Source organism: Candidatus Amarobacter glycogenicus (genome assembly GCF_016704105.1).
GTDB classification, from domain to species: domain Bacteria; phylum Chloroflexota; class Dehalococcoidia; order Tepidiformales; family Tepidiformaceae; genus Amarobacter; species Amarobacter glycogenicus.
On the sequence record NZ_JADJAT010000006.1, the window covers coordinates 1 to 113435 of the forward strand.

A 113435-nucleotide genomic window follows, 5' to 3' on the forward strand; every position below is an offset into this window, starting at 1 on the left:
ACACGGAAATGCTGCTGGACGGGATGGCCGAACTCCACGCCCGCTATTGGGCCGACCTTACTCTTGAAGCCGCGACGTGGTTGCCGGGCGGCTCTGGTGCGGGGTTGTCCGCTGGGCTGCGCCGAAGCTTCAAGCGATGTGTCGAGATGTTCTCCGAACACATGGGGAGGAACACAATCACGCTGGCCGAGCTTGGGGCAGCGGATTCCCGCGTGATGGACCTGCTCTTTCAGGGGCCGCAGACCTTGGTTCACGGCGACCTGCATCTGCAGAACGCTATGTTCCGGGGAGGTGAGGTGCGTGCCATCGACTGGCAGATCTGCGCCCGAGCCACTCCAATGACCGACATTTCTCGGCTGCTCTCGAGCAGCCTCGATACTGCACAGCGCGGAGAGAGAACTGCCGGTCTGTTGCAGCGTTACTGCGATCGACTGGCAGCGGCCGGGGTGAGGGACTATGGTTTCGACCGGGCCGTCGAAGAATTCGCCATCGCACTCTCGTACAACGTGGCTGTCTATGTGATCGCGATGCCAAACGCGAACCTTGAAGCCTACCGGCCCCAGGAAGAAGAGACCGGCGTCACGCTCCTCGACGCGACTTTCGGGAGGCTCGAAGCCGCCCTCGCTGATCACGACACGCTCGGCGCGGTCCGCCGCCGGCTTGCGGCGATGCCGGCCGCGGAGGGTTGAACAATGACTGTCGAACAAGCCCGCACCAACTCGGACGCCGTCGAAGGGAATGCACCATGACCACGAAAAGCGAAAACGGCATCCGTCTCGTCCAGGAGTGCGTGGCCGGCGAGAACGCGCAGGACTACGACCGGATGTACTCGGTCTTTGGCGAAACCGCGACCTACTACTTGAACGGCGAGATTCTGGGTAGCGCCCCCACCGCCGACTTCCGTGACCTCGAAAAGCAGACGACACCCGGGATCTACGGGAACTCCCACCGGGAAATCCAGTGGATCGACGGCAACGACACCCGCGTCGTCTACCAGTACAAGATCCAGTTCAACCACAACGGAGAGGTGTTCGGGTTCCCGCCGACCGGCCGTCGGGTCGAATTCCACGGGGTCAGCATCGCCGAACACGACGGGAACGAGATCCGGCTGATCCGCCTCTTCGCCGACCAGGGCGAGATGAACCGCCAGCTCTCCGGGAAACTCCGAACGCCGGGCACAGTAAGCGCCGCGCTGGAGGGCCCGCCCATCCCGGAGGGTGAGAGGGCGCGCTACGAGGCCATCGGCGCGCGCCTGATCCGCGCCGTCTACGAGGCGGAGAACGAGCGCGACATCGAGAAGCAGCTCGCCTGCTACGCCGACCCGTTGCTCGACCACTTCGCGGGGCGGGCGAACACCATGTCCATGTCGGCAGCTCGGAGGATCCTGCCTGCCTGGTGGGCGAGCCTGCCGGGTCTGCACCGGGAGATCGAAGAGGTGCTGGCGTTTGGCAACCGGGCGATCCTTCGCTGGCACATGACCGCCGAGCCGATGGACGGCAAGCCGGTCGATCAACACGGCTGCTCGGTCATCGAACACGACGGCGAACGGATCGCGAAGTTCTGGGCGTACTACCCGGACCTCGCGCAGGTGCTCCCTGCCGTGCTGGGACTGGAATAAGGAGGAATCACGTGTCTATCGACAATCCGAACGTCGAGGCGGTCAAGCGAGCCGTCGGCCACGTCAACAGGCGGGAGTTCGACCAGTTGATGTCCATGGGGGTACCAGGCGGGGTCCGCCATGACCTCGCCGGTGCATACCCGGATCTCGCCGGAGAAGGGGAGGTGCGCGACTTTCTCGGCCAGTTGCTACAGGGTTCACCCGACTTCCAGATTCATCTCGAAGACGCTTTCGGCTCCGGCGACCGGGTCTGCACCCGGATCCGCGTCGAAGGCACGCATGCCGGCAAACTCTTCGGACAAGAGGGCACGGGCCGCCCATTCTCCGTGAACCAACTGAACGTCTACCGGTTCGCGGACGGCAAGATGGCTGAGTCGTGGCAGCTGACTGACCTCGCCGGGTTCATGAGCCAGATCGGGGATAGGAAGAGGGCCACGCCACCACCAGTGACCGCGGAAGAGGTCGCCCGCCGCTGGGTCGAGCTCTACAACGACGGGAGCGCCGACTCTTACGGTTCTGGGCGGTTCCTCGATCTCTACCACGAGGACGTGGAGTGGACCGAAGGCCCGACTCGGGCATGGCCCGAAGGACGAACCGGAAATCTCTCGGCGATCCGGGCGGCACTCGAAGGGGGCCAACGCGCCATGCGTGGTCGCCGTGTCGACCTGTTCGAGGTCATCGGCAACGGCGACCGGGCAGCGATGCGCTACCGCTGGCAGGCCGTTGCGGCGGGCGACGGGCTTCCTTTCCCTCGCGGCACGACCGCCAGGCTGGACGTCGCGGCATTCCTCGAGGTCCGCGATGGCAAGATCGCTCGCATCGTCGAACACATCACCGCACTCGCGCCTGTCTGACTTGATCTGTCCCACATTGCATGAGTCGTGCACGAGAGGCGGGAGGCACCAATCAGAGGCCCTGTGTGGTGCGCAGGCGCGGGTCCAGGAGGTCGCGCACGCCGTCGCCGAGGAGATTGAACGAGAGCGTGATGATGAAGATGGCGAGGCCGGGGAAGAACGAGAGGAACGGCGCCACGTAGATCTGGGTGAAGGCTTCGTTGAGCATCCCGCCCCAGGTGGGTGTGGGAGGGCGAACACCGACACCGAGGAAGCTGAGGCTCGCCTCCGCGAGGATCGCGGCGCCCATGGTGAGCGTCCCCGCGACGATGACGCTGGGGAGGGTGTTCGGCCAGAGGTAGCGGACCATGATGCGGGTATCGCCAGCCCCGATAGACCTGGCAGCCAGGATGTAGTCCATGTTCCGGAGCGAGAGGACCTGTCCGCGGACGAGGCGGGCGTAGTTCGGGGCAGCGCCGACGCCGAGGGCGACCATGATGTTCGTGATGCTCGGGCCGAGGACGAGGACGAGAGTGAGTGCCAGGACGAGGCCCGGAAAGGCGATGACGGCATCGGTGGCACGCATCACGATGACGTCGATCCAACCGCCCCGGTAGCCGCTGAGCAGGCCGAGGGGGACTCCGACACCGGCCGCTACGGCGACGGCGAGGACGGCCACCTGGAGGGAGACGCGGGCGCCAAAGATCTCCCGGCTAAGCACGTCGCGGCCGAGGCTGTCGGTGCCGAAAGGATGGCTCCAACTCGGTGATTGCAGGCGGTTTCGGCCGTTCGTCTCGGCCGGGTCGTAGGGTGCGATGAGCGGGGCGAGCACAGCGATCAAGACGAAGACCACGATGACGCAGAGGGCGACAGAAGCCATAGGGTGGTGGCGTGCCGTCCGCCAGAGTCTTTGCGGCGAGACGCGGCGCCGTGGTGGCGCCGCCGGGAGCGCCTCGATTGCCTGAGCCATGGGTTCTCCCTAGGAGTAGCGAATTCTGGGATCGAGGATGGCGTAGCTGATGTCCGTCACCAGGTTCACGAGGAGCACGGTGACGGTGAACAACAGGACCACGCCCTGGAGCATCGGGTAGTCGCGGCCGTTGATGGACTGGATGGCGAGGCGGCCGATACCCGGGAGCGCGAACATGCTTTCGATAATGATGCTGCCCGCGAGCAGCGAGCCCAGTTGCAGGCCGATGATGGTGGCGACGGGCAGGAGCGAGTTCCGGAGCGCGTGCCGAATGATCACCGTGCGCTGGCTCAAGCCCTTGGCGCGCGCCGTCCGGACGTAGTCCTGGTTCAGGACTTCGAGGACGCTCGACCGGGTGTAGCGCATGATCGAGCCGGAGAGGGTGAGGCCGAGAGCGGTCACGGGGAGGGCCATATGCCGGGCGGCTTCGAGGGGGTCGCTCCAGACGCCGACAAAGCCGGATGCGGGGAGCCAGCGAAGCTCCACGACGAACACCCAGATCAGCATCATGGAGAACCAGAAGTTCGGCACCGCCACGCCGAACATGGCGAACAGCGTGACGAAGGCATCGACGGGCGAGTTGCGCTTGACGGCCGCGATGGTCCCGGCGGGGACGCCGACGCAGATGGCCACCATGAGCGAGAGCAGCCCCAACTGCAGTGTCACCGGCATACGGTCGGTGATGGCGCCGGTTACGACGCTACGGTCGCGGAATGAGCGGCCGAGGTCCCCGCGGACGAGGTCTGAAGCCCAGTCCAAGTACTGGACCAGGACCGGATCGTCCAGCCCGAGCTCGGCGCGGAGTTCAGCGATAACCTCGGGGTCAAGGGATGCCTCGGACTCACCGATCATGGCGTAGATCGGGTCTCCGGGGAGGAGGTGCATGATGATGAAGAGTGCGAAGGTCACCATGAGGATGACGACAGGCATCTGAAGCATGCGCCGAACGATATAAGCAGTCACGAACAATGCCTTCGGGGAAGGGACGGGTGAAGGGGGAACAACACCCGTCCCGGCTTGGGTCAGGCCTGTTTCCAGGCCCCGGTCACGTCCATCGCGCTGCCCGACCGAAGCCAGACGAGCCCCTGGGTCTTTTTCGTGTAGCCGGCGATGGTCGGCGATTCCAACAGCCAGACCTTGAAGGAGTTGTCGTAGTCCAGCTTCACGATCTCGCCGTAGACCTTCTTGCGCTCCTCGTCATTCGGGGCGGCAAGGGCCTTGGCGAGGAGAGCGTCCACTTCGGGCATCTTGGTCCCGCCCGGCTGGTTCGCTGAACCGAAGTTCGTTTCGAGGTACTGGTAGGGGTCGCCCTGGGGTGCACCACCGCCTTCGAGCCCGAGGAGGTACTCGCCGTTCTTGCGGTACTTCTCGGTGATGACGGGGACTTCGAGGTTGTCCACCTGGACATCGAGCCCGACCTTCTTCGCCTGCGCCTGGATCATTTCCCCGATACGCGGGTAGACACCGGAAGTGTAGGTGCAGATGTTGAGCTTGGTCCCCTCGGCGACGCCGGCCTGGGCGAGCAGGCTCTTCGCCTTCGCCACATCGTACGAGTAGTACGGGACGGTGGAGTCGTAGGCCCAGGTGAGGTTCGTGAGCGGACCGCGGCCGCCGGAGCCGAGTCCATCGGTGAAGATCAGCGCGAATTCCTCGCGGTCGAAGGCGTGGTTCAGCGCCTTGCGGAAGGCGACGATGTTGGTAGGCGCCTTGCCCAGGTTCATGCCGATGCGCTGGGTGATTGCTCCCTTGTTCACGCTCACCGCGAGGTTCGGCTGCGACTTGATCTGGCCGACGTTCTCGCCGAGGAAGACGTAGTCCAGATCGATCCCGCCAGATTGGAGTTCAGCGACGGCCACAGCGGTCTGGGGAATGACCTTGAAGATCACTTTGTCCAGGTAGGGGAGCTTGTCCCCGTTGGGGGCGGTCACGGGCCAGTCCGGGTTGGGGACGAAGACGGATTCTCCGTCGAGCGCAAGCTTGGAGATCTTGAAGGGGCCGACGCTCACCGGTGCTTCGTTGAACTTGTCATCGCCGAGCTTCTGGTGGGCCGTCGGCGAGATGAGGGCGCCAAGGCCGGCCGGTGCATTCATCGTCAGGCTCTCGAGGAACGCGGGGTTCGGCTTCGAGAATTTCAGGACGGCCGTGAAGTCGTCCGGCGTTTCGATCGTGACGCCGGCAAGGAGGCTCCGCCTGGGGGAACCGACCTTCGGGTCGGCCTGGCGCTCGAGTGCGTATTTCACGGCGGCGGCATTCACCGGTGTGCCGTCGGTGAACTTCAGGTCCTTCCGGAGCGTCAGCTTCGCGGTCGTCAGGTCGGCCTGTTCCCAGGACTCGACGAGGCTGGCCGAGATCTTTCCGTTGACGCTGGCAAGCAGGGGGGCAGCGTACAGGTGGTTGAAGGTCGGGTCGTAGCCACTGCTGCTGCGATGGGGGTCGGCGAAGGTAGTGGCAGAGGGCCGGCGAACGATCAGTTCGCCTCCACGGACGGGCTTGGCCGCTGTGGGAGAGGCGGAAGTTCCTGGGTTGGCGTCGTCGTCGCCTGCGTCGTCATCGCCGCCACAGGCAATGGCGCCCCCGCTCATTACGGCGAGCGAAGCCACACCCAGTCCGCCGAGAACGCGCCGGCGCGAGGTGCCACGAGCCATTGCTCGAGTCCAGTAGTTGTCTGCAGTCACGTTTACGTATCCCTCCGAGTCGCGCCGGGATCGCGCGGCGACGGTGCGCTGTCAGGCAGCGAGCGATCGTCAATCCGCGGATGTGGGAGCCGGCGCCCTGTTCGGGCCCCGTTCGCCGGATGCGAATCCGGGCGCGGCGTATGTGTAACACCCGGGCGATAGGCCGGTAAGGACTATTACCGCCCGCATAAGCACGTGTTATCGAGGCAGTAAGGCGCTCAGGAGAGGGTGAGTGACGGCTCGCGGACGACGTCAGCGTGGGTGGCGCGCCGGGAAATTGCCCGGTTCAACCGGCTGTTCAAAGCCGCGGTCTTCACGATCGAGAGCGCCGGAGAGAGCTTCCCCGTCCGATGGGCGAGATAGATGGTGTACTCCAGCGGGAGGCCGACGGTGTTCACGATGACCAGGTCGCCACGCTCGACTTCACGCATGATGTTGGATTCGGCGATGAGTGCGAGGGCGAGCCCCTTGCGGGCGGATTCCTTCAGGCCGTCGTAAGTCGAGAGTTCCATCATGACGTTGATCTCGACGCCCTGGTTCGCGGCCCATTCGCGGAATCGGCGCTGGGCTGTCCAGGGGGAGGGGAGGAGTGCGAACGGATAGGCTGCGAGCTCCTCCGGCGTGGCCCGGCCCTTGCGAGCAAGGGGATGGCTGGGTGCCGCAACGACGTACAGGCGGGCGACCGAGAACGGCTCGGCGGCCAGCCGGTCCGAGATGAAGGCGTCGGTGGTGAGGGTGAAGTCGAACTCGCCTTTCAGGAGCCTGGCCGACGCTTCATCGGGCGGGAGCGTGGTCACCCTGAGCTGGATGTGGGGGGCGATGCGCTGGAGTTCGCCCATCAAGTGGGGGATTACCTGCCTGGCGGAGCTTGGGGAGCATCCGATGGTCACAAGGGACGAACCAGACTGGAGCGACGCCAGCTCCCGCAGCAGATCAGAACGGCTTTCGAGGACGTGTTCGCTGAACCGGAGAACGGCCTCGCCTGCGCCGGTGGGTTTCGCGCGGTTGACGCCGCGCTCCAGGAGGACGACGCCCAGCTCTTTCTCCAGGTGCCGGATCTGGAGCGAGACGGCCGGCTGGCTGAGGAAGAGCTCCTCGGCTGCGCGGCTAAAGCTGCCGAGCTGCACGACGAGCCTGAACGTCTGGAGCCGGTCGAAGTTCATTGGTCCCTCACGGGCGTGGGACGCCCTCGCCATAAGTTATCGCTACGAATCGATAAGCAATCGCCCCTTGCGGAGCGGCACCGCGATTGCAGAGGATGCAGGCGGCCTCTGGAATGCAGAAGCTTAGCGCAGTGAGAGCCGGTTCGGCAGCCGGGCTGCGTGACTTTACCGCGCCCGCGAACGCCATGCTCACTCGCGGGTCCCGGCCCGGGCCGGCGGAGGAAAATCATGAACGACACCGACGAACGCATTTCGCTGAAGGACGGCGTCCTCGCGGGGGCGTTGCGCCGCCCAATCAATCGGGCGGCGAACGTGAAGGGCAGCATCCACGACGACGAAACCGCGACGAAGCTCGGACTGCGCGGGGGCACGGTGGCCGGCTCTGTCCACATGGACCTCTTCGGGCCATTGCTAATGGAGGCCTTCGGCGAGTCCTGGTGGGAAAAGGGGACCCTCTCGCTTTACTTCCAGAATGCGACCACAGACCGCGAACCGGTGAGAGCGTTCATGGTGCTCCCGCCGGCAGGAGCGAGGGACGCCCAGGTAGACGTGTGGGTCGAACGGGAAGACGGGCTCCGCGTCGCTGAGGGCACCGCTTCGGTCGGGTCGCCAGGCGAGCCAACGGCGCTGATGCGCAAGCCGCTCGACCGGTTCGATCCCGGAGAACTGCGGATCCTGAAGGACCTCGCGCCGGGAGACCCGATTGCGGCCACGGAGGGCATGGTCACGCAGGAGACTGTCGACAAGCACCTGCTCACCACGACCGACCCCATGGACATCTACCGTTCCTCGAAGTGGGGCAAGCCCGTTGTGCCGATCACGAGTTACGTCGGCCTGTTCTTCACCCAGGGGGCGGCGCCGGTACGGCGGAAGCTGCACGATGTTGTGGGTCTGTTCGGCGCCATCGAGATCCGCAACATCAACGGGCCACTGCTCGTGGATGAGCCGTACCACCTCAGCGGCGAAATCGTCGCCCTCGGTCAGAGCCCGAAGACCGAGTACTACTGGTACGAAACGTGGGCCGATGACGCCGGTGGAAAGCGCATCGCCGAACATCGCATGCTCTCTCGCTTCATGAAGGCTTCGAGCCCGCTCTACCAGTAGGCGAGCCGAGACCGCACAGCCTCCCCGTTCGGATCCGTACCGCGGGTGACCGTGGCCTTCACTCGCGCGGATCACCACCCCTCCCGACGCAGCGAAGCGAGAAAGGAATTCCATGCGCTTTACCGATACCCCGGAACTCGCGAGTTGGCGCGGCGTCGTCCGCGCATTTGTGGCCGAAAACTGGAAGCCGGGCGGCCCGCACGACGAGCTCGCGATGCACGGCCCGAACGCCGCCGCTTACGAGGAGATCACCGACAAAACGCAGAACTGGCTCGACAAGCTGGCCGCGAACTCCTGGATCGCGCCGGCGTGGCCAAAAAAGTACGGCGGGGCGGACATGTCTGTCCTCGAACAGTTCGTGCTGAACCAGGAATTGCACGAGGCGGGGGCGCCCACGAGCCGGCCGATGATGAACCTGGTCGGCCCGACGGTCATGCTGCATGGCACCGACGACCAGAAGGCAGAACACCTGCCACCGCTGCTCCGGGGCGAAGTTCGATGGTGCCAGGGCTTCAGCGAGCCGGGCTCCGGGTCGGACCTTGCGAGCCTCCAGACGCGCGCCGTGCGGGACGGCGACGACTACGTCATCAATGGGCAGAAGATCTGGACTTCGGGAGCGCACCGGGCGCAGTGGATGTTCATGATGGCGCGGACAGACCCGAGCGCCCCGAAACACCGCGGGATAAGTTACCTGTTGGTCCCGATGACCGCGCCGGGCATTACCGTGCGCCCGCTGATGAACATGGCTGATGGGCACTCCTTCAACGAGGTGTTCTTCGAGGACGTCCGTGTGCCCGTCCGAAACCGCATCGGCGAAGAGAATCGCGGCTGGTACGTCGGCACAACGACACTCGACTTCGAACGGTCGAACATCTCCCGCGCCATCCACTCGCGAAAGTCCGTGGCGAAGCTGGCGCGCTTCACCCGTGACCGGGCTGCCGCGCGCCACCCTGTCTCGGCGGCCCACCGAATGGAGATCGTCGACCGGGCGATCGAGACTGCCGTCGTCGAGCAACTATCCTTCGTGATCGTTTCGATGCAGGCTGCAGGGGGCGTCCCGAACAAAGAGGCCTCGATGTGCAAGATGTTTGGTTCGGAGCTTGCACAGCGGATCGCCCTGACGGAGATGCATGTGACCGGCATGAGCGGGCAGCTGCGCGAATCAACGCTGGTGCAGTCCCATGGGCTGAACCCGACGATGGCATACCTCAGCGTCATCCCGCAGACGATCGCCGCCGGATCGAGCGAGATCCAGCGCAACATCATCGCGACGCGAGGCCTCGGCCTTCCCCGCGGCTAGCATCGCATTCTCAGAGGAGCACCCACATGGATTACGAGTTCATCGAAATCGAACGCGACGGGGATGTCGGAATCCTGCGTTTGAACCGGCCCGAACGGATGAACGCAATGACGAACGAGATGTCGGCAGAGTACAGCGAGGCGTTCGCCGAATTGAACGAGGACAGCGCTATCGGTGCGATCCTGATCACCGGAAAGGGACGCGCCTTTTGTGCCGGGGTCGACATTTCCCGGTTCGAAGACAGCATCCGCGAACGCGACGGGGAGAAGATCGAGCGACCGAAATTCCGGTTCAACTGGGTTGAGTACGCGCGCGCGGCCAAGCCCAGCGTGGTGGCCGTGAATGGAGCGTGCATCGGGGCGGGACTTACACGCGTCCTGCCTTGTGACGTCCGGATCGCCTCGGAGCGCGCGACTTTCTCGATGCGGTTTGTCCGGGTAGGAATCGTGCCTGAACTCGCAAGCACACACCTCCTCCCGCAGATCGTGGGGTTGCAGGCGGCTTCGGACCTGGCGCTTTCCGGTCGGACGATCGATGCCCACGAGGCCGAACGCATCGGGCTGGTCCTGCGCACGGTCTCTCACGACGACCTGATGCCTGCGGCCGTCGCGCTGGCGCGGGACTACGCCCAGATTGGGCCGGAGTGCCTGCGCGAAACGAAAGCGCTCCTCCACGCGAACACGGTTGAACCTGACATTCGGCGAGTGATGCAGCGTGAAGGTGAAGCCCTCGCCCGGCGGAGGGGTTCGGCCGAACAGCGGGAGGCGGTAACGGCATTCCGCGAGAAGCGCGAACCGCGCTTCCGTTAGGCAGCAGAGGAGAGGGGCCGCTCATGGCATCTGGACCACTCGCAGGAATTCGGGTCCTGGACCTCACGCAAGTCATCGCCGGGCCGCTCGGTTGCATGCTGCTCTCAGATCTCGGGGCGGAGGTCATCAAGGTCGAACCTCCCGAAGGGGAGCCCTGGCGGTTGACGGGGCAGTTCTTCCCGGACGAATCGAAGGCCTACCAGTCTTTGAACCGGGGGAAGCAGTCGGTTGTCCTCAACCTTGCCCGGCCGGAGGGCCAGGAAGCCGTCCACCGGTTGGCGCGGACGTGCGACGTTGTCGTGATCAACAGCCGGCCAGACGTCGCGAAGCGGCTTGGTGTGGACTACGAGACACTGAAAGCCCAGCGAGACGACATTATCTACCTCGATAGCACCGCCTTCGGACGGAAGGGGCCCTGGGCCCACCGGCCGGGTTACGACATCGTCGCCCAGGCTGCCTCCGGGTTGCTCATGCATCGGCTCTGGCTCGACGACCGAGGATTTCCGGCGCTTTCCGGCCCGGCTGCGCCTGCCGACTTCACCACCGGGTACGCCATCGCGCTCGGTGTCTGCGCCGCGCTCCACCATCGCAGCACCACCGGGCGGGGGCAGCTGGTGGAGACATCGCTCCTGACGAACGCGCTCATGATCCAGGGATCGGCCTTCATGGGCGTCCCCGTGGCCGATGCCGAACGTCGCTCATCATTCCTGTCGGACCTGGAACGTGCCCGCGCCAAGGGCGAACCGTTCGACAGCTTCGTCCGCCGGCGCCGGAGCATGTCGGAAGCCGTCATCGGCTTCGGGATCTACTACCGAGGGTACAAAACGAAGGACGGCGCGCTCACGGTCGGCTGCCTGTCGCCTGCCACCCGGGAGAGAATGCGAGCAGCGCTGGGAATCGATGACCCGCTCGAAGGCAGTTCTGCAAAGAGCGTTCCCGGCGAAGCCATCGCCGCAATCGAAGCGATGTTCGAGGAACGCACCACGGATGAGTGGATGGAGGTTTTCGACGCGCACGCTGTGCCCGCGAGCCCCGTCTGGTTCGTGGAGGAGTTGCTCGAGAACCCGCAGGTCCTGGCGAACGACTACGTTGTCGACCTCGAACACGACCTCACAGGCCCGCAGCGCATGGCCGCACCACCCTGGCAAATGTCCGACAGCCCGCCGGCCGCCCAGGGAGCGTCGCCGCCTCTCGGGCGGGACACGCGGAAGTGGCTCACCGGACTCGGGTACTCCGAGGCGGAGATCGAGAGCATGGCCAAGTCCGGGGCGATTCGACTCGGATTCGACGGCTGAGCGCGCCCGGTTACCTGGCGATCCCGTCAACCGGGTAACCGCCAGAAGTCCCCTGACAGGCCGAGCCGGTCAAGGATCTCCTGGTTCTGAGCTCGCGAATGCGGAGTCCAGTTCGGCGAGAGCCGATCGCCCCACCAGGCTTCGGCGAGCTCGCTGAGCTTCCGCACGCTGATCGTCGTTCCCGGAGCCCGGCCTGCCAGCCACCGTGCTACATGCTCTTCCGACCGGAAGAGGTTCATCGTGCTTCAGGTGAAGACGATGTCGTCCCACCATTGCGCAGCCGGCACCAGACAGTGGAAGACCAGTTCCGACACGTCCGGGCGCTGATCGCGGACGAGGATGGTCACGGGTTCGCCGCAGTCCCCGCAGGCGGTTTCGATCCTTCCATCCGTGGCGAGGGCGGCACAGATGCCGAACGCATCCCAGGCACAGTTGGCATACCACCAGCGGCCGCCTGCATGCACGCGGTAGGGCGTCGGAACGGCGGAAAATGGGTTTGCCATGCGGATCTCGCCGGATTCGGGATCCAGCACCAGCGCATGCTGGTCATGCAGGGTGCGCCAACCGGCCCCGACCTCCTCAACGGCCAGGCCGCCACGCTCCGCGACCTCGGGTGCCCGCGGGGCGCGGCCCAGTTCGACGAAGAGCGCATAGGTCAGTGCCCGAAGACGAAGGAGCGACGCTTCCACGAGCGTCACTTTGTCACTGAAAACGGCGCGGCGTCGAGCCCCCTCGCAAGCAGGGCGAACAGCGCTACTGTCCGGTGAACCGGGGGTCGCGTTTCTCCTGGAATGCCTGGACGGCTTCTCGGTGATCCGCGGTACGCATGGAGACCTCTTCGACGGCGAGGGAGTAGGGCAGAACCATGTTCGAGACGGCTTTGATGAACTTGTTCACGGCTGTCTTCGAGGTCTGGACGGCATACGGCGCGCCAGCCGCGAGCTTCCGGGCGATAGCGAGGGCTTCGTTAAGCGCCTCGCCTTCATCGACGACCTTGTTGACCAGCCCCATGGCGAATGCCTCTTCCGCGGGAATGAGGTCGCCGCTCATGAGCATGTACTTCGCGCGGTTGACTCCGATGAGCAACGGCCAGATCACGGCGCCGCCATCGCCGGCGGTAATACCCATCTTCACGTGGGGATCGCCGATGCGGGCGTTTCGTGAAGCAACTACGACGTCGCAGAGGAGGGCGACCGTGGCTCCGAGCCCTGCGGCGGCACCGTTGACGGCGGAAACGATCGGTTTCTCGCAGTCCAGCAGGTTATCAACGATGCGGCGGGCTTCCTGCATCATCGTTAGGCCGCTCTTGCTGCGCATGTCGGAGCCGCCACCGAAATCGCCGCCGGCGGAGAAAGCGCGGCCGGCCCCGGTCAACACGGCGGCGCGGACGTCCGGGTCGGCCTGGACATCGAGGAAGAGCGCCATTAGTTCGGAATGCATGGCGCCGTTGACGGCGTTGAGGCGTTCGGGACGATTGAGTCGAAGGACGGCTACGCCACCCTCCTTCTCGATCTGGATGGTTTCGTAGTTTTCCTGCCGGAGCATACGGTCGCACCTCGGGGGTAGTTCGAGGCGATCCTACGCCGCCAGGCAAGGGCCTGGCGGCAGGGCGATCCTACGCGGTCGGAACGAGCTTCTTCTTTCCGTAGTAAGGGAGTTCCACTTCGCCTTCGGGGAGACTGCCCTTCGCCATGGCGACGGACGTCATGTGAGGCTGGTCCGGGTCGGTGATGACATTGATACAGGCCGTCTTGCCCGAGGCGAGGGCGCGCTTGATGGCGGGGCCAATCTCGGAGGCGGTGGTCACGAACTCGGCATGGGCGCCGAAGCCTTCGGCCACGAGGTCGTAACGGGTCGCGCCAAGTTCAGCGCCGACGACGCGGTCGGAGCCGTACCGGGTCCGCTGGCCGTGGCGAATCATGCCCCAGCCCTGGTCGTTGTTGACGACGACGACGATCGGGATCTTGTGGCGGACGGCGGTGTCAAACTCAGCGATGTTCAAGCCGGCTGACCCATCGCCGAGGATAGCGATCACGCGGCGGTCGGGATGGGCGACCTTGGCCGCGATGGCGAAGGGGATGCCGACCCCGAGGCAACCGAGGTAGCCGTGGCTGAGCCAATCACCGGCATTCAGGACGATTGCCTGTTCGGCCATCCAGATGGATGTCTCGCCGCCATCGGCAACAATGATACCGTCGCCGGCGAGGGCATCGGCTATCTCGCGGGCGACTCGCGACTGGTGGATCGGGGTCTCGCGAGAAGCGGGCTGGTCGTTCATCGCCCGGAGCATCTTCTTGCTTTGTTCGAGCCCATCAAGCCAGGCGGCATGGTCGGGAAAGGTGCGGCCGCGGGCGCGATCCATCATGACCCTCAAGGTGTCGCGGACGTCACCTGCGAGGGCGACATCGACATCCCGGGAGCGGCCAATCTCTTCGGGTTCGATGTCCACCTGGATGACTTTGGCGCCCGGCGGGATGAAGGACCGGGGGCCGGTGCCGGTGAACATGCCGACGCGGGCGCCGAGCAGCATCACCACGTCGGCGGGGCCGCCGGCCGCCTGAGTGGCGAGCGGCGATGACGCGAGAGCGAAGTTGCCGTAGCCGAGCCGGCTCCACTCAGGGACGATCCCGCGGGCCTTGGCGTTCGCGAAGACCGGTACCGAAGTCATCGCGGCGAACTGGCGGAGTTCTTCCTGGGCGCCCGAGAAGAATGCGCCGCCGCCGGCAAAGATCGCCGGACGCTCCGCCCGTTCGAGCAGATCGAGGGCCGAGTCGATCGCCTCGGCAGGGGGAACACTGCGGCGGTCGGGCTCGTGGCGGCTGAGCTTCGGGACGGCGGCCTCCGATGTAGGGGTAAAAAGCACGTCGATGGGGATATCGAGGAAGACGGGGCCGGGACGGCCAGAAGTCGCCTGGCGCCAGGCCATGACGAGGTATTCGGCGATGCGTTCCGGCTGGAGGACAGTGCGGGCGAACTTGGTGATGGGCGCCATGAGGGCGACCTGGTCCATGCCCTGGAGGGGGAGGTGGTCGTCGTCGCGAATCGGACTGCGACCCGCAATGCAGATCAGGGGGATCGCATCCATGTAGGCGTTCGCGACGCCGGTGACGGCGTTGGTGACGCCGGGACCGGCAGTGACGAAGGCCACACCGGGCTTGCCGGTGGCACGGGCGTAGCCGTCGGCCATGTGGACAGCGGCGGCCTCGTGGCGGGTGTCGATGATGCGGACGCCATGGTCCATGCAGGCCTGGAAGATCGGGTCCAGGTGGCCGCCAGAGAGAGCGAACACCTCGCGCACACCGTGATCGACGAGCGCGCGGACAAGCAGGTCACCAGGTTCCATCGTCGGCATTTCGAAACTCCGTGGGCAGTTCGGCCCATGGCAGCATCGTGTTGAGGGAGTGTGGAGCGTATGACGGCGCGCATACGTCGCGGCGAAGGCCGAAGTGCAGGGTGCTGGCCATGGCCATAATCGAACGATCCGTCACCTACTTTTCAGAAGGCGACCGCCTTGCCGGGGTCGTGTACCTCCCGGCGGAGTCCCACGGACCGGTGCCCGGGGTGGTGTTATGCCACGGCTTCACGGCGATCAAGGAGCTCATTCTTCCCGACTATGGAAGGGCATTCGCCGAAGCGGGATTCGCGGCCCTGGCGTTCGACTACCGGGGGTTCGGCGAGAGCGAAGGGCCCAGAGGGCGACTCATCGCGCGCCGACAGATTGACGACATCAGGAATTCGGTGACGTTCATCGGGACGCTTCCCGAGGTCGACCCGCAGCGAATCGGGCTGTGGGGCACGAGCTACGGCGCCGCGAACGTGATCGTGGCCGCCGCCGAAGACCCACGGGTGAAGTGCGTGACGGCACAGGTAGGGTTCGCCGACGGCGGACGGCGGTCTCGCGAGCGGCCACCGGCGGAGACCGCGCCGATGCGGGCAATGATCGAGGAAGAGCGGAAAAAGCGCGTGCTCACGAACGAACCGACGATGGTGGAACCGTTGCAGTTGCTGAGCGACCCGGAGACGGTGGCGTTCTTCATGGAGGCGCGGAAGAGCCTCCCGGCGCTGAGCCAGCCGATCTCGATGGAGTTCCTTGAGTCGACGATGGAACACCGGCCGATAGAAGCAGCCGCGAAGCTCGCCGGGTGCCCGCTGCTGGTGGTAGCGGCCGAACTGGACACGTTGACGCCCGCGGCCGACTCCGAGGCTCTGTACGACGCAGCGAACGAACCGAAGCGGCTGGTGATACTGCCCGGGATCCGCCACTACGAGATCTACAGCGGTGAGCCGTTGCGCAAGTCCAGCGCCGAAGCCGTAGCCTGGTTCAAGGCGCACCTGGCCTGAGAGGGCGGGGCACCCTGCCACCCGGGGGGAGTGGGTGGCAGGGATGATCCGACTCGGTCGCGGGCCTACGCCCGTACGTACTGCTCGCCGTCCCAGGTAATCCAGCCACCGGCAGCATCGGTGGTTTGGCCGCGCACATCGAGTTCGGTGCGCAGGAGCTGGAGTTCCTCTTCGGTCGGCGGTTCGAGGACCTGGACTTCAGAGGCGACGAGGGGTTTCCACTCGCATTCAGCGAGGATTTCCTCCACGGAGACCCAGGGCACTCTTGCGATGAGCCGCAGCCTGCGTTCCGAGTAGTCGTACATGGCCCATGGCGTGACCACTCGCCATGGGCCAGTGTCCCGGGGAAGTCCCGCGCGTTCGCGGGCGCCCGGTGTTCCATCGAGGAAGCCGGGAGAAGAGATGAAGTCCACCTGCTTCACGAACTTCCGGCGATCCTGGTCGGTGATGAGGATGGTGCGCCAGCAACAGGCGGCGATGGTATCGGCGCCACCGGGGCCGCCGAAACGGCGGCCGCTGCCGCCGTACTCGCCGAGGAAGGTGGAGTTGATGTTCCCGTGCTGGTCAACCTGGAGGGTATTGAGGACGCCGTAATCCATGTGGCCCAGTTGGGCGTGGACGCCGGCGGAGTTCATGGTCCCCCACTGGAGCGCATGATGGACGGCGCGGGAGGCGACCATGGTCATCATCGGCTCGAAGGGTAGGAGCGGCTCGGGCGAGATCACCCCGTCTTCGGTGACGTACTGGGCGTCCGGAGCGTAGAGCTTCTGGCCCAGGAGGACGGCATAGAGCGGTGTGCCGCCGCCGGCGGCCCAATAGGTCCGCCCGTCCTCGATGAGGTGGGCAACGGTACACATCGCGACTTCGCGTTCGGAGAACGCTTCGGCCCTGGTCATGCGCTGTAACCCTCCCGCGCGGTTTCGCGAGCGCGCATCGCTTCCAACTTCGGTTTGCCGACACGCTCATCGAGCATCTGTTCGAAGGTCTCGAAGGGCCGGACCCACTTGTCGAGGTACGGCTGAACCTGGTCGGACATGATCGCGCGGAAGACCTCGAAGACACCCTCGGGGTCGGACCCGTAGTAGCCGGGACAGGTGCCGGGATAGCTCCCGTAGGGGGAATGGACGACGGCATCGACGGCGTAGTAGGGAATGCTGGTGGCGCCGGGGTTCCGGCGGATCTCGGCGGTCTCGACGATCTCCTCGGCGGAGATGATGACCTTCTTTGACGCGAGAGCCGATTCGACATCGGAAACTCCGGTGCCGAAGATCCGCGCGTTGCCGTAAACGTCAGCCTGGTGTGCGTGGATGACGGCGACATCCGGGTTCAAGGCGGGAACGATAGTGATGGGGTCACCGGTGTAGGGGTCGGTGATGAGCTTGGCCCCGGAGTGGTCGAAGCCATCGGTGCCCCCGAACGACCGGACAGGCAGGAAAGGGACGCCCATCGCGCCGGCCTGGAGGCGGAGAGTCATGATGACGTTGCTGTACTCGAAGACCTCGAGCCGGCCTTGCTTGAGCGCCCGGTCAATCGGCGGGGCAGAGAGGAAGAAGCCGCAGTCGGCGCGCGAGACACAGCCGGCATCAACCAGGAGGGCGACATCGACGTAGGTGAACTTGCCTGCCGCCCAAAGGCGCTTCTTCCCCTGGCGGATGATCTCGTGGACGACCTCGTTGGGGCCGCGCATGAGGTAGTTGCACTCATAGGTAAGGTAGTCGCCGTCTGACACGAACCGTTCAACGGCCTCCTTCGCGGTCATCAGGCGAGACTTGAGGGCACGCTGCTTGTTATCGCGGATGTGCGCACGGAAGCCATCGGGATCGACGGCGAGGTACTGGCTCGTGCCTTCGCGCAGGATGGACAGCTTGCGCGGCGCCGAGGGGGCAGTCATGGCGACTGCCTCCTCCCGTTGCAGCGAGCGCCACCCGTCATCGGACGAGCACCGAGATGCACATAGCAGCGGCATCCGATCCGATACTGCCGCCACCGTTGTGGGCGAGTCCGACTTTGGCGCCCTTGACCTGGCGCGCGCCGCTGTCGCCGCGGAGTTGCTCGGTGAGTTCCACCACCTGGGCGATGCCGGTAGCGCCAACCGGGTGGCCCTTGCGGAGGAGGCCACCGGAGGTGTTCACGGGGATCGGGCCGCCGAGACGCGTGGCGCCGGAATCGATGAGCCGGCCGCCTTCGCCCTTGGCGCAGAGTCCGAGGGACTCATAGGCCATGAGTTCGGCCGGGGCGGAGGCATCGTGCAACTCGATGACGCTCAGGTCCTTCGGGCCGACGCCGGCTTCGGCGTAGGCTTCGCGAGCGCAGAGTTCGGCTGCGCCGCCCTCTTCGCCGGGGGCGTGGTCCCAACCGGAGTGGAGGACCATGGAGGAGATGCGGACGGGCGTGACGAGGCCGAGGCTCCGGGCTTTGCGTTCACTGACCACGACGACGGCCGCTGCGCCATCGCCGATGGGCGAGCACATCGGCCGGGTGAGCGGTGCGGCGATCATGGGCGAATTGAGGACATCTTCAACGGAAAGGGCCTCGCGGAACTGTGCGCGCGGGTTCATGCTGCCGTGGAAGGAGTTCTTGGCGGCGACTCCGGCGAACTGGTTGACGGTCGTCCCGTAGTGCTTCATGTGGTTGCGGGCGGCGGCGGCGTAGATGTCCATGAACATGGAGCGGTTCTCGCCTGCGCCTTCGCCGGAGGAGCCGGGAGACGCTTCCTTCGCGCCTTCCTTGAGGCGGGCCATGATCTCGGCCATGGCCTCGACATCGACTGCTCCACTGAAGGCGGCAAAGCTCTTGCGCTTGTCTTCGTGGTAGAGCTTTTCGACTCCGAGTGCGAGGACAACGTCGTAGAGGCCGGCAGTAACCATGGCAGCCGCCTGGTGCAGTGCGGTCGAGGCGCTGGCGCAGGCATTTTCGACGTTGATGACCGGGATCTTGCCGATGCCCGCGGAGCGGAGGACGACCTGGCCGCGGATGCACTCCTGGCCGGTAACGAGGCCCGCGGCGGCGTTGCCGACGTATGCGGCCTCAATGTCGGCGCCGGTCATGCCGGCATCCTTAAGGGCGGCTTCGACGGCTTCGGCGCCGATGGCCTTCAATCCACTTTCGAGGTGCTTGCCGAAGCGGGTCATCCCCACACCGGCGACAACAGCGTTCATCTTCATCGCGGCACTCCTTAAATGAGCCCGTTGCCTTTGATGGCAAGGGCCTGGCGCAGATATTCGAGCTCAGCTTCGCGCCACGGCGCGGGAGCTGGCTGCTGGAGCATACCGTCGGCGTGGAGTTCTTCCACCACATCGGCGGAACGCGGGAATGGTTTCCCGTAGCCGTTCATGTGGAACAGGCTCTCGAAGGGCTGGCGAGGCCTCTGCCCACCGGCCTCGGGGCTTTCGGCGGGATAGCCGACGGTCTGGATGATGAGGATGCGGGCGCTTTCGGGGAGGCCGAGGTTCTGCCGCATCTTCTCGGTGTTGCCGCCGCCAAGGAGGCAGGTGCCGAGGCCTTGTTCGAAGGCCATGAGGGTGGCCTGGGCGATGCCCTGGCCGCAGTCCATCTCGTTCATCCCAGGTTCCTTGAGGCGCTCCTTGATACCGGAGAAGAACGGGATAAGCTGGCGCTCGAGGGCGGCTTCCTTGTCATCGCCGAAGCCGAGGGCCCCGGCCTTCAGCAGCTCGCGAAGGCGGTCGGACTGTTCATCGACAGCCGCCGTTTCGACGTACCAGACGATGACGACGGGTGCGAGGCGGATCTGGAAGCCGGCCACGGGTGCGGTTATCGCCTGGATGACCTCGGGTGAGGCGGAATCCTTGAAGACGACGACCGCGCGGAGCGACTGGACGTTGCCCCAGTGCGAAGCGATCCGGGCGGCTTCGAGCATCCGCTGGATCTTCTCTGGCTCGACAGGCTTATAGGGCAGCATGAAGCGGATCGAACGCCGCCTGCCAATGGCTTCTCTGAGTTCCAAATGGGGTCTCCTTCCAGGGGTGGTTTCAGAGCCTGCTGGCGCCGACGAGGCTGAGGAGGTCGTTGCAACCGTCCTCGATCATCGAGGCGCGGGCATCGCGCATCAGCTTCTCCACCGGGAAATCGCGAGTCAGGCCGTTGCCTCCGAAGATCTGGATCGCCTGGCTGGCGACTTCGAAGGCGGTGTTGGTGGAGTTGACCTTCGAGGCGATGGAGTACTGGATGAGGGGCGGATTCGTTGCGTTGTAGTGGGCAACACGGCGAGAGAGCGAGCGGGCGGCTTCGACCTGGACGAACATCTTGAAGAGGCGCGCCTTGACACTCTGGTGCTGGATGATCGGCACACCGCCCTGGACGCGCGTTTTCGCGTACTCGACGGCGTGTTCGAGCGCGGCCCGGGCAACGCCAACGAAGATCGTGCCCATGCTGGCGTTGGCTCCGGTCAGGATCTGTTCGACGACGGCGCCGTAGGCGTCACTGCCGACCACCATGTACTCGGCGGGGATGCGAACCTCGTCAAAGAATATCTCGCCCTGGTTGAGGGCCCGCTGACCAAGCTTATTGGTGGGCTTTCCGCGGGAGACTCCCGGGAGGTCCAGGGGAACGACGGCGACACCGCCGCCCTTGAAGCCCTGGGACGGATCGATCGTGCAGAAGAGTGCCGCAACCGTCGCCATGGTCCCGTTGGAGACCCAGCCGGACTTCTGGCCGCGGATGATGTAGTCGTCGCCATCGCGAGTGGCGATGCAGTTCGCGCGGATGGCGGAGTCTGAGAAGTGGGGCTCGGTGAAGGTCAGGCTGTCGCTGCCGTGGTCGGGTTCGGTGACCGCCCAGCAACCAATCTCGTCCTGGCCGCCTCGCACAAACCGGTCGATGAGGGCGGGACGACCGGACATCATCGCGAACGTCTTATGAAAGTTCGCAACACCGAGGCTGATCGCGAGGCCGGAATCGCCCCAGCCCATCTCCTCGCTGGTAATGGCACGGAGGCGGGCGCGTTCGAACGGGGAGAGCTCGGCTGTCGTCCCTTCAATATCGGCGAGGCCGGCCTCGCGGTGCTTCTTGAACACGTCCCAGAGGATGGAATTCGAGGCAATCACATCCTGCGGATCGTGGAGCCGGTCGAGCTGCTCGCCGGCTGGGCGCATGACGTCCCTGGCGAAGCGGTGCACGGAATCGCGGATCTGCCGTTCGGTATCTGAGAGTCCAACCTCGATGTCAGTTATCACGCTGTGCGCCCCCTTCCGAGCTATCGGAGCGACCGTAGGAGTGCATCCGTCCGCATCGATATGACCGCGATCATGACCCGCGGGCGGAGAGGGGCGTACGTTCTGGTGGTGGGCAGCCCGGGCCCCCTCGGGCGTGTCCCACTTTTGGAGGCACAAGATGTTTGCACCCTCGCTCAATGTTGACCTGGAAAAGCTCAAGGGAGCGGAAGAGGCCAAGCCGGCCGCACGCCGCCCGAAGAAAGTAGCGGCACGCGGTGGCGCGGCGGCGGCGAAAGCCGAGCAGAAGCCACCTTCGGACAAGTAGCGGCTCCCCCCACAACCCCTAGTCACGCGGAACGGACATTAACGGATGGCAACCATCACGGCCACGCGCGCCCCGCTAAAGCGGCTAAAACCGCTCGATGCCTCCGCGCGCCTCGAAGAACTGCTCTCGCGACCCTACGAATATCGTTCATGGGAAGACGTCTACCGGGACCAATGGACCTGGGACAAGGTAGTGAAGGTCACCCATACACGGGTGAACTGCATTTCGGCGTGCTCGATCGACGCGTATGTGAAGGACGGGATCGTCTGGCGCGAAGAGCAGAACGCAACCTATGAGAAGTCCTTCGCCGATGTGCCGGACTTCAATCCTCGCGGTTGCCCGATGGGGTGTGTCTACAGCTCGGTGATGTACGACCCGACGCGGATCAAGTATCCGATGAAGCGGGCGGGCAAGCGGGGCGACGGGAAGTGGGAGCGCCTTTCGTGGGACCAGGCACTGACGGAGATCGCGGACAAGCTGATCGATGTCGCCGAAACCGCGGGTTCGGACTGCATCGTCTACGACAACGGCACCACGAACCTGGACTTCGGTATCGGTTCGCCGATGGAATCACACCTGTTCACGACAGGGCTTGGCAGCACGACGATCGACTCGTATGCCGGCGTCGGCGACCTGCCGACGGGGCTGATTCAATCGTGGGGACTCTACATGTCGGAAGGGACGGCCGACGACTGGTTCCTCTCCGACTACATCCTCGTCTGGATCGGCAACCCCTCGTATACGAAGGTGCCCGAGGCCCACTTCATGTGGGAGGCGCGATACCGCGGGGCGAAGGTCGTGAGCATCGCGCCCGACTACAACGCCTCGACGATCCATGCGGACCGCTGGCTGAACGTGCGTTTCGGCACGGATGCGGCCCTGGCGCTCGGCATGGTCAGCGTCATCCTCGAAGAAGGCCTACACGACGTCGCCTACATCAAGGAACAGACAGACCTGCCGTTCCTGGTGCGAACCGACACCGGCCAGTACCTGCGCGAGTCTGACGTCTATGAAGACGGCTCGGACGCGGTCTTCTTCGTCTGGAATACGCTCACGGGGCGCAAGGAATCGCCGACGGGGAGCTGGGGCTCCACCTACTCGACGATCGCCGCGGACGAAGAGCTTGACCCGGCGCTGGAGGGTTCTCATCGCGTCCGCTTGCTGAACGGCAAGACGGTGACGGTCCGGCCGGTTTTCGAACTGTTGAAGAAGCGGGCTGCGGAGTACACACCGGAGTACGTCGAAACGATCACCGGCGTCGCAGCGAACAACATCCGCGTCGTTGCGCGGGAGTTTGCCGCCGCCAAGTCGGCGATGATCTACTCATCCTGGGGCGCCTGCAAGCACTACCATTCCGACCTCTTCCAGAGGGGAATGGCGTACATGTGCGCGCTCACCGGAAACTCGGGCGGGAAGCCCGGCACCGGGATCAAAGTCTCGACCTGGTGGCCGCCCCCAAACGGTGCGCTGACCAGCGGCGGGATGATGGGTCCCCAGGTGCGGCTGAACACCGCGCCCGTGCCCGAACTCCCGGTCGACCGGGTGAGCGTCCAGGAGCTTTCCAAGCTCACGTTCCAGGCCGGCCGGCATGGACACGCGACCCCGCTGATCCCGTGGCTTTACGCGCACGACGACAAGTGGGCCGCCATCGCGAGCAAGCAGGAGTACAACGACCCGAGCCTTCCGCGGCCCGTAAAGGACTACATCGAGGAAGCGCTTGCGGCCGGCTGGCAGCCGATTTCGCCACCGCGCGGGAAGCGGCCACAGTTCCTCTACTTCTCGGGGCCGAACCCGTTGCGGCGCTGGCCCAATCCTGCGGTCATTCGCGACAACCTCTGGGCGAGCATCGACACGATCGTCACGCTCGACTTCCGGATGTCGACCTCGGCGCTCTGGGCGGATTACGTCCTGCCGGGGTGCGGCTACTACGAGAAGCCCGGGATCAAGTACACAAGCACCTACGTGCCGTACGTGGTCGTGGGTGACCGCGCGGTGCCGCCGCTGTACGAATCGAAGCACGAATGGGACGTGGCGTTCCTCCTGGCGAAGAAGATCCAGGAACGCGCCATCGCCCGTGGCACGAAGCCATATATCGACGCCCAGGGTGGCGAGCATCGGCTCGACCGCCTGTACGACGATATGAGTGCCGACGGCGTGTACGAGGCGGGCCCGGAAGGGGAAGAGCGAGCGCTCGACTTCATCCTCCAGAACTCGGCCATCACCAGAAATAGCGGGCTGGGCGAAGGCGCCTGGGCGAAGGCCGCTGAAAAGGGGATGGTGAAGATCAAGGCGGTCCAGCCTTCGGCGCTCGCTGTCCAGTTCAACTCGGTCTTCAGCGACTACACCGAGGACCGTCCGATGTACTCCTGCGGATGGTTCGTCGAGCGGAAGAATCCGTGGCCGACTCTCACGGGTCGCCAGCAGTTTTATATCGACCATCTCTGGTTCCGCGAGGCGGGCGAAGAGTTGCTTGTCCACAAGGAGCCGGTGAATGCCGGCGGGAAATATCCGTTGCGCATGACCGGCGGGCACACCCGCTGGAGTATGCACAGCATCTGGCGGGCAAGCGAAGAACTGCTGCGCCTGCAGCGGGGCGAGCCTGTGGCCTACGTCTCGGTTATCGATGCCGAAGCCCGCGGGATTCGCGACCACGACCAGATTCGCGTACGGAACGACGTCGGCAAGTTCGAACTGCGGGCGAAGGTTTCGCCGGCGGTCCAACCCGGGACGATCATCGTCTACCACGCCTGGGAGGGTTATCAGTTCAAAGACTGGGCGACCCAGAACGACGTGGCCGCGAGCCCGATCAAACCGACGAACCTGGTGGGCGACTACGGTCAGCTCCACTACCGGATGGCTTCGTACACGATGAACCACGTCCCGAAGGAAGTGGCTGTCGAAGTAGAACTCGTGGAGCACGCGCAATGACTGCGGTAACGGCTTCTCGAATTGTTGGGGCGCGGATTGCGCCGACGAAGGATGGTCCGCTCGGCCCGCTAAGCGCGGGCTGGGGAGCGGCGGTTGAGGTCGAGGTCCCGCTCGAACCGACGCCGCTCGAGGTCCAGCCATCGGCCTACGTCCGAACGGCGTGGGCCGATCGCAAACATGGGGCGACGCCATCGGTACGTGCCGCGGCAGCCGTGGCCGGTGGCGTCCTCCATGTTCGACTGCGCTGGAAGGCGCTGAACCCGAGACCGGCGATCACCGATAACAATGTCTTCGCCGACGCGTGCGCTGTGCTCTTCCCGCTCGACGGGAAGGGGGCGGAACTGGCAACGATGGGCGACGCTGCACATCCGGTCCAGGCATGGCATTGGCGGGCCGGCACCGCGATCCCGTTCGTCATCCAGGCGACAGGGCTCGGTACGGTTACCCGCCAGGCCCCGCCGCACGGTGTTTCGGTGGAAGCAACATGGAACGCGGACGAGTGGAGCGTGGTGTTCTCACGGCCGCTCGAGGAACAAGGCGTCCCAATCCGAGGCGGCGCGACCGTCCCGATTGGCATCGCCGTCTGGCAAGGCGCGCTCGAAGAACGGGCTGGGCTGAAATCACACACCCCCGGCTGGCTCACGCTGGAAGTGCCGGCGTAGGTAACGGAGGAGATCATGGGCACCGCGACTTCACGGCCAGCGAGGCAGCTGGCTATGGTGTTCGACCTGAACAAGTGCCTGGGCTGCCAGTCGTGCTCCATCGCTTGCAAGACCCTCTGGACAGATGGGCCGGGCATGGAGTCGATGTGGTGGAACATCGTGAATACGATGCCAGGCGGAGGCACCCCGCGAGACGTCTTCTCGCACGGCGGCGGTTATCGCGACGGTCAGCCAGTACCGGGCAAGTTCCCGGCGCAGCGCGAATATGGCGAGGCGTGGGACTTTGACCAGCAGGCGGTATTCAGCGGCTCCGAGCGCATCCCGCTGCACCCCCGCGAGCGAGACGGCAGTACGCCATCGTGGGGCCCGAACTGGGACGAGGACCTGGGCGGGGGAGTCTATCCCGACTCGTTCTTCTTCTACCTGCAACAGATCTGCGCTAACTGTTCGAAGCCAGCGTGCCTGGAAGCCTGCCCTCGCGAAGGGCTCTACCGGCGCGAAGAAGACGGGATCATCCTGATCGATGAAGAGCGATGCAATGGCTACCGGTTCTGTGCCGAGGCATGCCCGTACAAGCGCATCTACTTCAACCCTCAGCGCGCAGTCGCCCAGAAGTGCATCGCCTGCTATCCACGGCTGGAGGCGGGAGTCGCCCCGGCGTGCGTACGCCAGTGCCCTGGACGTGTCCGCCACATCGACTACATGGACAACAAAGAGGGCCACCCTCACAAGCTGGTGAACGAATGGAAGGTCGCGCTTCCGCTGCGGCCGGACTTCGGGACCGAACCGAACGTCTTCTACGTCCCGCCGCTGGCGCCATCCGCGTTTAACGAGGGCGGCGAGTTCGATGATACGAAACGGCGCATTCCGGCCGAGTACCTGCGGGAGATGTTCGGCCCTGGAGTCGACGCGGCGCTGGAGACGATCGAGCGTGAACGCGAGAAGACAACCCGCGGCGAAAGCTCGGAACTGATGGACATCCTCATCTCGCGGGACTGGAACGACCTGATGGGGCCGTTCACGCAGAATCCCGCGGAACTGATACGGCCGCCGGTCACGCGATGAACGGGCCGGACAGTTCTGCCGCGAACGCCGAAGCAGACCTCTACGGTCTGCTTTCGGAAAGCCTTTCGTTCCCCAACGCCGAGCTGGCTGAAGCCGTGGACTCCGGGCGCTTCCTGAGCACCATCGGGCACCTGCTGGGCCACCTGTCGTACGACGCCGGCGCGCCGCTGGACGGCCTGGAACCCCCGGGGCTTCCGGCCGGTGAGCTGGAGGCGGAGTACATCCGCCTGTTCGACCTGCCGGACCGAACGCCCACGCCGCTCTACACGGGCGTCTACGCTCCCCGCCGGCGCGATGCGATGGAAGAGTTGCTGCGGCTGTACCGCCACTTCGGCCTGACGGTCGATTCAGAGGCGCACGATCTGCCCGACTTCGTGCCGACGGTGCTGGAGTTCATCCGGTTCCTGGCAGAAGGGACAGCTCTCGGTCCCGGTGAGACCCGGGAGGCGCGAGAACGGGCAATGGCGGACGTACTTGAGCGGCACCTCTGTCCGTGGGCGGAACAGACGGCTGACCGCCTTGGCAAGCGCGACGCAACTCCGTTCTACCGGGCACTCGTGGACACGGTGAAAGCCGTGAGTTCAACGCGGTTGCGGCAGCTCCGGGCCAGTTATCCCGGCAACGCCGCTATCCCCATGGTTTCGGGTTACCGACCGAGCAGGTAGACCATCCCGTTCGCATCGGACGATGCCATCATCCCGGTCCGGAAGCGGTTCCCAGCGAACCGGCCACTCGAGACCGCGGCCTCGCGATCGGCCATGAGCGACGGCGAGAATACCGTCACTTCCGCCATTTCGACGAGTTCCCAGAGTGCCTGGATAGGCTGCCCAGATCGGGGGTCCGAAGGGACAACGTGGGCGTTGGTCATCGGCAGGCCGACGGATTCATCGATGTACCAGGACTGGTGCGCGGCGAAGACCGGACCGGTTTCGGGCATGCCCCAGAAGGTGAGTGCCGGGCACTCAAGCGCCTTGCCCACGCGCCGTCGTTGATCGGGGTCGAAGGGGCCATCGACGGAGAGGAGAGCGGCCGCGAGCATCTTGCGGGAGTCTTTGGCTGCCCGCTTGGCTTCACGGCAGGCGTGAGCGAACCCTTCGATGCCGGCGATGGCGTACTTCACCTGGTGGCGCGGAATGAGCCCGAGGAGCGTGTCGGGATCGGCGTTTGCCGGGGGGATGACGAGCGGCGCGCCGAGGTGAAGCGGCAACAGGACGGCCATCAACCCCTGCCATGTCGAGAGCGGGAGGGTCGAGAGCCACGGACTATCGCGCCCGGCATCGACGAACGTCGCCATGGAGATCGCCATCGCGAGGAGAGAGCGGTTGGAGTGGCTGACGGGGCCGTCACCGCCTTCGATGACGACTGCCGGCCGAGAGGGATCGAGCAGGGACACGTCGGGGACCGCACTGGTCTCGCCGGGGGGTTGCTGGCCGGCGACGACGGGGGCGCCAAGCCCGGTAGCAACGGTGGCAGGGTCGCCTGACGTTATGTGGAGCTTTACGCCCGAGGCAAGCCCGGCCAGGAGTTCGAGTACGTTGTCACGCGAAAGCGCACCGGGCAGGACCGCGATGCGAGCTTCGCCGGCCGCGAGCGCCAGGGCCTTGGCCCGCCTATCGACTTCGGCCCGCAGGCCCTCGAAGGTGAGCGTCCCCTGCGCGTCAATGATCGCCGGGGCCTGGGGCGTGTGGCGCTCGTTGCGAACGACGCAAAGGTCGTAGATGGAGTAGGGCGGCACTCCAACGACGCGCGAAATGCCGGCTGGCCAATACCAGGAGGGAGTGATTGCGATCGTCTTGGGCATGGCTTGGGGCCTCCTGGGTGTGGCTAGATGAGGCCGCCGGTCCGAAGAGAGGCGGCGATACCAATACAGATTACCGAAACGACGAGTTCAAACTTCAGCGCGCGGTCCATCTGCTTGATCGCACGTCCGATGCGGAGACGCTCGGCGGCGATGGCTTCGCTGGTCATATCCGGACGGGAGCGCTTGCGCTGGGCTGGATGGAGCCAGAAGGCCATGGCTGCGACGGTCGCGGCGAGGGCCAACCAGCCAACGGTGAGCAGAAGCATGGTCCTGCCGTAGGAATCGCCCAGGCTGAGTTCCGGCGAGCCCGCCCGTGCAGCCAGTTCGGCGTCATCGATGCGCAGGAACATTGCCGCCCCGGAAGCTCCAATGACGAGCAGCGAAACGAGGGCAAACCAGCGATAGCGGGTGCCGGCGTTCTTGCAGACGACGCCGACCTGGGAAGGCGGCATAGTGCGCTGTGCGTAGCGGAGCACCCACTCCATGGTTATCGAGCCACCGACATAGACTGCCCACGCCAGCGCATGGACCGTGGCCAGCAATGTATCCAAGGGCGTTCCCCTCCGTGGCGGGAAGCGGGACGTCTCAGATGAGGCCTCCCCACTTGAGCGAGGCGCCCATCAAGGCGATGACGACGGCCACGCCGAGGTCGACGCGGGTCAGCCGCTGGATCCAGGTAGCGGCCTGCATTTTGGCGGTCTGGCTGGCGGTGACCTGTGCAGCGGAAGTGCCAGGTGTGAACTTGCCCGCCAGGCGGGGGCGGAAGACGAAAGTGACCAGCGAACCGTTCACCACGAGTACGCACCAGAGCAAGAACATCGCCAGGATGGTACGGCCGTAGCTCTGATCGAGACTGAGTCCCGAGTTGAAGAACGGCCACGTCCAGTCGAGCCTACCGAGATGTTCGAGGCGGAGGACGGCAGTGACGATGATGACGCCAAGGGAGCCCCAGACCAGCCAGAGGAAACGGTCGGACGTCTTCTGGCCCATGACCTGGGCCTGTGCCGGGGGGATCGACCCCTGGGCGGGACCGAGGACGAACTCCATCGCAACAGCGCCGCCGAGGTAGGTCGCGATGGCGAGGTCGTGGAGGTAGCCGTAGATGATGTGCAACCAGATGTCGGGATCGCTAGGCATGGGGCGCCCTCTGGTAGGGGTCGTTGCTGCCGGGATGCCAATCCCGGAAGTGAGAGAGGAGCTGGGGTGTTGCCATGTAGGGTTCCTCGCCGCCCGTGTGGAACTTCCGGTAGTAGTCGAGGTCGACGTGGTGAACCTGGGCGGAGAACTTCGCGCGCACCGGGTTGATGTGCGACGGCGCGCTCCCGTACTTGTCGATGATGTAGGCGATCGTGTCAATCGCCGCCTCGACGACCCAATCGGGGATGTGGGTACGCGGATGCTGGAGGATAGCTTCGCGCGTTTCGCCGGTGAAGGGGCCCTTGTTCCGCTCGCCCCAGTTATCGGTAGGCGAGAGGTGCGCCCCGCGCTGATAGCGCAGCTCCACGACGTGGCGGACAAGCGCCTCGGCGTTAGGGAACCTACGGGATGGGGCCATGCGCGCATCGAGGACTCCCGGGAGGCCCTGGCAGGTGGCGGTCTTCGAAGGGTTGCGGGCCGGGTCGCGTTCCAGGAACGCGAAGCCGAGCCCGGCGGCAACTTCCGGGTAAGCACCCAGCAGGAGGTCATCCGAGTAGCCGCCCATGGCCCAGGCGCCGAGGCCCATGGTCTCGCAGGCGAGGCGGATGTTCTGGACGACGCAGGCCACTTCGGTGACGTGCTGCATCAGCGCGAGCTCATCAAAGATGGGGATGGGGAAGCCAACTTCGAGGAAACCGGGGCGGATCCACTGCTCGCAGCCGGCAGGCTTGTTGGTCTCCGGGTCCTGGAGGTAGAAGCCCCCGAACTGATACGAGGAGAGCAGCAGGTTGACCCATTCCAGGCCGACATCGCCGACGGGGAGGAACCAGGTACTGCCGGGGCGGTTCGCGTTGTACTGAAGCGCGCCCATGGTGTTCACATTGTGGGTGCCTGGCGGCGCCGTCGCCCAGGCGACATCGGGCCGCTTCGGCGTCAGCGTGGTGCGGCCGGCGCGGTACCAGTGGAGGACCTTCCAGTAGTCATCCGGCCCGGCGATCTCGACGGGAGCCATGCGCTCTGTGCCGGGACGATAGAGATGGACGCCGGTGTCGTTGATGATGAACAGGTCAACGGCCTGGTCGTTGCTCGAGGCCGGGACGGTGCGGCCAGCCCAGGAAAGGAGGCTGGAAAGGTCTCCCTGGACCGGGATATCGGCGGTGATGATGCCGTTCGGCCCGAGCGACGCCCATGCGATGAGCGCCTCTTCGACTTCAGAGAGGGGGCGCGGGCCGCTGGCGGATTCGAAAGATAGTGGGCCTTCGCGCTGCCGCACCACCAGGTGGCTGGACCAGTCGAAGCTCTCATCTTCGCCGGTTTCGCTGCGGTAGCCGAGGCCGATGCGGCGCGTGCGGAGCGTGGAGAGTGCGCCGAAGACCGAGGGCGCACCTTCGAACACGCGCGCGATGGCGGCGTGTTCTTCCGGGGTAAGCGTTATCGGCTCGGGTGCGCGCGATGTGTTGGGCGCGAGTGTCATGCTCGAGAGACCTCCACGAAAACGCCTCGGTCGGCAGGGACAGGCTGCCAGCCGAAGGGCAGGTAACGGAGATGGCCGTAGCGGCTCACGAGGTGGAGCCACTTCACCATGCCGGGTTCGACTTCGTTCGAGCCCTTCCAGTCCTTGAACATGTGAGGCTCCCACCCGTTGTACACGATCAACTGGCCGGGCCGCACACGGGGTGAAACTCGGGTACGGATAGAGTAGCTGCCACGGTCGTTGAAGACCCGGATCAGGTCGCCATCGGAAATGCCGCGAGCGTTGGCTTCGGCAGTACCGAGGATCGCCAGTGGTTCGCCGCGATGGGTCCCGGCGAGGACCGGGTTGCCCATGGATACCGCGTGGACCGTCCAGCGAGAGTGGCCGCTGGTCACCATGAGCGGATAGTTCCCGCCGACGGCGGGGTTCTCCTTGTGAACGGGCAAGTCCTCGCCGGCTTCGGCGAACCACGGGTGGTCGATCAGGAACTGGGCACGCCGGGTGAGCGTGGGGAAGGGGACGCCGTCCTCGACATGCCACTCAAATGCGGTGACCGTCTTGTTGGGCTGGACGTTGGCGGCAAGTGAGAGACCGGGCGCAAACATGCCCAGCCCGGAGAAGCGGGCGGTCCCGCGCTCGCGAAGGGAAGCGAGGCTGCCCTTTTCGGGCAAGGTGCCCGCCTCGATGCTGTCGCGCAGCCATTCATCCATGACCGACTCTTCGTTGTCGTAGGCGCCGTGCGACGTGAACGCGTCGCCGATGGTGTCGAGCCTTCGCGGCTGGCGGCGACCATCGAGATACTCGGTCACGCCGTGCTCGCCGGAGCGCTCCTGCACCTTCTGGGAAAGCGCTCTGAAGATCTGCCACTCTGTGCGGGCTTCGCCGCGAGGGGGCCGGGCCTGTTCGGAGAACCCGACGTGGAACGAGTGGGTAATCGCATACTGGAGGTTCGGACGTTCGTATTGCATCGCCGCCGGCAGGAGGATGTCGGCCTGGAGGGCAGTCGCGCTCATGCGGTTCTCGACCACGACGATCTTCTCCAGCTTCGGCCAGAGGTTCTTAAGGAGCGTATCGGAGCCACCGCGCTGGCGGCGGACGGGGTTCGTGGCGACGATGAAGAGGACCTGCGGGTCCGTGGATGGGCCGGGCTTCACGAGGCCGCCCCACCATCCACGCCGGGTGGCATCGGAAACGTACTCGTCGAACGGGCGGGCCATGGTCTCGTCGGACCACTCACGGGTGTTCCAGGTGTCCTTGTAGCCGCAGTGGTAGAAGTGGAAGAAGGCGGGCGGGCTGGCGGTGCCGGCCGCGACGCCGCGCTGGAGCAGTTCGTAACCGAGGATCTCGTCAGAGGCTTCCTCGTCCTGGGAACGAAGGCTTTCGATGGCGCCTTCGAGGCCCTCCATCACGCGGATGGTCTCGGCGACGCCCCGCTTCTGCTTCATGCCGAAGAGCATGTAACCATCGAGGCCGGCGAGGGCGAGGCCCTGGATGCCGGTGCCGGGGCGTCCCCAGTTGCCGGTGAGCGCGAGGAAGAGGCACATTGCCCGTTCCATGAGGTCGCCGTGGTAGTACTTCGGGGTGTTGAAGCCTTCGATGATCTTCGTGCGCTTGCGGGCTGCATCGCGGGCCAGGTTGCGGATAACTTCGGGATTGATACCGCAAATCGGGCCGGCCTTCTCGGGTGTGTATTCGGCGAGCTGCTCACGCAGGAGCTCGAAGACGGTCGTGACTTCGATGGTGCTCCCATCGACGGCGGTGGCGGTAAACGTGCCTTCGAGCGCGGGGTCGGATTCATCGAGCATCAGCGAGCCGCGTGGGGCGATCTCGACGGCGCCGGTGGCGTTGTCCCACCAGTAGAACTGGTCTTCGCGCTCTCCCTCCAGGAGTTCCGGGCCGCGCACGAACCGGCGGGACTCGCGGTGGACCAGGAGGGTCAGGTCAGTCTGTGACCGGACGAAGTCGGTGTGGTAGAGGCCCTCTTCAATGATGACCTGGCACATTGAGAGGGCGAGCGCCGCATCCGTGGCCGGGCGGATCGGGACGAAGCTTTCCGCCATCAACGCCGAGGGACTGTAGTCCGGTGCGATGCAGACGACCTGCGAGCCGTTGTAGCGCGCTTCGGTGATGAAGTGGGCGTAGGGGATCGACGTGTACGACGGGTTCGAGTGCCAGATGAGGATGAGCTCGGAATGGAACGTGTCGTCCACGGAGCTGGCACAGGAGAACTTGCCGAAGGTGATGTGGTGGCCTGCGGGAAAGTCGTTGATGAGGCCGTTGGCATCGAGGGTGGTGGCGCCCAGGAGGCCGGCGAAGCGAAGGTAGGCGGCCTGAGCGAGGAGGCCGCCTTCGACGGTTTCTTCGAAGACGACGGACTCGGGCCCCTCGAGGTCGATGGCCTCGATGACGGCATCGGCGACCTCTTCGAGGGCTTCATCCCAGGAAATTTGTTCCCACTCGCCCGAGCCCCGCTCGCCCTTGCGGCGCATAGGGTGGAGCAGGCGGTCGGGCGAATCGAGCTGAATGCTCCAGGCGCTGCCCTTCTGGCAGGACATGGGGTTCATATCCGGCACGCCGTCCTCAACTTGTTCGAAGACGGCTGCCGGCTCCTCGAACAGGATTTCCCCGTCCCGGGTGTAGACCCGGTAGGGACAGGTGGCGAGGCAGTTGAGGCAGTGCGTGCCGAAAGTGGCCCGTTCCCAGCTCCAACGCTGGCGGTACCGGGAAGCTGAAATGGGGGTCATCGCTTCACTTCGCTTTGCGGAGATGTGCGGCTTTAGCCGACGAGGACACCGGAGACGTACTGGCTATCGGCGGCGGCAAACCCCGCGACCGTGTCTACCACCCACTCCCAGTACGGCCAGGTCTTCGCCTCATGCGTCTTCTCGGCCAGCTTCGGTACCCAGCCGGTGAGCTGGCGTTCGAGGAAGTCGTGCTGAGCACGGCGATATGACGTTTGGAGGCGAGGCGAAGGAGAAACCGCTTCCTTAAAGGTGAGGTACTTCATGAATTCGAGCTCGGTGGCCAGATGGTCGGCCGGGCGCGGATCCTCGGCCGACGTTGTGAGGCCGAAGTACTCGTAGAAGCGGACAACCTCTTCGAGGCGTTGCATACGGTCGCCGCCATACGCCCCGCCGAAAAGCGAGGCGGGCGGACCACCGGTGGCGCCGACTTCGAAGACGCGGAGGAATTCCGCCTGGAAGTCCTCGCGGCTCACGGAGGCGTCGATCGTGCCGTTGCCGAAGGAGAACGGGAAGCCGAGGAGCTTCCCGGCATCGGTAAGGCGGTCGCCCCACTCACCCGCGAGGGCGGCCGTGTAGGCGTCTTCATCGGGCACCGAGACAAGCCGGGCGAGCAACTGGTAGACCCCGGTCCGGGCGGTGACCTCGTTGTCGGGCAACTCCATTTCGGGGAGCGCTCCGCCATCGACCTGAAGGCCGGCGAGTGAGTAGACGAACATGGTTAAGCCCCCTGGTGTCCGTTGCCGCCAGGCGTGAGCGTGGCGGGGTCGACAGTAAACGGCCCAAGCAGTTCCTGCCACTTGTAGGCGATGAGCGTCTTCAGCATCTCTGAGGAGCCGCCTTCGCGGACAGAGTCCATCTCGCTCTTGAGGGTGGCCAGAGCCTGGTGCACGGACGGCCCGAAGAGGGACTCGAGGTACTCCGGCGGGATGCGCGGAGTCTCGGTGTCGATGCTCATGTCCTCGTTGAGGCGGTATGGCGAGAGCGGCGGGACGTAGTACACGTTCGGGCCGGTACCGGCTTCCGCATGGAGCGGGAGCGCGATCTTCCATTCGCGGACGAGTTTGTGCACCGGGCTGTCTTCATCTTCGAGGTAGCCGATGAAGACAGCCCGGCCCGGGCACTGGCGAACGCAAGCAGGCGCAACTCCGGCTTCGATCCGGGGGAAGCAGCCGATGCACTGCTGTCCGACGTGGCGTTCGTAGTTGAAGTAGACCTTCTTGTAGGGACAGGCTTCCATGCAAAACCTGTCGCCCATGCAAGTCTCTTCGTCCCGTAACACCAGCCCGTCGTCGGTCTTATGGAGTGCCCCCGTGGGGCAGGCGGTCATGCAGACCGGGTTGGAGCAGTGGTTGCACTGCCGGGGAAGATAGAAGTAGTAGGAGTTCGGCCATTCGCCGGCGCCCTGGTCTTCGTCCCAGTTCATTGCCCAGCGGTTTTCGCGAGGGGCCTGGGGCTCGAGGTGGGCCTTGCCGGAGGTGCCTCCGTAGAAGACCTCGTCGTAGTTGAACTCGAAGCCGCCACCGAACTCCTCGCGGGTCGGCTGGTGGCCGGGGAGAGGCTTGCCGGTGGTGGTATCGACGCCGCCGCCCATGGTTTCCCAGGCCTTCGGCGTGCCGAGGCCAGGCATGGTGTTGACGGACATCCACCAGTGGTGCTTTTCGCCTTCTTCGCGAGTCCAGAGGACTTTGCAGGCCACAGAGCACGTCTGACAGCCGATGCACTTGTTCAGGTCGTACACCCAGGCGAGTTGGCGGACCTTTGCTTCAGTTGTTGCAGCCATGGTCTTACTCCATTTCCAGCGGGAGCCATTCCTGGCTCACTGCGGCAAGGCCGGCACGCTCATCGCGCGAGCCGTTCCAAACGGCGAGGGCGACTTTGCGCTTTTGCGCGACATCGGCGGGCCCGCTGAGGACGACGCTCCAGCGGCCATTGGCGAGGACGCCGTTCGCACCGAGGTTGGCGGTGGCATCCTTGGTGACGACGCCGGGGCCCGACGAGATGAGGCGAAGGGGGCCGGGACGGCCCTGTTCCCAGAACCAGAGAGCGAGCGGCTTCTCGGCATCGCCCATGGTTGCGAGGACGCCGCTTCCGTTCGTGGGGAAGATGGCGCTCACGGCATCCTGGAACTCGTGGTTCGGGACGGGGTCATCAGCCCATTCGACGCGGAGGTAGAGCCGGTCGCCGTCACTGGCGGCCTTCACCTGCGCCTCGGCCGTCTGGCCGTAGTCGCGGTCTCTCCACGCTTCGCGGATGTACTCGGTTGGTTGGGCCTCGAGCGCGACCGGGGCGAGTGAGACCCGGACGTTCTCAACGGACTGCCATGCGGCGGCGGCCGGGTCTGCCAGCGCGCCAGTGAGTTTCGCGACCTTCATTAGTCGACCTCCGCTTTTTCGAAATCACACCGGGTCCAGCGTTCGGCCGGTACCGGCTGCCATTCTGCCCCGAGGTGGCTGAGGTGGCCGTAGCCGCCTGCGAAACCAATCCACTTCACCATCCCCGGTTCAATCTCGTTGGCTCCGCTCCACTCGGGGTATTGGAACCCGGCCCAACCGTTGTAGGAGATGAGCTGGCCACGCTTCACGTTCGGGGCGACACGGGCACGGCTCTTGAATTGGCTAACGTCGTTCCAGATGCGGATGAGATCCCCATCTTTGACACCGCGGTCGGCGGCGTCATCGGTATTCACGACCACATCGGGTTCTCCACGGTGAGTGCCAAGGATGACCCAGTTGGCCTGGTTCATGGTGTGGATGCTCCAGCGGTTGTGGCCGGAAGTCATGCCGATCGGGTAGTCGCCACCCATGTTCGGGTTCGGCTTGTAGGTCGGCAGTTCTTCGTGGGCTTCGAGGAACCACTCGTGGTCGATGTAGAACTGCGCGCGGCGAGCGTACGTAGGGAACGGAGTGCCGCGCTCGGTGTTGTCGCGGAAGGGGACGTGCGTCTCGTTCGGCTTGATTGGCGATGCCTGGGCGAGCGCCATCGGGGAGAGTCCCCAGTCGATGAAGCGGACGTGGCCTTTTTCCCGCAGGGTTCGCAGGCTGGTGCCCATGGGGAGCGTGCCGGCGAGGGCGGAGTCGCGGATCTGTTCGTCGGCGAGCCGCTCCTCATCGAGGAGGAAGCCCTTCATCGAGTAGGCGCCGGGCAACGCTGCGTAGCGGCGGGTCATGCCCTTGGTGTCCTTGTAGGCGGTCAGGCCCCGTTCGCTGGCGCGCTCGGCGATCTTTTCGAAGATCGCGTGGTAAATCTGCCACTCGTTGCGGGCTTCGCCGGCGGGCTCGGCCGCCTTGTCGCTGAAGGTGAGGTTCATGAGGTGCGGCGTCGGGATGTGGAAGCCGATCTTCTCGTAATGCTGGGCCGCAGGGAGGACGTAGTCGCTGTAGAGGCCCGTCTGGCTGATGCGGAAGTCGATCGAGACGATGAGGTCCAGCTTCGGCCAGAGGGTATTGAGGAGCGCCTTCTTGCCGCCACGCGTGCGGCGAAGCATGTTCCCGCCGCATTCGATGAGGACGCGAGGCGGGTCTTCGGGGCGCGGGTGATCCATGCCTTCCCACCAGCCCTTGCTGATGGCCTCGTTGAAGTACTCATCGAACGAGCGCGGGAGCGAGTCATCGCCCCAGCCCGGCGTATTCCAGCGTTCCTGGTAGTTCGCCTGCCAGTACCACCAGAAGGCTGGCGGGCTCGATGTCGAGGCGTTGGGGTGCGCCGATGACTCCCCGTCGTCGCCACCGGACAGCATGCCGCCCAGACCGCCCGGCGAGCGCTGCAGCTTTTCTGACATCTGGCCCATGCGTTTGACCGCGATCTCGGTCGTCGCCGTCGGGTCCATCTGCTTGAAGGCGGCGATAGCGGCGTCGCGGCCGGAGAGGACGATTTCCGTGTTGGCCGCCCCTGGACCGGGCTTGTTGACGGCGATGAAGGCGCCATCGTGCATGCCGGAGGCCCAGCAGCGGATGCCGGTGCCCTTCTTGCCCCAGTTGCCGGTAACGGCCAGGAGGAGCGCCTGGGCACGTTCCATGAGGTCGCCGTGGTAGAACTTGCAGGCGTTGTAGCCAAGCATGATGTTCGTGCGCTTGGTCGCGCACTTGCGGGCGATGGTCCGGATGACATCCGGGTGGACGCCGGTGATCGGCTGCTGCTTCTCTGGCGTGTACTTCTCGTTGAGGTGCTGCTTGAGGAAGTCATATGCCGACCGAACCTGGACCGTCGATCCGTTCTTGAGCTGGACATCGAAGGTGCCCTCGAGGGCGATATCGACGTCCTTCAAGAAGATATTGGCGCGGTCCGCTTTGCGGATACCTGAACCGACGGCCCACTGGTACATCTGGTCTTCCGGGCCTTGACCTTCGACATCCGCCTGGCGCAGGTAGCGGCGCGTATCGGTGCGGACGAGGAAGCCGAGGTCTGTCTGTTCCTTGATGAACTTCCAGTTCGCGAGGCCCTCTTCGAGGATGACCTGGACGAGGGCGAGGCCGAAGGCCGGGTCGGTGCCGCCGTTGATGGGCACCTGGATATCGGCGTGGAGGTGGGAAGGGTTCACATCCGGGGAGATGTTGATGACTTCGGCTCCGTTGTACCGGGCTTCGGCGATGAAGTGGTAGAACGGGATGCGCGTGTAGATGGGGTTCATGTGCCAGATGAGGACGACTTCGGAGTGGAACCAGTCATCGGCTGAGGAAACCTGGCTGAAGCGCCCGAAGGTTTCGTAGAGGCCGATGGAGAAGTCGTTGATCGAACCGTTCAGGTCGAGCCCGTGGCCACCGAGTGTGCTGAAGAACTTGTTGGTCGGGATGACGGTGGCCATCTCCGGGGTGCCCTCGTGGGCGATACTCGAGGGACCACCGGCCTCGATGGCATCGATCATGCGATCCGCGATGTCGGTGAGTGCTTCGTCCCAGGTGACGCGATTCCAGCGGCCCTCGCCGCGTTCACCGACCCTCTTCAGGGGGTAGAGGAGCCGGTCCGGCCCGTAGAGCGACTGGCTCCACGAGGCGCCCTTCTGGCAACCCATGGGGTTGAAATCGGGGACACCGGGCTCGATGGTCTGGAACGACCCGGACTGTTCTTCTCGCCAGACCTGTCCGCCGCGGACGTATACGCGCATTGGGCAGTTTCCTGGGTAACAGTCGACGCAGTGGGTGCCCCAGTAAACGGCGTCCCAGTCCCACTTCTTGCGGTAGAGATCGCTGGGGCTCGTGTAGATCCGGTCTGACTCTGCTGCCTTCATGCCGGGAATGGTGTGAGAGGCGGGAGAGGGCTGGTTATGACTGCGGTCATAAGGGCTGCGGACCTCCGGAAAACAGAACCGGGAGCCTGTCGGCTCCCGGTTCGTTGCATCCCGCGGGGGAATCGTCACCCCATTTTGGCGATTCCGACGCGAGTACTGCGCATGACAGGCGAGGGCTGCCATTCGGTGACCCAGTAGCGGAGGTGGCCGTAGCCGCCGGCGAGGTGGAGCCACTTGATCATCCCGGGTTCGAGGTCGTTCGGGCCGGCCCAGTTCGGGAACTGGAACGGATCCCAGCCGTTGTACATCACGACCTGGCCGGGCTGGGCGCTCTCGGAAAGGAGCACTGCGACCTGGAACTCTCCCAGGTCGTTGTGGACGCGGACCATCTCGTCGTCTTCGATGCCGAGGCGGCGTGCGTCGCTGGTGTTCATCACCAGGTGCGGGGCGCCGCGGTGGGTATCGAGCATGAGCTGGGTCGAGTTGTTGTTGGAGTGGATGCTCCAGCGGTTGTGACCGCTGGTGATCTGGAAGTCGTAGTTGCCGCCCATCAGAGGAGGAGCCTTGTACCGCGGCAGGTGCTCATCGGCTTCGACGAACCACGGGTGTTCGATGAGGAACTGCGCGCGGCGCGCGAGCGTCGGGTAGGGATCACCCTTCTCCACGTGATCGCGGAATGGGACGAAAGTCTCGTTGGGCTTCGGCTCGGTTCCCTGGGCAATAGCCCGAGGGTTGATTCCGAGGCCCTGCCAGCGGTAGTAGCCCTTCTCGCGGATGTCTTCGAGGCTGGCATTCGCCGGGACGGTTCCGGTGACGGCGCTGTCCCGGATCATCTCATCGGCGAGGTCTTCCTCGTTGAGGAAGATGCCCTTTTTCGTGAAGTTCTCGTGGGCGTTGGCCGGGTCTCTCTGGATGCCGCGAGAGTCGGTGTAGGGCTTGATACCGCGGGCACGGGCGCGCTCCTGCACCTTCTCAGCGATTCGCCGATAGGCCTCCCACTCATCCACGCACTCTCCGGGCGGTTCGACCGCCTTGTCGCAGAACGTGAGGTGCATCACGTGGGTGGAGGGGATTCCGAAGCCGATCTTCTCGTACCACTGGGCACAGGGAAGGATGTAGTCGGAGTAGAGGGCGGTCGTGCTCATCCGGACTTCGAGAGTCGCGACGCAGGTGAGCTGGGGCCAGAGATGCTCAAGCAGCATCTTGCTCCCGCCACGCGTGCGCCGGAGGACGTTGCCGCCCATCTCGATGATGACGCGAGTCGGCTGGTCCTTGCGGGGGACGTCAACGCCGTTCCACCAGCCGCTGTCGGTGGCTTCCTTGAAGTACTCGGTGAACGGCCGCTTCATGCTGGGGTCATGCCAGTCCGGCTTCTCCCATGTCTCCTTGTAGCCAGCGTGGTGGTACCACCAGAAGACGGGTGGGACGAGCCCGGCGGAGGACTGGCGGGACTGCTCGACGGCGACGATGAGCGGGGTGAGGGAAGGATCCTCGGCGATCTTCATGTTCACGAGCATGTCGCGCATGTCGAGCAGGCCGGCGACCTCTTCGGGGCCGCGCTTGCTCTTCATCATGACCGTGGCGGAGCCATCGAAGAGGCCGGCGAGCCAGGCACGGACGCCCGTCCCCTGCTTGCCCCAGTTCCCCGTGAGGGCGAGGACGAGGAGCTGGGCGCGTTCCATCAGGTCGCCGTGGTAGTGCTTGCCCATGCCGCCCAGAGCGGAAAGGATGCCCGTCCGCTTGGAGGCGATCTTCCGCGCGAGGAGGCGCGTTGTCGCGGGGTCGACGCGGGTGATGGGCTGAATCGCCTCTGGCGTGTATTCGGCGAGACGGGCGCGCACGATCGTGAAGAGCGGCGTGACGGTGACGGGGCCGTCCTTGGTGACAACGGTGTACTCGCCCTCGAGAGCGGGCTCGACAGCGCCCCACTTCAGGTTGGCGCGGGGAGCGAGGGCGAGGGCCCCGGCGGCGGTGTCCCAGGCGAAGAACTGTTCGTCGCTGCCACCTTCGGGAAGGTCGCTCGCGCGGAGGTACCGGTTCGTTGCCTTGTTCACGAGGAGCGGGAGGTCGGTCTGTTCGCTCACGAACGTCTTGTCGACGAGGCCTTCTTCGATGATGACCTGTGCCATCGCCAGGGCGAAGGCTGCATCGGTCCCGGCGTTGACCGGGATGTAATAGTCCGCGTGGATCGCGGACGGGGAGAAGTCGGGGGCGATGATGACGACTTCCGTGCCCTTGTAGCGCGCTTCGTTGACGAAGTGGATGTGGGGAATGCGGGTGTAGTTCGGGTTACCCGCCCAGATGATGAAGACTTCTGACTGGAACCAGTCATCGACGCTGCTGACGGGGTCGAAGGTGCCATAGGTGAGGTAGTACCCGGGGGCGAAGTCGTTCATCTCGGCGTTGACATCGGTTGTCAAACCGCCGACCGAGCCGAGCAGGGCGCCGCGGCCCGCGCCAGACGCGGGGGGAGTGTTGCAGCCTGCGGGGGCGAGGATGGACTCGCCGCCGACTTCAATAACCGCGTCGAGGATCTTATCGGCGATGTCGGTGGTCGCCTGATCCCAGGTGACCCGCTCCCAGCTTCCCGACCCACGCTCGCCGACGCGCTTCAGGGGATAGAGGACGCGCTCTTCGGCTTTGATCATGCGTGACCAGGCGACACCCTTCTGGCAGCCCATCGGGTTCATGTCGGGGACACCGGGTTCGTAAGTGGGGAAGGTCGCGGCCGATTCCTCGCGGACGACCTGGCCATCCTTGACGTAGACGCGCATGGGGCAGTTGCCGGGGTAACAGTCGATGCAGTGGGAGGCCCAGCGGACCTCGTCCCATGACCACCGAGAGCGGTATGGGCCATCGAGAACGGGAAGGCTTTTCCCGAGTTGTTGGACGGTCATCGTGAGTCCTCCTGTTGGTGGGGCAATTCCTCGGAGCTCTGCCGGCAAGGCGTGACTGCGGCAACCGGGACGCACTCGGGCAGACAGGCACTCGTAGCCGAGGCGAGCGTGGCATGATGCAAGAGGCGAAGAGCATGACGGCCGTCATAGTGTGCAGCCGCGACGGCGTGCGACGGCCTTCGAGGACTCACACCGCGGGCGGGACTCGATGAAGCTATTCGACCGGCTGTCAGCGCAAGCGGACGGCGGTCTTCTGGGCGAACACGGAACACTCGAACTGGCAGCCATCGCAGCTCACTGCATCGCTGATGCGCGGGAGATCGAGGATCTGGATGATCTGGTTGTCGGTCTGGATGACGCCGTTCTGCTGCATCTCCGACATCACCCGGATCGCGGTCTCGACCGTGACGCCGGATCGGTCGGCGATATGCTGGCGAGTGAGCGGATAGTTGATGCTGATAGCGGACCCATCGGTGGTGCCGAACTGGCGGGCGAGCTGGAGGAGGCTGCAGCCGATGCGGCCGCGGGCGTCCTTCAGCGCGGCGACGGCGGCCGTGATGTCTCGCTGGCGGACTTCGATGCACAACAGGTCGATGGCGTTCCGGATGGTCACCGGGTAGTCCCGCCCGAGATCGATGAGCACGGGCCTGGGGATGAGGATGAACTCAGAGTCGATCAGGGTCATCGCCGTGGTCATATACGGCTGGCCGTCGAGGGCGGCGCCGAGGTCCAGCGGGGTGGTGGGCGCATGGAAGCCCACGGCATGCTGGCGGCCGTCGGCCATCAGGTGGAGCAGGCGAACGCGGCCCGCCGTGACGATCCAGAGGCCCTTACACTCCTCGCCTTCTTCAAAAAGGCGGCGGTTCGCGCGCACCTTATGAATGGAGGCGCGCGTAGCGACCTCGGTGACTTCTGCCTCGCTGAGGCCGGAAACGAGGGCACACTTACGCAAGGCCGAAACAATTCGATCCTCGCCCGGTGTGGCCTGCATGGCTTTCCCAACACACGATGCGCGCAACATTGCCTGGCTACCTCTGAGTGATGCTGTGTCTCCGGGCGAGAGGGTTGATGTGATTAATGTCACTCCCTTGGGACCGCCGGCAAATGTTCGCCAGCAGCGCGAAAAACCCCGCGCGAGGAAGCGGCGCGCAGGGTATCGTTCGCTCCCGCGAACGGTCGGCGCGAAGCGCCGGCTGCCGAGCATTTCCATGCAGGAGAAACCACATGCCACGATTGCGCCAGGTGCCCCGAGCCGAGGCGACGCCCGAAGTCCAACTGGTGTACGAGCGACTCTTCCAGGGCCGCGACCCGGTGGCCGAGCCCGGCACGGCGACGGGCACGCCGGGCAACTGGTGGACGGTGTTCGCGCTCTCTCCGGACGTCCTGGCGCACGCCCAGGCAGGCTTCGGATTGCTTTCGAGCAAGGCACGGGCGATGACACCGTACCAGCGGGAGCTGGCGCTCACGCGGACCGGTTACTGCGCCGGGAGCCAGTTCGTGTTCTCCCAGCATTCGAAGGCCGCGAGGGCGGCGAAGGTCCCGGAGGAGAAGCTCGCGGCGATCCCGAACTGGGCTTCCGCGGACGTCTTCGACGCGCAGGACCGTGCCATCCTCGCCTACACCGACGACCTTGTGCTGGCCGACGGACGGGTACCGGAGGCAACCTTCGCCCGCCTGAAGGAACACCTGAGCGATGCGGCGATCCTCGAGTTGAGCTACGCGATAGGGACGTACCGGCTGCACGCGATGGTGTGTCGGGCGCTCCGGTTGGAGTTCGATGACCTCGACGAGCGAGTCGTCGAGGTGGCAGCGCCGGTCGGCGCCTCGGCCGACATCATGAGCCAGATCTCGCGTTAGCTCCCGCTTCCCAGCGTGAGATAGCGCTAATTGCGGCTCTGGATTTTCGGCGCCCGGACGGGCTACCCTTGGACGGGCCGGAAAGGGCGCCGATAGCCAGGGGGGCAGGCGATGCAATCGAAAAGCGAGCGACTGTTCCGGGGCCAACTGGACAAGCTCCAGCCGAAGCTGCGGATGATCGCGAATGGTACCGACGCCGTGAACGCGGTGCGGGCGGAGCTATCCGCTGCGATGCGTGTTGAAGAAGAGGTGCTGCTGGAGGCCGCGCCCCCCTGCCGGGGACAGGGGGCAGTGCCGATCAAGCGCAGCGAAATGCCCAGGTCCGTGGTGCGCGGAAAGCTGCCTGGACTGCCCTCAAAGGTCGCGGTAAACGTTTTCGTCCAGTTGGAAGACCCGGCGGCGCGCCCGGGCGACGTGATCGCCGGCACCGACGCGCAGCGGCGCGACCTCGTGATCACAACGATGAGCCCGAACGACATCCCCCGCCTGCTGGCGCAGAAAGACGTGGCATGGGTGGAAATCGGGGAGACGCTCAAAGCGCCTCGGCCGACGATTGCCGGCGGCTCCGTCGCGGCGCCTTCGCCATCCCTCCGAAAATTCAGCGGGGCCTCCGGGCCGCCGAAAGTGCTGATCGGTATCGTGGATGTGGAAGGGTTCGACTTTTCACACCCGGACTTCCTGGATGGAAACGGAAGGACGCGCTGGGCGGCAATCTGGGACCAGGGAGGGAACGCCCGGCCGGCGCCATCCACCAACGCGGCACACGGATATGGCGCCGAGTTTCTCAAGCCGCACCTCGACGCCGCGATCAAGGCCGCACCACGCCTGGGGGTGAGGGCATGGGAAGTGGAACGCCAGTCGCACGCGGTGGACGGTTCGCACGGCACGCACGTCGCGAGCATCGCCGCCGGAAACCTCGGCGTCTGCCGGAACGCTGCCCTGGCGGGGGTGCTCATCGGCCTCGGGCCTGAGGACGGCGACCGGCGGAAGAGCTTCTACGATTCGACCAGGCTCGCTCATGCCGTCGATTACCTGCTGGACCTCGGGAGAGTCATGGGCCTGCCGGTGGCGATCAACGTGAGCCTCGGGACGAACGGGCATGCCCACGACGGGAGCGCACCCGTCTCGCGCTGGATTGATTCGGCGATGGCGACGCCGGGACGGGCGGTGTGTGTCGCGGCCGGGAATGCCGGGCAGGAGCGCCCGGAAGCCGCCAACGACTTCGGCTTCATCATGGGGCGGATCCACACGAGCGGGCGCATCCCTGCGCGGGACCTGGTAACGGACATCGAATGGATGGTGGCCGGCAACGGGATGATGGACATCTCGGAGAACGAAATGGAGATCTGGTACGGCCCCCAGGACCGTTTCGCAGTGTCGATTCTGCCGCCCGACGGCCGGTGGATCGGGCCAGTCGGCCCCCGCCAGTTCGTGGAGAACCGGCAATTACGCGACGGGTCTTTCCTCAGCGTCTACAACGAGCTCTATCACCCGGCGAACGGTGCGAACCATATCTCGATCTTCCTCAGCCCACTGCTGAACAGCCAGGGGATCGTCGGGGTGAAGGCCGGCAAGTGGACGGTACGCCTGCACGGCCAGGAAGTCCGCGACGGCAAGTTCGATGCATGGATCGAGCGAGATGACCCTGTCCGGGTGGGCGTCGCAGACAATCGCGAAGCATGGCGATTCCCTTCCTACCTCTCCGAGAGGTCGAACGTGGACGATTCGTCGGTGGGCTCGCTCGCGTGTGGCCAGCGGATCATCTCGGTAGCGAACCTGGACGAGGCGCGCGGGCGGATCCACATCAGCAGCAGCCAGGGGCCAACCCGCGATGGGAGGTCGAAGCCCGACGTCGCGGCGCCGGGGACGGGAGTCGTCGCCGCCCGCGGCTTTAGTGCCGATCCGGAAAAGCGGTGGCTGGCCATGACCGGCACCAGCATGGCCAGCCCGTTCGTGACCGGGGTCGTGGGCCTGATGCTGGCGAAAGAGCGCCAGCTCACCGCTGCGCAGGTCGAGGGCATCATCCGGCGGACGGCACGGCCGCTGCCGGGAGCAGACTTCCGCTGGGCGAACGACGCCGGCTTTGGGCAGATCGACCCCGAGGCGTGCATTCGCGAGGCCGGGCTGTTGTTCGCGCGGGAAGACCGGACATGAAGCTCACGGTATTCCGGTCGGAAAAGGGCGATTGCCTGCTGCTGACGAGCAAGAACGGGAAACGGATGCTCATCGACGGCGGCATGGAAAAATCGTATGAAAACCATGTGGCGCCGGAGCTCGGACGGCTGCGGGACGCGAACAAGAAGGTCGACCTGGTGTACGTGTCGCACATCGACCGGGACCACATCTCCGGCGTGCTGCGGATGCTGGACGATGAGGCGGCGTGGCGCGTGCACGAATTCCAGGTCGCCAACGGCAATCCAGGCCACCCTATTCCACAAACGCCGCGCCCGCCAAAGCTCGGCGGCATCTGGCACAACGCCTTCCGCGATCAGCTGGGCAATCTCACGGAACGGGTGGAAGACACTCTCGCGGCCTCTGCGCCGCTGCTGCTGGCGGCCGATGCCGCCGAGCTGCGACGCGACGGCTCGAAACAGGGACTGCTCGCTCAGAGCATCCCGGAGGCGCTGAAAGTCTCGCGGAGGATCGGCCCGAATCAACTCGATATCGCCCTGAACAAGCAGTTCGCCGGCAAACTCGCAACGGTCGAGGGGATCGCCCAGGCCGCGAAGCTGGGGACGGTGACACTGACCGTTATCGGGCCCTTCGCCGCCGACGTGACCAAACTGCGGGCAGAGTGGAAGGCGTGGTTGGAGACGCACGGCGAGGCGGTGCTGGCCATCCAGCAGCGCGCGGCCGCGGATGAGGAGTCGATGGGAAGCAGCGCGCTTGCCTGGCCGGCGAGTCAGTTGATCGCCCTCGGGAACGAACTCGGCGCGCGCTCGAAGGTGACGACTCCCAACCTCGCCTCGATCATGTTGCTGGCGGAAGAGGGCGGGAGACGCGTGTTGCTCACGGGCGACGGCCACTGGCAGGACATCCTTCATGGGCTCGAAAGGCGGGGCAAGCTGGACCCGGCGGGGAAGCTTCACGTGGAGGTGCTGAAGGTCCAGCACCACGGTTCGGAACACAACATCGAGCAGCAGTTCTGCGACGCCATCACGGCCGACCACTACGTGTTCTGCGCAAACGGAGAGCACGCGAACCCCGACCTACGGGTGGTATCGCTGATCGCAGAGCGACGCTTCGCCGAGGGAGCGGGGGCTCCCTTCACCTTCTGGTTCAACAGCCACTCTTCTGTAGCCGAAACGGCGGCCGGGCGCGCACACATGTCCGAGGTCGAGACGCTGGTGGGGCAACTCGAGCAACAGAGCGGGGGGCGCCTGCGCTCCGAGAGCCTGCTTGGGGACTCGTTCGAGGTGCCGGTGTAGGGACGAGGCGAGGCGCTTGCGCCGGTGACGTGAAGCGCGTACGTAGTGGAGAAACTCACCTGGGAGGCCCCTACCCATGGATTTCACGATTCCGGAAGAGATCCAGGATCTGTTGCGGCAGATCGATCAGTTCATCGAGGACGAGATCAAGCCGCTCGAACAACAAGACGACAACATGCGCTTCTTCGACCACCGGCGGGAGTTCGCGCGGACAGATTTCGAAAACGGCGGCACCCCGCGAAAGGACTGGGAGGACCTCCTTGCGGAGATGCGGCGGCGGGCAGACCGGGCGGGCTTCTTGCGTTACGCGCTGCCCACGAAGTACGGCGGCAAGGGCGGCACCAACCTCGGCATGGCGATCATTCGCGAACACCTGGCGGCAAAGGGGCTCGGACTTCACAACGATCTCCAGAACGAGTCCGCCGTTGTCGGCAACTTCCCGACCGTGAAGATGTGGGAGCGCTACGGGACGGATGCCCAGAAGAAGCAGTTCCTGGACGGAATGTTCAGCGGGGAGACGCGTGTGGCCTTCGGGCTGACGGAGCCGGACCACGGCAGCGACGCGAGCTGGCTCGAGACGCGAGCAATCCGAGACGGGGACGACTGGGTGATCAACGGCCAGAAGAGGTTCAACAGCGGGCTTCACAACGCCACCCACGACCTTGTCTTTGCGAGGACCTCCGGCGAAGAGGGCAAGCCCAAGGGCATCAGCTGCTTCATCGTCCCTGTCGAAGCGGAGGGTTTCTCAGTCGACTTCATGTGGTGGACGCTGAACATGCCTTCGGACCATGCGGAAGTCACACTCAGCGATGTTCGAGTGCCTGCGGATGCGATGCTCGGGGCGGAGGGAGACGGTCTCGCCCTGGCGAATACGTTCACGCACGAGAACCGGATCCGGCAGGCGGCCTCCGGCGTTGGCGCGGCCCAGTACTGCATCAACGAATCGGTGAAGTACGCGAACAAGCGCATCACTTTCGGCCAGCCACTTTCGACTCGCCAGGCCATCCAATGGCCACTCGCCGAACTACAGACGGAGTGCGAGATGGTGCGGAACCTCGTGTACAAGACGGCCCACGAACTGGACTCGACGCATCACATGGAGATCAGCGACAAGGTAGCGATGTGTAACTACCGGGCGAACCGGCTGGTGTGCAACGCTGCGGACCAGGCCATCCAGGTGCACGGCGGGGTGGGATACACACGCCATATGCCGTTCGAACACATCTACCGGCACCACCGGCGCTACCGCATCACGGAGGGCTCGGAGGAGATCCAGATCCGGCGGGTCGCCCAGGTCCTTTTCGGGCACGGACGACCTCGCTGATAGCAGCTGGAAGGAACTCCAGCACGTAGGCGATTGCTCTGACACGATAGATCTCATGACGCGCCGGTGAGATGCCGGCGCGGCACTTTGCGGAGGGTCTGTTGCCGTACCAGCTACACGAGCATGCGGACTACCTGGAGATCCGGGTCGAAGGGGCGTTCCAGTCCGTCGTGCACTTCGAAGCCGAAAACCCGGCCGGGGCCGGGCTTTTCCGCGTACTTCTGAACTATGAGGCGGTGACCGAGATCACCGTCGATGCGCTGAGCGTCGCGGCCCAGGCGCAACTGGCCGAGGAACTCGGCTACCGGGTCGCTGTTTACGCGCCCCGGCCGGCGCTTTCGGGCTGAGCCGCCAGGCGTTCCAGCTGGGACACGTCGAGGAGGGGATCTCCGCCGCGGTCTTCACCGACCTCAACGCCGCCCGGGAGTGGCTGCGGACCGGTTAACCGAAGCAGTCACCGGGCAACACCCGCGACAGTGGTGGCGACTCATGCGACCTTCCCGAAGCTAGAAGCTGACGAGGCGGACGTTGTAAATCCCCGCTATGGCTTCGATCGCGTCGAGCTGATCCTGGCTGGGGGGCTTCATCGACGGCGATGAGCATGAGCGCCCGGCCGCGGCGGCGGCGGCCAACCTGCATCGACTGGATGTTGATGTCGAACTCGCCGAGGAGGGTGCCGACCCGGCCAATCATGCCCGGACGGTCCTCGTTGTCGCAGGCGAGCAGGTAGGTCCCGCGTTCGGGAGCCAGGTCCACATCGAGGCCGTTGATGAGGACGATGTGCGCGTGATCGTGGACGACCGTGCCCGACACGGTGACCTCGTCGTCACTGGTGACGACCTTGAGATTGACAAGGTTGTTGAAAACCGCGTGGGACGTGCGCTGCTGCTCGGCGATGTCCCAGCCGCGTGACTGGGCGATGATGTTCGCGTTGACGATGTTGACGGTCTCTTCGCTGATTGGCTTGAGCAGACCACGGATGATCGACGCCTTCAGCGGGGTCGTGTCGTACTCCGCAATTTCGCCGAGGTATTCGAGTTCGATCGACTTGAGCTTACCGGTGACGAGCTGGGTGGCCACGGTTCCAACGATCTCAGCGACCGCCATGTACGGCCCGACGACCTTCAAGGTTTCAGGCGCGAGCATTGGCGCGTTGACGGCGTAGCGGGCGGGACGGCCAGCAAGGACATCGACGATCTGTTCAGCGACATCGACGGCGACGCGCTCTTGTGCCTCGGCGGTTGAAGCACCGAGGTGGGGAGTAGTGATGATCCTCGGGTCGCCGAGGAGCGGGTTCTCCGGGTCGATCGGCTCGGCGGTGAAAACGTCGACAGCGGCGCCGGCCACCTTTCCCGACTGCACGGCGGCAGCGAGCGCGGCTTCATCGATGATCCCGCCGCGGGCGACGTTCAGCAGGCGGACGCCATCCTTCATGCGGGCGAACTGTTCGGTGGAAATCATGCCCTTTGTCGCCGCAGTCATCGGGACGTGGACGCTGATGAAGTCGGCGACGGCGATGAGCGTTTCGAAGTCGGCTGGTTCGGCGCCGAGGCTCCGCGTGCGCTCTTCGGCGACGTAGGGGTCGTGGCCGAGGACGCGCATATCGAGCCCGACGCCGCGGCGAGCGACTTCCGAACCGATAGGGCCGAGACCGATGACGCCGAGCGTCTTGCCACGTACTTCGGTACCGACGTAGCTCTTCCGGTCCCACTTGCCGGCGCGCATCGAGGCATCGGCCTGGGGGGGATGTGACGGGCGAGGGCCATGAGCAAGGCGATCGTGTGTTCGGCGGCGGCGATCGTGTTCCCCTGCGGGGCATTCACGACGATGACGCCGCGTTCGGTCGCGGCTTCCAAATCGATGTTGTCGACGCCCACGCCGGCCCGTCCGATGACCTGCAGGCGCACGCCAGCTTCGATGATGGCGCGGGTGACCTTCGTCTCGCTTCCGGACGACGAGGGCATCGTAGTTTTCGATTGAGGCAACGAGGGCGTCGGCGGCCTGGCCCGTCTTCACTTCGACATCGCCGATGGCGCGGAGCAGTTCGATACCTTCCGGGGCTACCGGGTCGGCGATGAGGATGCGCGGACGGCGTGTCTCTGGCATAGGTTCCGGGTTCTCCTGCAGGGTTGCGAGTGCGAGTTCGATGGCGGCCGGTATGCGCACCTTGCCGGATTCCCAACGGCTGATGGTGCCCTGGTCGACGCCGAGGGCGGCAGCCATACCTGACTGGGAGAGGCCGAGTGCCGACCGGACCGTGCTGAACTCGCTGGCGTTCATGGTGCCATGCAGTATGCATGAACGAAGAAGGCCATGCAAACTGCATGGCCTTCGCGAACGCCCACCGGGGAATAGGCTCAGGCGGTCGCCTTCGCCTCGGTAAGGAGCCGCTCGACGACGTCGAGAGCCTCGGCGATATCCGACTTCTGGAACCAGCCGAGGTGGCCGATCCGGAAGATCTTGCCTTCGAGCTTGCCCTGGCCACCGCCGAGGACGACGCCGAACTCCTCGCGAGCCCGCTTGCTCATGGCCTTGGCATCGATGCCTTCGGGCCACCAGACGGCAGTGACGGTGTTCGATGCGAACTGCTCGTTCACCGGCACGAGCTTGAGACCGAGGCTCTTGACCCGTTCGCGGGTATAGGCGGCGACATCTTCGTGGCGGGTGAAGATCCCTTCGAGGCCCTCAGCGCGGAGGAGTTCGAAGGCCTTGTCCATGGAGTAGTAAATGGACATGGCAGGAGTCCAGGGTTCTGGAGCTTGGCGAGCGATTCGCGCGTTTCGCGGCATCGAAGTAGAAGCGCGGCATTTGGCCTCGGCGTTCGCCGCCCAGGCTCGCTCGCTCATGTAGACGAAGGCGAGACCGGGCGGGACCATCCAGCCCTTCTGCGAGCCGCTGACGACGACATCGAGGTCCCATCGCTCGACCGGGCACGGGATCGAACTCATGCTGCTCACCGCATCGACGATGATGAGGCGGTCGCGCTTGCGAACTTCCTGGCGATGACTTCGAGCGGGTTGGTGACGCCGGTCGAGGTCTCGTTGTGGGTGACAAGGACGGCCTTAATCGACGGATCGTCGTCGAGCATCTTGGCGATGACCGTGGCATCGGCGGCTTCGCCCCACTCGGTGGCATAGCCGACGACATCGGCGCCGTAGGTCCTGGCGATGCTCTTCAGGCGGTCGCCGAAGGAGCCGATGGAGACCGAAAGGACTCGGTCGCCGGGGCTGAGCGTGTTGACGACGGCGACTTCGAGGCCGCCAGTTCCGGAAGTCGTGAAGGAGAGCACGTCGGTCGGGCTGCCGAAGACCCAGTTGAGGCCATCGGTCACACGACGAAGGATCTGGGCAAATTCAGGACCGCGATGATTCATCATCTGGGCCGCGCCGGCCGCCAGGACATCTTCCGGGCACGGCGTCGGGCCGGGGATCCGCAGGTTCACAGCAAGCTCCGAGGAATGGGTGGAGTTATCGTCAACGGTTATCCAAACGTGGTCAATCAGACATGCAACGGAAGCACACTGTGAAGAATCGATAGGGTGATTCGGGGGCCTTCAATAGCCGCCCGGCGTACACTTGCCCGCATGCCCGAAGATCCCCGGCGCGCCCTCCCCTCGGTTGACTCGCTGGCAGCCAGGCTCGGCGTGCGGCCCGAGCCTCACGGCATGGTCACCGAGGCTGCCCGGCGCGTGCTCGAAGGGGCGCGGACGGCTGCCGCAGCGGGACAGGCGCCCGATCCGGAGGCACTCGTGCGGCGACTCGCGGCGGAACTCGATCGCGGAGTCACGCCATCGTTGAGGCGGGTTATCAACGCCTCGGGGTGCTCTTGCAAACGAACCTGGGGCGGGCACCGCTCGGCCGGAAAGCACTCGAAGCGATGGCAGACGTCGCGGCCGCTTCGAACCTGGAATACGACCTGGAGAGTGCCGGGCGGGGGCAGCCGCCACGAACATGTCCGCGAGCTCATCCGGCGGACGACGGGCGCTACGCGGACGGTATCGCAGTGAACAACAACGCGGCGGCGCTGTTCATGGTCCTGCAGGCGTTCTGCCAGGGCCGCGAGGTAATCGTCTCGCGCGGGCAGGCGGTCGAGATTGGGGTGGCTTTCGCATCCCCGACGTCCTTCGCCAGAGTGGCGCCAGGCTGGTCGAGGTCGGCACAACCAACAGGACCTATGCGGGAAGACTATGCGGCGGCGATAACGCCGGAGACGGCTGCCATCCTGAGGGTCCACGCATCGAACTTCAAAGTCATCGGGTTCGGCCGAACCGTCGTCGGCCGAACTGGCGGAAGTCGCCCGTCGCCACGGCGTCCGGCTCTTCGATGACCTGGGCAGCGGGTGCCTCGTCAACACGGGAAGACTACGGCCTCGAACACGAGCAGACGGTGCAGGAGAGCCTGGCGGCCGGAGTGGACCTGGCACTGTTCAGCGGCGACAAGCTGCTCGGGGGGCCGCAGGCGGGCATCATCGCGGGCGATGCCGGACTGGTCGGCGAACTGCGGCGGCATCCCTCGCCCCGGGCGCTCCGGCTCGACAAGTTCGCAATCGCGGCACTGAACGCCACCTTGCTTTCCTACGTGTTCGAGCGTCAGGACACCGAAGTTCCCCTCTGGCGGATGCTTCGCGCGAGTGAGGTGGGGCTGAAGCGGCGTGCCGGCCGTTGGGCGAAGGCCGGCGGCGAAGGCGCACGGGCAGTCCCGGCAACCACGATCGTCGGCGGCGGTTCGTTGCCGGGCCAGGGAGCAGCAACGTGGTGCACCGAATTGCGGTCGCCGCAGGGCGCGAGCGACCTTGCGGGATGCCTGCGCGACCAACCCGTGCCAGTCATCGGGCGCATCGAGCGCGAGGGCGTCCTCCTGGACCCGCGGACGGTGGACCCATCTGATGACCGGTCGGTCGCCGAAGCCATTACGAATGCGTTAAGCCAGCTTTCCAGATAGGCCAATGCAGTGGTACGCATCACTCAGGCAAATTGACCCGACGCGGGGGCCGGGACTATAGTCCAGCGAAAGTTACGGATTTCACAACCCCTGCTATGAGCCTAGAAATCCCAGAAGTTGTTATCAACCGCCTCCCGGTTTATGCCCGAGCATTGACCGAACTTCAGCTGCGCGGCGAGTCGGTTGTGAGCTCCCAGGCGCTGGGCGAGTTGCTGGATGTGACACCTGCACAGATCCGCAAGGACCTCAGCTATTTCGGACGGTTCGGGAAGCAGGGGCGAGGCTACAACGTCAACAGTCTGCTCTCGAAGCTTCGTGAAATCCTGGGGATCGACCGGCAGTGGCGATTGATCCTGGTCGGAGTGGGCCGGCTCGGCCAGGCGATCGCTGAGTACGGGGGCTTTGGGCCACAGGGCTTCGAAATCGTCGCGGCGTTCGATGCGAACCCGGCACTGGTGGGCCGAACAATCGGCGGGGCGCCGGTGCTGGAAATCGACGAGCTTGAGCGGTTCTTGAAGACAACGCGGGTGGATATCGGCATCGTGGCAGTACCTGCGGGCGATGCCCAGCCCGTGGTGGACAAGCTGGTAGCGGCCGGAATACGGGCGATCCTGAACTACGCGCCAATCACGGCACACGTCCCGCGGGACGTCACCATTCGCCACATCGACCCGGTGCTGGCGATGCAGAGCATGACCTTCTACATCAAGCGGGCTGAGCCGGGGGCGAAGTAGGCGGCGGTACACTGTGCAGCATGACGGAGTGGTCGGACGAGGCGATCCAAAGGCTGCGTGAGGCGTTCGAAGCGGCGAGAGACCCCGCGGCGGGCGCCGCGATGTCGGCTTACATGCGGAACCTCTTCCCGTTTCTCGGGATCAACGGCCCCGCGCGAGCCACGTTCCAACGAGAGGCGCTGGCAGGGATGCCGAGACCATCCCGGGACGACCTGGAAGCGTTGGTCCGCTCGCTGTGGTCGCTGCCGGAGCGCGAGTACCAATACGCAGCCTGCGATCTGCTCAGGCGCCATGCCCGGACGCTGGACGCGGATTCGCTGGAGTTCCTGAAGGGGCTGATCCAGGCAAAGTCGTGGTGGGATACCGTCGACACACTGGCATCGAACGTCGTCGGACCGGTCGTCCAGCGGCATCCCGGGCTCAGAGAGGAGATGGACCGCTGGATCCGCGACAACGACTTCTGGGTCGCGCGGGCGGCGATCCTGCACCAATTGAAGTTCCGCCAGGCGACCGACGCGGTAAGGCTCTACGCATACTGCGAGCTGCGAGCCCCCGACACCGAATTCTTCATCCGCAAAGCCATCGGCTGGGCGTTGCGGGAGTACTCGAAGACGAACGCGGGCAGCGTGCGGGCGTTCGTTGCCGGGCACGAAGCGGAGCTATCGGGGCTTTCGAAGCGGGAGGCGCTGCTGTGGCTGAACGGCGGCCGGAGGGCGAATCAGGCCCACGTGCAGGGTTAGCGGAAGTCGGGCCCCGGGAAGAGTCCTACCAGGTTCTCTTCTTCGGTTGGGAGCGAGCGCTTGATCACGTCGAGGTGGTCGAGGGCGATGCCCGCGCCAATGGCGACGCATTCGAGCGGGTTGTCGGCGACGTAGCAGGGGACACCCGTTTCCTGGGTGAGGAGTTCGTCCATGTGGCGGAGCAAGGCGCCGCCCCCGGTGAGCACGATGCCCCGATCGATGACATCGGCCGCAAGTTCGGGCGGCGTCTTTTCGAGGACCGCCCGCACGGTCTGGACGATGGTACCGAGGCAGTCCTGGATGGCCTGGGCGACCTCGATGCTGTTGAGCGAAATGGTCTTCGGGAGACCGCTCAGCTGGTCTCGCCCGCGGACCTGGGTGGCGAGACCCTCATCCACCGGGAGGGCGCTCCCGATAGCGATCTTGATTTCCTCGGCCGTGCGCTCGCCGATGATGAGGTTATGGCGGCGGCGGATGTAGGCCATGATGGCCTCATCGATGCGGTCGCCGGCCATTCGCACCGACTCGCTGACCACGATGCCGTAGAGGGAAATGACCGCGGCTTCGGCGCGCCCCCCACCGATATTCACAACCATATTGCCGCGGGCCGTGCCGATCGGGATTCTCGCGCCGATGGCTGCGGCGAGCGGTTCCGGGACCAGGTGCGCCGGCTTACGCGCGCCTGCCTGCTCAGAGGCATCGCGGACGGCGCGTTGTTCCACGCTGGTGACTCCAGCAGGGACGGTGACCATGACTTCCGGCCGGATCAGGTTGAACCGGCCGGTAATGACGCCGATGAAGTAGCGGAGCATGGCCTCGGTGGTCAGGTAGTCGGCGATGACGCCGTCGCGCATGGGGCGAATGACGCTAATCGAGCCTGGCGTGCGGCCCTGCATCGCGCGGGCCTCGTTGCCGACAGCCACGATGGCATTGTCCCGGTTGTGCCGCGCGACCACCGATGGTTCGTTGACCACGATGCCGTGGCCTTTCACATAGACCAGGATATTCGCCGTGCCGAGGTCGATCCCCGCGCGTTTCGGCGTCAGAAACTCCATCGCCATTTCAGTTCCGTTCTACTTCCACACCCAGCCCGCGGAGTTTCTCCGTAAGGCGTTCGTACCCCCGGTCAAGGTGGTACACGTCATCGATGATGGTTGTGCCCGTCGCGACGAGGGCCGCGAGGAGCACCGCCGCGCCGGCGCGAACATCAAGAGCGCGGACCCGAGCGCCATGCAACGGCGTTGGGCCCGAAACGATAGCTGAGGACCCGGTGCTGACGATCTCGGCCCCCATCTTTCGCAGTTCGCTCACATACAGCATGCGGTTGTCGAACACCCGCTCATGAATTATGGAAACACCATTCGCCTGGGTTAGCAAGGCGGCCATCGGCGCGTGGAGGTCCGTGGCGAGGCCCGGATACGGTAAAGCCTGGAAGCTGATGGCCCGAATCGGCCCGGCCCGGCGTACGCGGAGGGAGTTGCCGTGCTCCTCGATGTCGGCGCCGGCGGCCCGAAGTTTCGTGAGGAGTGCATCAAGGCACCCGGTGGGTACATCGTTGAGCTCGACGTCGCCGCCAGTCATCACCGCAGCGATCGCCCAGGTGCCGGTCTCGATCCGGTCCGGCATAACGCGGGCATTGGTGCCGTGGACGGCTTCGACGCCTTCGACTTCCAGCATCTGGCTGCCGATCCCGGATATCCTGGCGCCCATGCCGTTCAGGAGGTTCGCGAGCTCCTGCACTTCGGGTTCGGTCGCGGCGTTGACGATGGTGGTGTGCCCCCTCGCGAGGGTGGCCGCCATCATCACGTTCTGCGTACCGGAGACGGAGGGATAGTCCATGAAGACGCGCGCGCCGCGCAGACCTTGCGGTGCGCTGGTGACGTAGCGTTCGCCTTCGCGGGTAACGACGGCGCCCATGGCTTCGAAGCCGGAGAGATGGACATCGATCGGGCGCTGGCCGATGACATCGCCCCCCGGAGGAGCGGATGCAGCGTAACCGTGGCGGCCGAGGAGTGGGCCCATCACCTGGAACGACGCACGGTTCTCGCTGATGAGGTCGGTCGGCGCCTCGAACATATTCACCCGGCTGCAGTTCAGTCGCAGCGAACCATTCGGGAGACGGTCAACCTCTGCACCGAGGCTTACAAGGAGTGCGCCGAGGGATTCGACGTCGCTGATATCCGGGACGTTCTCCAGGATGAGGTCTTCATCGGTCAGGAGCGCAGCGCACATTGCCGCGAGGGCATGGTTCTTGGCGCCGGAGATGCCGATGGAACCGCTGAGGACAACGCCCCCTTCCACCACGAGCCTGGCACCGCGTACACGGGTAGTCATCTCTCTGGCCAGTCTATGGCGTGCATCGGCATCGGGCGAACACGCGACAGGAGACGACCTGAGGTCACTGCGCCTGGTGTTAGGCTTTGGAGCGAGACTTGAACGTGGGCGAAAGTGCATGAGTGAGACGAACGAACGAATGCTCGACCGGATTGAGGCCGCATGGGCGCTGTTCCGGGCGGCAGTGGATACGCTGGGCGTTACTGGACTTGAGACGCGGCTACGGCAGGGGTGGACGGCGAAGGAGCTCGTGGCACACGTAGCCTTCTGGGACGAAGCCGTCGAAGGCGCAGTCACCGGACTGTTCCGCCACCAGGAGTCCCCGGGGCTGGAGCTTCGGCAGCGGATATGCGCCTGACGGCGAATGGCCGCACTTTGAGGTTCACAATGCGAGAGAAGCGGCCTGGGCGCGGAGCCAGACTGCCGAAGCAGTACTCGAACGCTCTGCAGCGGCACACACGCGGATGGTGGAGTTCCTGACAACCGTGACCGATGGCGAACTGGCCGCGCACGCCGACTACTTCGGCAGTCTCGGCGAACACCACCGCGAACACCTTGCCGAACTTGAGAGCCATGCGTGACGCTCAACGCCCGTGAGAACAGCCAAGCAAAAGGCCCGCCAGATGGCGGGCCTTTGACGTGAACTCGGGGACTACACCCGGGGCGGGCCGGGACGCCGACGTCGCTGGGCGACGCGCAAGCGCAGGAGTGACCGCTGGAGCGCGCCTGCCGCACGCGCCATGTCGACGTCACGGGCAGACTGCTCGCGACCGCGCTTGAGGCGCTCCTCGGCACGAGCCCGGGCAGCTTCTGCGCGGGCGATGTCGATCTCTTCGGCCGCCTCCGCGGTATCGGCGAGGATGGTCACCTTGTCGCGGGAGACTTCCATGAAGCCACCCGTGAGTGCGAACGTGTCTTCCTGTTGCGCGCGCCGAATGATGAGTTCGCCGTGGTCGAGCGTCGTCATCAAGGCCGCGTGCTTCGGGAGGATGGCGAGTTGGCCTTCGCTACCGGGCGCGACGAGGACATCCACGCCTTGTTCGACGCGGACAACGCGCTCGGCGGTCACAACTTCGACCGTGAGCGGCATGGCTTAGCCCTCCGCCAGCTGACGGCCCTTTTCGACCGCGCTCTCGATATTGCCGACCATGTAGAAGGCCTGCTCGGGGAGGCCGTCGTGCTGGCCATCGAGGATTTCCTTAAATCCGCGGACCGTTTCGCGGACGGCAACGTAGGCGCCCGGGGTGCCGGTGAACTGCTCAGCAACGAACATGGGCTGGGTGAGGAAGCGCTGGATCTTGCGAGCGCGGGCGACGGCCAGTTTGTCGTCATCCGAGAGTTCATCGATACCGAGGATCGCGATGATGTCCTGGAGGTCCTTGTAGCGCTGGAGAACGCTCTGGACGCCGCGGGCAACCTCGTAGTGCTCCTGGCCAACGATGCGAGGTTCGAGGGCGCGGGAGAATGAGGTCAGCGGGTCCATGGCCGGGAAGAGCGCCTGCTCGGCGAGGGCGCGTTCGAGGGCGACGACCGCATCGAGGTGGCCGAAAGTGGTGGCGACGCCCGGGTCGGTGTAGTCGTCGGCGGGGACGTAAATGGCCTGGAACGAGGTGATCGAGCCCTTCCTGGTGGAAGTGATCCGCTCTTCCAGGTCGCCCATTTCCGTCGCGAGGGTCGGCTGGTAGCCAACGGCCGAGGGCATGCGCCCGAGGAGCGCGGAGACTTCCATGCCGGCAAGGGTGTAGCGATAGATGTTGTCGACGAAGAAGAGGACGTCGCGGCCTTCTTCATCGCGGAAGTACTCGGCCATGGTGAGGCCGGTGAGCGCAACGCGGAGACGCACTCCGGGGGGCTCGTTCATCTGGCCGAAGACCATGGCCATCTTCGGGAGCACTCCCGAGTCCTTCATCTCGTGCCAGAGGTCGTTGCCCTCACGGGAGCGCTCGCCCACGCCGGCGAAGACGGAGTAACCGCCGTGTTCGCGGGCGATGTTGGAAATGAGCTCCTGGATGACGACCGTCTTGCCAACGCCGGCGCCACCGTAGAGGCCGACCTTACCGCCGCGCACGAGCGGAGCGATGAGGTCGATGACCTTGATACCCGTTTCGAGGACGGAAGGAGCGGTCTCCTGTTCTTCGAAGGAGGGCGGCTTGCGGTGGATTCCCCACTTCGGGCCACCTTCCGGCGCGGGCAGGTTGTCGATCGGGTTTCCGAGGACGTTAAACATCCGTCCGAGCGAGAGCTCGCCGACGGGGACGGCGATGGCGGCGCCGGTATCGACCGCGGTCGTGTTCCGGCGGAGGCCGTCGGTGCTGTCCATCGCGAGGCAGCGCACCCAGTTGTTGCCGAGGTGCTGCTGGACTTCGGTGACCAGCGGGGTGCCGTCATCGCGGATGACGTTGACCGCGTTGTTGATCGCCGGAAGCTGGCCTGGCGGGAACTCGATATCGAGCACCGTACCGATGATCTGGACGACGCGTCCCGTGTTAGTGGCAGTCATGACCATTGGAGAACCTCCGGGTTACCGTGATCCGAACGCCTTGAGGCGTTCGGCCATGTCCGGGCCTGCGCCCGGGCTTGTTCGACGTTCGTAAGCCAGCCCCTCGCGGAGCGTGAACTGCTGGCCTTCGTTCACCAGTTGTTTATCCGCCCGCAGCGTGTGCCACGAGTTCGCGATGATCGTGGCGGCCATGCCGGCCACCGTGCTTTCGAGCCCATCATCGGCGACACACAGGTTGGCCAGGCCGGCCTCGACTGCTTCGCGGCCGCTGAGAGGCGTGCCGGTGAACATCATCTGCTTGGCGCGAGCCGCGCCAACCCGGCGGGGCAAACGCTGGCTCATGCCCCAGGTGGGAGTCATGGACCATTTGCCGTGGGTATCGGCGAAGCGTGCCGATTCGCCTGCGACGATGAAGTCGCAACCCAGCGCGAGTTCGAGCGCGCCGGTGTAGCAATGGCCCTGCACCTGGGCGATGACCGGCTGGGGCAGCGCTTCGATAGCATCGATCGTCTCGGCCTGGAAGTGAGCCGAGGGAGCGCGGTCGCCGCCCTGGATGGCCTTGATGTCGTTCCCCGCAGAAAAAGACCGCCCGGCGCCACGAAGGACCACGCAGCCGATCGTGTCCGTGGCGCCGGAAATGGAATCCACGTGAGCTCGGAGCTCGACGAACATCGAGGGGCTGAGCGCGTTCAGGGACTCGGGACGATTCAGGGTCAGCGTCGCGACGCCGTCCACGTCAGTGCGGGTGACGAGTGCGGTCATGCGGCCACCCCCAGAATGTCCGTGATGTCCACGTCAGCGAGCGATTCGAACTCGCGGTCCGGTCCTGGAAGGGCCAGCCCGCGCGTGTACTCAGTGCGTACTGCCCAGACAGTCATGCCGGCAGCCCTGGCGGACTCGATTCCGGCAGGGGCATCTTCGAACGCGAGGCATGCCTTCGGGTCGACCCCGAGGCGCTCGGCCGCGAGCAGGTAGATCTCTGGGTCTGGCTTGCCGTTTTCGATTTCGCTGCCCGTGATGAGCAGTTCGAATGCCGAGCCAAGGCCGATCTTGTCGAGGCACGCTTCGACCCACGGGCGAATGGAAGAGGACGCCACAGCCAGGCGCTGGCCGCTCAGGCGGAGGGCCGTCACGACGGAGAGGGCGCCGGGCAGGGCTTCTGATCGTTCGCGGTAGCGGGCGAGCACAAGGTCGCGGTAGATAGGCGAATAGTGCTCGCGGGGCTGGGAGAGCTGGAAGTCCTCGATCATGTCGGCCCAGCCGGTCTTGGTACCCATGTAGGGTTTGTACTGCTCAAGGGAGATGGACTTGCCTTCGCGGCCGAGGAGTTCGTTGACGGTCTCGAAATGCAGCGGCTCGCCGTCCACAAGGACGCCGTCCATATCAAAGATGACCGCTGCAAACCCGGCCAGGCTAGCCCTCCAGTGCGGCGGCGCCGCCGACGATATCGAGCAGTTCCTTGGTGATCTGTTCCTGGCGCGCCTTGTTGTAGGTCAAAGTCAGTTCGCGCGTGATGTCGTTCGCGTTGTCTGTGGCGTTCTTCATCGCGACCATCTGGGCCGATTGGAAGCTCGCCGCGTTCTGGAGAATGGCCTCGTAGATCTGCATTTCGATGTAGCGCGGGAGCAGGCGTGCGAGGACAACGCCTGGGGCGGGCTCGAAGATGTAGTCGGAGAGAAAGGCCTCGGAATCGCCTTCCATCTCCGGCGGCTCGATCGGGAGGAGCTGGCGCACGGTAGGGCGCTGAGTGGCGGTGGAAACGAATTGGGCGAAGCTAACGTAGACGCGGTCGACCACGCCGTTGAGGTAGTCCTCGATGATGAGGCGCGCGATCGCGAGCGTGTCTGCCTGCGCCGGATAGTCGCCGAGATCGGTGAATTCCGCGGAGATGTGGACGTGAGCGCGGGTGAAGAACTCACGGCCCTTCTTTCCGACGGCGACAACCTGCACCGGTTCGTGCTGCATGGCGACAAACGTGCCGCCGCTGCGGTTGATGTTGGAGTTCAGGCCGCCGCAGAGCCCGCGATCCGGGGTAATGTGCAGGACGGCGATGTTTCGCACGGGGCGCTTCTCGAGGAGCGGATGGAGGACCTCGTCGCCTTCGCCCTGCGACTGGCTTGCGAGCCCGGCGAGCACGACGCGAAGTTTCTCTGCGTACGGCTTGGCCTGACCGGCACGGTCCTGGGCGCGCCGCATCTTCGATGCCGCCACCAACTGCAGGGCGTTCGTGATCTTCGCCGTGTTCTTCACGCTCTGGATGCGGCGCTTCAGCTGGCGGATGGTTGGCATAGCCCGTTCCCGACCCCGGTGGTGGCGACGGCAGGACCGTCAGTGCGGCCGGCCGGCGGAAATGCCGGCCGTGTGGGTGTTCGATGCGTCCTAGTAGGGGACGGTGTCCTTGAAGGTCTGGAGGACCTTTTTCACGCGCTCTGAGAGTTCCGGCGTCATCACCGGGGTCGCCTGGATTTCGGCCATCAGGTCGCGTTCATTGCTGCCGAGGTACTTGCGGAGTTCGTTTTCGAAGGCACGGACCTTGCTCACCGGCACGTCGTCGAGGGCGCCGCCGGTGAGAGCGTTGATGACGACCACTTCCTCGGCGAGGCTGAGCGGGGTGAACTGGTCCTGCTTCAGCACTTCGGTCGCGCGCTGGCCACGTTCGAGCTGGCGCCGGGTGGCGGCGTCGAGGTCACTGGTGCCGAACTGGGCGAAGGCGGCGAGTTCTCGATACTGGGACATGTCGCCTTTGAGTCCGCCGGAGACCGACTTCATCGCCTTGGTCTGGGCCGAAGAACCCACGCGGCTGACGGAGAGGCCGGTGTTGATTGCCGGGCGGATACCGCTGTTAAAGAGGTCCGACTCCAGGTAGATCTGGCCGTCGGTGATGGAGATGACGTTCGTCGGGATGTAGGCCGAAACGTCGTTCGCCTGCGTCTCGATGATGGGGAGTGCGCTGAGGGAACCGCCGGCTTCGAGGCGGGCGGCGCGTTCGAGAAGGCGGCTGTGGAGGTAGAAGACGTCGCCCGGGTAGGCCTCGCGCCCGGGAGGGCGGCGGAGGAGGAGGGACATCTGGCGGTAGGCCCAGGCGTGCTTGCTCAGGTCGTCGTAGACAATGAGGGCGTCGCGCCCAGACTCCATGATCTCTTCGCCCATGGTGCAGCCAGTGTAGGGAGCGAGGTACTGGAGGGCTGCCGAATCGGAGGCATTGGCGGCCACGACGATGGTGTGTTCCATCGCCCCGTTTTCCTCGAGGATACCGACGACCTGCGCAACCTTGGCGGCCTTCTGGCCGATGGCGACGTAGATGCAGACGAGGTCGCCGCCCTTCTGGTTGATGATGGTGTCGAGGGCGATGGCGGTCTTGCCGGTCGAGCGGTCGCCGATGATGAGTTCGCGCTGGCCGCGCCCGATTGGGAACATCGCGTCGATTGACTTGATGCCCGTCTGGACGGGCTGGTTCACGCTCTTGCGGAGGGTGACGCCGGGAGCGATGCGTTCGATCGGCCGGGTCCGCGTCGTGTTGATGGGGCCTTTGCCGTCGATCGGGTTGCCGAGCGGGTCAACCACGCGGCCGATCATGGCGTCACCGACGGGGACTTCGATGACGCGGCCGGTGGAGCGGACCTCATCGCCTTCCTTGATGTCGGAGTAATCGCCAAGGACCACGGCGCTGACGGATTCCTCTTCGAGGTTCAGCGCGATACCCATGGAGCCGTTTCCGAACTCAAGGAGTTCGGAGAGCATGGCGCCAGACAGGCCGTGGATGCGGGCAACGCCGTCGCCCGCTTCGATGACGGTACCGACATCGGTGGCGGCGACGGAGGTGCCAAAGCCCTCAATCTGCTCCCGCAGGATGGACGCAATCTCTTCAGCGCGTACTGCCATTCCGGCCTACCTCTTCTTCCAACTCAATGAGTCCGCCCGCCTTAGCGGGCGCCCTCCAGCTCGCGGCGGAGCCGCTTGAGCCGGGATTTGACGCTGCCATCGACCAACCGGTCTCCGACTTTGACGACGACGCCCCCGATGATGCCGGGGTCGACCACGCTGGTGGCGCGAACGTCTTTGCCGAGCGATGAACTCAGGCGCGAAGCGATCGCGTTCAGTTGGTCGGACGAGAGCTCCACCGCGGTGGTCACCTGGGCGTGGGCGATGCCTTCGTTCTCATCGGCCATGCGCGTGAACGCACTGGCCACTGCGGCGGCATCGAGCGAGCGCCCCTTCTGGACGAGCAGCTTCGCCAGGTTCAAGACCATCGGCGAGACGGCGAGCGTCCTTTCGACCATGGCCAATCGCGTCTCGATAGGGAGGCTGGCGTTGGCCAACACCGGCGCGAGCTGCGAATCCGCCAGGACTGCCGCGACATCCGCGAGTTCGGCCCGCCAGGTGGCGAGGGTACCCGAATCCCTGGCGATGCCGAAGGCTGCCTGTGCGTAGCGTTTGGCCGCGGCGACGTCTGCCATCGTTAGTTCCCGCTGAAGTTCGACTCGGCGAGGGTCTCATCGATGACGCGCTGATGAGACTGCCGGTCGAGCGACTGGTTGATGACCTTTTCGGCTGCTTTCACCGTGATATCGGCAAATTCGCCCCGGAGGTCCGAGATGGCGCGGTCGCGCTCTTGCTGGATCTCGATGCGGGCCCGTTCGAGGGCGGCATCACGATCCTTCGCCGATTGCTCGCGGGCATCGGCCTGGATGCGCGTGGCAATGCCCTGGGCACCAGCCACGATCTCCTGGCCTTCCTTGCGCGCGGTATCGAGTTGCGCCTGGATGTTCGCCTGAGCCGAGGCAGCCTCGGCGCGAGCGATTTCCGCGGCGTTCAACCCTTCAGCGATCTTCTGCTTCCGCTCATCGAGCATCTTCAGGATGGGCTTGTAGGCCACCAGCCTGAGCACGAAGAGCAGGACGAAGAAGTTCACGACCTGCGCAATCAGCTGCGGAAGGTTGAGACCCAGTGCTTCGACTGCCTTGTCCATGCGGAACCCCTGCCGGCATAGGCCGGGACTAGATGACGAATGCGATGATGAGGGCGGAAAGCAGGGCGTAAATGCCGATGGCTTCCGCGAAGGCGACGCCGAGGATCATGTTGGTCTGGATGGCGGCGCGGGCCTCGGGGTTGCGGCCGAGGGCTTCCATTGCCTTGCCAACCAGCATGCCGATGGCGAGGGCCGGCCCGATGCCGCCGACGGCCATGGCGATGGCTGCGCCAATTGCCTTGGCGCCGTCGGTCTCGAGGATGACCAGGAACGGCAGAATGCTCAGAAGGTCCATGACTGACTTGCCTCCGTTGCACCCCTGCGGGTGCGATTTCGAATGACTATTGCGAACAGGCCTTAGTGGGCCTGGACTGCCCCTGATTGGTGCGCCGGAGTGTGATGGGCGTCGGCTTCGCCGCCTTCGTGCCCATCGTGGTGTTCTTCTTCGCCGTGGTGCTCGACCGCACCGACCGCGAAGACGAGCGTCAGCAGCGCAAAGACTGACGCCTGGATGAAACCGACGAATAGCTCCAGCCCATAGATGACGTCCACGAAGAGGAACGGCATGAGGAAGGTAAGCATCAACACGAGCACTTCGCCCGCGAAGATGTTGCCGAAGAGGCGGAAGCAGAAGCTGATGACGCGGATGAACTCGGAGAGGAGTTCGAGAATACCGACGAACGACATGATGCCGTTGAGGTTGAAGAACTTCTTGAGGTAACCCGGCCCGAGGGCCTGGAAACCCCAGAACTCGATGCAGAGGAAGGCGATGATGCCCATGGCGAGGGTGTTGTTCACGTCACTGAAGGTGCCGCGGAAGAACGGGATGACGAGACCGAGCTTCTTGCCGGGGAACTCGATACTTTCGACGCTGGCGTGGAGGGCCTCGCTCGGGATGGCATGGTGGCCGCCGGCGTGGGCTTCGCCTTCACCGTGTGAAGCGTCGGCAAGATGGACCTTAGGGGCTTTCGGGGCAGCTTCGAGAGCAGCGATGGCCGCCTCGACGTCTTCTTTCGCGGGCGCGCCGTGCTCGGCGCCTTCAGCCGCGTGGGGCTCGAAATCCGTGAATGTCTCGGCAAGGAAGATGATGTACCGGTCGGTGGCGATGCCGGCGGTGTCACCTGCCTCGACTTCGAACTCAACGGCCGTGGTGCGTGGCATCGCGACGGTCATGCCGCCGCTGTCTTCCATGAGCCATGCGCCCTGCTTGTCGCGATCCTCGAAGGGCGTGCCAATTTCGTCCTGTTCGGCGATCGTCTCGAAGATGTGGTGGTTCACGTCTTCGGTCTTGCCGACCGCATTGAAGAACGGGAAGAGGCCGAACCAGTTGTTCATGATCACCCAGATGAAGATCGTGGCGATGACCATGAAGAACTTTCGGCCGTTCTTCTCGCCTGCGATTTCTTCGACCTGGCCAAGGAGGAAGCCGAAAACGGCTTCGATGAAGTTCTGGGCACTTCCGGGCATGAGCGTAATGGAGCGCGTGCAGAGCCATGCGATGAGCACGATCAGGGCGAGCACGATCCACGAAGTGAGCAGGGTATTCGTGATGTTCAGCGGGCCGATGGCCCAGAGTTTCTCGGCGGGGACGATGATTTCCGGCTGCGGCCCTTGCGCGATGAAGAGGCCTACCGCCAGGAAAGCGATGACGGCGATTGCACCACCAGCGATGTAGACAGCTTTCAAATCAGCCCTGCTCTGGATCTGTGTAACTCACTTTGCGGATGAACGGCAGCAACATTCGGTAGCCACCGACCGCCGCAACAGCCAGCCCAACGACGATCCCAATCAGTGTGCATGTGGGCTCGAGACCGGTTTTCTCATCGGCCCACTGGCCGATAAGGACTCCGAGGATGAGCGCGATGGCGAAAAACCACCCTGCGCCGAGCAGTGAAGCAGATGGCACTATCCAACTGCCCACGTGCGCCTCCCCGGGGGCGCCCGGACTCCAGACCCCGCGCATCATAGGAGGATTGTGACGGAATGCGCAAGCGGAACCGGGACCCTTTCGGCCCCAATGTTACGCCTTTTTGGAATCGGGATTAGCCCCTGGGCTGGTCGAAATCATCGAGATCTAATCCTTCGATGAAATCCTTGAATGCACCGAGGCGTTCGAGTTCGGCGGGATCGACGGGACGCCCACGTTCGGGACGGGATCCGCCGACACCGGCAGGCTGGTTCTCTTCTTCGAGGACGACTCCTGCGCGGTCGAGGACGGAATCCTCGACGAAGATCGACGCCTCGGTCCTGACCGCGAGCGCGATGGCATCGGAGGGGCGGGAATCGACCTCCATGGTTTCGCCGTTCACTTCGAGGACGATGCGCGCATAGAACGTATCGTTCGAAAGGTCGCTCACGACGATGTAGGCGACGCGCGCGCCGAGCTGCTCAATGAGGTTGCGAAGGAGGTCGTGAGTGAGCGGGCGGGCGACAGACACATCCTGGAGGCGGACGGCGATGGCGTCGGCTTCGGCGGGGCCGATCCAGATGGGGAGGTAGCGATCTGAATCCTTTTCGCGAAGGATGACGACGCGCTGGTAGTTCATCAGGCTGAGCCGGATGCTCTCGATGCTCAGCTCTTTCACAGCCTTGTCCTCCGGGGAAGTTGGGCTCCCTTGGATGGATGATAGGTTCGGCCGGATCAGGGAGTCAATGAAGTGAATCAGGCCGGCGTGCCGCGCCCGGAAAGACCGGTTTCCTTCGGCTGCCGGAGATTCATGAAGGCGATGGCGCCAGTGACGCCCGCGACGAGCGCCATTACCGGCGGTACCCCGATGACATCGCTCAGCGCACCCGCAGCCAGGACGGGCAAGGACGAGGCGAGGGCCGCCATCGCCGCCTGCGTAGCGCCGACCCGGCCGCGCAGGTGAATCGGTACGCGGTCGTCCATCACGGTCTGGCCCGCGACGTTGACGACGGAGTAAGAAAAGCCGAGAGGCAACATCAACACCATGGCCATCACCCCGCCGCCATCGAACTTGCCGATCTGGACGTCGTTCAGCCAGGAGAAGTAGGCGTAGCCGCCGAGGAAGTCGGCTTCGGTGTTCACGAAGGCGAGCAGGGCGAGGAGCACAACGAACGAGAAGAAACCCACCGAGCTGAGAAAGGCGTGAGGCACGCGGTGGGCCAGGAAACCGGCGACGCGGAGCCCAAGGACGACACCGATGGCCCCCGGCATGAGGATGACGGCGCCGATATCGACCGGCAAATCGAGGATTTCACTGATATAGGCGGGGATGAGGCCGCTGAGGATGATGATGGCGGTAGACAGGAGCGTCAGTTCGATGGCGGCGTGCATTACCCGAGGGTCGGCCCGCATGGCCCGCCAGCCGGTAAGCCACCACGAACCGGGCACGTCCCCGCCAATTTCCTGGCGGTGAGACGAACTCGTCCGCCCGATCCACCAGACCTGGACGGCGGCGAGAGTGAAGAGACCGGCACAGATAGCGAACAACGCGCGCGGGCTATCGAAGAGGCGGAGGACGACCGGGGTGAGCACTGCCAGCCCGACGAGCTGCGCCGCTCCGCCCACGCCCTGGGCGATGGCGTTCGCCCTCGCCAGTTCGTGCCGGGCGACGATCGACGGGAGGATGGCGCCTTCGGCGCTGGAGGCGAACTGGGTGGCCGTGGCGAGCAGGACCGCGACCACGTAGTACGAGGCGACGCCTCCCTGGTTCCGGAGGAAGTAGAGGCAGATGCCCGCGCGGACGAGGTCGCCCAGGGAGACGAGGAGGCGCTTGGGGAGCACGTCGGCGGCGGTCCCGGCCACGATCCCGGCCACCGTGGCGGGGACGACGAGGGCGAGCACGAGGAGTGAACTGAGGAACGCCTTGCCAGTCTCCTCGACGATGAGGAGGACCAGGGCGAAGTTGATGGCATTCTGGGCGACGCGAGAGGAGAAGCGCGTGTAGTTGAGGACCCGGAACGGGCGCTGCTGGAGGAGGGGGACCGGACGAACCGGGGCGGCTTCAGGATTCACGCGGGACGAGCGCCTTCATCCGGGATTCGAACTTGCGGCGCTCGAGGACGACGCGGCGCTGGCAGGTGAGGCACTCGATGCCGATATCCGCGCCGGCGCGGAAGACCTTCCACTCCCAACCTCCACACGGGTGTTGCCGCCGCATACGGTACACCTCGCCTTCGGAAATCTCGGGGATCATGGGGAAGTGGCGGCAGCGGCGCGGAGCTCATCTCGCAGCTCGCGGGCAGCGGCTCCGGCAGCGTCGGCAAAGCCGACTCCCTCGCCGGCGTAAAGAATCGAGCGGCTGGCATTCACCACCATCAAGCCCGGCACGTATCCGGCGGCCCGGACCACGTCATCCGGTTTGCCGCCCTGCGCACCGACGCCAGGGACGAGCAACGGTGTCCCGGGCACGAGGCGCCGCACATCGGCCAGTTCCGCCGGGGCCGTGGCTCCGACGACGAGGCCGACGTTCGGGGACCAGCTCGTGGCTGTGAGAGCAACCTGCTGGTAGAGCAGGCGGCCGTTCTCCAGGCGCTGCTCCTGGAATTCGCGAGCACCGGGATTGGACGTTCGGCAAAGCACGAAGACGGCCTTCTCGGGGTAGGCGAGGAACGGGGCGATGGCGTCGCTGCCCTGGTAGCCGTTCACCGTGGCGCAATCGAATCCCCATGACTCGAAAAGGGCGCGAGCGTAGGCTTCGGCCGTATTGCCCATGTCGCCGCGCTTGGCATCGCAGATCACCGGGATGCCCGCCGGGATGGCCTTCAACGTCTGTTCGAGGGCGTGCAGCCCCGGGATGCCCCACTGCTCGTAGAAGGCGATGTTCGGCTTGAAACAGGCGGCGAACTCGGCGGTGGCCTCGACGATAGCTGTGTTGAAGGCTGCGACGTCTTCCACCCGGTGCTTGCGGAAGTCCGGGTCGAGGCCGACGCAGACGAGGGAGTCCACGGCCCGGCTGCGGGCTTCCAGTCGTTCAAAGAACCTCATCTCGTCGCCTCCATGACCGTGTGTTCGAAACCGAGGCGTTGCATCGCGGCCTCGAACGCGTCCCTATCGCCGGTGACAATCAGGTTCAGCGCACCCGATCGGCCGGGCTCCGCCCGCATCTCGGTCTCTTCCAGGACCTGCGCCGAACGGCGGGCTACAGCCTCGCTCGTGTCGATGATTTCGACTCCCGGGAAGAGCGCCGCGATATCGGCGGCAAGGAAGTGGTAATGGGTGCAACCGAGGACGACGGTATCGGCGCCGGCTTTCACCTGGGGGCCGAGCAGCCGTTCGAGCGTCTCCCTCGCCCGGGCTGTGCCGGCTTGTCCGGCTTCGACCAGCGCGGCAAGCCCTGTACCGGTGACGGCCGTGACGGTCGTCCCCCGGGCAAACTCATCGACCACGCGGGCATACAACTCGCCATCGAACGTTCCCTCGGTGGCGAGGATGACGACGCGCCCGGAACGGGAGCGAAGGGCAGCGGGTTTCACGCCGGGGACCATGCCGACAAACGGCACCGGGAAGGCCTTGCGAAGATCGCTGATGGCGGCCGCGGAGGCCGTGTTGCAGGCCACGACGATGAGCTTGACGTTGCTCTCGAGCAGGCGGCGCGTGAGTGCGAACGAACGCTTCCGGACTTCCGCCGCGGGGCGCGGGCCGTACGGAAACCAGGCTGTATCGGCCAGGTAGACGACATCCTCTTCCGGTGTGATGTCCCGGAAGGCCCGGAGGACGCTCAGGCCGCCAACGCCTGAATCGAACATCCCCACCGGGCGGTTATCCATCGGCTGAGAACGATACCACGGGCGGTGCGCGAAAGGCCCCGCGACGCGATGCTGCGGGGATGGTTGAACAGATTGATATTGCGATGACTCCGGCGGAAGCGGAGGCGAAGGAACCGGGCGCCACCTACATCGTCGTCGACGCGGTACGGGCGACGACGACGATCGCTGCGCTCTTCCACCGGGGATTGCGGCGCCTGCGAGTTGTGGGGGGATCGACGAAGCACGGCGGTTGCGGGCCGCGGGTGACGTGATCCTGTTCGGCGAAGAAGGCGGCCTTCGCCCTTGGGGCTTCGACTACGGGAACTCGCCTGCCGAAGCTGCGACGCTCGATTTGGAGGGCCGTGAGGCGATCCTGATGACTTCGAACGGGACGAAGGCCCTGTGCGCGGTGGCCAACCTGGGACTGACGGCGGCAGGAGCGCTCGTGAACCTGACGGCGATAGCGGCATTCGCGGAAACGCACCGGCGCGTGGTGGTGGTCTGCTCGGGAAACGCCGGAGCGCGGACGTTCTCGCTTGAGGACTTCGCGGCGGGCGCGTGCATCGTCCAGCTCCTTCATCAGCGGCACCCGGCTGCCCGGCTGGGAGACGCGGCACTGCTCGCCATCGAGATGAAGGACCCGGCACGCCTCATCACTCGGTCGGAGCATGCGGACGTGATGCGCCGCCTGCAGTTCGACCGTGACCTCGCGTTCGTCATGAGCGTGGACCGGGCGCCGTGCGTGCCGCTGATAGTGGAACACGGCGAAGGCTGGGCCGTGCTCGAGGCGCCCGGATCCTGACACTCAGGGCTGAGGCTGGTTGGCTTCGTGCTGCCAGCGGCGGCGAAGATCCTCGATCGTCCGCACATCAGGTTCGCGACCGGCGTAGCGAGCGGCTTCGAAAGCGCGTGTTATGTCGTCTGTGACTGGCGATGCGAAGGTGGTCCTCAGTTCCGGGGCGAACTCGCGCGCGGTCTCGCCATCCGGACGGGAGTGGCCGGCGCGTTCGGCCCGTTCGAGGACTTCAAGATAGAGCCGAGTTGCCTCGGTGGTGGCATAGCCCGGTTCGCGATGGCCCCCGCGGCGGAAGAGCGAGCGGAAGAAGGCGCCGACATCCTGGCGAAGGTCGCCGACGGCGACTGCCTGGCGGTCATCGTCCAGGCGCACGGCGGCGCGTTTGCGAAGGCGCAGGAACACGCTGACGAGCAGCCCGGCGACGGCGAGGAAGACGAGAAGCGCGAAGGTCCGGAGGATGAAGACGCCCGTGCGGCTCGCGGGGGGCTTGTCCGTGTCGTCCGGGTTAGCGGCCTCCCGACTGAGGTCGCTGACGCCCTCCCCTAGCTGGGGGAACGGGTTGGCATCGCCGAACATCGCCGCGAAGAACTTTTCGAGGAGCCAGGCGAACGGCGTGAGGATGATCGTGAGCGTCCACTCGACGGCACTCCCGATGATGGGTCCGATGATCGGCCCCACGAAGGCGGTGAAGATGCCGATGACAATAAGCCCGACCGTCGCGACGGCAGCGGTGCCGGCGAGCAGGATGCCCGCTGTGCTGCCGGCGCGCAGTTCGCCGAAGGTGGCGCCGCTGAGCGAGAGCTGCGCCGAAACGAGCGAGAGGATCGCCATCACGTAGAAAGCCGCGCCGGCGCGGCCGACTTCGCCCGAACGGTCGGTCGCTGCCCCGACGACGACCACCGTCGTGACCAGCGCGAAAGGAATGGCGAAAGAGCGGGGGATAGCCTCCATCTCGATTTCATCACCGGAGCGCAGCGTGGCGCGCGCCCAGGTCGCCAAGAGGAGGATAGAGCCCGTAAGCGCGTGGCCGCCTTGCTCCGTCGTTTGCGATGTCTCCGTGAGGAAGTTGCCGGCCCACGCGAAGTCCCAGACAGCCACGTCGCCGGCCGATTGGACCCGCACGAGCAAGTAGATGAGACCGAGGCCGCCCAGCGCCGTCAGGATGTAGGCCTTGCGGCTGGTTAGCTCGAAGCCTTCCACGAGCCGTGGCAGGCCGTAACCCGCGACGGCGACGATGCAGAATGACCATGCACCGAAGGCGTCCGGGTCCGAAGGCGCATACCCCGCGGCGATGAGTTCGGCGATCGTCGCGAAGATGAAGGCATCGGCGAGGAGAGAGGCGAGGATGGCGAGGCCGGCGATCAATTGAACACCCCCTCACGTTCGAAGGCCCCACCGACCTCGCGCATGGCGATCCCGGCCGGGAGCTGGGCACGCACCCGGTCCGAGGTGGCGATGACGAAGAGGTGATGCCCCTCGTCACGCAGGCGCGCGAGGACGCCTGCCAGCGCGGGCGGCATGAGCGAGGCAATGACGACGAGGGTCGAACCCGCCGGGAGCTTGCCGCTCTCCCGCTGGATTGCGCCGGCGAGGTCGCCCATGGTGAGCGGCTGGATGACGGCGAGTGATTCGAGGATGCGGGTGATCTGGTCGCGGGAACGGGACGGAGGGAGCCGGATCGGCCGGTCCGCATCGGGGAAGGCGCCATTTGCGAGGATACCGACGGCGTAGCGCGCCCCGGCCGCCCAGGCCGCCACGGACGCCGCGACCGAGACGATTCGCTCAAGTTCCTCCTTGAGGTAACCCTCCCAGGAGTGCTCCATCGTGTCGATGTTGACGAGCAGGTAGATCTGCTGGGTGGCGGACGGTTCGTAGACACGGGAGCGGAGGTCACCGGAGCGGGCGGTCGCCTTCCAATCGATCCGGCGGAGCGGGTCTCCGGGGCGGTACTCGCGGAGCCCGGCGATGCGGAGCGGGTCTTCGAAGACGCGGTTACCGCCTTTGCGCTCTCCGAAAGGGCGGTCGGATGGCAGGCCGAGGTCGGCCATCGGCAGGACCCGTGGAAAGACGGTGATGCTCTCGCGCCGGCCATCATCCATGGTGCGCGGAAATGCGCCCAGGAGGTCGGCGGACTTGACCGTGCCAGGCCCGAAGGCGTGGTAGCCGCGTTCGGTTGGCCGGAGGGTGAAGTGCCAGCGATGTTGCTGGTACCAGCCAAGGGAACCACGGCGATGCAGCCACTTGAGGCCGGGGACGGCCGCCGCCCCTAGCGTTTCGCCCTCGACGGGGAGCGCTTCGCCGAGGGCGAAACGCCATTCATACCAGGGGAGCGGCAGCGGCTTCTTGTTGCTGAGTTCGATATCGAGGCCGATTTCCTCGCCGATGAAGGCCCGGCGTTCGCTCGGGTGACGCGTGAGCGTGACGCGGTCGAAGAGGTGTTTGCTCCAATACCGGGCGACCGCGCCGAGGACCACGATGACTGTCCCAATCAGCCCGATCGAAGACTCGGAGGCGCCAAACCCCACGAAGATGAGGAGGATGCCGACCGCGAGCCAGGCGTCGCGAAAGGGCATCGCTACCCCTCGATCGGGACGGGGACGCGCTGAAGGACTTCGGCGAGCACTTCATCGGCGTTGCGTCCCCGCAGGCGCGCCTGGGTGGAGAGGATGAGACGGTGGGGAAGGACGTAAGGAGCCATGGTCTTGACGTCATCGGGAAGGACGTAGTCACGGCCGGAGACGGCGGCGAGGGCACGAGCGGTTCGGAACAACGCAAGGCTGCCGCGCGGGCTGGCGCCGAGTTCGAAGGCGGGGTCTTCGCGCGTGGCCTGGACGATGCGGACAGCATAGCGGCGGACGGCGGGTTCAACGTGCAGGTGGCGGAGGGCGTGCGCCAGGCGCGTCAGTTCCTCGCCGGTGATGACCGGCTTGAGGGTATCCATCGGGTTCTCGCCTTCGAAACGGCGCAGGATCTCGTCCTCCTCGTCCTCGCCGGGGTAGCCGAGCTTGAGCCGGACGAGGAAACGGTCCAGCTGGGCCTCGGGAAGCGGAAAGGTCCCTTCGAGCTCGACCGGGTTCTGCGTCGCCACGACGAGGAAGGGGCTCGGGAGCATTGTGGTGACTCCCTCAACGGTGAGCTGGTGCTCTTCCATGGCTTCGAGGAGCGCCGCCTGGGTGCGTGGGGTGGCGCGGTTGATCTCATCGGCGAGCACGACCTGGGCGATGAGTGGGCCTTCGCGAAATACGAACTCGCCCAACTTCTGGTTGTAGTAGTTGATGCCGGTGATGTCGGACGGCATGAGGTCGGGCGTGAACTGGATGCGCTTGAACGTGCAGCCGAGGGACCTGGCGATAGACTTGGCGAGGGTAGTCTTCCCCAGGCCCGGGACGTCTTCGAGCAGGATGTGGCCTTCGCAGAGAAGGGCAACGAGGGCGAGCCTGACGACATCGGGCTTGCCAACGATCACAGCTTCGACGCTCGCCTGGAGGCGCTCGGCCGTGGATTTGATGAGAGCGACGTCTTCGATGGAGAGGCGGTCGGCGATTGTCACCGGCGGATGGTACCGGTAGGGAGCCGGACAGCGCGAGCTAGGGTGAACGGCGCGGCCTCCGTACACTCGCCCCGATGACCACCGTCGAACGGGTCGAACTCGCCTACAACAACGTCTACTTCGTGAGCGACGGGAGTTCGCTGGTCGTCATCGACACTGGCCCGGACTACCGCGGCGCCCGCGAAGCGATCAGCGATGCGCTTCGCGGCCGAACACCCGACATCGTCGTTGCAACGCACGGCCACCTGGACCACGCGGGACTGGGAAAGTGGTGGCAGGAACGCGGTTGCGCCGTCCTCCTGGGGCGGGACGACATGCCGCAGACGATGGGACAGAGCGACCGCGACATCGACCTGATGGCGGCGTACCTCGAGCACATCGGCGCGCCGGAGGCCATCAAAGCGGAGGCGATTGCCGCGTTGGATGCGCGGCGCCGCTGGGCCTCCGAGATGCGTACATCGAAGGCGTACATCGACGCACGCGACGGCCGCTGGCCGACCGCCCTTCGGTACGAGCCGTTTGAGCCGCTGAGGACCATCACTGAGCCGACGAGTTTGGCCTGCGGTCTGACCGCGCAGCCAAGTCCCGGGCATACGCCTGGGAACCTCGTTGTCGTCCAGGCGGAGGAGGGATGGCTGTTTTCCGGGGACCAGCTCCTCCCGGAGATCACACCGACGCCGGCGATCCAGTTCCACGCGGGTGCGCGGTTCGCGAGCCTGCCGCGCTTCCTCGAATCGCTGCGGACCTTGCGAGCGGAGTTACCGGGGAACGCGCACGGCTTCCCGGGCCATGGCGAGCCATTTGCGAATGTCGACGAGGTGATTCGGGCGAACCTCGAGCAGGCTGAACAGCGCTCTACCCGGTTGATCGAGGAATTGCGCCAGGATGGAGCGATCACGCTCTATGGGCTGGCCGAGCGAATGTACCCTCGCGCCCTCCGCCGGCGCTTCTGGCAGATCGTCGCGACGATCCAGGGACAGCTCGACTTGCTGGAGGAAGCCGGCCAGGCTGCATACGCGGAGGGCCGGTGGTCGACCTGAGCGTCAGGCCGCGGCCAGCCCCGTCTCGGGCACGAGCCGCCTGTGGTCGACCCAGAGCGTGAGCCTGTCGCCGCGACGGAGGACGCCGTTGAGGTACGCCAGTTCCGAGGTCTTCCCGGGCGCCGCGACCGGCTGAAAGTCCTCGCGTGAGACGGTGACTACCTCTTCGACGGCATCGACGAGCAAGGCCACCGGCCCTTCAGCGGACTCCACGAGGATGAACCGCGCCTCGGGATTGGACTCGGGGACCGGGACGCCGAACTTCCAGTGCAGGTCGAACACCGGCACCACGTGCTTGCGGACATCGGCGAAACCCAGGACACCCCCGGGCGCGCCGGGAGCGGCGGTCACGGGAAGGATCGGCAAGATTTCGTCGACCGACTCGATATCGAGGCCGTAGTGCGTTTCGCCGACGCGGAACAAGACGAGTTGCCTGGGCGGGCGCAGGACTGCGACTTCAGCCATGGGTTCCTCCAAGTAGTACCGAGATCATCGGCCGGCGGATGTCTCTCGCTTAGCGCGTGAGGCACTTTGTTACTATGAGGGCGTGAGCTTCGCCGAGGCGGCAACGCAGCGCCTGGAAACGATCGGTTTTCGCTCGACGGCGCCGCGGCGGGCGGTGCTCTCCGCCATCCAGGACGCCCCGGGGCCATTCACGATCGAGGACCTCCTGGCCGAACTCCCGTCGGTTGGCCGGGCGACGGTGTTTCGGACGATCAAGCTCTTGCAGGAACTCGAACTGGTCTGCCGCGTACCGCTTGAGGACGGGACGGCCCGCTATCAACTCTCGGAAGGCGGGCACCATCATCACCTGGTCTGCCGGACATGCGGCGCCGTCGCGGAGTTCAGCGACCTGGAGATCGACACCCGGATCCAGGAACAGGCGAGCACCCACGGGTTCGCGCTGCAGGGCCACAGCCTTGAGCTCTACGGGCGCTGTCGGGACTGCCGGCGACGGTAGGGAGTTCCCCGCCGATGCACGGCTCAGGTAGGCTTCTCACCGGGCCGGGGTGGCGGAATGGCAGACGCAGCTGGCTTAAACCCGGCGGCCGCAAGGCGTGTGGGTTCGAATCCCTCCCCCGGTACCACCTGGAGGCGCAGAAGTGCCAGACGGAAGCGAATCCGCGGCTCAGTGCCCGGATCGAACGGCCGTGAAGTCATCTCGCGGGGCCGCCAGACGGCGGCGGAGGCGCCTGAATACACGGCGAAGTCCTTCGAGTGGAACCTGCCGTGGACGATCCAGTTCCCACATGCACTCGAGGTATGTCGGAAAATCGGCGGCCTTGCGGTACAGGCTGCGACCGGAAGAGAGACGAGCGTAGCGGGTTAGGTACCGGAGGACCTGGAAGCCAGCGCCGTATCCAGCTTGCTGGGCCCGGAAATCGAGCCGCTGGAGGCGGCCCGGCGGCACTCTCCGGAGCTCCTCAATTGTTGGTCCAGGGATCGAAGGTTCGTAGTCAGCGGCGAACTCGAGTGCCGCGGCCATCGACAGAGTGACGCTGCGTCGGACTGACTGGCGGACCAGGTACTCCCAGTCGAAAGCGCGTCCCGCCGCGCGCACGACGACCACGGTGTCGACGACCCAGCGTAACGAAGGCACCGGGTCCCAACGCGTGCCGTGGACACAGGCGTTGATGACGTGGTCTTCCGAACGAAGAGTCGTGAGAGCGTCGTCGCCGACGCGTCCCTTCGCGAGATGCTCGAAGAGGCTGGAGTCGACATCTGGCCAGCAGTTCTCCTCGAGCATATACCGGTGGAGGTCGACTTCGACGCTGTCGGGGCTGGCCAGGGGCAGCGCGTGGAAAACCCTGATCCGGCGAAAGTAGTCTTCTCGGTCTCCGCGCAGGGGTTGCCATCCGGCATTGAGGAGCGCGCCGGCAGCCTTCATGAAGCCCGGCGGACGGATGAGCAGATCGACGTCGTGCATCGGGCGGAGTGCGGGTTCGGGATAGGCGGTGGCGATCAGCCCGAGGCCTTTGAGCGCGATAGGCTCCACACCGGCTGCGCGAAGCGTCGCTACCGCGCGCAACGCTGCGCTGACCGCGAGGCGGTTGCGGTACCACGCCTGGCGATAGATCCCCTTCAACTGGCCGAGCTCGTCCTCGCCCAGGCCGGCATCCTTCAGATTCCGGTAGACCATGGGCAGGTTGCGGAAGGTCGCGGCGTCCATCGCGTCCAGGCTGCCGGTGAGATCCTGGAGCCGCCGCCATGCTTCAAATGCGGCGGGCGCGGGGAGCAGCGCCGCGCCGAGCGCCGCCCGCTGCGTTGGCGTCGGCTCGCGCAGCTTCACGAGCCGCGTCGCCTTTCAAGGGCTGCGCGGAGCACGCGGGCGTAGTCCACTCGCGAGCCTGACTCCGTGATGCCGGTGTTGGACGTGTGGATGCGCCGCCGCAGGGTCACGTCCGGGATCGTCTCGACACGCAGGCCCGCTTCCTGCGCGCGGGCCCACCAGTCGATGAACTCGCCGACTTTGATGTCTTCGCGGAAAGGGCCGACGCGATCGAAGCCGGCCCTGCGGAACAGGCCGGAGCCGGCGACGAAGCCTGGCGTCGGCTCTCGTTCTCCGGTGCGTTCGCCAAACTCGATGACCTCGCCGAAGACCACGTCGGCGCCGGATTCGCCGGACCGGGCGAGCAAAGCAGCGAGGCGGCCCGCGGGCCAGATGTCATCGGCATCCAGGAAGGCGAGGAATTCACCACGAGCCGCAGCGATGCCGGTGTTGCGTGCGACACCGATGCCGCCGTTCTCTCGCCGCAAGAGGGCAACGTCGGGGTACTGCAGGGCGACGGCGGCAGTTTCATCGGTCGAACCATCGTCGACCACGATGACCTCGCCTGGGGCGACCGTCTGGGCGAATACGCTCTCTATGGCCTCAGCGAGAAATCGCGCGGCGTTGTAGGCGGGAATGACGACCGAGACGGTTTCACCGGTCATCTGATCGCCCTCCGGGCGCGCTTGCGCTCAACGGACTCTCGGAGAATGTCGAATACCACGCGCCTGTTCTGGATCAGGCCGGTTGCGTTGGCGCCATGGATGTGGCGCTCGAGGCCTATTTCCTCGGCCACCAGATGGCTGATCCCAAGGTCCCAGGCGCGTGACAGCCATTGGGTGTCCTCGCCGAGGGAACGCGCTTCGTCGAACCCGCCGACCCGTTCGAAGACCGCCCGGCGCACAAGCCAGGCGGAAGGCTCGTACGCGGTGACCGCCGAGCCGTCGGTCGGGCCATAAAACCACTCCGGGATGTCGACGGAGAAGCGGTGTATCACGCGACAGAGGACAAGGCCCGCCTCGGGACATGCCTCGCCGAGCGCGACCTGTTCAGTAAGCTTCCGCGGGAACCAGCGGTCATCCGCATCGAGGAAGGCGAGCCACTCGCCCGCGGAAGCTGCCACCGCCAGATTCCTGGCGCGAGAGACGCCCCCTTTTTCCAGGCGCAGGCAGCGGACGCCAGGGAACGACTCGGCCACCTCAGCGGAGCCATCGGTCGACCCGTCGTCAGCGACGATGACCTCGATCGGGCGGTACTCCTGGGCGAAGACGGACGCGAGCGAATCGGGCAGGAAGTGCGCTCCGTTGTGCACCGGGATGATGACGGAGACGAGGGGGTTCATTCGAGGGCGGTCGACCTCTCGGCAAGGAAGTCCCGGATAGTCTCCGCTATTTCGCGTCGCTCCGTCCCCAGCTGAAGCGAGAAGCATGGGATTTGGCGAACGAGCCGGCCCATCGTTGCCAGCCCCTCACGGTCGGCCGAGGCCATCTGGAGCAGCGTGCTCGGGGCGAGGGCCGCCAGGGCAGCTGCCGGGCCAGCCGGGGCTATGACCGTCCGCTTCTCGCCCGTTATTCGCGGCACGAACACCGCCGAGAGGGTGCGGCTCATTGGCAGCAGGTCTCGAAATGCCGGGTAGAGGATGGCGACTCCCTTCTCGGGCGCCACGCGATCCCGGTTCACGACGAAGGCGTCGAGTTCGGGGAAGCGCGCAAGTTGGGCGTCATGGAGCTTGGCGGCCGCGTAGACCGAGTGCACCCGCGGCTCATCACCGAGTTCGAGCAAGCAGTGATCGTCGCCGAGGTACTCCAGCCCTGCGAGGAGGCAGGAAAGAGCCGTGCTGGACTTACCGGAACCGCTGGCGCCGACGATGAGCGCAGCGTGACCCGCCCATGCGACCGCGGCCGAATGGAGGAAGACCATGCCGCGCTCGGCCATCGCCCAGGCGATGATCGCGCGGAAGCCGCCCGCGATATCGCCGTATGTCAGGCTGGAGGCGGCCGGGACCCAGTAGATCCCGGCCTGAGTTCGCGAGTCGAACACCGTCAGGCCGGGATCAGGGCGAAAGTAGGTCCAGCGTTGGCCGCCCCCTTCGCTCATGGCCGGGAGGCTCTGGGCGTAGACCGTGCCCGGCGTGGGGAGTTCCTTCGGGAGCCCGATGCCTGTCGACTCGCTGTCCCAGGCGCGCACCGTGGTGGCGGCAGGGCCACCGGCGGTGCGGAGGTGTTCGAACGGTGCGCCGAGGCGCGGCAAAAAGGGCCGAACCGGCAAATTCGAAGAGCAGGCGCACGCCACCAAGGACAACGGGCATGGGCACAATCCCGCCCGCCGCCGCGACAGCTCGCTCGAAGCTTCCCCAAAGACCGGATAGGGATCGCCCGGAAACGGCGACGGCTGGCCTTTCACGGCATCACTCCGCGGCGGCGCCGGGCTTCGCCTTCGGCCAACCGGCCTCTTCGACATCGTGGATGGGGTCGAGGAGGAGGAGTTCCTGCATATCGGTGTATTTTTCGAGCACCGGCTCTCCCGGGACCACGGTCACGAACGGCGGCGGTTCGACGGGCTTCGTCCGCGGGCGGATGAGGCTCTCGGCGAGGAGGTGTTCCACGAAGTCCGCGACGGCGGGCCTAGCGGCCTGGAGCAAGCCGGACGTCTCGAGAGCGGTGGAGCCGGCTGCGATGAGTTGCCACGCGGCGTCGCCGACACCGCGGGAGCTGTAGTAGGCGCCGGTGCCAAGGTGGACGATCAGCACTTCGCCATCGACGCTCTCATCGACGACATCGGGTTTGTTCACTTCGTAACGCGAGTCGAGGGGCATCACAGCATCCTAGCCGAGCGGCGCGGTCGGAGCACCATTCTCGCCCAGGTTTCGGTCCTCCAGGCACGGGGCCGTGGAGCCTTCGGTTGTGCGATGAAGGCGAGCCAGTGCGTGCGGCGCGCCTGATTCAGGCTGCCGGCGCCTCGATGCCGTAGCGGAAGTAGCGGGCGCCATAACGCTCGAACTCGGCCTCCCGCCGCATGCCGACCTTTTCGGCCACTCGCTGAGAGGCGACGTTGCCGACGCGCATCAGGCTGACCAGCCGCGGCAAGCACAAGACCTCGAAGGCGTAATCGCGCACCGCGGCTGCTGCTTCGGTGGCGAAGCCCTGGTCCCACACGTCGCTACGGAAGTCATAGCCGAGTTCGGCCACGGTCTGGCCCTCGATCTCCATCCGCTCCAGCCCGCAGTCGCCAACCAGGCGGCCGCTGGCCGTCTCGACGACGGAGAACAGGCCGTAGCCGAACTGCGACTGGTGGTCCAGGTTGCGCTGCAGCCATCGTTGCATCTGCGCCGGCGTGAGCGGCTCGCTGTCGAAGGAGGCCATCACCCGGGGATCGCTGAAGATCTCGTGTAGCGCGTCGAAGTCGTCGGCCTGCATGGGCCGTAACTGCAGGCGGTGGGTCTTGAGCGTGGTTGTTGTCTTCGTGGTTGTTGTCTTCATCGAGTCATGACGCGAACGATGCCCACCGGCCAGCACGTCGCCTGGCAAGAGCAGCTCGGCCGTTCCAGCTTCGACGAACGGCGCAACTGGGTTATCAGAGGAGAAAAATGAGGGTCGGCGCCGGGTGTCTGAAGGACGCGGGCGGGCGCGCCTCCTCCACCCAGTCGGTAGGCCGGCGGGTCGAGCACCTGTCCTGGGAGAGGCGCCGAACCCTCGGCCGGACTATAGGCAGCAGGCGCATTGGAGCGGGGATTCTTATGACGACGGGATTCGTAAACTTTTGGATCAGCCGGCGTGGGGCGCCTTGCCGACTTCGTAGGGGTTGCTTTCGCGGGCGACCTGGCGAAAGCGGTCGAAGTTGGTGTCGTACCGCCGGACATTCGTGGCGCGGTGGATGCCCTGGTGTTCGCAGGCGGACCCGACGGAGCAACTCTGGCAGCAGAACTTGCGGCCGGCCATGAGGTAGGGGGAAGAGCACGCCGCGTGGCACCGGCTGCAGCGCTGGACCTCGTTAGACATCGGGCGATTCCTCGGGGACGGTTCGGTTCGGCCCTATTATGCACACCATCCGGGTCATACAGGAGGGCAGCGGAGTGTCATCCGGCGGGATGAGCCGTTGCCGCTGACGGTCCTCCAGGCTCGCCGCCCGTGCCGGCGAAGTGCGCCTGGAGGTTGGAAAGTGACTGCTTGATCGTCCGCCGCCAGTGCCGCCTGAGAAGCAGGGCGTCAAGTGCTGGACCGAGCAGCGGCAAGGGCAGCTGATACTCCATCCCATAGCTGAACCTCGTGCCTTCTGCGTGCGGCTCAAAACGCCAGGACGTGCGGTGTGCCATGCCACGGACGGAGACCCCGGTCCAACCGCCATTCTCCGCAAAGTCCGCTATTTCCGTCTCAACGGACGCCGGGATGCCCATGAGACTCGCGCGGTAGGCATACCGCGCTCCGTTGCCGCGCTCGATCGCCGTCGTCGGCCGGAAGTCAGACACCCCCTTAAACCATTCGGCCCAGTGTTGCCAATCGGAGGCATACGCGAACACTTCGTTCAGCGGGGCCGCAACGACGATGCTGTCTTCAATCTGCATGACTGCCTACTCGATTGCCAGGATGTCATATTGTCCTACCTTGAGCCACAAAACGGCAATCCTTCGCCAGCGGGCTTCAGCTCGACGACTCGCGCCGCGGCTGGCGCTGAGGCACGATACCCGCATGGTCCACATCAACCGCGTCTACACCCGTGCCGGCGATGACGGTACGACGGCGCTCGGCGGCGGCCAGCGAGTGAGAAAGGACAGCCTGCGCATCGAGGCCTACGGCACCGTCGACGAGTTGAACTCGACGATCGGTGTGGCCGTCGCGGCCGGGCTGCACCAATCGATGCAGGCGACGTTCTTCGTCATCCAGCAGGTTCTGTTCAACCTCGGGTCCGACCTTTGCATCACGGAAGAGGACAAGACGCGGTTCGCCGTGCCCGGGATCGAAGAGCACCACGTGACCGACCTGGAAACGTGGATGGATGGATGGAACGAGCAGCTGGAGCCGCTGAAGAGCTTCATCCTGCCGGGCGGCGACATGGCCGCCGCCCAACTCCACGTCGCGCGCACCGTCTGCAGGCGGGCAGAGCGCTGCACGATCGCGCTTTCGCGGGAGGAACCGGTCGGCCCGAACGTGATTGCGTACCTCAACCGGCTGAGCGACCTGCTGTTCGTAGCATCGCGCTACCAGGCCAAGCTCTCGGGCAAGGGCGACCTGCTTTGGGATAGCCGGGGCTACTAGTGAGCCAGGAGAGCGGAAGGAGGAGACCCAACCATGGAAAGGTTCGTCGGGAAGGTGGGATTCGTCACGGGCGGCGGGACCGGCATCGGATTCGCCTGTGCCGCGGCGATCGTCGAAGGCGGTGGGAAGGTTGTCATCGCCGGACGGCGGGAGGCGCCGCTTCAGTCCGCGGCCGAATTGCTCGGGAGCGCGGCAAGCTTCGTCCAGTGTGATGTGGCGAGAGACGCCGATGTCGAGGCCGCTCTCGAGACGGTGCGCCAGAGGCACGGGGCGCTCCACCTCGCCGTCAACGCGGCCGGCACCGGGGGCATCGGAAGTGTCCTCAACGGACCGGTCGAGGACTTCGAACGGACGCTCCAGACGAACCTGACCGGGGCATACCGGTGCATCCGGGCGGAAGCGAAGCTGATGAAGACTTCGGGCGGTGGGAGCATTGTCAGCATCAGTTCGATTGCGGGTTCGCACACGCACCACTGGATGACGGCCTACTGCGTCTCGAAAGCGGGACTGAACATGCTGACAAAGTGCGCGGCCGACGACCTGGGCGAACACGGGATCCGGGTGAACGCGGTGGCTCCGGGGCTCGTGCCAACGGACCTCGCCGCCGGGCTCGTCGGCAACGAAACCACGGTCCAGGAATACCTCAACCGCATGCCGGTCTCGCGCCTCGGCACGACCGAGGACATCGCGAACTCCGCCGCGTTCCTGCTCAGCGACGAGGCGGCATGGGTGACCGGCCTGGTGCTGCCGACTGACGGCGGCCACCACCTGCGGCAGGGGCCGAACCTGCTGCCGCAATTCCGCCAGTTCCTGCCGGAAGAACGCTGAGACATGGTCCGCGTGGCCACGGCGAGCGATTTCTGCGGGGTGCCCTGACGATGGACCGCGAGGTCCCCGAGAACGTCCGGAAGAGAGCCATCGCGGCGGGAGCCGAGGCCTGGCTCGACGGCCTGCCGGCGCTCGTCGAAGCAATCGAGCGCGGCTGGTCGATCGAGGTCGGGCGTGTGCTCTCCGGAGGGAGCGAGGCGTTCGTTGCCGAAGCCACCCTTGAAGATCAGACGAGGGCAGTCCTGAAGCTGCTCCTCCCGCGCGACGACGACACCGCATGGAACGAGATCTCCGCCCTGCGGATCGCCAACGGGATTGGTTGTGCCCGCCTGTTCCGCGCCGACATCACGCGAGGGGCGCTGCTCGTCGAACGGCTGGGCCCGCCGCTTTCCGAGAGCGGTCTCCCGGCTCCCAAGCGCCTGGAAGTGCTTTGCGACACGGCGATGCGCCTCTGGCGGCCGGCGCCGGATTGCGGCCTGCCGACAGGCGCGGAGAAGGGGCGCTGGCTCGCCGAATTCATCGTCGCGTCGTGGGAGCGTCTGGGGCACCCCTGCTCGAAACGGGCCGTGGACTATGCACTGGAGTGCGTTGAGCGCCGCATCGCCGCGCACGACGACGCACGCGCGGTCCTCGTTCACGGGGATATCCACGAGTGGAACACGCTCCAGGCCGACGACGGCTACAAACTCGTCGATCCTGACGGGTTGCTCGCGGAGGCGGAGTACGACCTCGGGGTGATCATCCGCGAAGACCCGGTGCTAGTCGGTGACCCAAACCCTCGATCACGTGCCCGCTGGCTTGCCGGGCGCACCGGCTGCGATGAAACGGCGATCTGGGAGTGGGCGGTCGTCGAACGGCTATCGACGGGCCTGGTTTGCGCGACGATGGATTACCAGCCGATGGCGCGCGAACTGCTGGCGGCAGCGGATCGGGTCGCTCGCCTGTAGAGACTGGGGCCACCGCCTTAACTTGACACGCCCCCGCGGCACCCTACCCTATCCTCGCCCGTGGACTACACCCACCGCGGACATCAAGGAGAAGTCACGAAATGGCGGAACTCAAGGACAGCGCGGAACAGTTCGGGAAGGACCTGATGAATCAGAACCTCGCCGGCCTCATGATGGCCTTTACCCCGAACGGCATGGGCCAGGCTATGGCCCTCCAGTCCCAGATGGCCGGTGGCCCTCAACCGAGCGGCGCCCCGACGCTCAAGATCGAAATGGGCGCTGTAGAAGGCGAAGACCACCTCGTCGACCTCGTCATGGGCTCTGAAGGCAACGCGGAGACCGTCACGGTCGCGACGCGGTGGAAGGATGTGGCGGGCGCCTGGAAGGTCGACGGCATCTCTCGCAAGGCATAGGCGCGCCACTCAACGATGAAACGAGAAGCCGGGCCGGTATGGCCCGGCTTCTTCGCACCTGAACCACGTTCGGGCTACGATCGCAGTCCATGGCCAAGTCACTGACCGGGTCCAAACCCCTCCCTCCCCACCAGCGCGTCAAGCGCTTCCTCGACGTGGGATGGACCTTCCTCGTCATCTACCTCACGTACAAGCGCATCCAGCGAAACAAGAAGCTGACTCCCGCCCAGCGCGAGAGGCGCCTTTCGCAGGCACACACGAAGAACGCGGAGCGGATCTACGGCCTGGCGACGCGGCTTGAGGGGATGCTGATCAAGACGTGCCAGTTCATCAGCTCGCGTGCGGACGTTGCGCCGACGGAGTACATCGCGGTACTCAGCCGCCTTCAGGACAGCGTCCCGGCAAGGCCGTACTCCCAGGTGGTGGCGGTGATACGGGGCGAGTTCGGCAAACACCCGGACGAGCTCTTCGACGGGTTCACGCGGGCACCGATCGCATCCGCTTCGCTGGCGCAGGTCCACCGGGCACGCACCAAGGACGGTCACGATGTCGCGGTGAAGGTGCAGTATCCGGGGATCGATCGCATCCTCGAGACGGACCTCCGGAACATCGCGATCCTCGTGAAGATCCTCGCTCGCATCGAGAAGAACTTCGACTTCCGCATCATGATGAGGGAACTGAACAAGGACATGCCGCGCGAACTCGACTTCGAGCTTGAGGGACGAAGCTCCGAGCGGGTAGCGAAGGACCTGGCCCACCGCCACGACATCCGTATCCCGAAGGTGCACTGGGCGGAGACACGCCGGCGAGTCCTCACCACCGAGTTCATCGAGGCGACGAAGATCTCCGACATCGAGGCGCTGCTGGCCGAGGGGATCGACCCGAACCAGGTCGCCCTGATCATGACCGAGGCGTACTGCGAGCAGATCCTGGTGCATGGCTTCTTCCATGCCGACCCGCACCCCGGGAACTTGTTCGTGCTGCCCGGGCCCGTGGTCGTCTTCCTGGACTTCGGGCTTTCGAAGGAGCTGCCGGAGTCTTTCCGGTTGAACTACGCGAAGCTGATCACCGCCCTCATCGCACAGGATAATGAGCGAATGGTGAGCGCCTTCCGGGCTATCGGCTTCAAGACGAAGAGCGACGACCCGGAATCGTTGGTGGCGCTGGGCCAGTCGTTCTTCGACTACGGAGGCATGGACAACAAGCCGTACGTCGATGCGGACGTAATGCCCGAAGTGAACGAACGGCTCTCGCGCATCCTGCAGGCGAACCCGGTGACGGAAATTCCCGGCGACATCCTCCTGATCTTCCGCGTGCTCGGGCTGATGAGCGGGCTCCAGAAGCGCCTCGACAGCCGGGTGGACATGGTGGGGACGATCACGCCGTACGCCGAAGAGCAGGCGCAGAAGCTGCTGGAGATGACGCAGGGCGACGCGGCGGGATGAAGCTGGCGGCGCTCGTGCGTAGACTGCGCCGACCATGACTTCGCCTTCGGGCCCCCGTCTCTTCCCGGAATCCGGGCGCGAACTGCGCGCGCACGACCGCGGCGTTCTGCCCTTCGAGCACCTGCGCGAGCTCGTGCGCGAAGGCGTCCTGGCTGCGGAAGATGGAATCGACGAGGCTCAGCTCCAGCCTGCAAGCATCGACCTTCGGCTTGGCAGTTACGCGCTCCAGGTGCGGGCGAGCTTCCTCCCCGGGCGCGGGACGACGGTGCTCGAGGCGGTCGAGGACCTGCTGATCCAGCGCATCGACCTGGAGTGCGGCGCGGTCCTCCAGAAAGGCGCCGTCTACATCATCCCCTTGCTGGAAACGCTCGACCTCTCGGCAAACCCCGGCCTGCTTGCGAAAGCGAACCCCAAGAGCACGACGGGCCGGCTCGACGTATTCGCGCGCCTGATCAGCGACCGTGCCGACCAGTTTGACGTCATCGAGCGCGGCTACGTTGGGCCGCTCTTCGCCGAGGTCTCGCCGAAGACATTCAATGTGCGGGCGAAGACCGGCACCCGCCTGAACCAGCTGCGCTTCGTGCGCGGCCGTTCCGTCTCGTCACACGCGAGCCGGAAGGCGGCCGAAGACGAAGCGCTGGTCTTCGATGAAAACGGCGAGCCGATGAAGGCCACCATAGATAGCGGCATCTGGTTCTCAGTGGACCTCTCGGGCCGAAGCGGCGATGCCACAATCGGCTGGAAGGCGCGAACCGAGACGCCCGTCATCGACCTGGACCGCATCGGTTACTACGACCCGGGTGACTTCTGGGAAGCCGTGCGCCCTTCGCGGCAACTCATCCTGACTCCGGACGCGTTCTACATCCTCGGCTCGAAGGAGCGCGTGCGCGTTCCTCCGACCTACGCGGCCGAAATGCTCCCGTACGACCAGGCGATGGGCGAGTTCCGCGTGCACTACGCGGGGTTCTTCGACCCCGGATTCGGTTACGGCACAGGTGAACTGCAGGGGACGCGGGCCATCCTCGAGGTGCGTTCGCACGAGATTCCTTACGCGCTGAAGGACGGCCAGCGCATTGGGCGGCTGATGTACGAGCGCATGCTGGCCGTGCCGGAGCGTTTGTACGGCGTGAACGCCGGCTCCTCCTACCAGGACCAGGGGCTGGGGCTGAGCAAGCAGTTCCGGCGTTAGGGGCTGCCTACTGGGGCCTCGCCTCGCACCTCATCCTCAGTACAGCCGGGTTTCGATGTCCTTCTGCAGGCCCGCTTCGATCGCCTCGGCCGGCACCTGGAGCTTGAGCTGGTCGCGCATGACGGCCCCGAGGGATGCGAGTTCGGAGGCATCGCCCCATGCGCCGGCGTCCCACAGGTTCGAGCGTACGACGCACTTGGCGCAGTGGAAGAACGCTTCTTCAACAGTCACGGCGATGGCGAGCCGGACGGGGTGGGCTTTCACGGCCATTTCTTCGAGGAGCCACTGGTCCTTCACGAGACGGGCAAAGCCGTTGACGCGGAGCGTTTCGGAGCGGCCGGGGACGAGGAAGTAGACGGAGACGCGCGGGTTCTCCAGGAGGTTCCGAAACGTATCCGCGCGGCCATTGCCGGGCCGGTCAGGGATGGCGAGGGTGTGCTCATCGAGGACACGGATGAAGCCCGCCGGGTCGCCCTTGGGCGAGATATCCATTTTTCCGCCGGCGCTGGTGGTAGCGATCATCGCGAAGGGGCTCTTCGCGATGAATGCGGCGGCATGTGGGTCGATGAACGTGAGCGACTTATCCCACGCGCCTGAGCCACGCGGGGGCGGAATGATTTCGCGCAGCGCATCCTCGCTGCTGATGACGTCGACAAAGGAGACCACGGAAGACTCGCGGCACGAATCGGTGCCCCGGAATCATCGGGATTCCGGGCGCCCACCACAACCCTCCGCCACCGGGTCCGGACGTCAGGCCCTGACCGGAGATCCGCTGGAAGGGGTCTACGGGGGAGCAGTTGACACGCCGCGTAGAGTCACCCCGGTGTAGCGAGAGCCCCGATGCGGAAACGGGCGGCGCTCCGGTGAAGCGATGGCATTCTTCGACCCTACCCGGCCGAGTTACCGGGCGAACCCATACCCCGCCCTTGCACAGTTGCGGAGAGACGACCCCGTCCATTGGAGCGCAGGGCTCAAGGCATGGGTGCCCACGCGCTACGCCGAGTGCTCCGAGGTGCTCCACGACGGCCGGCGTTTCACCACCGACCCAGCCCTGACGGAGGGAGCCCGCGCGGAAGCGATCATTGCACACCGGGCATCGGCGCCCCTCGGGACCGTGCCAACGCTGGGGACAACCTCTGGCGAAGCCCACCGGGAACTGCGCCGGATCGTGAACCCGGTCTTCGCGCCGGCCGCGGTGCGGAAGGCGACGCCGGACATCGTGTCGGCGGTCGGGCGGCTACTCGAACGACTGCCCACCGGCGAAGCGTTCGACCTCATGGAAACCTTCGCGAACCCCCTGCCGAAGCAGGTCATGCTCGGTGTGATGGGCTTCCCGGAAACAGAAGCAGACCACCTTCAACGACTCCTCTCGAATATCGAGGTGGCTCGCTCGAACCCCCGATCCGTGCCGGCAACGATGGCCGCAGCGCGGTCGGCGCAAGCTGAGGCGGCAGCGATCCTGGAACCTCACCTTGCGGGTGGGCCTTCCGGGGAGACGGTCCTCGGCGCCCTCGCCCGCTCCTGGGACAACGGTGGCGGAATGGGGATCGACGAGGTCCTGTCGGTGGCGGCGCACATCGCGACGGTGGGGTCGGACCCAACCTCTGGGGCGATCGCGAACGCCGTGGCGGCACTGGCGACCGATGGCGAGACGCAAGAGAGGCTGCGCCGGGAACCGCGACAGATGCGAAACGCCACGCATGAACTGCTCCGCTACGACAGCCCGGCGCACATCACACCGCGGTTTGCGGCCGTGGACACGGAACTCGCCGGCAAACGGGTTCGGAGAGGCGATGCCGTCCTGGCGATGGTCGGCGCCGCGAACCGCGACCCGGCAGCGTTCCCGCGGCCGGACGAGATCGACATCGAGCGGGATGCTCGGCGCCAGCTCGGGTTCGGCCAGGGTGAGCACATCTGCCTGGGCGCACCGCTCGCGCTCGCGATCCTGGAGTCGGCGCTGAGCGGCCTGGTTCGCCGGTTCACCCGCATCGAACTCGCAGCGGCCCCCGAATACGGGCCGAGCATCGAACTGCGCGTCCCGGACCGACTGCTCATCCGGTGTGAGTGAACGCTGATTCCGGGAGTGGGCGGTCTTAGAAGAACTTCCCGAAGATCGCTCCCGGGAGCCCCGCTACCGCATCGCCGCCGAGATAGAGCAGGGCGCCCGCCTGGACGGCGACCACCAGCCCCAGGGCGCCGACGAGGACGTTGCCGGCCATGTTCTTGCGGCGGGCCGCGGCGCGCGCTTCGCGCTCGAGCCGTTCGAGTTCGCCCTTGAAGAAGGCGCGGTCGTAATCGCGGCGCAGCTCCGGCTTCGAAAGCACGGCATAGGCCTCGTTCAGCTTTTGCATGGCCTCGCGATAGGTCTCGTCGTCCTCGGACTGCTTCATGAGGTCGTCCGAGAGGCGCGCGTAGGCAGTCTCGATGCCCGAGAGGTCAGCGCGAGTCGGCAGGTTCAGGACCTGGTAGTAGTCGATGAGCTTGGTCTCAGCCACGTACGCTCCTCCCCTACAGAGTAAGAACGGCAGCCGGGACGAAAAGATGAGGGTCGGGCGGTAAACCGCTCAGCGCGCGCAGAGCCCATCGATGTAGTAGCCGACCTGCCTCAGGGGCGAATCGCGGTCGATCTCGGCGCCCCCGAAGACGTGGACGAGGATGAACATGTTGAGGATGCCGGTCACGGCGGTGGAGCAGGTGGGCACGTGGTCCTGGCGGAAGACCCCGGTATCCATGCCGCGAAGGATGATCGCATCGAGCGGCTGGCGGACGCGGTCGCCGAGGCCCTGGGAGAACTCGGCCATGGAAACGCCGCCGAGGCCAAACACTTCGCGGAGGACAAGCGCGATGATCTCCTCCTGCTGGAGGAAGTGCTCCAGGTAGCTCTGGGAGAAGGCCATCACCTGTTGTTTCACGGGTGCTTCGGCAGGGAGGTTCGAGCGGATGGTGTCGGCCATCTCCTCGAGGATCTGGCGGACGATGCTGGCGTAGAGCCCTTCTTTCGAACCGAAGTAGTAGTAGATCATCGGCTTCGTCGTCTGGGCGTCTTCGGAGACTTCCCGGAGCGAAGTCGCGGCGAAGCCCTTCCGGGAGAAGTGGTGAAGCGCGCTCGCGAAAATGCGTTCGCGAACGTCGGCCTCGCGGCCACCTCGGCTGGACGGCGATGAACTCAACGATGGCTCCGGAAAGGCGCAACACCCCGCGGCAGGGACGTTCGACTTACCGGGGAGTATACCGGCGGCGGCGTTACGGTTAACTACATTGCCCGCGGCCTCGGGCTGATCTACGCTCATCGAAACCCTTTAAGGTGGTCCCGTGAGGCTGCCAAGGGAGGAGGTGCCGGCATGGCCGGCAAGCAACACCTTCCGCGCGCCTGTCCCGATAACCGGGGGAGGCGTTTTTCATGACTTCTCCCGCCTCGCCTTACCTCGGCCCAGACGAGATCTCCCGCACTGTCCGCCGGCTGGCACACGAGATCGTGGAGAACAACCGCGGCACCGACGGGCTCGTCCTCGTGGGACTGCTCTCCCGCGGTTACACGCTTGCCCGCCGCCTGGCCGAAGCCATCCGCGAGTTTGAGAACGTGGCGGTCCCGGTCGGAGCGCTCGATATCGGCCTCTACCGTGACGATGTGACCCGGCGCCCGGCGCCACCACCGGTGCGGCCCAGCGAAATCCCCGTGCCGATCGATGGCAAGACCATCGTCCTCGTGGATGACGTGTTGTTCACGGGCCGCAGCATCCGCGCGGCCCTCGATGCGCTGCTCGACTACGGGCGGCCGGCACGGGTACGCCTGGCTGTCCTAATCGACCGCGGGCATCGCGAACTGCCAATCCGCCCGGACTTCGTGGGGAAGAACATCCCGACGGCGCTCATCCAGAAAGTGCAGGTACGGCTGCACGAAGTCGACGGATTGGACGGAGTCTTCGTCTTCGGCGAGGAGGCATCCCATGCTTGAACTGCGCAACCCGGACGCTCCCGCTGTCCCGGGCGAGGCGACCGCCTGGAAGCGGAAGGACCTGCTGGATACCGACACGCTAAGCGAGGCCGAACTCCACCTCATCATGGAAACCGCCGAGGCGATGCGCGAAGTGCGCGCACGCCCGGTCGGCAAGGTGGCGACGCTGCGCGGGTTCACCGTCATCACGCTCTTCTATGAGCAAAGCACACGCACGCGGGCAAGTTTCGAAGTGGCGGCCAAGGCGCTTGGGGCGGACGTCGTGAACCTCACTGCCTCTGGAAGCTCGGTCGAAAAAGGCGAGACCCTGATCGACACAGTGCGGACGCTGGAAGCAATTGGCGCCGACCTCGTGGTGATGCGCCACCCAAAGTCCGGGGCGCCCTACCTGGCGGCGCGCAATACCGCTGCCGGGATCATCAACGGGGGGGATGGCACGCATGCGCACCCGACGCAGGCACTGCTCGACCTCTTCACGATGCGGCGGCATGTCGGCGATCTCGCTGGCAAGAAGGTCGCCATCGTGGGAGACATCCTCCACAGCCGCGTGGCTCGCTCGAACCTCTGGACGCTGCTGGCCTCGGGCGCGGACGTCACACTGTGCGGACCCGCCACCCTCCTGCCGAAGACGCTCGCGGCGAGTGCCGGAGAAGGAGCTCGCTGCACCGTGACGACGCGCATGGAAGACGCGATCGAAGGAGCGGACATCGTCATGGCGCTAAGGATGCAGAAGGAACGCCAGGACAGGGGGCTCATCCCATCGCTGCGCGAATACATCGCGAGCTACCAGGTGAATAGCCGGCGGCTCGCGCTGGCGAAACCGGGCGCCCTCGTGATGCACCCGGGGCCGATGAACGAAGGCATCGAAATCGCACCCGAAGTCGCGCACGGGCTGGACTCGGTCATCGAAGAACAGGTGGCGAACGGCGTAGCCGTGCGGATGGCCATCCTTTACCTGATGGCGACCGGGAGGCACGCATGAACGAGACGCTTCTCCTCCGCGGCGGCCGAATCATCGACCCGGCGCAGGGCATCGACGGGACGCTCGATATCCAGGTCGTCGACGGGGCAGTGACGAAGATCGGGGCAGGACTTGAGGCGATGGGCCGCACGCTCGATGTGAGCGGCTGCATCGTGACGCCGGGTTTCATCGACCTTCATACGCACCTGCGTGAACCGGGATTCGAGCAGAAGGGGACGATTGCGACGGAGACGCTGGCCGCCCTGCGCGGCGGCTTCACGACCATTTGTGCGATGCCCAACACCAACCCGGCGCCGGATGCCGCCGACGTGCTCCGCTCGCTGCGTGAACGCATCGAACGCGATGCCAGGGTGCGGGTGCTGCCGATCGGATGCGTGACTCGTGGACGTGCCGGCAAAGAACTGGCCGAACTGGCGGAACTGGCCGCGGGCGGCTGCGTCGCGCTAAGCGACGACGGCAACCCGGTCGCCAACGCCAGGCTGATGCGGAACGCGATGGAGCTGGCGGCAGCCATGGGCATGCCGATCTCGGAGCATTGCGACGAGCCAGAGCTGAGCCACGGCGGGTCGATGAACGAGGGCCGTGTGAGTGAGCGCCTCGGGCTGCTCGGCCAACCGGAGGCGGCCGAGACGAGCGCGATCGCACGCAACATCGCGCTCTGCGAAGCCACGGGAGCGCGGCTGCACATCGCGCACGTGACCACTGCTCGCGGCCTCGAACTTGTCGCCGATGCCAAGCGGCGGGGGCTCGCGATCACCTGTGAGGTTACGCCCAGCCACCTCTTCCTGACCGAGGAGGCGGTGTTCGGCCCAGGAGCGGAACCCGCCTATGACACCAACGCGAAGATCAACCCGCCGTTGCGGACTGAGGCCGACCGCCGCGCGCTGGTCGCGGGAGTAAACGCGGGCATCATCGATGCCATCGCGACGGACCACGCCCCACACGCGGTCGAGGACAAGCTCTGCGAGTTCGACGACGCCGCGTTCGGCATCAGCTGTATCGAAACCGCGCTCGCTACCGTGACGACGCTTATCGAGCGCGGCGAACTGGAACTGGGCGCCGCAATCCGGGCGCTCACCAGCGGTCCGGCGGGGGTCTTCCCGTTCCCGCCGGACCTGGGAAGCCTCAAGACCGGAGCTCGCGACATCACCGTCATCGATCCAGCCCACCGTTGGACCGTCGACCCGCGCCGCTTCGCCTCGAAGGGCCGGAACACTCCGCTCGGCGGGTTCACCCTCAGCGGCGCCGTGCGCGCCGTGATTTTCGACGGAACAGTCGCCTACGAAATGGAGCCCGCCGGTGCCTGATGCCCTGCTTGTGCTCGCTGATGGTTCGGTGTTCCCGGGGCGGAGCGTGGGCGCGCCCGGCACGGCCGACGGCGAAGTGGTCTTCAACACTTCGATGACCGGCTACCAGGAGATGCTGACCGATCCTTCTTACGCAGGGCAGCTCCTGACACTCACCTACCCGCTCATCGGCAACTACGGCATCGACGAGACGGTCGAGGAGTCGTCACGGATCCAGCCTGCAGGTCTGGTTGTCCGCGAAGCTTCCCTGCGGCCGAGCCATCTGCGTTCCAGGCAGACGCTGCGCGAATTCCTGATCGATCGCGGCGTCGTCGCGATCGACGGGGTCGACACGCGGGCGGTGACGCGCCGGATCCGCCGCTCGGGCGTCATGCCGGGCACGATCACGACGACCGAGACGGCCGAGGAAGCGCTCGCGCGCGTCCGGGCACTTCCCGGCTACGACGACGTGAACTGGGTCGACACAGTGACCACGGACCATGTCTTCGACTGGAACACGCCGACCGGTGAGGGCCGCCACAAAGTGGTCCTTCTCGACGGCGGGGTGAAGCGGAACATCATGCGTTCGCTGGAGGCCCGCGGGTGTTCGGTGAGGGTGTTCCCATCGAACACGCCGGCCGGCGACCTGCTGGAGGCCCGCCCTGATGGCATCGTCCTCTCGCCGGGCCCTGGAGATCCGCGTCTCCTGGATGGCATGGTGACCGAAGTGGCGAAGCTCATCGGGAAGGCGCCGATCCTGGGCATCTGTCTCGGCCACCAGGTTGCCGCGCGGGCCCTGGGCGCGGGCACGTTCAAGCTTCCCTTTGGTCATCGCGGGGGGAACCATCCGGTGAAGGACCTGGTGACGGGCAAGGTGACGATCACTGCCCAGAACCACGGCTACGCAGTCGATGCTGACGGGCTGGACGCGGCGGCGTACGTCAGTCACCTCAACCTCAACGACCAGACAGTGGAGGGCATCGCGCTCAGAAACGAACCGCTGATGACTATCCAGTATCATTCCGAGGCCTGCCCGGGGCCGCTCGACAACGCGTATATCTTCGACCGGTTTGTAGCGATGATGGCAACGGTCAGTGGAGGGGTTCGATGACACGAGAAACAGAAATCCGCAGGGCGACCGAAGCGGACGCCGAAGGACTGGCGGCAATCCTCCGGGGGATGGGGAAGGAGAACGTGGGCCTGCAGGGCACGTTTGATGCCGACCGTATCCGCGCGTGGCTCGGCCGCCTGGGCAGCGACGGCGCGATCTTCGTCGCACTGGATGGCAGCATCCCGGTGGCCTTCGGCTCGTTGGACTTCGATACGGCCCAGCCGGATACCGGCCTGCTCGGAGTCTGGGTCTCGCCCGACCACCGGCGCCGAGGGCTCGCGACCGACCTGGCGGACGAACTGCTGGCGTTCGCGCGTGAGAAGGGCTACCGGCGGATCCGCGGGCGGCTGCCGGAAGGAAACGAACCGGCGCTCAGCTTCCTCTCCGAGATCGGGGCGATGGTCCCGCTCAGGAATCCCAGCATGACCTTCGAGCTCCCACTCTGAGGTGGAGTACAGCAGTGCACGGGGAATGCCAGTGACGGCCCAGAAGCGCCGGCGCAATAACGCGCCCGTCCGTCCGCGCCGCCCCGCCACCGGTGTACCGGACCTCCTGTTCGCCATCGCAACGGCGTTGCTGACGATGGCGGCAATCTTCGTGGCGGCATCGTTCATGGACGAGGACCTCTCGAACGGGGACGCGGGGACCGACCTCGCGCGGATCTTCGCGGCGACGCTCGCCCTTTCCGGGATCCTGTTGGCACTGATGGGGTTCCTGCTGTTGCGGGACGAACGCGGACGGGCGGACCACTATCGTGTGCCGATCCCGGTGGGGGGCCTCATCGGCGGGCTGGAAGGGGCGATGTTTCTTGACCCGCAGGCGCCGGTGTTTCTGCTCGGGCCGCTACTGCTGCTCGTCTTTGCGCTTCGCCCGGTACGCCGCGGCCTCGCCGGGTTGTTCGGCGCGCGCGGGCGGAGGTAACCGAGGGATGAACGCGCCGGACTGCATCCCGAACACGCGCCGGGAGGGCCTTCGCTGGCCCGAACGGCGCCTCACGAGCCACGGAGGCAACGTTTGAAACCTGCCAGCGTCCTGATCATTGGCTCGGGCCCGATCGTGATCGGCCAGGCGGCGGAATTCGACTACGCCGGCACACAGGCCTGCAAGGCGATGCGCGAAGAGGGCGTGCGCAGCATCCTCGTGAACTCGAATCCGGCCACGATCATGACGGACCTCGACGTGGCGGATGCCGTGTACATCGAGCCGCTGACCGTCCCGGTGCTCGAACGAATCATTGCCAGGGAGAAGCCGGAGGGCCTCCTGCCAACGCTCGGCGGCCAGACTGGTCTCAACCTCGCCGTGGAACTGGCGAAGGCCGGGATCCTCGAAAAGTACAACGTCAGATTGCTCGGCACACCGCTGGAAGCCATCCGCCGCGCGGAGGACCGGGAGCTCTTCCGCGACATGCTCACCAAGCTCGACGAGCCGGTCCTCGAAAGCGAGATCTGCCACACCCTCGAAGAATGCGTAGCGGCGGCCGCGAAGATCGGCCTGCCAGTGGTAATCCGGCCGGCTTACACGCTGGGCGGCACGGGCGGTGGCATGGCGTTCACGATGGAGCAGCTCCGCACCACCGCTGCGAGCGGATTGGCCGCGAGCCCGATCACCCAGGTGCTCGTCGAGAAGAACCTCCTCGGCTGGAAAGAAGTCGAATACGAGGTGATGCGGGACGGCGCGGGCAACTGCATCACCATCTGCAACATGGAGAACTTCGACCCGATGGGCGTCCACACGGGGGATTCCATCGTCGTCGCGCCGTCGCAATCGCTCAGCGACAAGGACTACCAGATGCTGCGGTCGGCAGCGCTGCGGATCATCGACGAACTCGGCATAGAAGGCGGCTGCAACGTGCAGTTCTCGCTGGCGCCGCGCAAAGACATCACGGATTGGCCCGGCGACCCCTATGCGCCGCTGCCCTACTACGTCATCGAAGTGAACCCCCGGGTCTCGCGCTCTTCGGCGTTGGCCTCGAAAGCAACCGGTTACCCGATCGCCCGGGTAGCGGCGAAGATCGCCTGCGGCAAGACCCTCGACCAGATCCCGAACGCGGTCACCCGGAAGACGACGGCCGCCTTCGAGCCGGCGCTGGACTACTGCGTCGTGAAGATCCCGCGGTGGCCGTTCGACAAGTTCGCCCTGGGCGACCGCCTGCTCGGGACGCAGATGAAAGCGACCGGCGAGGTGATGGCCATCGACCGGTCGTTCGAAGCGGCACTGAACAAGGCGGTGCGGTCGCTCGAAGTTGGCGGTCACAGCCTGCTCTGGGAACGCGCGGAGTGGAAAGGCGGCGGCGAGTTCCCGTTGCACGCCACCGATGAGCGCCTGTGGGCCCTGATGGCCGCGCTGCGGCGGGGCGCGAAGCCGTTCGACCTTTCGCGCCAGACGGCCATCGACCCGTGGTTCACCGAACGCCTCGAAAACATCGTCACGATGGAAAAGCGACTCCTGAACGAAGCCCTCACTCCGGACCTTCTCCGCGAAGCCAAGCGCATGGGCTTCAGCGACGAGATGGTGGGCCAGCTCGCCGACCGTTTGCCGGAGCAGATCCGGGCGCAACGCCACGAATGGGGGATCCGGCCCGTCTACAAGATGGTGGATACCTGCGCGGCCGAGTTCGAAGCGGCCACACCGTACTTCTACAGCACCTATGAGACCGAGAACGAAGCGCTGCCGCATGACGGTGCGACGGCGATCGTCATTGGCAGCGGCCCGATCCGAATTGGCCAGGGGATCGAGTTCGACTACGCGAGCGTGCATGCCGCCTGGGCGCTCCAGGACGCCGGTATCCGGTCGATCATGGCAAACTCCAACCCGGAGACCGTCTCGACCGACTTCGACACCTCCGACCGCCTTTACTTCGAACCGCTCGATGAGGAAGGCGTCCGAGACATCATCGAAAACGAGACCGGGTCGAGCGACGAACCCCCCGCGTCGATCGTCCAGTTCGGCGGGCAGACGGCGATCAACCTCGCCGAGGCCCTGCGCCGCGCCAGCCTGCCGATCATCGGGTCCAGCGCCGAGACGATCGACACCGCGGAAGACCGGCGGCTGTTCGAGCGCTTCCTCCAGGACCTTGGCATCCCTCAGCCCCCGGGAGCCGCAATCCTCACCCTCGAAGAGGCGATGAAGACGGCCCAGGCGATCGGCTACCCGGTGCTGGTGCGCCCTTCCTACGTGCTCGGTGGCCGGGCGATGGAGATCGTCCAGAACGCGACCGAACTCGTGACGTTCGTGGCTCAAGCAGCCGAGGTGGCGCAGGGCAAACCCATCCTGATCGACAAGTTCCTCGATGGCCGCGAAGTCGAGGTCGATGCGATCTGCGACGGCCAGCAGGTGCTCATCCCCGGGATCATGGAGCACATCGAGAAGGCAGGCGTCCACTCGGGCGATTCGATGGCGGTCTATCCGCCGCGCCACCTGGATGAGGCGGAACGCGCGACGATCGTCGATTACACGCGCCGCATCGTGCTCGGGCTGGGAGCGATCGGGCTGACGAACATCCAGTACGTGGTGCTACCGCGCATCGCGGGAGAAGGCCCGCGCGTCTTCGTCCTCGAAGTGAACCCGCGCGCGAGCCGGACCGTGCCGTTCCTCTCCAAGGTGACTGGTGTGCCGATGGTCCAGCTCGCGGTGGGCGCGATGCTGGGCAAGAAGATCGCCGCCCAGGGATACCCGGACGGGCTCTGGCCCGAGCGCAACCTGGTCGCGATCAAGGCCCCGGTCTTCTCGATGTCGAAGCTAACCGGCGTCGATACGTACCTCGGCCCGGAAATGAAGAGTACCGGCGAAGTGATGGGCATCGACCGGACCTTCGAGGCTGCGTTGGCGAAGGCGTTGATGGCTTCTGACCTGGCGCTGAAGCCCGGGAGCAGCATCCTGCTGAGCATAAGCGACCGCACCAAGGCAGATGCATTGCCCCTCGTGAGGCAGCTGGTTGCTTCTGGCTACGAGCTGTACGCGACTGAAGGCACAGCGAAGATGATCGAGGCCCTGGACCTGCCGGTGACTCCGGTGACGAAGGTCCTGAGCGGGCAGCACCCGAACGTGGTGGACGTGATCATGAACGGTTCGGTGAAGTGCGTGCTCAATACATCGGAAAACCGGTTCACCGGTTCGCTGCGCGATGGCTTCCACATCCGCCGGGCAGCCGCCGAGAAGCGTATTCCGTGCTTCACCTCGATCGACACCATGCGGGCGGCGGTGCAGGCGCTCGCGACCGCTTCCGAGTACGAAATCGCCACGTTGCGCGAGTACGTGGAATGAACATCGAAGAGGCGCGGATCATTTCGACCGAGCGGGCCTGGGACGGCGCGTACATCACCTGGTTCCACGCACCTGCGATGACGCGCGGAGTGGAAGCCGGGCAGTTCGTGATGGTGCATTGCAGCACCGAGGGCCTTGACCCGATGTTCGCCCGCGCCTTCAGCTATTACCGAATCGATGGCGACCGGTTCGCACTGCTCTATGCCCGTGTGGGACGCGGTTCGGGGTGGCTGAGCGAACAACCCCCCGGCGCGCCGGTGCGCATGTACGGTCCGCTCGGCAACGGCTTCACCTTCCCCGAGAGCCCGGCGAACCTGCTCCTCATCGGCGGTGGCGTTGGCATCGCACCCCTCGTCGATACCGCCGAACGGGCGATCAACGCCGGGCACCACGTGGTCGCGATGATGGGCGGCCGCACCTCGAGTCACCTCCTCGCCGCATCCGCGTGGCCGAAGGAAGTGGAGTACATCGTGGTGACGGAAGACGGCTCGACCGGCGCGCGGGGCTTCGTCACGCAGCACCTGGGCAAGTACCAGGAGTGGGCGAACCGCATTTATGCCTGTGGGCCGAACCCGATGTTCCAGTCGCTGGCGGACGTTTTGCGGAACAATGGACGGCGCCAATCTCCCCAGATCTTGATGGAGGAGAACATGCCCTGCGGGTGGGGGATGTGCTACGGCTGCGCGGTCTTCACCAAGCACCACGGCGTGAAGCTCTGCTGCAAGGACGGCCCGCGGTTCAACCTGTTCGACGTGTTCTAGGAGCCAGGTCCGATCATTGCGCCTTCGGAGTAGGAGGCACACCACCCATCATCCGCTTCATCACATCGGGGTTCATCCAGTTCCAGGGGGCGTTGGCGGTCTCCTTCACCCACTGGTCCCACTCCTTCGCCGCATCGCTCGCCAACTCGCCCAGCTTGACGTTGGCGCCGACGAGCTTGCTGCCAGACGCGAAGAACTCGCCCCAGTACTGGAGCACTTCGGCGTACTGCTTGCCGAATTCGAGTGCCCGTTCGGACGGACCGAAGAACCCACGCGCACGCGCCATGTTGCCTCCCCGCAGTGCCGCCCCGGCGAGTATACGGCAGGCTGGCATCACGACATGTACTGTCGACTTTAGAACATTTGTCTTGACATGCGAACAGTCGTTCGCATAGTCTCACAGGACTTTCGAACGGATGTACGACTGCAATGGTGAACCCGCTCCTCACGATCCTCTTCGACCTTTTCCTCATCGGTTCCGCGCTCGCCGTGACCGCCGCAATGGCCACGGAGTACTTCACGACGCGAGAGCCTCACGTCGGCGGGATGAAGAGGTCGCGGCAAGCCTCCCCTGCGAATTCACGCCGGCGAGCGACCGTGCACCGGCTGCCCGCGCAGCGCCGGCGTGCCGCCTAGGACTGGTTTGCTGCCCGGCGGATTGGGATTGGCTCGGCCTGGCCGCCCTTGCGCTTCTTTTCCTGCACACGGTCGACGGCGCGGACGCCGCGGATGATCTCCAGCCGGGAGAGCAAGCGTGAGAGTTGTTCGATGCCAGTGGTCTCGAGTGTCGCCTGGATGGTGACGGAACCGTCGCCATTCTCGATGGTGCGCACGCCGACCATGTTGACCTTGTCCTCGGTCACGACGGTGGTGATATCGCGGAGGAGACCGACCCGGTCCCACGCTTCGATCAGGATCTGCACCGGGTAGAGCCTGGCCACAGTGCCCCATTCGACTTCGACAATGCGCTCGTGCTCTTCTTCGTTGAGGACGTTCAGGCAGTCGGCCCTGTGGACGGTGACGCCGCGGGTGCGGGTGACGTAGCCGACGATCTGGTCGCCGGGGAGGGGGTTACAGCAGCGGGCCATCGTCGTCAGCAGGTTGCCGACGCCGAGGACGCGCATGCCGGGGCCCCCGAGTGTGGCCGGGGCGAGTTTCTCGGGTAGGGGCGCCGGAGTCTCTGCGACTGCCTCTTCTTCGGCGATGAGCGCCTGGAACTTCCGGGCGATGGAGTTGGTGGAGACCCCGCCGTAGCCCAGCGCCGCGAGGAAGTCCTCCCATGACGGGTACGGGAAGAATGCCAGGATCTGTTCCTGGCGTTCGCTGAGATCGAGTCCCAGCCGGCGCATCTCTTTTTCGATGAGTTCGCGCCCGCGATCGATGTTCTCGGCGCGCTCTTGCTTACGGAACCACTGGCGGATCTTTTCTTTCGAGTGGGTCGTGCGGACGTACCCGAGGTTGCCGTTCAGCCAGTCGCGCGAGGGGCCCTTGCTGGTGCGGCTGCGCATGATATCGACGACATCGCCGTTCTTGATCTGCAAATTGAGCGAGACCATCCGACCGTTGACCTTCGCGCCGACCGTCTGGTGGCCCAGGTCCGTATGGATGCGATAGGCAAAGTCGAGGGGGGTCGCTCCGGCCGGGAGGTCGAGCACGTCGCCCTTTGGGGTGTAGACGAAGACCTGGTCGTGGAAGATGTCCGTTTTGACGCTTTCGACGAACTCATCGGCGCCGGCGAGGTCGCGCTGCCAATCGAGCAGCTGGCGTAGCCACGCTATGCGGTCTTCATCCTTGCCGGACTGCTTGCCGCCTTCTTTGTACCGCCAGTGGGCGGCGACTCCGTATTCGGCGACGCGATGCATGTCGTGGGTGCGGATCTGGATTTCGAGGGGTCTGCCGCCGGGTCCGACAACGGTGGTATGGAGCGACTGGTACATCGAATCCTTCGGATTGCCGATGTAGTCATCGAACTGCCCCGGTATCGGGCGCCAGAGCGCGTGGATGATGCCGAGCGCGTGGTAGCACTCCGAAACGCTATCGACGAACACGCGCACGGCGAGCAAGTCGTAGATCTGGTCGAACGTCTTGGACTGGGCGGAGTAGCGGCCCATCTTGTGGTAGATGCTGGCGATGTGCTTCGCGCGGCCACTGATTTCGGAACTGATGCCGGCGGCGTCGAGATGTTCCTTGAGGATCTCGGATGCCTCGCGGATGTAGCGTTCCCGCGTGATGCGCTTGGAAGAGAGCAGTTCGGCGATCTCTCGGTACTTCTCCGGCTCGAGGTAACGGAACGAGAGGTCTTCGAGTTCCCACTTGATCTGCCAGACGCCGAGGCGGTTCGCGAGTGGCGCGAAGATCTCCTGGGTCTCGAGTGCGATGCGCCGCTGCTTGTCGGGCGGGAACGCCCAGAGGGTGCGCATGTTGTGGAGGCGGTCGCAGAGCTTGATGAGGACGACCGTGATGTCTTCCGCCATGGCGAGGAACATCTTGCGGAGGTTCTGGGCCTGTGCGGTGCCGCGCGACGGGTCGACGCCGCCGATGTTCATCTGGAGCTTGTCGAGCTTTGTCAGGCCATCGACGAGGCGGCCCACCCGCGCCCCGAACATCTCGACGAGCGTCTCGTTGGCGATCCCGCAGTCTTCCTGCACGTCATGGAGGAGGGCGGCGATGATCGCCTGGTGGTCGAGTTCCAGGTTCGCGACCATGTACGCGACGGAGACCGGGTGGGTGATGTACGGGTCGCCTGTCTTGCGGAGCTGGCCTTCGTGGCAGCTGGCGGCGTACTCGTATGCCTCGCGGATGGCGTCCAGGCGTTCCGCGGGGAGGTAGTCCGAAGCACGGCTGACCACCGCGCCGAAGTCGGCGTCCTTGGTTACGGGCTCCTCGGTGCGTACCGACAAACAGCGAACCTCTTTGCCCCGGACGAGTGGAACCCTATCCTACCATGCATCCCCTTCGCCGGAAGAAACTCCTTCATGACCACACGATTCCAGGCGCCGCGGGGCACACAAGACGTGCTCCCGGACATGCAGCCATACTGGCAGGCCGTCAACGACGCCATCCGAGTGGTCACCCGGCTGCACGGGTTCCGGCGCATCGATACGCCCGCGTTCGAGTATGCCGGGGTGTTCGAAAAGGGGAGTGGCGACACCACCGACATCGTCGAGAAGGAGATGTACACCTTCGAAGACCGTGGCGGCGAGAAGCTGGCACTGACGCCCGAGGGCACACCCGCGATCTGCCGCGCGTACCTGGAACACGGGATGGCCAGCTGGCCCCAGCCCGTGCGCCTGTATACAACGCACCAGATGTTCCGGTACGACCGGCCGCAGAAGGGCCGCTACCGGCAACACACCCAGTTCGACTGCGAGATCTTCGGCTCCACCGACCCGCTCGTCGATGCTGAAGTAATCGCGGTCCTCTGGCGCCTGTACACCATGCTTGGAATCCGAAACGCCGGTGTGCGGCTCGGGTCGCTCGACGACATCGCACCGCGCCGTGCATACGTCGAGCGCCTCAAGGACTACTACCGTCCGCACTTGCCAAAGCTCTCCGAAGACAGCCAGCGACGGTTCGAACGCAACCCGCTGCGCCTCCTGGACAGCAAAGACGAGCGCGACCTGCCCTACAAGGAAGCGGCCCCGAAGCTCGTCGACAACCTCAGTCCCGAAGCGCGGGCACACCACGAGACCGTCCTCGGCGCCCTTGAAGCGACGGAGATCCCGGTGGAGATCGACCCGCTGCTCGTCCGCGGACTCGACTACTACAACCGGACGGTATTCGAAATCGTCCCGACCGACGACGCGCGGGCGCAGGGGACGATCGGCGGTGGAGGACGGTATGACGGCCTGATGGAGATCCTCGGGGGTCCGCCAACGCCGGGAATGGGCTTCGGCAGCGGAATCGAACGGATCATCCTCGAGATGCAGCGCAGCGGAGTCGTCTTCGAGAACGAAGCGGCTGCGGATGTCTACATCGTCCACAAGGCCGAAGGCGCCGCAGCCATGGTGTTCGGCCTGGCATCGCGACTCCGCAGCGCGGGTGTGGCGGCCGTCCTCGGAGAGTCGAACAAGTCGTTTAAAGCGCAGATGCGGGGAGCCAACCACTCGGGCGCAAAGTTCGCGGTCATCATCGGCGACGATGAACTCGCCAGGGGCGCCGGGACGGTGAAAGACCTCACCGGAGAAGGCGAACAGGAGTCCGTCGAACTGGGCCGGCTGCCGGCCTTACTCGCGGCGAAGCTCAGAGCGTAGCCTCTACCGGTGCTATGCTGGGCTCGGTCCGCCCGGTGCGGGCCCTCTTTTTCACCATGGACAACGCAATCATCGCCCAGCTCGAACGCATCCGGGGCCGGTTCAACGAACTGACGGACGAGATGGCGCGCCCCGAAATCGCCGCCGACTTCGAACAGAGCAACAAGCTCGCTCGTGAGCGCGCCGAGGTCGAAGACGTAGTCCACATGTTCGCGGACTACGAAGCTGCCCGAAAGGCGGCCGACGAAGCGCAGGCACTCATGGCTGACGGCGATGCCGAGATGAAAGAGCTCGCCGAAGTGGAGCTCGCCGAGGCGAACGCTGTGATGGAGGCGCTGACCGAGAAGATCCGGCGCGGGCTGCTTCCACGGGACCCACGCGATTCCCGCAACGTCATCGTCGAGATCCGGGCCGGCGCCGGGGGCGAGGAAGCCGCTCTGTTCGGCTTCGAACTCTACCGTGCATATGCCCGTTACGCGGAGCGGAAGCATTGGGCGACCGAGATCCTCAATGCATCGGAATCGGAGAAGGGCGGCTTCAAGGAAGTCGTGTTCGAAGTGCGAGGCGACGGCGCCTACTCCCGCCTGAAGTTCGAGAGCGGGGTCCACCGCGTGCAGCGTGTCCCGGAGACCGAAGCACAGGGGCGCATCCACACTTCCACCGCAACCGTCGCCGTCCTCCCCGAAGCCGAAGAAGTCGATGTCGCTATCGAGGAGAAGGACGTCCGGGTCGATATCTACCATGCCTCCGGGGCGGGGGGCCAGAACGTCAATAAGGTCGCGACAGCGGTGCGGCTCACGCACCTTCCGACCGGAATGGTCGTCGTCTGCCAGGACGAACGTTCCCAGCTGAAGAACCGGATAAAGGCGATGACCGTCCTTCGCTCGCGCCTGTTCGACCTGGAACAGAGCAAGGCAACGGCGGAAATGAGCGAGGTCCGCAAGCTGCAGGTGGGAAGCGGGGACCGGAGCGAGAAGATTCGCACCTACAACTTCCCCCAGGATCGGATCACCGACCACCGCATCGGACTGACGGTCCACAACATCCCTGACCGGCTGGACGGCAACCTCGACGACCTCATCGATGCGGTCGCTACTGCGGACGAGGCGGCACGGCTGGAGGGGCTCGGGGAGTGAACGCTCGTGCCGCGGCTTCGGAGGTTGCGAGCCGGCTTGCGGCAGCGGGTATCGAAGATGCCCGATTCGAGGCCGAACTCCTCGCCCGTGAAGCGGGCGGCATCTCCCGCGCACAGTACTTCGCAGGTTCCCAACTGACGCCGGAAGCAACCGAGACACTCGCAAACTGGGCAGAACGCCGCGAGTCCCGCGAACCGGCGACCTACATCACGGGCCACCGCGAGTTCTTCGGGCGGGAGTTCGGTGTGGGCCGGGGCGTACTCGTGCCACGGCCGGAAACCGAACTCCTGGTCGAGCTCGGGATCGTTGAGCTGGATACCGACCCCCGGGCAATCGTCCTGGAGGTAGGCACGGGCAGCGGCGCTGTCGCCGTCTCGATCGCTGCCGAGCGACCCGCAGCGACCGTCATCGCCACGGAGGTCAGCGTGGAGGCGATCGCCTTCGCCCGCTCCAATGCGACCCGCCATGCCCCTGGGCTGCTGCTATTGCTCGGAGATCTCGCGGCACCAGTGGCGCACGCATCGGTCGTCCTCGCGAACCTGCCGTACATCCCGCGCTGGGAGATTGACGCGCTGGAGCCGGAAGTGAGCAAGTGGGAGCCCCGGGTCGCACTCGATGGCGGCGTAGATGGTTACGAACTCATCCGGAAGCTCATCCTTGACTGCGCGAGCCGGCTGAAGCCTCGCCTGCTGGCCCTGGAGGTCGGATTCGGACAGGCCGAGGACGTGGCGGGGATCCTCCGGGCGGCAGGCGTGGAGCCATGGTTCGTGAAGGACCTGGCCGGCATCGACCGCATCGTCTGCTGCCGTTGGAAGTGAGGCGTCAGAGATGGACCAGATCCTCCGCTTCTCGGGAGCGCTCGAGCGGGACCCGGCCATCGACAAATGGCTGGACGAGCGGACTCCGGAACTCGGCGCCATCGCCCGGCACTGGTTCGGCCGGATGCGCCAGTGTGGTGACGGCGACCTGCGCGAGTTGATGCACGACGGTTGTCCCACCGCCTGCATCGATGACGCGCCGTTCGGCTATGTGAACGTCTTCACGGCCCACGTCAACGTGGGGTTCTTCCACGGCGCGGACCTGGGCGACCCGGCGGGCCTGTTGGAAGGCAGGGGCCGGCGGATGCGCCATGTGCAGCTGCGGCCCGGCAGCGAAGTCGACCCTGGCGCTCTCGGCGCGCTGATCGAAGCCGCTTACATGCATCTTCGACTATGCCTCGAGCCCTGGCGGACCTAACCGAACGCTCCCGCCCGTCACATCTGGCCCCCTGGGGTGCGCCCTTTAAGCTGAGCGGCATGAATTTCGTGATCGTGCGAACAGATGCAGTCGAAAGTGGCATGGGGAGCGCACGGTGGCAGTGAAGCTGGTCGCTCTCGACATCGACGGCACGGTGATCCCGCCGCACGGGTACGGTGCGACCCATGAGCCGACCGAGCGATTGACCAGAGCGGTACGGGCTTGCGTCGATTCCGGCATCCACATCCTGCTCGCTTCGGGCCGCATGTTTCCGGGGACCAGCCAGATCGCGCGGCACTTCGGGCTGACCACCCCGGTGATCTGCCAGCAAGGGTGTTCGGTCCACCTCCCGGACGGCACGATGACGCATGAGTTCCTCATCGACCGGGGCCTGGCGATCGAGATCTGTGGGTACGCGCGCGAGATCGAACGGGCATACGAGTGGTTCAATCCGCTGCGCTACGTCGTCTCGGCCCGTTCGCGGGCGACGGAACAGTACGGCATCGTCTCGGGCATCGAGCCGGAGTACCGGCGGGACCCCGAGAACTCCGGGGTGCGTCCAACGGGCGTTGGCATCATCTCGACTCACGCCGACGCGAACGGGATCCACCGCGAACTCGTTGCCCGGCATGGACACGAACTACACGTGCTCGACTTCCCGGAAGTAACGGTGGCGGTCGCCCAGGATGCGAACAAAGGCCATGCGCTCTCGCTTGTCTGTGACGACCTGGGAATCGGCCGGGCCCAGGTGATCGCGATTGGGGACAGCGTGAACGACGCCGCGATGCTCGCATGGGCGGGTAGAGGCATTGCCATGCCGCACAGTGACGCCTACGCGATGGATGCGGCGGACGAGGTGCTGGAGCCCGGCGAGGACATGCTCGCAGCCTTCCTGGAAGATCTCGTCCGCTCGGCGCCGGCCGGATAGCCCGGTCCGGACGAGGGACAGCCGAAGTGCCGGGCGGTTTCGGCGCCGCACCGGGGACAACGGCCTAGCTCGGATCGATACGGTGCCAGACGCGCATCAGGATGAGCCCGATCCCAAAAATGATGGCGAGCGCGATCCCGAGCGGGATAATGGTGCTGCCCCAGTCGATCCCGGCACCCTCGGCCGCGGTGGCAGCGGGAACGGCGTACTGGCCGGTGAGACCCCGGATCTCAGCCACGACCTCGCTCTCGCTCCGTGTCTTCGCACCGGTCATGGTGGCGTGGCCATCAACCAACAGGTATGCCTCGGTGATCAGCGGGAAGGCCGGCTTCGCGGCATCGGCGATGTAGATAAGCGCGCGGTCGCCGTCGTTTAGCGCCGCCGTCGGACAGTCTGTCCGGTTGGGTGCCAGGGCGATGTCTTCCGCGGATGCAGGGCCCTTCAGGAACGCCTCCGGGCGCAGGACCAGGCTGCCGCCGGCAGTGGAGACGACGCGGCCGATGACGATGACTTCCGAGTCGGGAACGAGCTGCCCGGGGGAATCGACCTGGTAAAGCGAACAGGCGTAGGCCGGACGGACGAAAACAGCGGCCCCCGGAACGAGAGCCGCTGTCAGGAATGCTACGAGAGCGAGAAGCCTAAGCCTGCGACTGCGCAAACTGGTAGATCTTCCCTTCGGTCTTGATCGCGGGAGCGATGACCATCTCGGCCTGCTGGAACTCGCGGACAGTGTGTGCTCCGCACATCCCCATCGCCGTCCGGAGAGCGCCCACCAGGTTTTCCGTGCCGTCGGTGCGGCTGGTAGGCCCGTAGAGCGCCTTCTGGATGGTGGTGCTGACGCCGACGGCGACACGGGTGCCTCGCGGCAGGTTTGCATGAGGTGTGGCCATGCCCCAGTGGTAGCCGCGCCCAGGCGCTTCCACCGTGGCGGCGAAGGGCGAGCCCATCATGACTGCATCGGCGCCACTGGCGAAGCACTTGCAGACGTCACCGCCGGTGCGGATCCCGCCATCGGTGATGATTGGCACGTAACGTCCGCTCTCCTTGAGGTAGAAGTCGCGGGCGGCGGCGCAATCGATCGTGGCAGTTACCTGGGGGACGCCGATGCCGAGCACTTCGCGGCTCGTGCAGGCGGCGCCGGGGCCAACGCCCACAAGGACGCCGGCGACGCCGGTGCGCATGATCTCGAGGGTGGCCTTGAAGCCGACAGTGTTGCCGACGACCACGGGGATGTGGATGTCCTTGAAGAGCTTGTCGAAGCGGAGACCCTCGGCGCTGTTGGACTCGTGCCGGGCGGTGGTCACCGTGCTCTGGACGACGAGGATATCGGCGCCTGCTTCCTGGATGAGAGCGGCGTACTTCTTCGTGTTCATGGGCGTGAGCGAGACGGCCGCGACGGCGCCGCCGGCGCGCATCTCGCCGATCCGCTTAGCGATGTATTCCTCGCGGATGGGCTGCTGGTAGGCTTCCTGGAGGAGGCGGGTTGCTTCATCCCTGCTGGCCGAGGCGACCTCTTCGAGGATGCTCGTCGGGTCGTCGTACTTGGTCCAGACGCCTTCGAGGTTGAGGACAGCCAACCCGCCGGCCTTCTGCATGGCGATCGCGAAACTCGGGTCTACCACCGCATCCATGGCCGAGGCGAGGAACGGGATGGCAAAATGATGGGGCCCAATGTCGAGCCCCAGTTCGGTGAGTTCGGGATTGATGGTGACATCGCCGGGTACTATGGCGACTTCATCGAAGCCATAGGCACGGCGGAGTTGCTTGAACTTGGGCGCGGCGAGGTCGTTTTCGGCAAACGGCGCAAGGCCGCTCTCCGGAATGTCGGAGGCGGCGGAGGAAAAGTTGAGAGCAGTACTCAAGTCAGCGCAATCCCGGGGAAGGTGTTCGTACGAGTGTAGGAAACTGCCTGCCGGGGGGTCAACACAAAATCGTGTCGTTTATTCGGTTATGTGCAATGCCGATTATGGATTCCATCAATGACCACATCAATCGAACCGGGCCTGTACATCGTGGCGACGCCAATCGGGAACCTTGGCGACCTCTCTGAGCGGGCCATAGCGACACTACGCTCAGCGACGACCGTGGCGGCGGAAGACACGCGCACGAGCGGAATGCTGGTGAAACGGGCCGGTGGAAGCGGCCGCATGCTGAGCCTGACCGAACACAACGTGGGGCAGCGCATTCCGGCGCTGCTCGAGGCGGCTCGAACGGGCATCGTCGCCCTTGTCTCGGATGCAGGCACGCCGGTCATCGCCGACCCGGGCGCCCGGCTGGTAGAAGCAGCCCACGCCGGCGGTGTGCGGGTTGTGCCGATCCCTGGCCCGTCCGCGCTGGCGGCCGCTGTTTCGGCCTCGGGGTTCGAAGGTTCCGATGTCCACTTCCTGGGCTTCCTGCCAAAGACCCGGGGCGAACGCATCGCCCGGCTGCGTGCTGCTGCACTTTCGGCGCCGGTGCTGGTGTTCTTCGAAAGTCCTCAACGGCTGGGCAAGACGCTCCTCGAACTGGTGGCCGAACTCGGCGACCCGGAAACGGTCGTCTGCCGGGAGTTGACCAAGCTCCACGAAGAGGTGGTCCGAGGGGCCGCTTCGGAGTTGGCGCCGCGGTTCCAGACGGCGCGGGGAGAGTGCACCGTCGTTGTCCGGTGCCCCCCGGCCGCGAATGCGCAAGCGGACACTGCGGAAGCCTCCACGCTGCTCGCCGCCATGAAGCGCGCCGGAGCGCGGCGTCCCGCGGCGGCGGCGGAGGTTGCCAGGCTCACCGGGGCCCGGCGGGACGAGCTCTACGAGGCATGGGAAGCACTCTGACGGCCCCACGCTGCCCCCTGTGCTAGACTCGAAGCGATCCTTTTCGACCAGGTTATTCCGTGCCCGAACGAATCCTTGTCTGCGTGGCATGGCCCTACGCGAACTACCTGCTGCACGTAGGCCAGGCCGCAGGCGCATATCTGCCTTCGGACATTTTCGCGCGTTACCAGCGGCTCAAAGGCAACGATGTCCTGATGGTTTCCGGCTCCGATTGCCACGGGACACCGATCACGGTCGCGGCCGACAAGGAGGGCGTTGAACCCCAGGTCATCGTCGACCGCTACCACGCGAAGATCCTCGAGGTCTGGGAACGTTTCGGCATTTCCTACGATCTGTACACGACAACGCTGACCGAGAACCATTACCAGGTCACGCAGGATGTCTTCCTCAAGCTGAAGGAGAACGGACTCCTCTACCCGCGGACCGAAGAGTACCTGTACGACCCGCAGGCGGACCGCTTCCTCCCTGACCGTTATGTCGAGGGCACCTGTCCGAACTGCGCGTACCCCGAGGCGCGCGGCGACCAGTGCGACAACTGCGGCAAGACCCTGGACGCTGTCGAACTCATCAACCCACGGAGCAAGATCTCCGGCGCGACTCCCGTCCTGAAACCGTCGGAGCACTACTTCCTGCGCCTGACCGCGATGGAAGAACGGCTGAAAGAGTGGGCGGGGAAGCAGTCGCACTGGAGGCGGAACGTCCTCAACTTCACGCTCGGGATGCTGAACGAGGGGCTGAAGGACCGGGCGATCACACGGGACATCGCATGGGGAGTGCCGGTCCCGGTGGATGGCTACGAGAACAAGCGCATCTACGTCTGGTTCGACGCAGTGATTGGGTACCTTTCTGCAAGCAAGGAGTGGGCGGCGAGGAAGGGTGATCCCGAGGCCTGGCGGCCGTACTGGGAGGATCCCTCGGTCCGTTCGTACTACTTCATCGGCAAGGACAATATCCCGTTCCACACGGTCATCTGGCCGATGATGCTGATGGGCTATGAGGGCCTAAACGTCCCTTACGATGTGCCCGCCAACCAGTACGTGAACTTCTCCGCGACCCAGAAGCAAAGCAAGTCCAAGGGCACCGGGAACTGGATGCTGGACCTGCTGGACAGCTACGCGCCCGATGTCGTCCGCTTTTACCTGACAACGGTGCTCCCGGAAACGAACGACACCGAGTTCCGGGAAGAAGACCTAGTGCGCGCGAACAATGACGTGCTGATCGCGACGTGGGGCAACCTGGCAAACCGCGTCATCTCCATGATTCACCGGAACTTCGGCGGCATCGTGCCACCGGTGGGTGCGCTCTCTCCGGAATCCGAGGCTATCCTGAACGATGCTCGGGCGGCGTTCGGCGCCGTTGGCGGCGAGTTCGGAGCCTGCCACTTCCGCGGCGGACTCCAGGAAGCGCTTCGGCTGGCGCAATCGGCCAACAAGTACCTCGACGAACGCGCGCCGTGGAAGGCGGTCAAGACCGACACCCCGCACGCCGCGGAGACGCTCGCCACGGCCTTGAACGTCATCAACGCACTCAAGGTGCTCCTTCACCCCGTCCTGCCGTTTTCGACCGCCCAGTTGCACGAGGACCTCGGCCTCGACGGCGACCTCCGCCAACACGGATGGGAGTACCAGGCCGTGCCGGGCGGGACGACACTGGCGCCGGCTCGTCCGCTTTACGCGAAGATCGAGACCGAGCTTGCGGGTGCGAGCGCATGACCGGGGCGTTCGATACGCACAGCCACATCCAGGACCCGCAGCTCCTCGCGAACTTCGATGGCATCATCGACCGCGCCCGTGCCGCCGGTCTCGAAGGCATCGCGGTCCTCGGCTACGACCCTTCTTCGAACCAGCTGGCCCTTGAACTGGCCGCGCGCTCTCCGCTGCTCTTTCCGGCGGTCGGCTTCCACCCGCACGAAGCCGACCACGTGACCCCAGGAATGCTGGCCGAACTGGAATCGCTCGCGCGGTTGCCGGAAGTCGTCGCGGTCGGGGAGATCGGCCTCGATGCGTATCGTCACCACTCGACGCCGGCGAACCAGCGAACGTTGATCGATGCACAACTCGAGATGGCTTTGCGCGTGGGGAAGCCGGTGTCGGTGCATTCTCGTTCTGCCGAAGACGCCATTGCGGTCCACCTTGGACCGTACGCCGAGAAGGCCCGCGCGGCCGGCCTCGCCATTCCGGGCGTGATGCACTGTTTCGGCGGGACCTGCGAACAGGCCCAGCAGTACCTCGAGATGGGCTTCCTGATCTCCGTCGCCTGCTCGGTGACCTATCCGAAGAACGAGGTGACGGCACGGCTCGCCCAGGGCGTGCCGCTTGAGTCGCTGGTCATCGAGACGGATAGCCCGTACCTTCCGCCACAGACAAGGAGGGGCCAACTGAACGAGCCAGCACACGTGGTCGCGGCGGCGCGCGCAATAGCCGCGCTGCGGAGAGAGCCGCTCGAACGGGTACTCGACGTGACGACGCGGAACGCGGGACGCCTGTTTCGCCTGCCGGTAGGGGCAACGGCGGTGGGCGGATGACGCAGACCCCGCTGAAGCCGCTGTACGGTCCCGTGGCCGAAGACATGATCCTCGTCGAGGACGTCCTCGAATCGATCAAGCAGGTCGAGTTGGCGCCACTCAAGCGGATGCTGGACCACGCCCTCGAGGCCCGCGGCAAGCGGCTGCGGCCGGCGCTGGTGTTGCTGACGGGCAACCTTGGCGACTACAACCTGAACAAGCTTGTCCCGCTTGGGGCAGCGATCGAGTTGCTGCACACTGCCAGCCTCGTCCACGACGATGTCGTCGATGGTGCACTGAGCCGGCGAGGAAGGCCCACCACCAACGCGGTCTTCGACAACGCCATCACCGTCCTCCTGGGCGACTACATGTTTGCGAACGCCGCGGAGATGGTGACGCGGACGGGCAGCC

At 65.4% G+C, this 113435-nt stretch carries 115 protein-coding genes, 1 tRNA gene and 1 pseudogene (1 of these 117 running past the window's edge); 53 read left to right on the plus strand and 64 right to left on the minus strand.

Annotation, left to right across the window (positions count from 1 at the left end; translation table 11 throughout):
• The 3 genes from IPG14_RS09400 to IPG14_RS09410 all read left to right on the plus strand — a co-directional run.
• Nucleotides 1-689, plus strand: a 689-nt coding sequence (locus tag IPG14_RS09400) for a phosphotransferase (RefSeq protein WP_343391635.1), incomplete at its 5' end; no start/stop codon positions are given.
• A 56-nt stretch (nt 690-745) separates the two neighbouring features.
• Complete coding sequence (locus IPG14_RS09405; protein WP_343391636.1) at nt 746-1618, plus strand: ester cyclase; 873 nt, start codon at nt 746-748, stop codon at nt 1616-1618.
• Nucleotides 1619-1629: 11 nt separating this feature from the next.
• Complete coding sequence (locus tag IPG14_RS09410) at nt 1630-2472, plus strand: nuclear transport factor 2 family protein (protein WP_343391637.1); 843 nt, start codon at nt 1630-1632, stop codon at nt 2470-2472.
• A 52-nt stretch (nt 2473-2524) separates the two neighbouring features.
• Here IPG14_RS09410 and IPG14_RS09415 read toward each other — a convergent pair whose 3' ends face one another.
• From IPG14_RS09415 to IPG14_RS09430, 4 genes are all read right to left on the minus strand, one after another.
• Nucleotides 2525-3421 (minus strand): ABC transporter permease, encoded by an 897-nt coding sequence (locus tag IPG14_RS09415; RefSeq protein ID WP_343384039.1) that lies wholly within the window; start codon nt 3419-3421, stop codon nt 2525-2527.
• A 9-nt stretch (nt 3422-3430) separates the two neighbouring features.
• Nucleotides 3431-4384 (minus strand): ABC transporter permease, encoded by a 954-nt coding sequence (locus IPG14_RS09420; RefSeq protein WP_343384038.1) that lies wholly within the window; start codon nt 4382-4384, stop codon nt 3431-3433.
• Nucleotides 4385-4443: 59 nt separating this feature from the next.
• Nucleotides 4444-6096 carry an ABC transporter substrate-binding protein gene (locus IPG14_RS09425; RefSeq protein WP_343388533.1) on the minus strand — a complete coding sequence of 551 codons (1653 nt, stop codon included), beginning with the start codon at nt 6094-6096 and terminating at the stop codon, nt 4444-4446.
• A 218-nt stretch (nt 6097-6314) separates the two neighbouring features.
• Nucleotides 6315-7259, minus strand: a complete 945-nt coding sequence (locus IPG14_RS09430; RefSeq protein WP_343384036.1) for a LysR family transcriptional regulator — start codon at nt 7257-7259, stop codon at nt 6315-6317.
• Nucleotides 7260-7487: 228 nt separating this feature from the next.
• Here IPG14_RS09430 and IPG14_RS09435 point away from each other — a divergent pair, with 228 nt between their 5' ends.
• The 4 genes from IPG14_RS09435 (at nt 7488) to IPG14_RS09450 (ending at nt 11767) form a co-directional block, all read left to right on the plus strand.
• A complete protein-coding gene (locus tag IPG14_RS09435) occupies nt 7488-8363 on the plus strand; it encodes a hypothetical protein (RefSeq protein ID WP_343384035.1) in 876 nt (291 codons plus the stop codon).
• 112 nt (nt 8364-8475) lie between these two features.
• A complete protein-coding gene (locus tag IPG14_RS09440; RefSeq protein WP_343391638.1) occupies nt 8476-9663 on the plus strand; it encodes an acyl-CoA dehydrogenase family protein in 1188 nt (395 codons plus the stop codon).
• Between the two features lie 26 nt (nt 9664-9689).
• Entirely contained in the window at nt 9690-10472 is a 783-nt protein-coding gene (locus tag IPG14_RS09445; protein WP_343388529.1) for an enoyl-CoA hydratase-related protein, read from the plus strand.
• 23 nt (nt 10473-10495) lie between these two features.
• Nucleotides 10496-11767: a CoA transferase gene (locus IPG14_RS09450; protein WP_343391639.1), complete on the plus strand. Its 1272-nt coding sequence runs from the start codon at nt 10496-10498 to the stop codon at nt 11765-11767.
• Nucleotides 11768-11793: 26 nt separating this feature from the next.
• Here the strand turns inward: IPG14_RS09450 and IPG14_RS09455 are convergent, their stop codons facing one another.
• The 4 genes from IPG14_RS09455 to IPG14_RS09470 form a co-directional block, all read right to left on the minus strand.
• Nucleotides 11794-12006: a hypothetical protein gene (locus IPG14_RS09455; protein ID WP_343384031.1), complete on the minus strand. Its 213-nt coding sequence runs from the start codon at nt 12004-12006 to the stop codon at nt 11794-11796.
• 6 nt (nt 12007-12012) lie between these two features.
• A complete protein-coding gene (merB, locus tag IPG14_RS09460; RefSeq protein ID WP_343391640.1) occupies nt 12013-12465 on the minus strand; it encodes an organomercurial lyase in 453 nt (150 codons plus the stop codon).
• A 55-nt stretch (nt 12466-12520) separates the two neighbouring features.
• Nucleotides 12521-13312 (minus strand): enoyl-CoA hydratase-related protein, encoded by a 792-nt coding sequence (locus IPG14_RS09465; RefSeq protein ID WP_343391641.1) that lies wholly within the window; start codon nt 13310-13312, stop codon nt 12521-12523.
• A 70-nt stretch (nt 13313-13382) separates the two neighbouring features.
• On the minus strand, nt 13383-15119 hold the full coding sequence (locus IPG14_RS09470) for a thiamine pyrophosphate-binding protein (RefSeq protein WP_343391642.1): 1737 nt from the start codon (nt 15117-15119) through the stop codon (nt 13383-13385).
• Nucleotides 15120-15229: 110 nt separating this feature from the next.
• On the opposite strand from IPG14_RS09470, the gene IPG14_RS09475 reads away from it, so the two are divergent.
• Nucleotides 15230-16108 carry an alpha/beta hydrolase gene (locus IPG14_RS09475; protein ID WP_343391643.1) on the plus strand — a complete coding sequence of 293 codons (879 nt, stop codon included), beginning with the start codon at nt 15230-15232 and terminating at the stop codon, nt 16106-16108.
• 65 nt (nt 16109-16173) lie between these two features.
• Here IPG14_RS09475 and IPG14_RS09480 read toward each other — a convergent pair whose 3' ends face one another.
• Genes IPG14_RS09480 through IPG14_RS09500 form a run of 5 tightly spaced genes read right to left on the minus strand, consistent with a single transcriptional unit; the run spans nt 16174 to nt 21300 of the window.
• A complete protein-coding gene (locus IPG14_RS09480) occupies nt 16174-17004 on the minus strand; it encodes a CoA-transferase (protein WP_343384025.1) in 831 nt (276 codons plus the stop codon).
• Complete coding sequence (locus IPG14_RS09485) at nt 17001-17999, minus strand: CoA-transferase (protein ID WP_343391644.1); 999 nt, start codon at nt 17997-17999, stop codon at nt 17001-17003. The genes IPG14_RS09480 and IPG14_RS09485 overlap by 4 nt, the downstream gene beginning before the upstream one ends.
• A gap of 37 nt (nt 18000-18036) precedes the next feature.
• Nucleotides 18037-19272 carry a thiolase family protein gene (locus tag IPG14_RS09490; protein ID WP_343384023.1) on the minus strand — a complete coding sequence of 412 codons (1236 nt, stop codon included), beginning with the start codon at nt 19270-19272 and terminating at the stop codon, nt 18037-18039.
• 11 nt (nt 19273-19283) lie between these two features.
• Nucleotides 19284-20072 carry a nitroreductase family protein gene (locus tag IPG14_RS09495; RefSeq protein WP_343384022.1) on the minus strand — a complete coding sequence of 263 codons (789 nt, stop codon included), beginning with the start codon at nt 20070-20072 and terminating at the stop codon, nt 19284-19286.
• 25 nt (nt 20073-20097) lie between these two features.
• Nucleotides 20098-21300, minus strand: coding sequence for an acyl-CoA dehydrogenase family protein (locus IPG14_RS09500; protein WP_343391645.1), 1203 nt, complete (start codon nt 21298-21300; stop codon nt 20098-20100).
• A gap of 157 nt (nt 21301-21457) precedes the next feature.
• Between IPG14_RS09500 and IPG14_RS09505 the strand changes: the two genes are divergently transcribed.
• The 5 genes from IPG14_RS09505 to IPG14_RS09525 are packed head-to-tail and all read left to right on the plus strand — an operon-like array spanning nt 21458 to nt 26924.
• A complete protein-coding gene (locus tag IPG14_RS09505) occupies nt 21458-21604 on the plus strand; it encodes a hypothetical protein (protein ID WP_343384020.1) in 147 nt (48 codons plus the stop codon).
• 45 nt (nt 21605-21649) lie between these two features.
• Nucleotides 21650-24532 (plus strand): molybdopterin-dependent oxidoreductase, encoded by a 2883-nt coding sequence (locus IPG14_RS09510; protein WP_343384019.1) that lies wholly within the window; start codon nt 21650-21652, stop codon nt 24530-24532.
• Nucleotides 24529-25194, plus strand: a complete 666-nt coding sequence (locus IPG14_RS09515; RefSeq protein ID WP_343384018.1) for an ethylbenzene dehydrogenase-related protein — start codon at nt 24529-24531, stop codon at nt 25192-25194. Before IPG14_RS09510 ends, IPG14_RS09515 begins: the two co-directional genes overlap by 4 nt.
• Before the next feature lie 15 nt (nt 25195-25209).
• Nucleotides 25210-26259 (plus strand): 4Fe-4S dicluster domain-containing protein, encoded by a 1050-nt coding sequence (locus tag IPG14_RS09520; protein WP_343384017.1) that lies wholly within the window; start codon nt 25210-25212, stop codon nt 26257-26259.
• Nucleotides 26256-26924, plus strand: a complete 669-nt coding sequence (locus IPG14_RS09525) for a molecular chaperone TorD family protein (protein ID WP_343384016.1) — start codon at nt 26256-26258, stop codon at nt 26922-26924. Before IPG14_RS09520 ends, IPG14_RS09525 begins: the two co-directional genes overlap by 4 nt.
• Here the strand turns inward: IPG14_RS09525 and IPG14_RS09530 are convergent.
• The 11 genes from IPG14_RS09530 to IPG14_RS09580 form a co-directional block, all read right to left on the minus strand.
• Entirely contained in the window at nt 26906-28060 is a 1155-nt protein-coding gene (locus tag IPG14_RS09530) for an AMP-binding protein (protein ID WP_343388521.1), read from the minus strand. The two genes, IPG14_RS09525 and IPG14_RS09530, sit on opposite strands and share 19 nt — an antisense overlap.
• A 23-nt stretch (nt 28061-28083) precedes the next feature.
• Complete coding sequence (locus tag IPG14_RS09535; protein WP_343384014.1) at nt 28084-28611, minus strand: hypothetical protein; 528 nt, start codon at nt 28609-28611, stop codon at nt 28084-28086.
• A 34-nt stretch (nt 28612-28645) separates the two neighbouring features.
• Nucleotides 28646-29197, minus strand: a complete 552-nt coding sequence (locus IPG14_RS09540; RefSeq protein WP_343384013.1) for a CopD family protein — start codon at nt 29195-29197, stop codon at nt 28646-28648.
• Nucleotides 29190-30671 (minus strand): hypothetical protein, encoded by a 1482-nt coding sequence (locus IPG14_RS09545; RefSeq protein WP_343384012.1) that lies wholly within the window; start codon nt 30669-30671, stop codon nt 29190-29192. Before IPG14_RS09545 ends, IPG14_RS09540 begins: the two co-directional genes overlap by 8 nt.
• Nucleotides 30668-33415 (minus strand): molybdopterin-dependent oxidoreductase, encoded by a 2748-nt coding sequence (locus IPG14_RS09550; protein WP_343391646.1) that lies wholly within the window; start codon nt 33413-33415, stop codon nt 30668-30670. Before IPG14_RS09550 ends, IPG14_RS09545 begins: the two co-directional genes overlap by 4 nt.
• A gap of 32 nt (nt 33416-33447) precedes the next feature.
• Nucleotides 33448-34131: a molecular chaperone TorD family protein gene (locus IPG14_RS09555; RefSeq protein WP_343384010.1), complete on the minus strand. Its 684-nt coding sequence runs from the start codon at nt 34129-34131 to the stop codon at nt 33448-33450.
• Between the two features lie 2 nt (nt 34132-34133).
• Nucleotides 34134-35195: a 4Fe-4S dicluster domain-containing protein gene (locus IPG14_RS09560; RefSeq protein WP_343384009.1), complete on the minus strand. Its 1062-nt coding sequence runs from the start codon at nt 35193-35195 to the stop codon at nt 34134-34136.
• 4 nt (nt 35196-35199) lie between these two features.
• Nucleotides 35200-35787, minus strand: a complete 588-nt coding sequence (locus IPG14_RS09565) for an ethylbenzene dehydrogenase-related protein (RefSeq protein ID WP_343384008.1) — start codon at nt 35785-35787, stop codon at nt 35200-35202.
• Nucleotides 35787-38639, minus strand: a complete 2853-nt coding sequence (locus IPG14_RS09570) for a molybdopterin-dependent oxidoreductase (protein ID WP_343391647.1) — start codon at nt 38637-38639, stop codon at nt 35787-35789. The genes IPG14_RS09565 and IPG14_RS09570 overlap by 1 nt, the downstream gene beginning before the upstream one ends.
• A gap of 125 nt (nt 38640-38764) precedes the next feature.
• Nucleotides 38765-41536, minus strand: coding sequence for a molybdopterin-dependent oxidoreductase (locus IPG14_RS09575; RefSeq protein ID WP_343391648.1), 2772 nt, complete (start codon nt 41534-41536; stop codon nt 38765-38767).
• Between the two features lie 229 nt (nt 41537-41765).
• Nucleotides 41766-42488 (minus strand): Crp/Fnr family transcriptional regulator, encoded by a 723-nt coding sequence (locus IPG14_RS09580; RefSeq protein WP_343384005.1) that lies wholly within the window; start codon nt 42486-42488, stop codon nt 41766-41768.
• Between the two features lie 272 nt (nt 42489-42760).
• On the opposite strand from IPG14_RS09580, the gene IPG14_RS09585 reads away from it, so the two are divergent.
• The 5 genes from IPG14_RS09585 (at nt 42761) to IPG14_RS09605 (ending at nt 48492) form a co-directional block, all read left to right on the plus strand.
• Nucleotides 42761-43393, plus strand: coding sequence for a carboxymuconolactone decarboxylase family protein (locus IPG14_RS09585; RefSeq protein ID WP_343388514.1), 633 nt, complete (start codon nt 42761-42763; stop codon nt 43391-43393).
• Between the two features lie 111 nt (nt 43394-43504).
• Nucleotides 43505-45547 (plus strand): S8 family serine peptidase, encoded by a 2043-nt coding sequence (locus tag IPG14_RS09590; RefSeq protein ID WP_343391649.1) that lies wholly within the window; start codon nt 43505-43507, stop codon nt 45545-45547.
• Nucleotides 45544-46821 carry an MBL fold metallo-hydrolase gene (locus IPG14_RS09595; protein WP_343384002.1) on the plus strand — a complete coding sequence of 426 codons (1278 nt, stop codon included), beginning with the start codon at nt 45544-45546 and terminating at the stop codon, nt 46819-46821. Before IPG14_RS09590 ends, IPG14_RS09595 begins: the two co-directional genes overlap by 4 nt.
• Nucleotides 46822-46897: 76 nt before the next feature.
• On the plus strand, nt 46898-48145 hold the full coding sequence (locus IPG14_RS09600) for an acyl-CoA dehydrogenase family protein (protein ID WP_343391650.1): 1248 nt from the start codon (nt 46898-46900) through the stop codon (nt 48143-48145).
• Nucleotides 48146-48246: 101 nt separating this feature from the next.
• Nucleotides 48247-48492 carry a hypothetical protein gene (locus IPG14_RS09605; protein ID WP_343391651.1) on the plus strand — a complete coding sequence of 82 codons (246 nt, stop codon included), beginning with the start codon at nt 48247-48249 and terminating at the stop codon, nt 48490-48492.
• Between the two features lie 94 nt (nt 48493-48586).
• Here IPG14_RS09605 and serA read toward each other — a convergent pair whose 3' ends face one another.
• The 3 genes from serA to IPG14_RS09620 form a co-directional block, all read right to left on the minus strand.
• A complete protein-coding gene (gene serA / locus IPG14_RS09610; protein ID WP_343391652.1) occupies nt 48587-50425 on the minus strand; it encodes a phosphoglycerate dehydrogenase in 1839 nt (612 codons plus the stop codon).
• A 77-nt stretch (nt 50426-50502) separates the two neighbouring features.
• Entirely contained in the window at nt 50503-51102 is a 600-nt protein-coding gene (locus IPG14_RS09615; RefSeq protein ID WP_343391653.1) for an aminotransferase class V-fold PLP-dependent enzyme, read from the minus strand.
• Nucleotides 51099-51587, minus strand: a complete 489-nt coding sequence (locus IPG14_RS09620) for an aminotransferase class V-fold PLP-dependent enzyme (protein ID WP_343391654.1) — start codon at nt 51585-51587, stop codon at nt 51099-51101. The genes IPG14_RS09615 and IPG14_RS09620 overlap by 4 nt, the downstream gene beginning before the upstream one ends.
• Nucleotides 51588-52021: 434 nt before the next feature.
• Between IPG14_RS09620 and IPG14_RS09625 the strand changes: the two are divergent.
• The 4 genes and pseudogenes from IPG14_RS09625 to IPG14_RS09640 form a co-directional block, all read left to right on the plus strand.
• Nucleotides 52022-52357 (plus strand): annotated as a pseudogene (locus IPG14_RS09625) (L-seryl-tRNA(Sec) selenium transferase); the annotation flags it as partial.
• Nucleotides 52255-53085 carry a hypothetical protein gene (locus tag IPG14_RS09630; RefSeq protein ID WP_343391738.1) on the plus strand — a complete coding sequence of 277 codons (831 nt, stop codon included), beginning with the start codon at nt 52255-52257 and terminating at the stop codon, nt 53083-53085. The pseudogene IPG14_RS09625 and the gene IPG14_RS09630, both read left to right, overlap by 103 nt.
• A 95-nt stretch (nt 53086-53180) precedes the next feature.
• On the plus strand, nt 53181-53819 hold the full coding sequence (locus IPG14_RS09635) for a redox-sensing transcriptional repressor Rex (protein ID WP_343383996.1): 639 nt from the start codon (nt 53181-53183) through the stop codon (nt 53817-53819).
• A 20-nt stretch (nt 53820-53839) separates the two neighbouring features.
• Nucleotides 53840-54559 carry a DNA alkylation repair protein gene (locus IPG14_RS09640; RefSeq protein WP_343391655.1) on the plus strand — a complete coding sequence of 240 codons (720 nt, stop codon included), beginning with the start codon at nt 53840-53842 and terminating at the stop codon, nt 54557-54559.
• Here IPG14_RS09640 and IPG14_RS09645 read toward each other — a convergent pair.
• Both IPG14_RS09645 and murA read right to left on the minus strand, forming a co-directional pair.
• The gene (locus tag IPG14_RS09645) at nt 54556-55620 is read right to left on the minus strand and encodes a rod shape-determining protein (protein WP_343383994.1); all 1065 of its coding nucleotides are present in this window, start codon (nt 55618-55620) and stop codon (nt 54556-54558) included. The two genes, IPG14_RS09640 and IPG14_RS09645, sit on opposite strands and share 4 nt — an antisense overlap.
• 1 nt (nt 55621) lies before the next feature.
• Nucleotides 55622-56893 (minus strand): UDP-N-acetylglucosamine 1-carboxyvinyltransferase, encoded by a 1272-nt coding sequence (murA, locus tag IPG14_RS09650; protein WP_343383993.1) that lies wholly within the window; start codon nt 56891-56893, stop codon nt 55622-55624.
• A 118-nt stretch (nt 56894-57011) separates the two neighbouring features.
• Here murA and IPG14_RS09655 point away from each other — a divergent pair, with 118 nt between their 5' ends.
• The gene (locus IPG14_RS09655; RefSeq protein ID WP_343391656.1) at nt 57012-57251 is read left to right on the plus strand and encodes a hypothetical protein; all 240 of its coding nucleotides are present in this window, start codon (nt 57012-57014) and stop codon (nt 57249-57251) included.
• Nucleotides 57252-57545: 294 nt separating this feature from the next.
• Here the strand turns inward: IPG14_RS09655 and IPG14_RS09660 are convergent, their stop codons facing one another.
• From IPG14_RS09660 to murI, 16 genes are all read right to left on the minus strand, one after another.
• Complete coding sequence (locus tag IPG14_RS09660) at nt 57546-57983, minus strand: F0F1 ATP synthase subunit epsilon (protein ID WP_343391657.1); 438 nt, start codon at nt 57981-57983, stop codon at nt 57546-57548.
• Nucleotides 57984-57986: 3 nt separating this feature from the next.
• Entirely contained in the window at nt 57987-59393 is a 1407-nt protein-coding gene (atpD, locus tag IPG14_RS09665; protein WP_343383990.1) for a F0F1 ATP synthase subunit beta, read from the minus strand.
• Nucleotides 59394-59414: 21 nt separating this feature from the next.
• Nucleotides 59415-60155: an enoyl-CoA hydratase/isomerase family protein gene (locus IPG14_RS09670; RefSeq protein ID WP_343388504.1), complete on the minus strand. Its 741-nt coding sequence runs from the start codon at nt 60153-60155 to the stop codon at nt 59415-59417.
• Nucleotides 60152-60841 carry an HAD family phosphatase gene (locus IPG14_RS09675; protein ID WP_343391739.1) on the minus strand — a complete coding sequence of 230 codons (690 nt, stop codon included), beginning with the start codon at nt 60839-60841 and terminating at the stop codon, nt 60152-60154. The genes IPG14_RS09670 and IPG14_RS09675 overlap by 4 nt, the downstream gene beginning before the upstream one ends.
• The gene (gene atpG / locus IPG14_RS09680; protein ID WP_343383988.1) at nt 60807-61682 is read right to left on the minus strand and encodes an ATP synthase F1 subunit gamma; all 876 of its coding nucleotides are present in this window, start codon (nt 61680-61682) and stop codon (nt 60807-60809) included. Before atpG ends, IPG14_RS09675 begins: the two co-directional genes overlap by 35 nt.
• Before the next feature lie 90 nt (nt 61683-61772).
• On the minus strand, nt 61773-63275 hold the full coding sequence (gene atpA, locus IPG14_RS09685; protein WP_343383987.1) for a F0F1 ATP synthase subunit alpha: 1503 nt from the start codon (nt 63273-63275) through the stop codon (nt 61773-61775).
• Nucleotides 63276-63316: 41 nt separating this feature from the next.
• Nucleotides 63317-63850 (minus strand): F0F1 ATP synthase subunit delta, encoded by a 534-nt coding sequence (locus IPG14_RS09690; RefSeq protein WP_343391658.1) that lies wholly within the window; start codon nt 63848-63850, stop codon nt 63317-63319.
• Between the two features lie 2 nt (nt 63851-63852).
• On the minus strand, nt 63853-64362 hold the full coding sequence (gene atpF, locus IPG14_RS09695) for a F0F1 ATP synthase subunit B (RefSeq protein WP_343383985.1): 510 nt from the start codon (nt 64360-64362) through the stop codon (nt 63853-63855).
• 28 nt (nt 64363-64390) lie between these two features.
• On the minus strand, nt 64391-64657 hold the full coding sequence (atpE, locus tag IPG14_RS09700) for an ATP synthase F0 subunit C (protein ID WP_343383984.1): 267 nt from the start codon (nt 64655-64657) through the stop codon (nt 64391-64393).
• Nucleotides 64658-64719: 62 nt separating this feature from the next.
• Nucleotides 64720-66048: a F0F1 ATP synthase subunit A gene (locus IPG14_RS09705; RefSeq protein ID WP_343391659.1), complete on the minus strand. Its 1329-nt coding sequence runs from the start codon at nt 66046-66048 to the stop codon at nt 64720-64722.
• Between the two features lies 1 nt (nt 66049).
• On the minus strand, nt 66050-66283 hold the full coding sequence (locus IPG14_RS09710; protein ID WP_343383982.1) for an AtpZ/AtpI family protein: 234 nt from the start codon (nt 66281-66283) through the stop codon (nt 66050-66052).
• A 121-nt stretch (nt 66284-66404) separates the two neighbouring features.
• The gene (locus IPG14_RS09715) at nt 66405-66947 is read right to left on the minus strand and encodes a bifunctional nuclease family protein (RefSeq protein WP_343383981.1); all 543 of its coding nucleotides are present in this window, start codon (nt 66945-66947) and stop codon (nt 66405-66407) included.
• Nucleotides 66948-67024: 77 nt separating this feature from the next.
• Nucleotides 67025-68341: an MFS transporter gene (locus IPG14_RS09720; RefSeq protein ID WP_343391660.1), complete on the minus strand. Its 1317-nt coding sequence runs from the start codon at nt 68339-68341 to the stop codon at nt 67025-67027.
• Nucleotides 68331-68522: a DUF951 domain-containing protein gene (locus tag IPG14_RS09725; protein ID WP_343383979.1), complete on the minus strand. Its 192-nt coding sequence runs from the start codon at nt 68520-68522 to the stop codon at nt 68331-68333. Before IPG14_RS09725 ends, IPG14_RS09720 begins: the two co-directional genes overlap by 11 nt.
• Nucleotides 68519-69313 (minus strand): orotidine-5'-phosphate decarboxylase, encoded by a 795-nt coding sequence (gene pyrF / locus IPG14_RS09730; RefSeq protein ID WP_343391661.1) that lies wholly within the window; start codon nt 69311-69313, stop codon nt 68519-68521. The genes IPG14_RS09725 and pyrF overlap by 4 nt, the downstream gene beginning before the upstream one ends.
• Entirely contained in the window at nt 69310-70095 is a 786-nt protein-coding gene (gene murI / locus IPG14_RS09735; RefSeq protein WP_343391662.1) for a glutamate racemase, read from the minus strand. The genes pyrF and murI overlap by 4 nt, the downstream gene beginning before the upstream one ends.
• Before the next feature lie 59 nt (nt 70096-70154).
• On the opposite strand from murI, the gene IPG14_RS09740 reads away from it, so the two are divergent.
• Entirely contained in the window at nt 70155-70346 is a 192-nt protein-coding gene (locus IPG14_RS09740; protein ID WP_343391663.1) for a hypothetical protein, read from the plus strand.
• Nucleotides 70325-70876: a 2-phosphosulfolactate phosphatase gene (locus tag IPG14_RS09745; protein ID WP_343391664.1), complete on the plus strand. Its 552-nt coding sequence runs from the start codon at nt 70325-70327 to the stop codon at nt 70874-70876. Before IPG14_RS09740 ends, IPG14_RS09745 begins: the two co-directional genes overlap by 22 nt.
• A 3-nt stretch (nt 70877-70879) precedes the next feature.
• Here the strand turns inward: IPG14_RS09745 and IPG14_RS09750 are convergent, their stop codons facing one another.
• Genes IPG14_RS09750 through IPG14_RS09760 form a run of 3 tightly spaced genes read right to left on the minus strand, consistent with a single transcriptional unit; the run spans nt 70880 to nt 74420 of the window.
• Complete coding sequence (locus IPG14_RS09750; RefSeq protein WP_343391665.1) at nt 70880-72235, minus strand: DUF4129 domain-containing protein; 1356 nt, start codon at nt 72233-72235, stop codon at nt 70880-70882.
• Nucleotides 72232-73443: a DUF58 domain-containing protein gene (locus IPG14_RS09755; protein ID WP_343391666.1), complete on the minus strand. Its 1212-nt coding sequence runs from the start codon at nt 73441-73443 to the stop codon at nt 72232-72234. Before IPG14_RS09755 ends, IPG14_RS09750 begins: the two co-directional genes overlap by 4 nt.
• Nucleotides 73444-73445: 2 nt before the next feature.
• Nucleotides 73446-74420 carry a MoxR family ATPase gene (locus IPG14_RS09760; protein WP_343391667.1) on the minus strand — a complete coding sequence of 325 codons (975 nt, stop codon included), beginning with the start codon at nt 74418-74420 and terminating at the stop codon, nt 73446-73448.
• 74 nt (nt 74421-74494) lie between these two features.
• Between IPG14_RS09760 and IPG14_RS09765 the strand changes: the two genes are divergently transcribed.
• Entirely contained in the window at nt 74495-75460 is a 966-nt protein-coding gene (locus IPG14_RS09765; protein WP_343391668.1) for an MBL fold metallo-hydrolase, read from the plus strand.
• 3 nt (nt 75461-75463) lie between these two features.
• On the opposite strand, the gene IPG14_RS09770 is transcribed toward IPG14_RS09765, so the two are convergent.
• Entirely contained in the window at nt 75464-75925 is a 462-nt protein-coding gene (locus tag IPG14_RS09770; RefSeq protein WP_343388490.1) for a chemotaxis protein CheW, read from the minus strand.
• Between the two features lie 82 nt (nt 75926-76007).
• On the opposite strand from IPG14_RS09770, the gene IPG14_RS09775 reads away from it, so the two are divergent.
• Together IPG14_RS09775 and IPG14_RS09780 are read left to right on the plus strand one after the other, a co-directional pair.
• A complete protein-coding gene (locus tag IPG14_RS09775; RefSeq protein ID WP_343383970.1) occupies nt 76008-76421 on the plus strand; it encodes a Fur family transcriptional regulator in 414 nt (137 codons plus the stop codon).
• A 43-nt stretch (nt 76422-76464) separates the two neighbouring features.
• Nucleotides 76465-76548 (plus strand) — tRNA-Leu (locus IPG14_RS09780).
• A 41-nt stretch (nt 76549-76589) separates the two neighbouring features.
• Here IPG14_RS09780 and IPG14_RS09785 read toward each other — a convergent pair.
• The 8 genes from IPG14_RS09785 to IPG14_RS09820 form a co-directional block, all read right to left on the minus strand.
• Nucleotides 76590-77750, minus strand: coding sequence for a nucleotidyltransferase family protein (locus tag IPG14_RS09785; RefSeq protein ID WP_343391669.1), 1161 nt, complete (start codon nt 77748-77750; stop codon nt 76590-76592).
• A complete protein-coding gene (locus IPG14_RS09790) occupies nt 77747-78394 on the minus strand; it encodes a glycosyltransferase family A protein (protein WP_343391670.1) in 648 nt (215 codons plus the stop codon). The genes IPG14_RS09785 and IPG14_RS09790 overlap by 4 nt, the downstream gene beginning before the upstream one ends.
• Nucleotides 78391-79071, minus strand: coding sequence for a glycosyltransferase family A protein (locus IPG14_RS09795; protein ID WP_343391671.1), 681 nt, complete (start codon nt 79069-79071; stop codon nt 78391-78393). Before IPG14_RS09795 ends, IPG14_RS09790 begins: the two co-directional genes overlap by 4 nt.
• A complete protein-coding gene (locus IPG14_RS09800; RefSeq protein WP_343391672.1) occupies nt 79068-79997 on the minus strand; it encodes a hypothetical protein in 930 nt (309 codons plus the stop codon). The genes IPG14_RS09795 and IPG14_RS09800 overlap by 4 nt, the downstream gene beginning before the upstream one ends.
• Nucleotides 79998-80136: 139 nt before the next feature.
• Complete coding sequence (locus IPG14_RS09805) at nt 80137-80544, minus strand: PqqD family protein (RefSeq protein ID WP_343391673.1); 408 nt, start codon at nt 80542-80544, stop codon at nt 80137-80139.
• Between the two features lie 127 nt (nt 80545-80671).
• Nucleotides 80672-81256, minus strand: a complete 585-nt coding sequence (locus IPG14_RS09810) for a GNAT family N-acetyltransferase (RefSeq protein WP_343391674.1) — start codon at nt 81254-81256, stop codon at nt 80672-80674.
• A gap of 237 nt (nt 81257-81493) precedes the next feature.
• Nucleotides 81494-81727, minus strand: a complete 234-nt coding sequence (locus tag IPG14_RS09815) for a hypothetical protein (protein WP_343391675.1) — start codon at nt 81725-81727, stop codon at nt 81494-81496.
• 77 nt (nt 81728-81804) lie between these two features.
• Nucleotides 81805-82290 (minus strand): SRPBCC family protein, encoded by a 486-nt coding sequence (locus tag IPG14_RS09820; protein ID WP_343391676.1) that lies wholly within the window; start codon nt 82288-82290, stop codon nt 81805-81807.
• A 124-nt stretch (nt 82291-82414) separates the two neighbouring features.
• On the opposite strand from IPG14_RS09820, the gene IPG14_RS09825 reads away from it, so the two are divergent.
• The 6 genes from IPG14_RS09825 to IPG14_RS09850 all read left to right on the plus strand — a co-directional run bounded on the left by IPG14_RS09825 (nt 82415) and on the right by IPG14_RS09850 (nt 87803).
• On the plus strand, nt 82415-82981 hold the full coding sequence (locus IPG14_RS09825; protein WP_343383961.1) for a cob(I)yrinic acid a,c-diamide adenosyltransferase: 567 nt from the start codon (nt 82415-82417) through the stop codon (nt 82979-82981).
• Nucleotides 82982-83014: 33 nt separating this feature from the next.
• A complete protein-coding gene (locus tag IPG14_RS09830; protein WP_343391677.1) occupies nt 83015-83809 on the plus strand; it encodes an SDR family oxidoreductase in 795 nt (264 codons plus the stop codon).
• Nucleotides 83810-83859: 50 nt separating this feature from the next.
• The gene (locus tag IPG14_RS09835; protein WP_343391678.1) at nt 83860-84756 is read left to right on the plus strand and encodes an aminoglycoside phosphotransferase family protein; all 897 of its coding nucleotides are present in this window, start codon (nt 83860-83862) and stop codon (nt 84754-84756) included.
• 101 nt (nt 84757-84857) lie between these two features.
• Complete coding sequence (locus tag IPG14_RS09840) at nt 84858-85169, plus strand: hypothetical protein (protein WP_343383958.1); 312 nt, start codon at nt 84858-84860, stop codon at nt 85167-85169.
• An 89-nt stretch (nt 85170-85258) separates the two neighbouring features.
• Nucleotides 85259-86614, plus strand: a complete 1356-nt coding sequence (locus tag IPG14_RS09845; protein WP_343383957.1) for an ABC1 kinase family protein — start codon at nt 85259-85261, stop codon at nt 86612-86614.
• 34 nt (nt 86615-86648) lie between these two features.
• On the plus strand, nt 86649-87803 hold the full coding sequence (locus tag IPG14_RS09850) for a 2'-deoxycytidine 5'-triphosphate deaminase (RefSeq protein ID WP_343391679.1): 1155 nt from the start codon (nt 86649-86651) through the stop codon (nt 87801-87803).
• Nucleotides 87804-87839: 36 nt separating this feature from the next.
• Here the strand turns inward: IPG14_RS09850 and IPG14_RS09855 are convergent, their stop codons facing one another.
• Complete coding sequence (locus tag IPG14_RS09855; RefSeq protein WP_343391680.1) at nt 87840-88469, minus strand: MSMEG_1061 family FMN-dependent PPOX-type flavoprotein; 630 nt, start codon at nt 88467-88469, stop codon at nt 87840-87842.
• A 205-nt stretch (nt 88470-88674) separates the two neighbouring features.
• Between IPG14_RS09855 and IPG14_RS09860 the strand changes: the two genes are divergently transcribed.
• Complete coding sequence (locus tag IPG14_RS09860) at nt 88675-89871, plus strand: cytochrome P450 (protein ID WP_343391681.1); 1197 nt, start codon at nt 88675-88677, stop codon at nt 89869-89871.
• A 25-nt stretch (nt 89872-89896) separates the two neighbouring features.
• On the opposite strand, the gene IPG14_RS09865 is transcribed toward IPG14_RS09860, so the two are convergent.
• Both IPG14_RS09865 and IPG14_RS09870 read right to left on the minus strand, forming a co-directional pair.
• Complete coding sequence (locus IPG14_RS09865) at nt 89897-90298, minus strand: J domain-containing protein (RefSeq protein WP_343383952.1); 402 nt, start codon at nt 90296-90298, stop codon at nt 89897-89899.
• 69 nt (nt 90299-90367) lie between these two features.
• Nucleotides 90368-90973 carry a TetR/AcrR family transcriptional regulator gene (locus IPG14_RS09870; RefSeq protein WP_343383951.1) on the minus strand — a complete coding sequence of 202 codons (606 nt, stop codon included), beginning with the start codon at nt 90971-90973 and terminating at the stop codon, nt 90368-90370.
• A gap of 230 nt (nt 90974-91203) precedes the next feature.
• Here IPG14_RS09870 and pyrR point away from each other — a divergent pair, with 230 nt between their 5' ends.
• From pyrR to IPG14_RS09910, 8 genes are all read left to right on the plus strand, one after another.
• Nucleotides 91204-91758 (plus strand): bifunctional pyr operon transcriptional regulator/uracil phosphoribosyltransferase PyrR, encoded by a 555-nt coding sequence (gene pyrR, locus IPG14_RS09875; RefSeq protein WP_343383950.1) that lies wholly within the window; start codon nt 91204-91206, stop codon nt 91756-91758.
• Complete coding sequence (locus tag IPG14_RS09880; RefSeq protein ID WP_343388475.1) at nt 91751-92740, plus strand: aspartate carbamoyltransferase catalytic subunit; 990 nt, start codon at nt 91751-91753, stop codon at nt 92738-92740. The genes pyrR and IPG14_RS09880 overlap by 8 nt, the downstream gene beginning before the upstream one ends.
• Nucleotides 92737-94047: a dihydroorotase gene (locus IPG14_RS09885; protein ID WP_343391682.1), complete on the plus strand. Its 1311-nt coding sequence runs from the start codon at nt 92737-92739 to the stop codon at nt 94045-94047. Before IPG14_RS09880 ends, IPG14_RS09885 begins: the two co-directional genes overlap by 4 nt.
• Nucleotides 94040-95137, plus strand: coding sequence for a glutamine-hydrolyzing carbamoyl-phosphate synthase small subunit (gene carA / locus IPG14_RS09890; RefSeq protein ID WP_343383947.1), 1098 nt, complete (start codon nt 94040-94042; stop codon nt 95135-95137). The genes IPG14_RS09885 and carA overlap by 8 nt, the downstream gene beginning before the upstream one ends.
• Complete coding sequence (locus tag IPG14_RS09895; protein WP_343383946.1) at nt 95134-95583, plus strand: GNAT family N-acetyltransferase; 450 nt, start codon at nt 95134-95136, stop codon at nt 95581-95583. Before carA ends, IPG14_RS09895 begins: the two co-directional genes overlap by 4 nt.
• Nucleotides 95584-95614: 31 nt before the next feature.
• The gene (locus IPG14_RS09900; RefSeq protein WP_343383945.1) at nt 95615-96058 is read left to right on the plus strand and encodes a hypothetical protein; all 444 of its coding nucleotides are present in this window, start codon (nt 95615-95617) and stop codon (nt 96056-96058) included.
• 93 nt (nt 96059-96151) lie between these two features.
• Nucleotides 96152-99400 (plus strand): carbamoyl-phosphate synthase large subunit, encoded by a 3249-nt coding sequence (carB, locus tag IPG14_RS09905; RefSeq protein ID WP_343391683.1) that lies wholly within the window; start codon nt 96152-96154, stop codon nt 99398-99400.
• Entirely contained in the window at nt 99397-100161 is a 765-nt protein-coding gene (locus IPG14_RS09910; protein ID WP_343391684.1) for a dihydroorotate dehydrogenase electron transfer subunit, read from the plus strand. The genes carB and IPG14_RS09910 overlap by 4 nt, the downstream gene beginning before the upstream one ends.
• A gap of 13 nt (nt 100162-100174) precedes the next feature.
• On the opposite strand, the gene IPG14_RS09915 is transcribed toward IPG14_RS09910, so the two are convergent.
• Nucleotides 100175-100447 (minus strand): hypothetical protein, encoded by a 273-nt coding sequence (locus tag IPG14_RS09915; protein WP_343383942.1) that lies wholly within the window; start codon nt 100445-100447, stop codon nt 100175-100177.
• Nucleotides 100448-100590: 143 nt separating this feature from the next.
• Between IPG14_RS09915 and IPG14_RS09920 the strand changes: the two genes are divergently transcribed.
• A complete protein-coding gene (locus IPG14_RS09920; protein ID WP_343391685.1) occupies nt 100591-100797 on the plus strand; it encodes a hypothetical protein in 207 nt (68 codons plus the stop codon).
• Here the strand turns inward: IPG14_RS09920 and IPG14_RS09925 are convergent.
• On the minus strand, nt 100794-103061 hold the full coding sequence (locus IPG14_RS09925; protein WP_343391686.1) for a bifunctional (p)ppGpp synthetase/guanosine-3',5'-bis(diphosphate) 3'-pyrophosphohydrolase: 2268 nt from the start codon (nt 103059-103061) through the stop codon (nt 100794-100796). The two genes, IPG14_RS09920 and IPG14_RS09925, sit on opposite strands and share 4 nt — an antisense overlap.
• A gap of 75 nt (nt 103062-103136) precedes the next feature.
• Here IPG14_RS09925 and hisS point away from each other — a divergent pair, with 75 nt between their 5' ends.
• The 5 genes from hisS (at nt 103137) to IPG14_RS09950 (ending at nt 107714) form a co-directional block, all read left to right on the plus strand.
• Nucleotides 103137-104414, plus strand: a complete 1278-nt coding sequence (hisS, locus tag IPG14_RS09930) for a histidine--tRNA ligase (RefSeq protein ID WP_343391687.1) — start codon at nt 103137-103139, stop codon at nt 104412-104414.
• A gap of 56 nt (nt 104415-104470) precedes the next feature.
• The gene (gene prfA / locus IPG14_RS09935; protein ID WP_343391740.1) at nt 104471-105550 is read left to right on the plus strand and encodes a peptide chain release factor 1; all 1080 of its coding nucleotides are present in this window, start codon (nt 104471-104473) and stop codon (nt 105548-105550) included.
• Complete coding sequence (gene prmC, locus IPG14_RS09940) at nt 105547-106368, plus strand: peptide chain release factor N(5)-glutamine methyltransferase (protein ID WP_343388468.1); 822 nt, start codon at nt 105547-105549, stop codon at nt 106366-106368. The genes prfA and prmC overlap by 4 nt, the downstream gene beginning before the upstream one ends.
• Before the next feature lie 10 nt (nt 106369-106378).
• Complete coding sequence (locus tag IPG14_RS09945; RefSeq protein WP_343391688.1) at nt 106379-106786, plus strand: DUF1801 domain-containing protein; 408 nt, start codon at nt 106379-106381, stop codon at nt 106784-106786.
• Between the two features lie 115 nt (nt 106787-106901).
• Nucleotides 106902-107714: an HAD family hydrolase gene (locus tag IPG14_RS09950; protein WP_343391689.1), complete on the plus strand. Its 813-nt coding sequence runs from the start codon at nt 106902-106904 to the stop codon at nt 107712-107714.
• A gap of 64 nt (nt 107715-107778) precedes the next feature.
• On the opposite strand, the gene IPG14_RS09955 is transcribed toward IPG14_RS09950, so the two are convergent.
• Nucleotides 107779-108372: a hypothetical protein gene (locus IPG14_RS09955; protein ID WP_343391690.1), complete on the minus strand. Its 594-nt coding sequence runs from the start codon at nt 108370-108372 to the stop codon at nt 107779-107781.
• Nucleotides 108353-109537, minus strand: a complete 1185-nt coding sequence (locus IPG14_RS09960) for a GuaB3 family IMP dehydrogenase-related protein (RefSeq protein ID WP_343385213.1) — start codon at nt 109535-109537, stop codon at nt 108353-108355. Before IPG14_RS09960 ends, IPG14_RS09955 begins: the two co-directional genes overlap by 20 nt.
• Nucleotides 109538-109693: 156 nt before the next feature.
• Here IPG14_RS09960 and rsmI point away from each other — a divergent pair, with 156 nt between their 5' ends.
• The 4 genes in view from rsmI to IPG14_RS09980 are tightly spaced (at most 59 nt apart) and all read left to right on the plus strand, a layout consistent with a single transcriptional unit that may run on beyond the window.
• On the plus strand, nt 109694-110521 hold the full coding sequence (rsmI, locus tag IPG14_RS09965; RefSeq protein ID WP_343391691.1) for a 16S rRNA (cytidine(1402)-2'-O)-methyltransferase: 828 nt from the start codon (nt 109694-109696) through the stop codon (nt 110519-110521).
• A 59-nt stretch (nt 110522-110580) separates the two neighbouring features.
• Nucleotides 110581-112233 (plus strand): methionine--tRNA ligase, encoded by a 1653-nt coding sequence (gene metG, locus IPG14_RS09970; RefSeq protein ID WP_343391692.1) that lies wholly within the window; start codon nt 110581-110583, stop codon nt 112231-112233.
• Nucleotides 112230-113045 carry a TatD family hydrolase gene (locus IPG14_RS09975; protein WP_343388462.1) on the plus strand — a complete coding sequence of 272 codons (816 nt, stop codon included), beginning with the start codon at nt 112230-112232 and terminating at the stop codon, nt 113043-113045. Before metG ends, IPG14_RS09975 begins: the two co-directional genes overlap by 4 nt.
• Nucleotides 113042-113435: the beginning of a polyprenyl synthetase family protein gene (locus IPG14_RS09980; protein ID WP_343391693.1), read on the plus strand. 584 nt of this gene lie beyond the right edge of the window; the window shows 394 of its 978 coding nt (coding positions 1-394); the start codon lies at nt 113042-113044; the stop codon falls past the right edge of the window. Before IPG14_RS09975 ends, IPG14_RS09980 begins: the two co-directional genes overlap by 4 nt.

Coding starts and splice junctions, on each gene's coding strand:
- IPG14_RS09405 (WP_343391636.1), top strand. CDS start 746: ATGACCACGAAAAGCGAAAACGGCATCCGTCTCGTCCAGGAGTGCGTG.
- IPG14_RS09415 (WP_343384039.1), bottom strand. CDS start 3,421: ATGGCTCAGGCAATCGAGGCGCTCCCGGCGGCGCCACCACGGCGCCGC.
- IPG14_RS09430 (WP_343384036.1), bottom strand. CDS start 7,259: ATGAACTTCGACCGGCTCCAGACGTTCAGGCTCGTCGTGCAGCTCGGC.
- IPG14_RS09435 (WP_343384035.1), top strand. CDS start 7,488: ATGAACGACACCGACGAACGCATTTCGCTGAAGGACGGCGTCCTCGCG.
- IPG14_RS09440 (WP_343391638.1), top strand. CDS start 8,476: ATGCGCTTTACCGATACCCCGGAACTCGCGAGTTGGCGCGGCGTCGTC.
- IPG14_RS09445 (WP_343388529.1), top strand. CDS start 9,690: ATGGATTACGAGTTCATCGAAATCGAACGCGACGGGGATGTCGGAATC.
- IPG14_RS09450 (WP_343391639.1), top strand. CDS start 10,496: ATGGCATCTGGACCACTCGCAGGAATTCGGGTCCTGGACCTCACGCAA.
- IPG14_RS09455 (WP_343384031.1), bottom strand. CDS start 12,006: ATGAACCTCTTCCGGTCGGAAGAGCATGTAGCACGGTGGCTGGCAGGC.
- IPG14_RS09465 (WP_343391641.1), bottom strand. CDS start 13,312: ATGCTCCGGCAGGAAAACTACGAAACCATCCAGATCGAGAAGGAGGGT.
- IPG14_RS09470 (WP_343391642.1), bottom strand. CDS start 15,119: ATGCCGACGATGGAACCTGGTGACCTGCTTGTCCGCGCGCTCGTCGAT.
- IPG14_RS09475 (WP_343391643.1), top strand. CDS start 15,230: ATGGCCATAATCGAACGATCCGTCACCTACTTTTCAGAAGGCGACCGC.
- IPG14_RS09480 (WP_343384025.1), bottom strand. CDS start 17,004: ATGACCAGGGCCGAAGCGTTCTCCGAACGCGAAGTCGCGATGTGTACC.
- IPG14_RS09485 (WP_343391644.1), bottom strand. CDS start 17,999: ATGACTGCCCCCTCGGCGCCGCGCAAGCTGTCCATCCTGCGCGAAGGC.
- IPG14_RS09490 (WP_343384023.1), bottom strand. CDS start 19,272: ATGAAGATGAACGCTGTTGTCGCCGGTGTGGGGATGACCCGCTTCGGC.
- IPG14_RS09505 (WP_343384020.1), top strand. CDS start 21,458: ATGTTTGCACCCTCGCTCAATGTTGACCTGGAAAAGCTCAAGGGAGCG.
- IPG14_RS09510 (WP_343384019.1), top strand. CDS start 21,650: ATGGCAACCATCACGGCCACGCGCGCCCCGCTAAAGCGGCTAAAACCG.
- IPG14_RS09515 (WP_343384018.1), top strand. CDS start 24,529: ATGACTGCGGTAACGGCTTCTCGAATTGTTGGGGCGCGGATTGCGCCG.
- IPG14_RS09520 (WP_343384017.1), top strand. CDS start 25,210: ATGGGCACCGCGACTTCACGGCCAGCGAGGCAGCTGGCTATGGTGTTC.
- IPG14_RS09525 (WP_343384016.1), top strand. CDS start 26,256: ATGAACGGGCCGGACAGTTCTGCCGCGAACGCCGAAGCAGACCTCTAC.
- IPG14_RS09530 (WP_343388521.1), bottom strand. CDS start 28,060: ATGCCCAAGACGATCGCAATCACTCCCTCCTGGTATTGGCCAGCCGGC.
- IPG14_RS09540 (WP_343384013.1), bottom strand. CDS start 29,197: ATGCCTAGCGATCCCGACATCTGGTTGCACATCATCTACGGCTACCTC.
- IPG14_RS09545 (WP_343384012.1), bottom strand. CDS start 30,671: ATGACACTCGCGCCCAACACATCGCGCGCACCCGAGCCGATAACGCTT.
- IPG14_RS09550 (WP_343391646.1), bottom strand. CDS start 33,415: ATGACCCCCATTTCAGCTTCCCGGTACCGCCAGCGTTGGAGCTGGGAA.
- IPG14_RS09555 (WP_343384010.1), bottom strand. CDS start 34,131: ATGTTCGTCTACTCACTCGCCGGCCTTCAGGTCGATGGCGGAGCGCTC.
- IPG14_RS09560 (WP_343384009.1), bottom strand. CDS start 35,195: ATGGCTGCAACAACTGAAGCAAAGGTCCGCCAACTCGCCTGGGTGTAC.
- IPG14_RS09565 (WP_343384008.1), bottom strand. CDS start 35,787: ATGAAGGTCGCGAAACTCACTGGCGCGCTGGCAGACCCGGCCGCCGCC.
- IPG14_RS09570 (WP_343391647.1), bottom strand. CDS start 38,639: ATGAAGGCAGCAGAGTCAGACCGGATCTACACGAGCCCCAGCGATCTC.
- IPG14_RS09575 (WP_343391648.1), bottom strand. CDS start 41,536: ATGACCGTCCAACAACTCGGGAAAAGCCTTCCCGTTCTCGATGGCCCA.
- IPG14_RS09585 (WP_343388514.1), top strand. CDS start 42,761: ATGCCACGATTGCGCCAGGTGCCCCGAGCCGAGGCGACGCCCGAAGTC.
- IPG14_RS09590 (WP_343391649.1), top strand. CDS start 43,505: ATGCAATCGAAAAGCGAGCGACTGTTCCGGGGCCAACTGGACAAGCTC.
- IPG14_RS09595 (WP_343384002.1), top strand. CDS start 45,544: ATGAAGCTCACGGTATTCCGGTCGGAAAAGGGCGATTGCCTGCTGCTG.
- IPG14_RS09600 (WP_343391650.1), top strand. CDS start 46,898: ATGGATTTCACGATTCCGGAAGAGATCCAGGATCTGTTGCGGCAGATC.
- serA (WP_343391652.1), bottom strand. CDS start 50,425: ATGAACGCCAGCGAGTTCAGCACGGTCCGGTCGGCACTCGGCCTCTCC.
- IPG14_RS09635 (WP_343383996.1), top strand. CDS start 53,181: ATGAGCCTAGAAATCCCAGAAGTTGTTATCAACCGCCTCCCGGTTTAT.
- IPG14_RS09640 (WP_343391655.1), top strand. CDS start 53,840: ATGACGGAGTGGTCGGACGAGGCGATCCAAAGGCTGCGTGAGGCGTTC.
- IPG14_RS09645 (WP_343383994.1), bottom strand. CDS start 55,620: ATGGCGATGGAGTTTCTGACGCCGAAACGCGCGGGGATCGACCTCGGC.
- murA (WP_343383993.1), bottom strand. CDS start 56,893: ATGACTACCCGTGTACGCGGTGCCAGGCTCGTGGTGGAAGGGGGCGTT.
- IPG14_RS09655 (WP_343391656.1), top strand. CDS start 57,012: ATGAGTGAGACGAACGAACGAATGCTCGACCGGATTGAGGCCGCATGG.
- IPG14_RS09660 (WP_343391657.1), bottom strand. CDS start 57,983: ATGCCGCTCACGGTCGAAGTTGTGACCGCCGAGCGCGTTGTCCGCGTC.
- atpD (WP_343383990.1), bottom strand. CDS start 59,393: ATGACTGCCACTAACACGGGACGCGTCGTCCAGATCATCGGTACGGTG.
- IPG14_RS09670 (WP_343388504.1), bottom strand. CDS start 60,155: ATGACCGCACTCGTCACCCGCACTGACGTGGACGGCGTCGCGACGCTG.
- atpG (WP_343383988.1), bottom strand. CDS start 61,682: ATGCCAACCATCCGCCAGCTGAAGCGCCGCATCCAGAGCGTGAAGAAC.
- atpA (WP_343383987.1), bottom strand. CDS start 63,275: ATGGCAGTACGCGCTGAAGAGATTGCGTCCATCCTGCGGGAGCAGATT.
- IPG14_RS09690 (WP_343391658.1), bottom strand. CDS start 63,850: ATGGCAGACGTCGCCGCGGCCAAACGCTACGCACAGGCAGCCTTCGGC.
- atpF (WP_343383985.1), bottom strand. CDS start 64,362: ATGGACAAGGCAGTCGAAGCACTGGGTCTCAACCTTCCGCAGCTGATT.
- atpE (WP_343383984.1), bottom strand. CDS start 64,657: ATGGACCTTCTGAGCATTCTGCCGTTCCTGGTCATCCTCGAGACCGAC.
- IPG14_RS09725 (WP_343383979.1), bottom strand. CDS start 68,522: ATGATCCCCGAGATTTCCGAAGGCGAGGTGTACCGTATGCGGCGGCAA.
- pyrF (WP_343391661.1), bottom strand. CDS start 69,313: ATGAGGTTCTTTGAACGACTGGAAGCCCGCAGCCGGGCCGTGGACTCC.
- murI (WP_343391662.1), bottom strand. CDS start 70,095: ATGGATAACCGCCCGGTGGGGATGTTCGATTCAGGCGTTGGCGGCCTG.
- IPG14_RS09740 (WP_343391663.1), top strand. CDS start 70,155: ATGGTTGAACAGATTGATATTGCGATGACTCCGGCGGAAGCGGAGGCG.
- IPG14_RS09755 (WP_343391666.1), bottom strand. CDS start 73,443: ATGCCCTTTCGCGACGCCTGGCTCGCGGTCGGCATCCTCCTCATCTTC.
- IPG14_RS09765 (WP_343391668.1), top strand. CDS start 74,495: ATGACCACCGTCGAACGGGTCGAACTCGCCTACAACAACGTCTACTTC.
- IPG14_RS09770 (WP_343388490.1), bottom strand. CDS start 75,925: ATGGCTGAAGTCGCAGTCCTGCGCCCGCCCAGGCAACTCGTCTTGTTC.
- IPG14_RS09790 (WP_343391670.1), bottom strand. CDS start 78,394: ATGACCGGTGAAACCGTCTCGGTCGTCATTCCCGCCTACAACGCCGCG.
- IPG14_RS09795 (WP_343391671.1), bottom strand. CDS start 79,071: ATGAACCCCCTCGTCTCCGTCATCATCCCGGTGCACAACGGAGCGCAC.
- IPG14_RS09805 (WP_343391673.1), bottom strand. CDS start 80,544: ATGCCCCTCGACTCGCGTTACGAAGTGAACAAACCCGATGTCGTCGAT.
- IPG14_RS09815 (WP_343391675.1), bottom strand. CDS start 81,727: ATGTCTAACGAGGTCCAGCGCTGCAGCCGGTGCCACGCGGCGTGCTCT.
- IPG14_RS09820 (WP_343391676.1), bottom strand. CDS start 82,290: ATGCAGATTGAAGACAGCATCGTCGTTGCGGCCCCGCTGAACGAAGTG.
- IPG14_RS09825 (WP_343383961.1), top strand. CDS start 82,415: ATGGTCCACATCAACCGCGTCTACACCCGTGCCGGCGATGACGGTACG.
- IPG14_RS09830 (WP_343391677.1), top strand. CDS start 83,015: ATGGAAAGGTTCGTCGGGAAGGTGGGATTCGTCACGGGCGGCGGGACC.
- IPG14_RS09835 (WP_343391678.1), top strand. CDS start 83,860: ATGGACCGCGAGGTCCCCGAGAACGTCCGGAAGAGAGCCATCGCGGCG.
- IPG14_RS09840 (WP_343383958.1), top strand. CDS start 84,858: ATGGCGGAACTCAAGGACAGCGCGGAACAGTTCGGGAAGGACCTGATG.
- IPG14_RS09845 (WP_343383957.1), top strand. CDS start 85,259: ATGGCCAAGTCACTGACCGGGTCCAAACCCCTCCCTCCCCACCAGCGC.
- IPG14_RS09850 (WP_343391679.1), top strand. CDS start 86,649: ATGACTTCGCCTTCGGGCCCCCGTCTCTTCCCGGAATCCGGGCGCGAA.
- IPG14_RS09860 (WP_343391681.1), top strand. CDS start 88,675: ATGGCATTCTTCGACCCTACCCGGCCGAGTTACCGGGCGAACCCATAC.
- pyrR (WP_343383950.1), top strand. CDS start 91,204: ATGACTTCTCCCGCCTCGCCTTACCTCGGCCCAGACGAGATCTCCCGC.
- IPG14_RS09880 (WP_343388475.1), top strand. CDS start 91,751: ATGCTTGAACTGCGCAACCCGGACGCTCCCGCTGTCCCGGGCGAGGCG.
- IPG14_RS09885 (WP_343391682.1), top strand. CDS start 92,737: ATGAACGAGACGCTTCTCCTCCGCGGCGGCCGAATCATCGACCCGGCG.
- IPG14_RS09895 (WP_343383946.1), top strand. CDS start 95,134: ATGACACGAGAAACAGAAATCCGCAGGGCGACCGAAGCGGACGCCGAA.
- IPG14_RS09910 (WP_343391684.1), top strand. CDS start 99,397: ATGAACATCGAAGAGGCGCGGATCATTTCGACCGAGCGGGCCTGGGAC.
- IPG14_RS09915 (WP_343383942.1), bottom strand. CDS start 100,447: ATGGCGCGTGCGCGTGGGTTCTTCGGTCCGTCCGAACGGGCACTCGAA.
- IPG14_RS09920 (WP_343391685.1), top strand. CDS start 100,591: ATGGTGAACCCGCTCCTCACGATCCTCTTCGACCTTTTCCTCATCGGT.
- hisS (WP_343391687.1), top strand. CDS start 103,137: ATGACCACACGATTCCAGGCGCCGCGGGGCACACAAGACGTGCTCCCG.
- prfA (WP_343391740.1), top strand. CDS start 104,471: ATGGACAACGCAATCATCGCCCAGCTCGAACGCATCCGGGGCCGGTTC.
- IPG14_RS09945 (WP_343391688.1), top strand. CDS start 106,379: ATGGACCAGATCCTCCGCTTCTCGGGAGCGCTCGAGCGGGACCCGGCC.
- rsmI (WP_343391691.1), top strand. CDS start 109,694: ATGACCACATCAATCGAACCGGGCCTGTACATCGTGGCGACGCCAATC.
- IPG14_RS09975 (WP_343388462.1), top strand. CDS start 112,230: ATGACCGGGGCGTTCGATACGCACAGCCACATCCAGGACCCGCAGCTC.